General features: G+C 71.9%; 108 protein-coding genes and 2 tRNA genes (1 of these 110 running past the window's edge). 52 read left to right on the top strand and 58 right to left on the bottom strand.

Annotation, left to right across the window (positions count from 1 at the left end; all coding sequences use genetic code 11):
* From VEW93_06800 to VEW93_06815, 4 genes are all read left to right on the top strand, one after another.
* On the top strand, positions 1–779 hold a 779-nt coding region (locus VEW93_06800), incomplete at its 5' end, for an ABC transporter permease (protein HYI61497.1).
* Positions 779–1,213: a cytidine deaminase gene (locus tag VEW93_06805; GenBank protein HYI61498.1), complete on the top strand. Its 435-nt coding sequence runs from the start codon at positions 779–781 to the stop codon at positions 1,211–1,213. The genes VEW93_06800 and VEW93_06805, both read left to right, overlap by 1 nt.
* Before the next feature lie 2 nt (positions 1,214–1,215).
* On the top strand, positions 1,216–2,490 hold the full coding sequence (locus VEW93_06810; protein ID HYI61499.1) for a thymidine phosphorylase: 1,275 nt from the start codon (positions 1,216–1,218) through the stop codon (positions 2,488–2,490).
* 100 nt (positions 2,491–2,590) lie between these two features.
* Positions 2,591–3,487, top strand: a complete 897-nt coding sequence (locus VEW93_06815; GenBank protein ID HYI61500.1) for an SMP-30/gluconolactonase/LRE family protein — start codon at positions 2,591–2,593, stop codon at positions 3,485–3,487.
* A gap of 27 nt (positions 3,488–3,514) precedes the next feature.
* On the opposite strand, the gene VEW93_06820 is transcribed toward VEW93_06815, so the two are convergent.
* The 3 genes from VEW93_06820 to VEW93_06830 are packed head-to-tail and all read right to left on the bottom strand — an operon-like array spanning position 3,515 to position 6,788.
* Positions 3,515–4,009, bottom strand: coding sequence for a metal-dependent hydrolase (locus tag VEW93_06820; GenBank protein HYI61501.1), 495 nt, complete (start codon positions 4,007–4,009; stop codon positions 3,515–3,517).
* A 13-nt stretch (positions 4,010–4,022) separates the two neighbouring features.
* Complete coding sequence (locus tag VEW93_06825; protein ID HYI61502.1) at positions 4,023–4,745, bottom strand: C4-type zinc ribbon domain-containing protein; 723 nt, start codon at positions 4,743–4,745, stop codon at positions 4,023–4,025.
* A 27-nt stretch (positions 4,746–4,772) separates the two neighbouring features.
* Complete coding sequence (locus tag VEW93_06830) at positions 4,773–6,788, bottom strand: transglycosylase domain-containing protein (protein ID HYI61503.1); 2,016 nt, start codon at positions 6,786–6,788, stop codon at positions 4,773–4,775.
* Between the two features lie 71 nt (positions 6,789–6,859).
* Here VEW93_06830 and VEW93_06835 point away from each other — a divergent pair, with 71 nt between their 5' ends.
* Positions 6,860–7,798: a TIGR03621 family F420-dependent LLM class oxidoreductase gene (locus tag VEW93_06835; protein ID HYI61504.1), complete on the top strand. Its 939-nt coding sequence runs from the start codon at positions 6,860–6,862 to the stop codon at positions 7,796–7,798.
* Between the two features lie 56 nt (positions 7,799–7,854).
* Here the strand turns inward: VEW93_06835 and VEW93_06840 are convergent, their stop codons facing one another.
* Together VEW93_06840 and VEW93_06845 are read right to left on the bottom strand one after the other, a co-directional pair.
* Positions 7,855–8,913 carry an aminotransferase class I/II-fold pyridoxal phosphate-dependent enzyme gene (locus VEW93_06840; GenBank protein HYI61505.1) on the bottom strand — a complete coding sequence of 353 codons (1,059 nt, stop codon included), beginning with the start codon at positions 8,911–8,913 and terminating at the stop codon, positions 7,855–7,857.
* 36 nt (positions 8,914–8,949) lie between these two features.
* Positions 8,950–9,645 (bottom strand): hypothetical protein, encoded by a 696-nt coding sequence (locus VEW93_06845; GenBank protein HYI61506.1) that lies wholly within the window; start codon positions 9,643–9,645, stop codon positions 8,950–8,952.
* Positions 9,646–9,696: 51 nt separating this feature from the next.
* Between VEW93_06845 and VEW93_06850 the strand changes: the two genes are divergently transcribed.
* Together VEW93_06850 and VEW93_06855 are read left to right on the top strand one after the other, a co-directional pair.
* On the top strand, positions 9,697–10,353 hold the full coding sequence (locus tag VEW93_06850) for a hypothetical protein (protein HYI61507.1): 657 nt from the start codon (positions 9,697–9,699) through the stop codon (positions 10,351–10,353).
* 577 nt (positions 10,354–10,930) lie between these two features.
* Entirely contained in the window at positions 10,931–11,191 is a 261-nt protein-coding gene (locus tag VEW93_06855) for a helix-turn-helix transcriptional regulator (GenBank protein ID HYI61508.1), read from the top strand.
* A 296-nt stretch (positions 11,192–11,487) separates the two neighbouring features.
* On the opposite strand, the gene VEW93_06860 is transcribed toward VEW93_06855, so the two are convergent.
* A complete protein-coding gene (locus tag VEW93_06860; GenBank protein HYI61509.1) occupies positions 11,488–14,601 on the bottom strand; it encodes an Ig-like domain repeat protein in 3,114 nt (1,037 codons plus the stop codon).
* A gap of 485 nt (positions 14,602–15,086) precedes the next feature.
* Here VEW93_06860 and VEW93_06865 point away from each other — a divergent pair, with 485 nt between their 5' ends.
* Both VEW93_06865 and VEW93_06870 read left to right on the top strand, forming a co-directional pair.
* Entirely contained in the window at positions 15,087–16,595 is a 1,509-nt protein-coding gene (locus VEW93_06865) for a hypothetical protein (GenBank protein HYI61510.1), read from the top strand.
* A 570-nt stretch (positions 16,596–17,165) separates the two neighbouring features.
* The gene (locus VEW93_06870) at positions 17,166–18,605 is read left to right on the top strand and encodes an MBL fold metallo-hydrolase (GenBank protein ID HYI61511.1); all 1,440 of its coding nucleotides are present in this window, start codon (positions 17,166–17,168) and stop codon (positions 18,603–18,605) included.
* 57 nt (positions 18,606–18,662) lie between these two features.
* On the opposite strand, the gene VEW93_06875 is transcribed toward VEW93_06870, so the two are convergent.
* The 9 genes from VEW93_06875 to VEW93_06915 form a co-directional block, all read right to left on the bottom strand.
* A complete protein-coding gene (locus VEW93_06875; GenBank protein HYI61512.1) occupies positions 18,663–18,836 on the bottom strand; it encodes a hypothetical protein in 174 nt (57 codons plus the stop codon).
* Between the two features lie 221 nt (positions 18,837–19,057).
* Complete coding sequence (locus VEW93_06880; GenBank protein HYI61513.1) at positions 19,058–19,366, bottom strand: hypothetical protein; 309 nt, start codon at positions 19,364–19,366, stop codon at positions 19,058–19,060.
* Between the two features lie 319 nt (positions 19,367–19,685).
* The gene (locus tag VEW93_06885) at positions 19,686–19,811 is read right to left on the bottom strand and encodes a hypothetical protein (protein ID HYI61514.1); all 126 of its coding nucleotides are present in this window, start codon (positions 19,809–19,811) and stop codon (positions 19,686–19,688) included.
* A gap of 112 nt (positions 19,812–19,923) precedes the next feature.
* On the bottom strand, positions 19,924–20,472 hold the full coding sequence (locus VEW93_06890) for a hypothetical protein (GenBank protein HYI61515.1): 549 nt from the start codon (positions 20,470–20,472) through the stop codon (positions 19,924–19,926).
* A gap of 425 nt (positions 20,473–20,897) precedes the next feature.
* Complete coding sequence (locus tag VEW93_06895) at positions 20,898–21,320, bottom strand: hypothetical protein (GenBank protein HYI61516.1); 423 nt, start codon at positions 21,318–21,320, stop codon at positions 20,898–20,900.
* 152 nt (positions 21,321–21,472) lie between these two features.
* Complete coding sequence (locus VEW93_06900; GenBank protein ID HYI61517.1) at positions 21,473–22,297, bottom strand: PIN domain-containing protein; 825 nt, start codon at positions 22,295–22,297, stop codon at positions 21,473–21,475.
* Between the two features lie 72 nt (positions 22,298–22,369).
* Positions 22,370–22,987, bottom strand: coding sequence for a hypothetical protein (locus VEW93_06905; GenBank protein ID HYI61518.1), 618 nt, complete (start codon positions 22,985–22,987; stop codon positions 22,370–22,372).
* 409 nt (positions 22,988–23,396) lie between these two features.
* Positions 23,397–23,684 carry a hypothetical protein gene (locus VEW93_06910; GenBank protein HYI61519.1) on the bottom strand — a complete coding sequence of 96 codons (288 nt, stop codon included), beginning with the start codon at positions 23,682–23,684 and terminating at the stop codon, positions 23,397–23,399.
* 284 nt (positions 23,685–23,968) lie between these two features.
* Positions 23,969–25,009, bottom strand: a complete 1,041-nt coding sequence (locus tag VEW93_06915; protein HYI61520.1) for a hypothetical protein — start codon at positions 25,007–25,009, stop codon at positions 23,969–23,971.
* A gap of 141 nt (positions 25,010–25,150) precedes the next feature.
* Between VEW93_06915 and VEW93_06920 the strand changes: the two genes are divergently transcribed.
* Positions 25,151–25,384: a helix-turn-helix transcriptional regulator gene (locus tag VEW93_06920; protein HYI61521.1), complete on the top strand. Its 234-nt coding sequence runs from the start codon at positions 25,151–25,153 to the stop codon at positions 25,382–25,384.
* Between the two features lie 651 nt (positions 25,385–26,035).
* On the opposite strand, the gene VEW93_06925 is transcribed toward VEW93_06920, so the two are convergent.
* From VEW93_06925 to VEW93_06940, 4 genes are all read right to left on the bottom strand, one after another.
* Complete coding sequence (locus VEW93_06925) at positions 26,036–26,890, bottom strand: hypothetical protein (GenBank protein ID HYI61522.1); 855 nt, start codon at positions 26,888–26,890, stop codon at positions 26,036–26,038.
* Between the two features lie 10 nt (positions 26,891–26,900).
* Entirely contained in the window at positions 26,901–27,173 is a 273-nt protein-coding gene (locus VEW93_06930; GenBank protein HYI61523.1) for a hypothetical protein, read from the bottom strand.
* A 71-nt stretch (positions 27,174–27,244) separates the two neighbouring features.
* Positions 27,245–27,757, bottom strand: coding sequence for a hypothetical protein (locus tag VEW93_06935; protein HYI61524.1), 513 nt, complete (start codon positions 27,755–27,757; stop codon positions 27,245–27,247).
* Between the two features lie 31 nt (positions 27,758–27,788).
* Positions 27,789–27,932 (bottom strand): hypothetical protein, encoded by a 144-nt coding sequence (locus VEW93_06940; GenBank protein HYI61525.1) that lies wholly within the window; start codon positions 27,930–27,932, stop codon positions 27,789–27,791.
* A gap of 52 nt (positions 27,933–27,984) precedes the next feature.
* Between VEW93_06940 and VEW93_06945 the strand changes: the two genes are divergently transcribed.
* The 3 genes from VEW93_06945 (at position 27,985) to VEW93_06955 (ending at position 29,628) form a co-directional block, all read left to right on the top strand.
* Complete coding sequence (locus VEW93_06945) at positions 27,985–28,329, top strand: helix-turn-helix transcriptional regulator (GenBank protein ID HYI61526.1); 345 nt, start codon at positions 27,985–27,987, stop codon at positions 28,327–28,329.
* Positions 28,330–28,408: 79 nt separating this feature from the next.
* Positions 28,409–29,164, top strand: a complete 756-nt coding sequence (locus VEW93_06950) for a hypothetical protein (protein ID HYI61527.1) — start codon at positions 28,409–28,411, stop codon at positions 29,162–29,164.
* Positions 29,165–29,328: 164 nt separating this feature from the next.
* Positions 29,329–29,628: a hypothetical protein gene (locus VEW93_06955; protein HYI61528.1), complete on the top strand. Its 300-nt coding sequence runs from the start codon at positions 29,329–29,331 to the stop codon at positions 29,626–29,628.
* Between the two features lie 16 nt (positions 29,629–29,644).
* Here the strand turns inward: VEW93_06955 and VEW93_06960 are convergent, their stop codons facing one another.
* Complete coding sequence (locus VEW93_06960) at positions 29,645–30,373, bottom strand: TIGR02391 family protein (protein ID HYI61529.1); 729 nt, start codon at positions 30,371–30,373, stop codon at positions 29,645–29,647.
* 87 nt (positions 30,374–30,460) lie between these two features.
* Here VEW93_06960 and VEW93_06965 point away from each other — a divergent pair, with 87 nt between their 5' ends.
* Positions 30,461–31,051, top strand: coding sequence for a hypothetical protein (locus VEW93_06965; GenBank protein HYI61530.1), 591 nt, complete (start codon positions 30,461–30,463; stop codon positions 31,049–31,051).
* A 20-nt stretch (positions 31,052–31,071) separates the two neighbouring features.
* Here VEW93_06965 and VEW93_06970 read toward each other — a convergent pair whose 3' ends face one another.
* From VEW93_06970 to VEW93_06985, 4 genes are all read right to left on the bottom strand, one after another.
* Positions 31,072–31,857 (bottom strand): TauD/TfdA family dioxygenase, encoded by a 786-nt coding sequence (locus VEW93_06970; GenBank protein ID HYI61531.1) that lies wholly within the window; start codon positions 31,855–31,857, stop codon positions 31,072–31,074.
* A complete protein-coding gene (locus VEW93_06975) occupies positions 31,842–33,185 on the bottom strand; it encodes a DUF6271 family protein (protein HYI61532.1) in 1,344 nt (447 codons plus the stop codon). The genes VEW93_06970 and VEW93_06975 overlap by 16 nt, the downstream gene beginning before the upstream one ends.
* A 92-nt stretch (positions 33,186–33,277) precedes the next feature.
* Positions 33,278–34,207, bottom strand: coding sequence for a hypothetical protein (locus tag VEW93_06980; protein ID HYI61533.1), 930 nt, complete (start codon positions 34,205–34,207; stop codon positions 33,278–33,280).
* A gap of 598 nt (positions 34,208–34,805) precedes the next feature.
* Positions 34,806–35,960: a hypothetical protein gene (locus VEW93_06985; GenBank protein ID HYI61534.1), complete on the bottom strand. Its 1,155-nt coding sequence runs from the start codon at positions 35,958–35,960 to the stop codon at positions 34,806–34,808.
* Positions 35,961–36,092: 132 nt separating this feature from the next.
* Here VEW93_06985 and VEW93_06990 point away from each other — a divergent pair, with 132 nt between their 5' ends.
* The 7 genes from VEW93_06990 to VEW93_07020 all read left to right on the top strand — a co-directional run bounded on the left by VEW93_06990 (position 36,093) and on the right by VEW93_07020 (position 42,042).
* Positions 36,093–36,449 carry a hypothetical protein gene (locus VEW93_06990; protein ID HYI61535.1) on the top strand — a complete coding sequence of 119 codons (357 nt, stop codon included), beginning with the start codon at positions 36,093–36,095 and terminating at the stop codon, positions 36,447–36,449.
* Positions 36,434–36,643, top strand: coding sequence for a hypothetical protein (locus VEW93_06995; protein ID HYI61536.1), 210 nt, complete (start codon positions 36,434–36,436; stop codon positions 36,641–36,643). The genes VEW93_06990 and VEW93_06995 overlap by 16 nt, the downstream gene beginning before the upstream one ends.
* A 391-nt stretch (positions 36,644–37,034) precedes the next feature.
* A complete protein-coding gene (locus VEW93_07000; GenBank protein ID HYI61537.1) occupies positions 37,035–37,217 on the top strand; it encodes a hypothetical protein in 183 nt (60 codons plus the stop codon).
* Positions 37,214–39,385 (top strand): type IV secretory system conjugative DNA transfer family protein, encoded by a 2,172-nt coding sequence (locus VEW93_07005; GenBank protein ID HYI61538.1) that lies wholly within the window; start codon positions 37,214–37,216, stop codon positions 39,383–39,385. Before VEW93_07000 ends, VEW93_07005 begins: the two co-directional genes overlap by 4 nt.
* A 145-nt stretch (positions 39,386–39,530) precedes the next feature.
* The gene (locus VEW93_07010; GenBank protein HYI61539.1) at positions 39,531–40,340 is read left to right on the top strand and encodes a replication-relaxation family protein; all 810 of its coding nucleotides are present in this window, start codon (positions 39,531–39,533) and stop codon (positions 40,338–40,340) included.
* Positions 40,337–41,440 (top strand): site-specific DNA-methyltransferase, encoded by a 1,104-nt coding sequence (locus tag VEW93_07015; GenBank protein ID HYI61540.1) that lies wholly within the window; start codon positions 40,337–40,339, stop codon positions 41,438–41,440. The genes VEW93_07010 and VEW93_07015 overlap by 4 nt, the downstream gene beginning before the upstream one ends.
* Positions 41,437–42,042, top strand: a complete 606-nt coding sequence (locus VEW93_07020) for an antirestriction protein ArdA (protein ID HYI61541.1) — start codon at positions 41,437–41,439, stop codon at positions 42,040–42,042. Before VEW93_07015 ends, VEW93_07020 begins: the two co-directional genes overlap by 4 nt.
* 1,238 nt (positions 42,043–43,280) lie before the next feature.
* On the opposite strand, the gene VEW93_07025 is transcribed toward VEW93_07020, so the two are convergent.
* The 5 genes from VEW93_07025 to VEW93_07045 all read right to left on the bottom strand — a co-directional run bounded on the left by VEW93_07025 (position 43,281) and on the right by VEW93_07045 (position 47,063).
* Positions 43,281–43,583: a hypothetical protein gene (locus VEW93_07025; GenBank protein ID HYI61542.1), complete on the bottom strand. Its 303-nt coding sequence runs from the start codon at positions 43,581–43,583 to the stop codon at positions 43,281–43,283.
* 412 nt (positions 43,584–43,995) lie between these two features.
* Positions 43,996–44,072 (bottom strand) — tRNA-Val (locus VEW93_07030).
* A gap of 48 nt (positions 44,073–44,120) precedes the next feature.
* The gene (locus tag VEW93_07035) at positions 44,121–44,954 is read right to left on the bottom strand and encodes a thioesterase family protein (protein ID HYI61543.1); all 834 of its coding nucleotides are present in this window, start codon (positions 44,952–44,954) and stop codon (positions 44,121–44,123) included.
* Between the two features lie 5 nt (positions 44,955–44,959).
* The gene (locus tag VEW93_07040) at positions 44,960–45,622 is read right to left on the bottom strand and encodes a hypothetical protein (GenBank protein HYI61544.1); all 663 of its coding nucleotides are present in this window, start codon (positions 45,620–45,622) and stop codon (positions 44,960–44,962) included.
* A 40-nt stretch (positions 45,623–45,662) separates the two neighbouring features.
* Positions 45,663–47,063, bottom strand: coding sequence for an amidase family protein (locus VEW93_07045; GenBank protein HYI61545.1), 1,401 nt, complete (start codon positions 47,061–47,063; stop codon positions 45,663–45,665).
* A 150-nt stretch (positions 47,064–47,213) separates the two neighbouring features.
* On the opposite strand from VEW93_07045, the gene VEW93_07050 reads away from it, so the two are divergent.
* The 5 genes from VEW93_07050 to VEW93_07070 all read left to right on the top strand — a co-directional run bounded on the left by VEW93_07050 (position 47,214) and on the right by VEW93_07070 (position 52,411).
* Positions 47,214–48,530 carry an MFS transporter gene (locus VEW93_07050; protein ID HYI61546.1) on the top strand — a complete coding sequence of 439 codons (1,317 nt, stop codon included), beginning with the start codon at positions 47,214–47,216 and terminating at the stop codon, positions 48,528–48,530.
* Between the two features lie 10 nt (positions 48,531–48,540).
* Entirely contained in the window at positions 48,541–49,875 is a 1,335-nt protein-coding gene (gene murF / locus VEW93_07055) for a UDP-N-acetylmuramoyl-tripeptide--D-alanyl-D-alanine ligase (GenBank protein HYI61547.1), read from the top strand.
* A gap of 61 nt (positions 49,876–49,936) precedes the next feature.
* Positions 49,937–51,025, top strand: coding sequence for a D-alanine--D-alanine ligase family protein (locus VEW93_07060; GenBank protein ID HYI61548.1), 1,089 nt, complete (start codon positions 49,937–49,939; stop codon positions 51,023–51,025).
* A gap of 76 nt (positions 51,026–51,101) precedes the next feature.
* A complete protein-coding gene (locus VEW93_07065; protein ID HYI61549.1) occupies positions 51,102–51,725 on the top strand; it encodes a VOC family protein in 624 nt (207 codons plus the stop codon).
* 44 nt (positions 51,726–51,769) lie between these two features.
* Positions 51,770–52,411 (top strand): carboxymuconolactone decarboxylase family protein, encoded by a 642-nt coding sequence (locus VEW93_07070; GenBank protein ID HYI61550.1) that lies wholly within the window; start codon positions 51,770–51,772, stop codon positions 52,409–52,411.
* Between the two features lie 34 nt (positions 52,412–52,445).
* On the opposite strand, the gene VEW93_07075 is transcribed toward VEW93_07070, so the two are convergent.
* Together VEW93_07075 and VEW93_07080 are read right to left on the bottom strand one after the other, a co-directional pair.
* On the bottom strand, positions 52,446–54,458 hold the full coding sequence (locus VEW93_07075; protein HYI61551.1) for an acyltransferase family protein: 2,013 nt from the start codon (positions 54,456–54,458) through the stop codon (positions 52,446–52,448).
* 26 nt (positions 54,459–54,484) lie between these two features.
* Positions 54,485–56,089 carry a hypothetical protein gene (locus VEW93_07080; protein ID HYI61552.1) on the bottom strand — a complete coding sequence of 535 codons (1,605 nt, stop codon included), beginning with the start codon at positions 56,087–56,089 and terminating at the stop codon, positions 54,485–54,487.
* A gap of 185 nt (positions 56,090–56,274) precedes the next feature.
* Here VEW93_07080 and VEW93_07085 point away from each other — a divergent pair, with 185 nt between their 5' ends.
* A complete protein-coding gene (locus tag VEW93_07085; protein ID HYI61553.1) occupies positions 56,275–56,832 on the top strand; it encodes a hypothetical protein in 558 nt (185 codons plus the stop codon).
* On the opposite strand, the gene VEW93_07090 is transcribed toward VEW93_07085, so the two are convergent.
* Positions 56,829–57,419 carry a helix-turn-helix domain-containing protein gene (locus VEW93_07090; GenBank protein ID HYI61554.1) on the bottom strand — a complete coding sequence of 197 codons (591 nt, stop codon included), beginning with the start codon at positions 57,417–57,419 and terminating at the stop codon, positions 56,829–56,831. The two genes, VEW93_07085 and VEW93_07090, sit on opposite strands and share 4 nt — an antisense overlap.
* Before the next feature lie 50 nt (positions 57,420–57,469).
* On the opposite strand from VEW93_07090, the gene VEW93_07095 reads away from it, so the two are divergent.
* The 4 genes from VEW93_07095 to VEW93_07110 all read left to right on the top strand — a co-directional run bounded on the left by VEW93_07095 (position 57,470) and on the right by VEW93_07110 (position 63,806).
* Complete coding sequence (locus VEW93_07095; GenBank protein HYI61555.1) at positions 57,470–59,908, top strand: HAD-IB family phosphatase; 2,439 nt, start codon at positions 57,470–57,472, stop codon at positions 59,906–59,908.
* Positions 59,909–59,999: 91 nt separating this feature from the next.
* A complete protein-coding gene (locus VEW93_07100) occupies positions 60,000–61,208 on the top strand; it encodes a zinc-binding dehydrogenase (GenBank protein ID HYI61556.1) in 1,209 nt (402 codons plus the stop codon).
* A 22-nt stretch (positions 61,209–61,230) separates the two neighbouring features.
* Entirely contained in the window at positions 61,231–62,823 is a 1,593-nt protein-coding gene (locus VEW93_07105; protein ID HYI61557.1) for a lactate racemase domain-containing protein, read from the top strand.
* Positions 62,820–63,806 (top strand): lysophospholipid acyltransferase family protein, encoded by a 987-nt coding sequence (locus tag VEW93_07110; GenBank protein ID HYI61558.1) that lies wholly within the window; start codon positions 62,820–62,822, stop codon positions 63,804–63,806. Before VEW93_07105 ends, VEW93_07110 begins: the two co-directional genes overlap by 4 nt.
* A 4-nt stretch (positions 63,807–63,810) precedes the next feature.
* Here VEW93_07110 and VEW93_07115 read toward each other — a convergent pair whose 3' ends face one another.
* The 3 genes from VEW93_07115 to VEW93_07125 all read right to left on the bottom strand — a co-directional run bounded on the left by VEW93_07115 (position 63,811) and on the right by VEW93_07125 (position 65,545).
* A complete protein-coding gene (locus tag VEW93_07115; protein ID HYI61559.1) occupies positions 63,811–64,326 on the bottom strand; it encodes a hypothetical protein in 516 nt (171 codons plus the stop codon).
* Positions 64,323–64,706, bottom strand: coding sequence for a hypothetical protein (locus VEW93_07120; GenBank protein HYI61560.1), 384 nt, complete (start codon positions 64,704–64,706; stop codon positions 64,323–64,325). The genes VEW93_07115 and VEW93_07120 overlap by 4 nt, the downstream gene beginning before the upstream one ends.
* 71 nt (positions 64,707–64,777) lie before the next feature.
* On the bottom strand, positions 64,778–65,545 hold the full coding sequence (locus VEW93_07125; GenBank protein ID HYI61561.1) for a GntR family transcriptional regulator: 768 nt from the start codon (positions 65,543–65,545) through the stop codon (positions 64,778–64,780).
* Positions 65,546–65,779: 234 nt separating this feature from the next.
* Between VEW93_07125 and sigK the strand changes: the two genes are divergently transcribed.
* Both sigK and VEW93_07135 read left to right on the top strand, forming a co-directional pair.
* Positions 65,780–66,421 carry an ECF RNA polymerase sigma factor SigK gene (sigK, locus tag VEW93_07130; GenBank protein HYI61562.1) on the top strand — a complete coding sequence of 214 codons (642 nt, stop codon included), beginning with the start codon at positions 65,780–65,782 and terminating at the stop codon, positions 66,419–66,421.
* On the top strand, positions 66,418–67,119 hold the full coding sequence (locus VEW93_07135) for an anti-sigma factor (GenBank protein ID HYI61563.1): 702 nt from the start codon (positions 66,418–66,420) through the stop codon (positions 67,117–67,119). The genes sigK and VEW93_07135 overlap by 4 nt, the downstream gene beginning before the upstream one ends.
* A gap of 38 nt (positions 67,120–67,157) precedes the next feature.
* Here VEW93_07135 and VEW93_07140 read toward each other — a convergent pair whose 3' ends face one another.
* From VEW93_07140 to VEW93_07150, 3 genes are all read right to left on the bottom strand, one after another.
* On the bottom strand, positions 67,158–69,107 hold the full coding sequence (locus VEW93_07140; protein HYI61564.1) for an acetoacetate--CoA ligase: 1,950 nt from the start codon (positions 69,105–69,107) through the stop codon (positions 67,158–67,160).
* Between the two features lie 82 nt (positions 69,108–69,189).
* Positions 69,190–69,771 carry a superoxide dismutase gene (locus tag VEW93_07145; protein ID HYI61565.1) on the bottom strand — a complete coding sequence of 194 codons (582 nt, stop codon included), beginning with the start codon at positions 69,769–69,771 and terminating at the stop codon, positions 69,190–69,192.
* Between the two features lie 105 nt (positions 69,772–69,876).
* Positions 69,877–71,304 carry an HAD-IB family hydrolase gene (locus tag VEW93_07150; GenBank protein ID HYI61566.1) on the bottom strand — a complete coding sequence of 476 codons (1,428 nt, stop codon included), beginning with the start codon at positions 71,302–71,304 and terminating at the stop codon, positions 69,877–69,879.
* 77 nt (positions 71,305–71,381) lie between these two features.
* On the opposite strand from VEW93_07150, the gene VEW93_07155 reads away from it, so the two are divergent.
* The 4 genes from VEW93_07155 (at position 71,382) to VEW93_07170 (ending at position 75,658) form a co-directional block, all read left to right on the top strand.
* Positions 71,382–72,362, top strand: a complete 981-nt coding sequence (locus tag VEW93_07155) for a LysR family transcriptional regulator (GenBank protein ID HYI61567.1) — start codon at positions 71,382–71,384, stop codon at positions 72,360–72,362.
* A 94-nt stretch (positions 72,363–72,456) separates the two neighbouring features.
* Positions 72,457–73,725: a citrate synthase gene (locus tag VEW93_07160; GenBank protein HYI61568.1), complete on the top strand. Its 1,269-nt coding sequence runs from the start codon at positions 72,457–72,459 to the stop codon at positions 73,723–73,725.
* 32 nt (positions 73,726–73,757) lie between these two features.
* Complete coding sequence (locus tag VEW93_07165) at positions 73,758–74,822, top strand: RDD family protein (GenBank protein ID HYI61569.1); 1,065 nt, start codon at positions 73,758–73,760, stop codon at positions 74,820–74,822.
* Entirely contained in the window at positions 74,822–75,658 is an 837-nt protein-coding gene (locus VEW93_07170) for a rhomboid family intramembrane serine protease (protein HYI61570.1), read from the top strand. Before VEW93_07165 ends, VEW93_07170 begins: the two co-directional genes overlap by 1 nt.
* Before the next feature lie 43 nt (positions 75,659–75,701).
* Here the strand turns inward: VEW93_07170 and VEW93_07175 are convergent, their stop codons facing one another.
* Positions 75,702–76,691, bottom strand: a complete 990-nt coding sequence (locus VEW93_07175; GenBank protein ID HYI61571.1) for an NAD(P)H-quinone oxidoreductase — start codon at positions 76,689–76,691, stop codon at positions 75,702–75,704.
* 68 nt (positions 76,692–76,759) lie between these two features.
* Between VEW93_07175 and VEW93_07180 the strand changes: the two genes are divergently transcribed.
* The gene (locus tag VEW93_07180) at positions 76,760–77,884 is read left to right on the top strand and encodes an acyl-CoA dehydrogenase family protein (protein HYI61572.1); all 1,125 of its coding nucleotides are present in this window, start codon (positions 76,760–76,762) and stop codon (positions 77,882–77,884) included.
* A 13-nt stretch (positions 77,885–77,897) separates the two neighbouring features.
* Here the strand turns inward: VEW93_07180 and VEW93_07185 are convergent, their stop codons facing one another.
* Positions 77,898–80,549, bottom strand: coding sequence for a GNAT family N-acetyltransferase (locus VEW93_07185; GenBank protein HYI61573.1), 2,652 nt, complete (start codon positions 80,547–80,549; stop codon positions 77,898–77,900).
* Between the two features lie 130 nt (positions 80,550–80,679).
* Here VEW93_07185 and VEW93_07190 point away from each other — a divergent pair, with 130 nt between their 5' ends.
* Together VEW93_07190 and VEW93_07195 are read left to right on the top strand one after the other, a co-directional pair.
* A complete protein-coding gene (locus VEW93_07190) occupies positions 80,680–81,315 on the top strand; it encodes an FHA domain-containing protein (protein ID HYI61574.1) in 636 nt (211 codons plus the stop codon).
* Positions 81,315–82,340 (top strand): LCP family protein, encoded by a 1,026-nt coding sequence (locus VEW93_07195; protein ID HYI61575.1) that lies wholly within the window; start codon positions 81,315–81,317, stop codon positions 82,338–82,340. The genes VEW93_07190 and VEW93_07195 overlap by 1 nt, the downstream gene beginning before the upstream one ends.
* Here the strand turns inward: VEW93_07195 and VEW93_07200 are convergent.
* Positions 82,337–83,116: an LLM class F420-dependent oxidoreductase gene (locus tag VEW93_07200; protein ID HYI61576.1), complete on the bottom strand. Its 780-nt coding sequence runs from the start codon at positions 83,114–83,116 to the stop codon at positions 82,337–82,339. The two genes, VEW93_07195 and VEW93_07200, sit on opposite strands and share 4 nt — an antisense overlap.
* 280 nt (positions 83,117–83,396) lie before the next feature.
* On the opposite strand from VEW93_07200, the gene VEW93_07205 reads away from it, so the two are divergent.
* From VEW93_07205 to VEW93_07225, 5 genes are all read left to right on the top strand, one after another.
* The gene (locus VEW93_07205; protein HYI61577.1) at positions 83,397–83,921 is read left to right on the top strand and encodes a pyridoxamine 5'-phosphate oxidase family protein; all 525 of its coding nucleotides are present in this window, start codon (positions 83,397–83,399) and stop codon (positions 83,919–83,921) included.
* Positions 83,922–84,053: 132 nt separating this feature from the next.
* Positions 84,054–84,455: a helix-turn-helix transcriptional regulator gene (locus tag VEW93_07210; GenBank protein ID HYI61578.1), complete on the top strand. Its 402-nt coding sequence runs from the start codon at positions 84,054–84,056 to the stop codon at positions 84,453–84,455.
* 71 nt (positions 84,456–84,526) lie between these two features.
* Positions 84,527–85,342, top strand: a complete 816-nt coding sequence (gene modA / locus VEW93_07215; protein HYI61579.1) for a molybdate ABC transporter substrate-binding protein — start codon at positions 84,527–84,529, stop codon at positions 85,340–85,342.
* Position 85,343: 1 nt separating this feature from the next.
* The gene (locus VEW93_07220) at positions 85,344–86,168 is read left to right on the top strand and encodes an ABC transporter permease (protein ID HYI61580.1); all 825 of its coding nucleotides are present in this window, start codon (positions 85,344–85,346) and stop codon (positions 86,166–86,168) included.
* Positions 86,165–87,253 carry an ABC transporter ATP-binding protein gene (locus VEW93_07225; GenBank protein HYI61581.1) on the top strand — a complete coding sequence of 363 codons (1,089 nt, stop codon included), beginning with the start codon at positions 86,165–86,167 and terminating at the stop codon, positions 87,251–87,253. Before VEW93_07220 ends, VEW93_07225 begins: the two co-directional genes overlap by 4 nt.
* Positions 87,254–87,356: 103 nt before the next feature.
* On the opposite strand, the gene VEW93_07230 is transcribed toward VEW93_07225, so the two are convergent.
* Together VEW93_07230 and corA are read right to left on the bottom strand one after the other, a co-directional pair.
* Positions 87,357–88,250, bottom strand: a complete 894-nt coding sequence (locus tag VEW93_07230) for a DUF5666 domain-containing protein (GenBank protein ID HYI61582.1) — start codon at positions 88,248–88,250, stop codon at positions 87,357–87,359.
* A 103-nt stretch (positions 88,251–88,353) separates the two neighbouring features.
* Positions 88,354–89,322, bottom strand: a complete 969-nt coding sequence (gene corA, locus VEW93_07235; protein ID HYI61583.1) for a magnesium/cobalt transporter CorA — start codon at positions 89,320–89,322, stop codon at positions 88,354–88,356.
* A gap of 85 nt (positions 89,323–89,407) precedes the next feature.
* Here corA and VEW93_07240 point away from each other — a divergent pair, with 85 nt between their 5' ends.
* From VEW93_07240 to VEW93_07250, 3 genes are read left to right on the top strand one after another with little or no spacing between them, the layout of a single operon-like run.
* Positions 89,408–90,601: an acyl-CoA dehydrogenase family protein gene (locus VEW93_07240; protein ID HYI61584.1), complete on the top strand. Its 1,194-nt coding sequence runs from the start codon at positions 89,408–89,410 to the stop codon at positions 90,599–90,601.
* A 43-nt stretch (positions 90,602–90,644) separates the two neighbouring features.
* Positions 90,645–91,175, top strand: coding sequence for a hypothetical protein (locus tag VEW93_07245; protein ID HYI61585.1), 531 nt, complete (start codon positions 90,645–90,647; stop codon positions 91,173–91,175).
* Complete coding sequence (locus VEW93_07250) at positions 91,175–91,615, top strand: PIN domain-containing protein (protein ID HYI61586.1); 441 nt, start codon at positions 91,175–91,177, stop codon at positions 91,613–91,615. Before VEW93_07245 ends, VEW93_07250 begins: the two co-directional genes overlap by 1 nt.
* A 78-nt stretch (positions 91,616–91,693) precedes the next feature.
* Here the strand turns inward: VEW93_07250 and VEW93_07255 are convergent, their stop codons facing one another.
* The 7 genes from VEW93_07255 to VEW93_07285 all read right to left on the bottom strand — a co-directional run bounded on the left by VEW93_07255 (position 91,694) and on the right by VEW93_07285 (position 98,074).
* Positions 91,694–91,816 carry a hypothetical protein gene (locus VEW93_07255; protein HYI61587.1) on the bottom strand — a complete coding sequence of 41 codons (123 nt, stop codon included), beginning with the start codon at positions 91,814–91,816 and terminating at the stop codon, positions 91,694–91,696.
* 272 nt (positions 91,817–92,088) lie between these two features.
* Complete coding sequence (locus VEW93_07260) at positions 92,089–92,997, bottom strand: restriction endonuclease (GenBank protein HYI61588.1); 909 nt, start codon at positions 92,995–92,997, stop codon at positions 92,089–92,091.
* Between the two features lie 760 nt (positions 92,998–93,757).
* Positions 93,758–93,834 (bottom strand) — tRNA-Val (locus tag VEW93_07265).
* A gap of 63 nt (positions 93,835–93,897) precedes the next feature.
* Complete coding sequence (locus tag VEW93_07270) at positions 93,898–94,899, bottom strand: NDP-sugar synthase (protein ID HYI61589.1); 1,002 nt, start codon at positions 94,897–94,899, stop codon at positions 93,898–93,900.
* Positions 94,896–95,741 carry a hypothetical protein gene (locus VEW93_07275; GenBank protein HYI61590.1) on the bottom strand — a complete coding sequence of 282 codons (846 nt, stop codon included), beginning with the start codon at positions 95,739–95,741 and terminating at the stop codon, positions 94,896–94,898. The genes VEW93_07270 and VEW93_07275 overlap by 4 nt, the downstream gene beginning before the upstream one ends.
* A gap of 72 nt (positions 95,742–95,813) precedes the next feature.
* Complete coding sequence (locus tag VEW93_07280) at positions 95,814–96,962, bottom strand: glycosyltransferase family 1 protein (GenBank protein HYI61591.1); 1,149 nt, start codon at positions 96,960–96,962, stop codon at positions 95,814–95,816.
* The gene (locus tag VEW93_07285; protein ID HYI61592.1) at positions 96,959–98,074 is read right to left on the bottom strand and encodes a glycosyltransferase family 1 protein; all 1,116 of its coding nucleotides are present in this window, start codon (positions 98,072–98,074) and stop codon (positions 96,959–96,961) included. The genes VEW93_07280 and VEW93_07285 overlap by 4 nt, the downstream gene beginning before the upstream one ends.
* 43 nt (positions 98,075–98,117) lie before the next feature.
* Here VEW93_07285 and VEW93_07290 point away from each other — a divergent pair, with 43 nt between their 5' ends.
* Both VEW93_07290 and VEW93_07295 read left to right on the top strand, forming a co-directional pair.
* Positions 98,118–99,170, top strand: coding sequence for an NAD-dependent epimerase/dehydratase family protein (locus tag VEW93_07290; GenBank protein ID HYI61593.1), 1,053 nt, complete (start codon positions 98,118–98,120; stop codon positions 99,168–99,170).
* Entirely contained in the window at positions 99,167–100,504 is a 1,338-nt protein-coding gene (locus tag VEW93_07295) for a glycosyltransferase family 4 protein (GenBank protein ID HYI61594.1), read from the top strand. The genes VEW93_07290 and VEW93_07295 overlap by 4 nt, the downstream gene beginning before the upstream one ends.
* Before the next feature lie 21 nt (positions 100,505–100,525).
* Here the strand turns inward: VEW93_07295 and VEW93_07300 are convergent, their stop codons facing one another.
* Positions 100,526–102,316 carry a DUF4214 domain-containing protein gene (locus tag VEW93_07300; GenBank protein ID HYI61595.1) on the bottom strand — a complete coding sequence of 597 codons (1,791 nt, stop codon included), beginning with the start codon at positions 102,314–102,316 and terminating at the stop codon, positions 100,526–100,528.
* 197 nt (positions 102,317–102,513) lie between these two features.
* On the opposite strand from VEW93_07300, the gene acnA reads away from it, so the two are divergent.
* Entirely contained in the window at positions 102,514–105,303 is a 2,790-nt protein-coding gene (gene acnA, locus VEW93_07305) for an aconitate hydratase AcnA (GenBank protein HYI61596.1), read from the top strand.
* A gap of 6 nt (positions 105,304–105,309) precedes the next feature.
* Here acnA and VEW93_07310 read toward each other — a convergent pair whose 3' ends face one another.
* From VEW93_07310 to VEW93_07340, 7 genes are all read right to left on the bottom strand, one after another.
* Positions 105,310–106,368: an SIS domain-containing protein gene (locus VEW93_07310; GenBank protein ID HYI61597.1), complete on the bottom strand. Its 1,059-nt coding sequence runs from the start codon at positions 106,366–106,368 to the stop codon at positions 105,310–105,312.
* Positions 106,369–106,370: 2 nt separating this feature from the next.
* Positions 106,371–106,607 carry a Trm112 family protein gene (locus VEW93_07315; protein ID HYI61598.1) on the bottom strand — a complete coding sequence of 79 codons (237 nt, stop codon included), beginning with the start codon at positions 106,605–106,607 and terminating at the stop codon, positions 106,371–106,373.
* A 3-nt stretch (positions 106,608–106,610) separates the two neighbouring features.
* Positions 106,611–107,990: a phosphomannomutase/phosphoglucomutase gene (locus tag VEW93_07320; protein ID HYI61599.1), complete on the bottom strand. Its 1,380-nt coding sequence runs from the start codon at positions 107,988–107,990 to the stop codon at positions 106,611–106,613.
* Between the two features lie 186 nt (positions 107,991–108,176).
* Complete coding sequence (locus VEW93_07325; GenBank protein ID HYI61600.1) at positions 108,177–109,382, bottom strand: glycosyltransferase; 1,206 nt, start codon at positions 109,380–109,382, stop codon at positions 108,177–108,179.
* The gene (locus VEW93_07330; protein HYI61601.1) at positions 109,379–112,483 is read right to left on the bottom strand and encodes a hypothetical protein; all 3,105 of its coding nucleotides are present in this window, start codon (positions 112,481–112,483) and stop codon (positions 109,379–109,381) included. Before VEW93_07330 ends, VEW93_07325 begins: the two co-directional genes overlap by 4 nt.
* Complete coding sequence (locus VEW93_07335) at positions 112,480–113,253, bottom strand: CPBP family intramembrane glutamic endopeptidase (GenBank protein ID HYI61602.1); 774 nt, start codon at positions 113,251–113,253, stop codon at positions 112,480–112,482. The genes VEW93_07330 and VEW93_07335 overlap by 4 nt, the downstream gene beginning before the upstream one ends.
* A gap of 91 nt (positions 113,254–113,344) precedes the next feature.
* Entirely contained in the window at positions 113,345–113,581 is a 237-nt protein-coding gene (locus VEW93_07340; GenBank protein ID HYI61603.1) for a DUF3499 family protein, read from the bottom strand.
* Between the two features lie 75 nt (positions 113,582–113,656).
* Here VEW93_07340 and ftsH point away from each other — a divergent pair.
* Positions 113,657–115,343, top strand: part of the annotated coding region (gene ftsH / locus VEW93_07345) for an ATP-dependent zinc metalloprotease FtsH (GenBank protein ID HYI61604.1) (this coding region is incomplete at its 3' end). 73 nt of the annotated region lie beyond the right edge of the window; 1,687 of its 1,760 annotated nt are in view.

Consider the following 115,343-nt stretch of genomic DNA (forward strand, 5'->3'; position numbering starts at 1 on the left):
CGGGCAACCCGCGGCAGTCACCCGTCGTGCCGAAGTTCGATACGTACTCCGCGACCGGCCTGACGAACTGGCTGGCGGACCTGGAAGGGCAGCAGCGTGTGGTGCTGTCCGATGTGGCCGGCATCCTGCGCGGGCTGCTGACCCAGGTCGCGCCGCTGACGATGATCGCGATCCTGCTGGTGCCGATCAGCTACATCGTGTTGTGGCGCACCAGGTTCGGCCTGCGGCTGCGCTCCTGCGGGGAGAACCCGGTGGCCGCGGAGTCGCTGGGTGTCAACGTCTACCGCTTCAAGTACATCGCCGTGCTGATCTCCGGCGGTCTCGCCGGGATGGGCGGCGCGTCGCTCGTGCTGCTCAAGGACGGCGCCGACTACCTGGAGAACCAGACCAACGGCCGCGGTTACATCGGTCTGGCCGCCATGATCTTCGGCAACTGGCGGCCCGGCGGCCTGGCCGTGGGCGCCGGCCTGTTCGGCTTCACCGACGCCCTCAGCCTCCAGGAGGCCGAGACCACCCGCACCCTCCTCCTGGTGGTGGCCCTGGGTGCCATCCTGCTGGTGGCCCGAGCCCTGGTCACCGGCCGCTGGCGCACCGCCGCCGCCACCGTCGCCGCCGGCCTGCTGGCTGTCGGCTGGTTCTCGGCCATCGACCAACTGCCCACGGAGGTCGTCGTGTTCCTGCCCCACCTGACCACGCTGCTGGTGCTCACCTTCGCCTCCCAGCGGCTCCGGCCCCCCGCCGCCGACGGCCGGCCCTACCGCCGCGGGGACACGGGCTGATGGCCGGCACCGAGGGGGCCGCCGTGCCCTGGGACCGGTTGCGGGCCGAGGCCCGGGCCGCGGCGGAGCGGGCCTACGCCCCCTACTCGGGGGTGCGGGTGGGGGCGGCCGCCCTGGTCGACGACGGGCGGATCGTGGTCGGGTGCAACGTCGAGAACGCCAGCATCGGCCTCACCACCTGCGCCGAGAACGGCGTGGCCTCGGCCCTGGCCGCCTCCGGAGGGGGCCGCCTGCGGGCCCTGGCCGTGGTGGCCGGCGACGGGCGCTACCTGGCGCCGTGCGGGCGGTGCCGCCAGGTCCTGGCCGAGTTCGCCCCGGCCGACATGCCCGTCGACACCGGCGACGGCACCGTCACCCTGGGCGCCCTGCTGCCCGGCGCCTTCGGGCCCGACGACGTGGCCGCCCGCCGCGACCCCGCCCCCCCCGGGAGCTGACGGTGGCCACCGACATCCTCGACGTTCTCCGCACCAAGCGCGACGGTGGCACCCTCACCGACGAGCAGATCCGCTTCGTGCTCGACGGGTTCACGGCCGGCACCGTGGCCGACGAGCAGATGGCCGCCCTGTGCATGGCCGTGGTGCTGCGGGGCCTGGGCCCGGCCGAGCTGGCCACCTGGACCCAGGTGATGCTCGACTCCGGCACCCGCCTCGACCTCTCGACCCTGGGCCGGCCGGTGGTCGACAAGCACTCCACCGGCGGGGTGGGCGACAAGGTGTCGCTGGTGCTGGTGCCCCTGGTGGCGGCGTGCGGGGCGGCCGTGCCCCAGCTGGCCGGGCGGGGCCTCGGCCACACCGGCGGCACCCTGGACAAGCTGGAGGCCATCGCCGGCTGGTCGTCGCAGCTGCCCCTGGCGGCCATGCCCCGGGTCCTGGCCGAGGTGGGCGGCGTGATCTGCGGGGCCAGCGACGAGCTGGCCCCCGCCGACCGCCGCCTCTACGCCCTGCGCGACGTCACCGCCACGGTGGAGTCGGTGCCCCTCATCGCCTCCTCGATCATGGCCAAGAAGGTGGCCTCCGGCACCCGGGCCCTGGTGCTGGACGTGAAGGTGGGCTCGGGGGCGTTCCTGCCCGAGCCCGAGCGGGCCCGAGAGCTGGCCCGCACCCTGGTCGGGCTGGGCCGTGACCACGGGGTGGAGACGGTGGCCCTGCTCACCGCCATGGACACGCCCCTGGGCCGGGCCTGCGGCAACGCCCTGGAGGTCACCGAGGCCATCGAGGTGCTCCAGGGCGGCGGCCCGGCCGACGTGGTCGAGGTGACCCTGGCCCTGGCCCGGGAGATGGTGGCCCTGGCCGGCCTGGACGTCGACCCGGCGGCGGTGCTGGCCTCGGGCCGGGCCCTCGACACCTTCGATGCCATGGTCCGGGCCCAGGGCGGCGACCCCGAGGCCCCGCTCCCCACCGCCCCCGAGGTGGTGCCGGTGCGGGCCCCCGCCACCGGGCACCTGGCCCGCCTGGACGCCCGGGCCGTGGGCGTGGCCGCCTGGCGCCTGGGCGCGGGCCGGGCCCGCCAGGAGGACCCGGTCAGCCCGGCGGCCGGCGTGGTGTGCGTGGCCAAGCCGGGCGAGGCGGTGGCCGCCGGCGACGTGGTGCTGGAGCTCCACGTGGACGACCCCGACCGCCTCGACGGCGCCCTGGCCGCCCTGGACGGCGCCTTCGAGGTCACCCCCGACCCACCGCCGGTGCGCCCCCTGGTCCTGGACCGCCTGACCTGACCGCCACCCCAGCCCGTTCCGACGCACCACCGCACGAAGCTGAAAATGGCCGCGCCTCGACCCCCAGCGGGACCCCCCAGGGCAGTCCTAGGGTCCCGCCATGGCCGAGCGGAGCTTGAGAACGCTGTCCACCGGAGGGTGCTTCTTCGAGGGGCCGCGGTGGCGGGACGGGCGGTGGTGGGTGTCGGACTTCTACCGCCAGGGCGTCTTCACCGTGACCCCCGACGGCACCGAGACCCAGGTGGCCGAGGTGGCGGCCCAGCCCTCGGGCCTGGGCTGGCTGCCGGACGGCACCCTGCTGGTGGTGGCCATGACCGACCACCAGGTCCTGCGGGTGGCCGGCGACGGCACCACCACCGTCCACGCCAAGATCCCCGGGGTGCGGGGCCTCACCAACGACATGGTGGTGAGCGCCACCGGCCACGCGTACGTGGGCAGCTTCGGCTTCGACCTCATGGCCGGCGAGGCGCCGTCGCCGTCGCCCATCTGGTGCGTGGCCCCCGACGGATCGGTGGCCATCGCCGCCGAGGACCTCCACTTCCCCAACGGCTCGGTCATCACCCCCGACGGGTCCACCCTCATCGTGGGCGAGACCGTCGGGGGGCGCTACACCGCCTTCACCATCGGGGCCGACGGGCGACTGTCCGACCGGCGGACCTGGGGGGAGATGCCCCCGGCGGGCTCCGCCGGGGGGGTGCGCGAGGCCCGGGGGTCCACCGTCTCGCCCGACGGTTGCGCCCTCGACGCCGAGGGCCACATCTGGGCCGCCGACGCCCTGGCCGGCCGGGTGGTGCGCCTGGCCCCGGGCGGCACCATCGTCGAGCAGGTCCCGGCCCCCACCGGCCTGGGCGCCTACGCCTGCATGCTGGGCGGTGACGACGGGCGCACCCTGCTGGTGTGCCTGGCCCCCGACTTCTTCGAGCACAACCGCCGGGCCGCCCGGGAGGCCGTCCTGGCCACCACCACCGTGGCCGTCCCCCACGCCGGCCTGCCCTGACCGACCCGGCCGGGCCCGGACGTGTCCTCAGGGGGCCGGCGGCAGGAGGGCCCGGTCGACCTGGCCGGTGCGCAGGAAGGCCCGGCGACGGACCGGGTCGGCGAGATCGAAGGTGCACCAGCCCCACCAGCACGCCCCGGCCCCGGCCAGCTCCAGCAGGACCAGCAGCGGCACCCCCCGGTCCAGCTCGGGCAGGCCCCCACCCCCGAACGACCAGCCGAAGAACGGCCACCAGAACAGCTCGGCCCGGGTGACGGCTCCGTCCAGGGCCAGGTGCAGGAAGAGCCCGATGGGCAGGCCCAGCCACCGGCGGCGGACCAGCCGTCGGCGCCGGGTGACCGCCATGACCACGGCCAGGGCCAGCACCGCCCCGGCCAGGGTGTGGAGGGCGTGAGGCCCACCGGTTACCCCCTCGGCCAGGGGCAGGACGGCGCCCAGGGCCACCACCCGGTGGTCGAGGGCGGGGCTGCGGAACACCAGCCACACCACGGCCACCGCCGGGCCCACGAACCAGAGCAGCACGGCAGGCGGCCGGTCAGCGGACCAGGAGGCGGCCGCACTCCTCGCAGTGGACGCGGGTGTCGTCGGGCAGGCCCCGGATGCGGTCGCGCTCCATGGCCGAGAGCTGGAGGTGGCACCCGCCGCAGGTGGTGCCGTGCTCCAGGCGGGCCACGCCGATCCCCCCGTTGGCGGCCCGCAGCTCCTCGTACTCCGCCAGCAGGTCGGCGGGGACGCTGGCGGCCACCTCGGCCCGGCCGCCGAGCACCCGGTCCAGCTCGACGTCGATCTCGGCCTCGGCGGCGGTGATGCGGGCGGCCAGCTCGGCGGCCCGGGCCTCGAGGACGGCCCGCTCGGCGGCCACCTCGATGGTGGCCGCGTCCACCGGCTCCCGCTCGACCAGGAGCTCCAGCTCCCGGTCCTCCAGCTCGGCGATGCGTCGGGCCCGCGACGCCAGGTCGTCCTGGAGGGCCTTGAGCTCGCGGGGGTTGGTGACGGTCCCGCTGTAAAGGGCCTGGTCGGCCTGGACCGACTTGGCCCGCAGGCCGGCGATCTCGTCCTCCAGCCGGGCCTGGTCGCGATCCAGGCGGTGGCGCTCGTCGTCCACGGCGGCCTGGCGCTCCTGGACGCCCCGCAGGGCCGCCGCCACCTCGACCGCCTCGGCCCGCTCGGGCAACCCCTGGCGGCGCGTCCGGAGCTGGGTGGCGTGGGTGTCGGTGGCCTGCACGGCGAGCAGGTGCTCCATGGCGTCGGCGGTCATCGGGGCATCGGGTCCTCTCGGGGCCAGTCAGCGCCGAGGGCGCCGGAGGCAGGAGCTGGGGCGGTCGGGATCGCGGAAGCACAGGCGGCCGAGGCCGTCCACCGGCTCCGGTTCGGGGAACTGCTCGATGGGCTCGCCCTGGGCGATCAGGCTCATGGCCGCCCCCCAGGTGGCCGCCGGGTAACGACCGCCCTGGGCGTCGCCGCCACCGAAGCTGAGCCGCACGCCGCCCACCGTGGCCCCCATCCAGACGGCCATGGCCAGCCGGGGCGTGTAGCCCACGAACCAGATGTCCTTGGCGTCGTTGGTGGTGCCGGTCTTGCCCGCCGCCGGCTGCCCGTTGTCGGGGGCGGCCCGGCTGCCGGTGCCGCTCTCCACGTTGGACTCCAGCACGTCGGTGACCAGGCGGGCCACGTTGGTGGGCAGGACCCGCTCGGGCCGGGCCTGGTGGGCCAGGACGATGCGGCCGTCGATGTCTTCGACCCGGTCGATGAAGTAGGGCGGGTTGCGGATGCCGTCGTTGGCCAGCACCGAGTAGGCGGAGGCCATCTCCAGGGGGCTGATGTCGTTGGTGCCCAGCGCCATCGAGGCGTTCTCGGGGTTCAGGGTGGAGGTGACGCCCATGCGGTGGGCCAGGTCGGCCACCTTCTGGGGGCCCACGATCTGGTTCAGCCGCAGGAAGGCGCAGTTGGACGAGGTCAGGATCTGGCGGCGCAGGGTGGTGACGGCGCCCCGGGAGCCGCCGAAGTTGTCGGGCGGGTCCTCGCCGTAGCCGGGGACGTCGCCGCAGGGGCCGGTGCCGTCGACGGTGTCGTCCGGGGAGGCCCCGTCCAGGATGGCCTGGGTCAGCACGAACACCTTGAACGACGAGCCCACCTGGCGCTTGCCCTGGATGGCCAGGTCGAACTCGTAGCGGTCGAAGCCCGGGCCGCCGACCACGAACGGCACCGCCCCGGTCCGGGGGTCGACGGCGGCCATGGCCGCCGTGCCGAAGCGGCGGGCCCCGGTGATGGGGTCGGGCGGCAGGGGGAAGGTGGCGTCGCCCGAGTTGTTGGGCAGGGTGGTGTTGCGGGCCTCCAGGGCCTTGAAGTACTTGGCCTGGTCGAAGGTGGTGTACACCCGCAGGCCCCCGCCGTAGAGCCGGTTGTACCGGGCCGTCGGCGTCCCGCCCAGCCGCTCGTCCTCCAGGAGCTGCCGGCGCACCTCCTCGACGAAGTAGTCCTGCGGGGCGCGGGGTTCGTTGGCCTCGGTGGGGATGGGGTCGAACTTGGCCACGTCCGCCACCTCGCGGTCCAGGCGGCCGGTGGCGATGAGGGAGTCGAGCACGGTGTTGCGCCGGGAGAAGGCCCGGCTGCGCCGCTTGAACGGGTCGCAGGACACCGGGCACCGGATGACCCCGGCCAGCATCGCCCCCTCCGACCACGTGAGCTCGGAGACGTCCTTGTTGAAGTACACGCCGGCCGCCGCCTGCACGCCGTAGGCCCCGGCCCCGAAGTACACCGTGTTGAGGTAGCGCTCCAGGATCTCGTCCTTGGTGTACTGCTCCTCCAGCTCGGTGGCCAGCACCGCCTCCCGGATCTTCCGGGCGAAGTCCTGGTCCTTGTCGCCGATGGAGTTCTTCACCACCTGCTGGGTGATGGTGGAACCGCCCTGGTCGACGCCGCCGCTCTCCAGGTTGGCGGTGAAGGCCCGGCCGATGGAGCGGGCGTTCACGCCGTTGTGGCTGTAGAAGGCCGAGTCCTCGGCGGCCAGGACCGAGTCGACGACGGTGCGGGGCACCTTCTCGATGCCGACGAACTCGCGGTTCTCCTCGGCCACGAAGGTGGCCATGAGGTTGCCGTTCACGTCGTAGACGTAGGACCGCTCGGACAGGCCGCCCAGGTCGATGCTGCCCCGCTCGAAGCGGTGGGCGGCAGCGATCTCGGCCACCTTGGGGGCGATCACCACCAGCGACGTGGCCAGGGTGACGGCGCCGACGGCCGTGATGAGGCCCAGGCGGGCCAGCCGCCCGGCGTTGGTGAGGATGACCCTGACGACCTTCACGCGGCTCCCGACGTTAGTGGTCGGGCACGGCCAGGGCGGCGGCGGGACGGGCCCGGGTAGCGTGCCGGGCCATGGCCCACGCCCGCCCCTTCCGCTTCGGTGTCCAGCTCTCCACCGCGCCCGACGGCCCGGCCTGGGCCGCCCTGGCCCGACGGGTCGAGGAGCTCGGCTACTCCACCGTGTTCATGCCCGACCACTTCGGCGACCAGCTCTCGCCCACCATCGCCCTCCAGGCCGCGGCGGACGCCACCACCACCCTGCGGGTGGGCAGCCTGGTCTACGACAACGACTACCGGCACCCCGTGGTGCTGGCCAAGGACTGCGCCACCCTCGACCTGCTCTCGGGCGGGCGGCTGGAGCTGGGCCTGGGGGCGGGCTGGATGACCTCCGACTACGTGCAGTCCGGCATCCCCCTCGACGAGCCCAAGGTCCGGGTCGACCGCATGGTCGAGGCCGTGGCCGTGCTCAAGGCCGCCTTCTCCGACCAGCCGGTGACCTTCCACGGCGAGCACTACGCCATCAGCGGCTACGACGCCCGGCCCAAGCCGGTGCAGAAGCCCCACCCGCCCCTGCTCATCGGGGGCGGCCTGAAGCGGGTCCTCTCCTTCGCCGGGCGGGAGGCCCAGATCGTGGGCATCAACCCCACCATCCCCAACGGGGCCGTCGACCACGAGGCGGCCCGCTCCGGCACCGCCACCGAGACCGACAAGAAGGTGGCCTGGGTGCGGGAGGCGGCCGGCGACCGCTACCCCGAGGTCGAGCTGAACGCCCTCCACTTCGCCACCATCGTGACCGACGACCGGGCCGGCACCATCGAGATGATGGCCCCCCTGTTCGGCATCCCCCCCGAGGACGTGGCCGACTACCCCCACGCCCTCATCGGGACGGTGGACGAGATCTGCGCCGACCTGGAGGCCCGCCGCGACCGGTGGGACCTGTCCTACGTCGTGGTCCAGGGCGACAGCCTCGAGGCCTTCGCCCCGGTGGTGGCCCGCCTGGCCGGCACCTGATCCCACCGCCCGTCACCCCGGCCCGCTGACACCGGCCGGCGTAGGCGCCCGGCCGGTCAGGGCGCGTGGGGGGCGACGATGGCCTCGACGCCAGCGGCGAAGCGGGCCACGTCCTCCTCGGTGGTGGCGAAGCTGGTCATCCACCGCACCACCGAGGCGTCCAGGTCCCAGGGCCAGAAGAACGACCACTCCTGGAGGGGGGCGATGGCGGCCGGGGGGAGCCGGGCGAAGACGGCGTTGGCCGCGGGCTCCCGGTCGATCTCCACGCCGGGCCGGCCCGCGGTCCGCTCGGCCAGCACGGCCGCCATCGTGTTGGCCTGGCGGGCCAGGTCGAGCCACAGGTCGTCGGCCAGCAGGGCGGTGATCTGGGCGGCCACGAACCGGGCCTTGGACGGGAGCTGGCCCGCCTGCTTGCGGACGAAGCGGGCGTGGGCGGCCAGCTCGGGCCGGAGGTGGACCACCGCCTCGCCGTACATGGCGCCGTCCTTGGTCAGCCCGAAGGTCATGACGTCCACGCCGGTGTCGCGGATCATGGCGGCCAGGCCGGTGCCCGTCGCCGCCAGGGCGTTGGCGATGCGGGCCCCGTCGACGTGGACCACCAGGCCGTGGGCGTGGGCCACCTCGGCCAGGGCGGCGATCTCGCCGGCGGTGTAGACGGTGCCCATCTCGGTGACCTGGCTGATCGACACCGCGGCGGGCTGGGGGTGGTGCTCGGTTCCCAGCCAGTGCAGGTAGGGGCTCAGCGCCTCGGGGCGCAGCTTGCCGTCCTCGTGGGGGACGGGGATGACGGTGGCCCCGGTGAAGCGGGCCGGGGCGCCGCACTCGTCCACCACCACATGGGCGGTGTCGGTGCACACCACGGCCTGCCAGGGCTGGAGCACGGTGGCCAGGCCGACCACGTTGGCCCCCGTCCCACCCCAGCACAGGGTCACCTCCACGGGGGCGTCGAAGCGGTCGCGCAGGGCGGCCACGGCGGCCGTCGTCCACGGGTCGTCGCCGTAGGCCAGGGCCGGGCCGTGGTTGGCCGCGGCCAGGGCCTCCATCACCTGCGGCGCCACCCCGGCGGCGTTGTCGCTGGCGAAGCTGCCGGCCGGCGCGGGGAGCGTCGAGGTCACGGCATCACCCTAGGGAGGCCGGCCCGGCCGGATCGATCAGCAGAGGAGCTGAACGTGAACGACGGCGACGTTGAAGTACTCGTCGGAGGCGGCGGTCCGGACGACACCCACCGTCTTCAGCTCGGTGTCACCACACTCGAACCCGCGGGCCGAGTCAATGCCCAGAGCGAACCGGGCGTAGGCGTTGGCTCCCGGCAGATAGCTGCCGATCTCGACGCCACCACGTCCCAGGGCGCTGGCATCGAAGGAGGCGCCTTCGGGGTGGGAGCCATTGGCCAGTCGACCTGACCGGTCGATGATCGAGGAGAGCGGTGCGAGGTTCACACCCATCGCCACGTCCTCTTGCGTCCCGTCCGATCCGTTCCGGTACACCAGCATGAGCTCGACGACCTCGCCCGGGCTCACAGGGGCGACATGCTTCCCCCAGCAACCGCCCTTCCTGATGAACAGGTCGACGCTGAGCGGGTCCTTCTCCGGCTGTCGCACAGCCTGGCAGTGGCGAGGTGGTTCTCCATCGAAGGCAGCATCCGGACTGATCGGACGGTGGGGACCCCGGTCCAGATCCGCCTGGTTCGGCCCCTGGAGGATCGCCGTCGTCACCGCCAGCAGGATGGCCACTCCGGCGAGAGGCAGCACGCATCGCATGAGCCATGTGGGTGGCTGGACGAACTGCAGCAGCCACCCAGCCAGCAAGGTGCTGAGCGCGGCGCAGACGGCCAGGAGAGCGACCACTTCTGCAAGCTAGCCCCGGATCGGAAGATTGATCGCTGGTACCGTCGGATCATGTCTGATCTCCAGGTCTTGGTGCTCTCGACGGCATCGAGCCTGGTGGTCGGGCTCGTCCTGGATCGACTGACGCGGCCGAGGGCGCCCGTCCTCAGGTGGCTGTCGCTCGTCGTCCTCCTGGCCGTCGGCGTCGTCGTCGTCCCTGTCGCCGTCGAGCACCTCACCGAGGACCGGATCGCCGCGGGCCAGACCGAGATCAGCTCCGTCCTCGACGTCCGGACCGATGGGGATGCGTGGGAGTCCGAGGCGTGGGTCGAAGAGGGCGACATCGTCGAGTTCCGGTACAGGGTCGAGAACGCCGGGGCGCGGGCCAACAGGTTCGTGGTCGGGATCAACCTGGCTCCACGGCTGGACCCGATCGAGGACTCGGTCCGCATCTACGACCAGAGCTCCCCGCAGGGCCGGCGCCAAGCCGACGCGGGGCCGGAGGGCGGCGGCCGGGCCCTCTTCCACGGCGGCATCGCCCTCGCATCGGTCCATCGCCCAGGTGGCGTCTCGTACATCCGTTTCTCGGCCAAGCAGGTTCCGGTCGAGGGAGGCTGCGGCGACCTGACCTTGCACACCTACGGCATCGCCGGGCTCATCGACGCCGAGAGCCCTTCGAGCGAGGATCGAGCCGTCCTCCACGTGGACGTGGCTGACGACTGCCCCTGAGAGCGGGCAGGGCGACGGGCCAGCCCCGGTCGGAGACGACTGGAGCCAGCATCGACCCGACGTCCAGCGCCTCCCCGCCGGGGACCGGCCGCCACTGAGCTGGGCCGCCTGCCCCCGAGAGGGACGGGCAGGCGGCCACCAGCCCGTTTGCGCTGCCCGGGCGCCGCCCCCCTGCTGCTCAAGCACGGCACCGGGCAACGTCCGCCCCCGCCCGAGGAGGGGCGAGGGCGAACCGTGGATCGCTACCGGCCGAAGAGGTAGGCGATCACCAGGGTGAGCGGTACGTACGCCTCCCCCGACCGGCGCCGGCGGCAGCGCTGCCGACCGGGCCTGGGCAGGCAGTGGCCTGGATCGAAGCTCATGGGGTCCCCTCCCGAGAGACGCTCGGCACCGCCGATGGTCGGCCACTGACTTTATCAGTAGGCTGAGGTCGGAGTGAACCGGGTCGCGTCCATCACCTGGACAGGTGATGCCCGGCGGCAGGCGGGGTCAGGGTTGGTGAGGGGCCGTCCCAGGCCGTAGTTCCTTATCCATAGACTGTGGCGGTGAGGCTGGGAGGCCGGTGGGATGCGGCTTCGTGCCGCCCCGTCAGCGTCCCCGCGACCGGGCGGTGGTCGTGGCCTTCGGACAGCGCGTCCGGCAGCTCCGGCGGGCCGCGGCGCTCACGCAGGAAGGGCTGTCCGAGGCGGCGGGCCTCCACGCCACCTTCATCTCCAACGTCGAGCGCGGCTACCGGACGCCCACGCTCAGCACCATGCTGCGCCTGGCCAACGGCCTCGGCGTCACGCTGGCCGAGCTGGTCGAGGGCCTGGAGGACGCCATCGCCGACGAGGCCTGACCGGCCGCTGCCGGGAGCGACGGGATGAGACCCCCGCGGTCGCCGTCCAGCGCCTCGATGGCAAGGGGCCGTGGCCTGGACCACGTGGCCGGCCGACGTGGTCGTCGACCGCGACGGCCGCCCGCACCCGGGGGGATGGGTGCGGGCGGCCGAAGCGTGAGCCTCTGGTGGTCCGGCGCCGGCAGGAACGCACGGACCGGGCTCAACCGGTGCACCAATGAGGAGGCGGTGCACCGAGATCTGCGGGTTCCCCGTCCGGGCCGCCCCGTTCGGGGGGCGACCCGGGTGGGGTGGGGTCAGTCTTCGGGGTTGGGGTTGGTCTGGGCTCGGGTGGTGAACTCCTCGGTGCCGATCAGCTCGGCGTAGAGCCCGGAACGGTCGCCGGTGGCCCGCAGGAAGGCGATGCCTTCGGCGCGTTCCCCGGCGAGGGGATCACGGGCGAGGATCTCTTGGTAGGAGTCCCTGACCAGAGCTCCGAGAGGTTCGTCGAGGTTGGCGAAGGACCTGGTGACGGTCTTGCGGGACACGCCGTCGGCGAGGCGTTCGGTCCAGTGGGCCAGGCCGGCTGGGTCGGGGCTGCGGTGCAGGAGCCGGTCATAGAGGCGGGTCACGAACCCTTCGTTGGTGGACCCGGCTTTGGTCCAGAACTCCGGTGAGGCGGCGAGGTCGGCGAGGAGCCGGTCGTAGCGTCCGGAGGTGCGCAGCCGGCCGATCCAGTGCGCCTTGCCTGCTGGTTCGGCGTCGCGGCCGAGCATGGTCTGGTAGGCGTCGTCGACGACCATGCCCAGTGCTTCGTCCGAACCTGAGATGGCTCGGGCAAAGGACGCCGGGGAGCGACCCCCGGCGAGTTGGCCGGTCCAGTAGGCGAAGCCGGGAGCGTCGGGGCAACGACCCAGGAGCTCCATGTAGGTCAGCCGCACCACCGCGCCTTCACCAGCGACGGCGTGCTCGGCGCAGTCCAACGCTGGGAGGACCACGACCAGCTCGGTGGCCGAGGTGGTCGACGGTGCGACCAGGCCCCCGTTGAACCGGGCCCGCACCTGGTGCGACCCCGCCGGCAAGGTGGTCGTGATCGACGCCACGCCCTCCTCCACCAGAGCGATGCCCAAGCTCGTCGTCCCCTCCGGGCCACCGAAGAACTCCACCGACCCCGACCCCGACGACGGCGTCGGTGCCACCGTCGCGGTCAAGGTCACGTCGTCATCAGCACGCACCGGCACCGGAGCATCCACAACCAGACTCGTCCCGGCCACGGTCACGTTGCCAAGGAGGATCGGATCCACCTTCGGCGTGCACGCGAACGTCGAGAGCAACCCGAAGGTGGTGTTGGTGCCCGAGATGGTGAAGCGCTCCAACGTCACCGGCACCACGTCACCCGGTGCGCCGGTGAGCTCCGCGCTGCCCTGCTCGCCGGTGAAGGCGGTCCAGCTGTCGGGGAGCCCTTCCGGGGTCCCGTAGGTGTAGGTGGCGGTGTCGGCCGAGCCGGTCCCTCCGGGACCGAACACGAACTCGATCGTGTCCTCTTCGAAGAAGAGCATCGGGCCCACCGAGACGCCGTTGTCGCTGTACATGGTGACCTCGAAGTTGCCCAACGGGACACTCCCCGGGGCCCGGGTCGCGGGCAGGATCGCCTGCGCGTTCACCTGCACCCCGAAGATGTTGCCGTCCTCGATGGAACGGCACTCATACGAAGTCCCACGGCTGGGCAACACCTCGATCGCCACCGGATCGGAGTGACCCGGAAGGAACGATCCATCGCCCGAGTACACCGCAACGAGGGTGTGCTGACCCGGAGCGATGTCCACGGGAAGATCCATCTGCACCGCGATGCCGCCGCCACCGGCCGCCAGCTGCTTCTCCAGCGTCGGCTCCGATTGCCCGGGAGCGACGCCGTTACGCAAGGGCAAGGGCTGGCCGTCGAGGAGGAACTGCACCGTCCCCCCCGGCTTCGACGTCGTGGGCCCGCTGACCAAGACGTCGAGCTGCTCGGAGTAGCCGGGCCGGAGGGGCAGGCCCGAGTACGTGAACAGCTGGACGGTGGAGGGAACCCGGCCGTCGGCCACGACGAACACCTCGCCGCTCTCGGTGGCCGCAGTGGCCGACTGCACGCCCGTGCCCGGGTCGACCACCGCCAGGTCGAAGGCCACACGAACGGTCGACGCCCTGATCGGCGTGGTGACCGCGATCCGCACCTCCCGATCCACCGTCGTCCCCGCGCCGAGGGCGAAGCCCGTCGCCGGGCCGAGAGAACCCCGCAACGTCCCCGCGGTGTCGGTCAGGGTGACCGGCACCCACGCCCCGGCGTCGTTCTTGACCTCCACGTCGACCTGGTCGAGCGTCAACTGCTCGGAGGCGCCCAAGGGGTAGGTCGTCGCCATGGTGATGTCGAGGCGGGCGTTGTGGATGGGGCTGCCGGCGGAGGGGTTGGTGGCCGTGACCGTGAGCTCGGTGGGGGCCCCGTCCTTGGTGAAGTGGGTGGGCAGGTCGGCGGCGATGGTGGGGGTGGGAACGACGGGATAGGCCGTCGCAGGCGAGGTGGAGGGGTAGAACTCGGCGTCGCCGGAGTAGGTGGCGGTGAGCTGGCGGGTCCCGGTGGGCAGCTTGGTGGTGGTGATCTGGGCGGTGCCGTCACCTTGGAGGGGGGCGGTGGCGATGAGGGTGGAGCCGTCGCGGAACTGGACGAACCCGGTGGGGTTCGGGTTGCCGTCGGTCGGGTCGCCGTCGCAGTCCCCGGGGACGCCATCCGCGGTCACGGTGGCGTCGAGGGTGACCTCGTCACCGAGACGGACCCCGGCGGGGGGCGCGGCGACCAGAGCCGTTGCGGTCTCGCAGTCCGGGGGGGCGATGCGGGGCAGCTCACCCTCAACGGTGAGGGAGATGGCGTGACCCTCGCCCTGGAGCTGCTCGTTGATCGGCTCCGGGAGCGCCGGGTGGCACCGCGGATCGGTGGTGTCGATCGCAGAGATGGCGAAGTTGGGATCGGCCACGGTGACGGGCCGGGTCTCGAGGGGTTGGCCGAGGGGCGGCCAGGTGTAGGCCGAGGTGGTCCGCAGCTCCAGGGTGACCGGATCTTCTGGTCGGCAGTCGGCGACGATCAGCGGGTTGGGAGCGCCGGTGGGATAGACCTCGATGTGGAGATCGACGTCGATGTCGACATCGATCGAGAGGTTCCCGGCGCCGTCGAGGGTGCCGGTGGCCGTGCCCGGGTCGGTCTGGGTGAACGTGGCGGTGATGTGCACGTCGCCGTCGATCGGGCTGGAGATGTGTTGCACGAAGGAAACCGGGCTGGTTTCCAGTGAAGCACCGGTGATCGCGCCGGTCTCTTCGTCGATGGTCCCCTCGAGGGTGAGCGGGTCCGGGAGGCTGGCCGGCTCACCGTCGCGGATGGTCAACAACCCCCCGCCGGGCACCAAGGCGAGCTCGAACGGCGACGCCGCCCGCCCCTGACCAGGAGCTGCGCTACCTACAGCTCCGAGTGGGGGGGGGGGGCAAAAGCGAAGGCGAGCGTTGACGCCACCACCGCCGCTACCGCAACCACTGAACATCTGGACAACATGTCTGGGGATCCCCCCTGTCGAAGAACAATCCTGCACAACACCATTTGGCCAACCCACAGGCCGCCAAAGTGCCATCCACCACCATGCCCAGCCCAATCTTGCCGAACCTGCGCGAAACGCTCTCATTCAGAAGAATACAGTTACTGCCAGTAGCGCGTTCACCCAGCCCACGCGCCTTCCCGCACCGCCCACGACACAGACCGCCACGGACGGACGATCAGCGCGCAGATCCCGCAAGGTTCCCTTGCCCACAGTCCCGCCCCAACACCGGCAAGCCCACGACGGACTTCTGGCTTGCTGGTGCCAACACCCACCCGCCTCTCAGGGAGAAACACCCCATGCTCTTCAGCCATACCACCGCGCCCTGGCGCGCCCCCTCACACCCCCGACGACCCCGCGCCCTCGCCCTGACCATCCTCGGAGCGCTCGCCCTCACCATCACCGCAGCCGCCTGCGCCCCGGCCAACCCACCGTTCTGGCAGCCCGGCACCGCCGTCGTGGCCGACACCCCCATCGGGCCACTGGTCCCCATCCACTGGAGCGCCACCAACGGCGGCGACGCCGCCCAGACCTACCAAGTCGACATCAACGGCGTCGCCGTCGCCCTCCTCCCCGCAGCCACCCGGGCCTGCATCCTCACCGGCCTCAACCCCACCACCACCTACACCGTCCGCATCACCGCCCACGCCAACGGCCACCACAGCCTCGAAAAAGGCGGCACCGCCGGCGACCGCACCACCACCGTGACCACCCCCGCCGCCGGCGGAGCAGGCACCGTCAAGGGCTGCCTCCCCTTCGCCGACACCAACACCGACGGCATCCCCGACGACGACGACGCCGACCGCCTCCCCGACGCCGTCGAGACCAACACCGGCACCTACCTCAGCGCCTCCAACACCGGCACCGACCCCACTCTGGTCGACACCGACAACGACGGCCTCACCGACGGCGACGAGGTCTTCGGCCGGACCGGACTCAACCTCAACGCCATGGGCGCCCGCCCCGTCCACAAAGACCTCTTCGTCGAGACCGACTGGCTCGACGACCCCGCCTGCCCCACCACCGGCCACCGCCCCACCCCCGGCGGGCTCACCCCCATGATCGACGCCTTCGCCAATGCCCAAGTGGCCAACCCCGACGGCACCACCGGCATCCGCGCCATCGTCGACTACGGCCAAGGCGGCCTCTACACCGGCGGCAACGTCATCGCCGACACCGACGGGCGCATCGCCAACAACAGCGCCGGCTCAACCGAGTTCACCACCCACAAGGCCACGCACTTCAACCCGGCCCGTAAGGGCGTCTTCCACTACGCCATCCTCACCGCCTACCGCGGCGGCAACGCCGAGTTCGGCGGCGACGACCTCGTCATCGGCAACGGCTGTAACGACAACGACAACATCGAGTTCGCCCGGGTCCTCATGCACGAGCTCGGCCACAACTTCCTCCTCAACCACGGCGGCTGGACCATGCCCAACAACCCCTTCCTGAGCACGCCGGACGAAAAGCCCAACTACAACTCCATCATGAACAACCTCTACGCCCGCACCGGTCCTGACACCAACTGCGACGGCATCGGCGACGGCGGCATCGGCTACTCCTACGGCACCAACGCCGACCTCGACGAAACCGACCTCAGCGAGACCAACGGCATCTGCAACGGCGTCGACATCGACTGGAACGCCAGCGGCCACATCAGCAACAACGTCCAAGAAGACATCAACGGCGACGGCAACATCAACTATCCCCCCTACATCGGAGGCCCCATGCTCCCCCTCGACGACTACGACGACTGGAACCGCATCGAAACCGCCGGCCTCCGCTCCTTCAGGAACAACGCCGACTGACACCCACGATCCCCCCCAACTCACCAAGAACATGACTGGCCGCCCGCACCCAGGAAGGGTGCGGGCGGCCACGGTGTGAACCTCAGGGACGCTTGGTGGTGTCGGAGGGAGACGGGCGCTCCGTAGCGGCGGCCCGGACGGAGAAGGACCGAGACCGAAACGACCCCCAGGCGGACCTGGGGGCCGGCGGACCTCGGCGAACACTCTCGCCCTCACCATGGTGGATGACGTGGGTCTGGGAGAGGTCGCCGTGGTGGCCCTTTCCAGGTGGAGGCCGCGGCGACCCAGCCGCCCCGAACCCAGCGGGCAGGGCCAAGAGGTCGTCGCAAGGCGCCCGACAGGAGCACCCCGGCGGCTCCGCAAGCACACCAGGCTGCTGCCTGAACAAGTCGACGAGCTGGTAGCTACCTACCGAGCCGGCGCCAGCAAGGCCGCTCTGGCTCGCCAGTTCGACATCAGCGATACGACGGTGCGGGCTCACCTTGAGCGCCGAGGTGTCGCCTGAAGATCGCTCCTCCGTGTCGCCCTCTGACGAGATGTACTCTCAGGGCACACCCATGGGAGGGAACCATGACCAGTGCTTTCGCCGGCTACCCGGCACCATTCGTCTACGACGAGCCCGACGGCAAGAAGACCCAGCAACTGCTGTGGGGCGACTACGTCAAGCTCGGTGACGAGGTGCGGGGTGAGTGGCAGCAGGTAGCCAAGGCTCGCAACGAGAGCGGCTGGATGCGCAAGGCCGACCTCCAGAAGGAGCGGTTGCTGGAGATCAACTTCGTCGATGTCGGCCAGGGCGACGGCTGCTTCGTCGTGACGCCAGGCGACAAGCGGATCCTGATCGACGCTGGCCTGCGGGACAACATGTTCTGGTACCTGCGGTGGCGGTTCAACCTGCGCCAGCACCCGGACAACGTGATCGACATCGAGCACGCCATCATCAGCCACCCGGACTCCGACCACTACCAGGGCTTCGACGCCATCCTCGACAGCCCGCAGCTCTCGATCGGCACGCTGCATCACAACGGCCTGATCGACCACGAGGGCAATCAACGCCTCGGTCCCACCACGACCGTCGGCCGGCGCAAGTTCTACACCGACCTGATGACGACGAAGACGAAGCTCAGGCGCAGCCTCACCGGCATTGATCCCGGGAAGAAGTACCCGGCGCTGCTGCGCAAGGCACTCAAGTTGGACCGCGTCGGTGACATTCAGATGCTCTCCAGCCTGGACAGCTTCCTGCCCGGCTACGCCTCTGGCGACCTCACCATCCAGGTACTCGCCCCGGTTCCTGAAACCATCGAGCGAAAGCCCGCCCTGCGCCGGCTCGGCATCGACGGTGTGACGAAGAACGGCCACAGCGTCGTCCTGCTGCTGACCTACCGCGGGGTGCGATTCCTGCTGGGCGGCGACCTCAACCGAGAGGCCATGGAGTACCTGCTCGAGCACTACGAAGGGCAGGGCAGTGAGGAAGGCGACGGCACCGAGCACTCCGTGTTCCGGGCCGATGTGGCCAAGGCTTGCCACCACGGCAGCGCCGACGTGTCGGACAGCTTCGTTGCCGGCGTCAACGCCATCGCCACGGTGATCTCCAGTGGGGACAACGAGCCCTACGCCCACCCCCGGCCGGATGCCCTTGGCCTGATCGGCAAGCACGGCCGGGGCGATCGCCCCCTGATCTTCAGTACGGAGCTGGCTCGCTCGCCAAGCGAAGCCGGGCAGGGCCCAGAGCGGCTGCGGACCACCCGTGCGGCGGCACTGGATGCGGCCCGGGTGGAGATCAACGAGGGGAACGCCTCGACCGAGGAGCAGCCCGGTCACGTGGCTGCCGCCTACCAGCGCGCCATTGCCGTCTACGGCATGATCAACGTGCGCTCGGATGGTGAGCGGGTGATCATCGCTCAGAAGCTGGAGCGAGACTCAACGGCTGGCAAGCAGTTCGACGTGTCCTGCCTTGAACCTGACGATGAGGGCAATCTGGTTTACAACCCCAAGCCCAAGAAGGCTGGCTGAGGTTGTCGGAGGACGGGGCCAGGTCAGTCAGGCGGGTTGAAGGGTCAGCCCCTTATGTCACTTCGGTACGGCGCCGTTGACGATGTCGTCTTTGGTCAGCTGAGCGTTGTGCAAATCGTCGCGCACGTGTTCCAATTCGTCGGCCAGACGCATCCAGGACTCAACGTAGGCGCGGTCCAGGTTCCTGGCGACCCCGAGGTCGATCAGGCTGCGGCTCTCTCTGGCAAGCATGGTGAGTCTTGCCAGAATGTCTTGCTCTTTGGTGGTTTGGTGTTCAGTAGTAGTATCTTCCGCCATAACCACTCTATAGTGCGGCATGTTGCTGGATTAGTCAATGGCGGTATGCAGCAATGTAATACCGCACTATTCATCAGCTGTGGAGCTGCTCACCACTGAGACTTGTTCCCGGCTGACATGCTTGACAACGGAACGCGTCAGGCCGTTGCCGGTACCTATGTCGTGATGATGACTTCAATCTCGGCCTCGGCAGCACCCTGAATCTTGACCCGCTTGATGTCCGGGCCGACATCCCCTTCCCACGACACCTGCCTCTCTGCAATGTCGGTAGGGCCAAAGTCAGGCGTCTCCACGACCAGGCGCAGGGTCTGGAGGTCTGGCTCGTCCACAACTCCATCCGCAACCGGCACCAGCTTCAGCTGCTGACTGCTGCTGTTGAGCTGGCACGTCCCCACCACTCGCAGGTTCGGATCATCCGTACCCGGCATCCGGTTGTACCAAGCGGACCAGTCGTAGCAATCCATCAGGACCCCTCCCGTATGTAGTGACCGGAGCACTGTAGAGGGAGATGGCAGGCCTTGCCTGGACATGTCCTACGGGTACCGCTGCTTGAGGACGAGTGCACCAAGCGTCGGGCCGCCGCCCCGTACCCCAGACTCACCTGGTGCCCCACCTCGTCGCCCTCTACGCCCGGATCTCACGAGACGACATCGGTGAGCAGACCTCGACTGCTCGGCAGCTCCGGCTCTGCCGCCAGTTGGCCGACGAACGGGGTTGGCAGATCGTCGGGACTCACGAGGACGTGGGACGGTCCGCTTTCGCTCCAGGGGTCGTGCGAGGCGGCTACGAGAGATTGCTCGACGCCGGCAGGTCGCCCTTGTCGATGAACCGGTACAGGATGCGGGGGGTAATGCCGACGGCCTTAGAGGCTTCGGCGGTGGACAGCCATTCGTCGACACTGTCAGTCACTCTGGTGATGTTACAGCACCATCCAGGCCCGCTGACAGAAGGTGCCGAGGAAGGTATCTCGGGTGCCTTGGTGTCGCGCTCCTGAGCGGCCTGGCCCTCTCAACGGCTCAAGTCAGCCCGAGCAGTCGCGGGATGGAATCCGAGTGGGTTTGCTCTTGACCACTCGGAGTTCGGCCCACCCATCGCCAACTTGTCTGACCGAGACCGTATAGACGCATTCCTCACCAAAGTGGGTCTGGGCACCGGGCCACAGATCTCTTACCACCTCTGGATGAACGACACCTTTTACGTCGGTCAGGATGAAGGTTGCGAGTGGAAGACTCTCGTCGAGCACATTGGTCTCTGCGAGGATGACCATGAGGTCACCATCGAAGATGTCTGCTACCGCAATGCCATCGCTATGGTTAAGGGAGAGACGAACCAAGTAGGCACAGTCTCCATCCATGGACCAGGTCGGGCCGGAGTGATCCTTGGCACTATGCATGGCACAGTCGGAATCTGAGGCCGTAGAGCCTGCCGCCACCTGCTCGATGCCGTTCGACTCAGATTGGCCCTGAGCCACAGAGAGCGCCAGCAGAAGTACGGTCACCGGAACGATTGACTTTCTCGCCCATTCGCCCTTATGGGTAGCCAGCCAGCTCCAGCAGAGCCAAACTTGCAACCAGAATGGTGATAGCTCTGACCGAAGTCGAGTATCAGCTAGGGCGATGACTTGCTCGATGAACCCTCGATGTGGAGACTCGCCAGACACCACAGACTGAGTCTCAGTCTCAGTTTGGTCTGGCGCGCCAGTGGGTGGCACTCCTGACGATAACCCTGGAAGCTGAAGCTCCGCTGAATTCCCTCCCCCCTCCCCGGCGTGCAACTGGCCAAGCCCAGAAGTGGGCTGGCGCCTGAAAAATATGGCCGCGTAGCGGATGATGAGAAGTCCCCCCTGGACTAGGTGTCGTGGATGACGCGCCAGAGGAGAAAGACGATCCCCCAGAGGTGTCACCCGGCACCCTAAGAAACGGAGATTGCGATACATGCGCGGCCACCCCCCAACCGGAGTCGCTCTCTCACATGTGCAATTCATGACGAGATGAGTCAAGAATAACCCGCAAGTTCAAGCAGAAAGTTCCGATAGGTACGACGAGTAATGATTCCGAGATGCATTCTCGTGAATGTCAACGTTGTCGATTCCGCAACGCTTGTGAGGGGGACGTTTGTCGTACAATCGAAGTTGTAATGACAAACGCAGAACTCGTTCAAGATCTCAAGCAATTCATCACTACAACTGTCGGTCAATCCGAAGAACGGTTGTGAAGTGAAATGCAGCAGCTTCGGAAAGAAACGCACGCTGGCTTTGCCGGTGTGGGTGAAGCCGTCGAAAATCGGGCCCAGCAGCAGGACAGAGACCATGCTGAAACCACCCGGCGGCTGGATGACCACGAAGGTCGGTTGCACCGCTTGGAACGCCGGGCGGCGTAGGTACTGGATCGTTGGTGACCAAGGGCCCAGAGCCGCCAAAGGCCGAAGGTCCACCTCAGCTCACACTTCGACCTCTACCATCCATCCAGTCCAAGGCAGGCTCTCACCCCACCCCTCCCGAGCTCGGCTGCGTTGGGCTTCGACTCCAGGGGCATCAGGAACCAACACGTTCCCACCCAGGCAGGCCTTCGTCAGTCCTCCCGTTGAGAGCGCAGCTCCTCCGAGAGGAGGTGCCCACGGAGGCCGAGCAGCTGGGCTCGGAGCTGCATGCCGTTGTCCCCGGTGGCCACGATGACCGAGCCCTCCCCCACGATGGTCTGAAGCAGCTCGCAGTGGCTCAGGATCTCCCGATCGCCGTTGTCGTGCGTCACCGGATCGGTGCTGTCGGCCATCACTTGGAGGTCAACTGTGGAGGTGACCGGGACCACGGCCGTTGGCTCGGCTAGGCCGCGCAACTCGCGTAGGCGGCGCAGGGCAGCCTTCGCTCGGCGCCGGACTCGCTCGTCTCGGGCGTAGGTCTGGGCATCAAGCTCGTCGATGACCGGCAGCGGCAGCACTAACCGCACCCGCCGGGCGCCGACTTCCTTGCACCACGGCAGCTGGTCGAATGGGTCGTAGTGCAGGAAGACGTTGGTGTCGGGCACCACGGCGACGGTGCCGGCGGGCAGTTGGTGAGCATCATGGAGCTGCTGCAGCGCCGCAGCGTGACGCGTGAGGTACTCACGCTGCGCTTCGACCTCGGCTTCGATCAGGTTGAAGGCGCGCTCAGCGCCGTACCGCAGGCTCCGAAGGTGCCAGTACCGCACACCGATCAGGTGGTCGATGGGTTCACGAGCCACGAAGAGTGAGCGCAGCTGTCGCTCGGCTTTCTCCACCCACTCGATGTACCGAGGAAGCACCTTGCCCACCGGGTGTCCGCCCTGGGTGATGGCGTTGTGGGCTTCAAGCGCCAGAATGTCGAGCTGGCGGGCGGCCTCAGCACAGGTTCGTCCTGGCTTGGGCCTTAGGTGGGTCATTGTGGCGACGGTAGCGGAGGCGCCAACTCAACGGGGGCGAAGCTTGCCGGTCTACCTTCATGGCATCAAGGTTCAGGCCTCGGGCCCGCAAACAAACTGTTGTGGGTTGGCCGAGGGCGGGAACTCCACAACCTGAAGCTCAAGCCAAAAGGTGTCGGTCCTCCGAATGGTGAGAAGGTAGTCACATCCCGGGCCGTAGCCGACTTGTTGACCAGCAGCGAGCGGGCCCACCACGTAGGGAGCGGTCTGACCGGTCAGATCCGAAATGGTGAACGTGGCGAGGTGCGTGAGTGGCCCATCCGGAGGCGGGTAGCTGTCGAAGGATATCCCGCCAGCGGTCAGGAGCAGCTTGTTATCGAAGAGTTCGACTACCGCTAGGCCCTCAGTGTCGTAGTCATCAGACAGTCTCACCATGTAGCCACCCTCGATTCGGACCAGCCACTCGTCCTCCGTCGTGGTCTTCGCAGTGGGGATCGTCGTGGAACTCTCGGTCGGTGGCGCCGTACTGGTCGTCGTTGAAGTAGGCAGACTGTCAGAAGAGGTCGTGGTGCTCGTTGAGGTCTGACTGTCCGCTACGTCGGCTTGAGCTTTCGACTCTGATGAGTCGCCGTTGAATACGGTGGCTGCCACAAGTGCTACGACGAACAAGATGGCGACTGGCCAGGCACGAGCCGACTTGCCAGCAGACATGAATAGAAAGACGGCCGTAGCCAAGAGAGCAAGGACCAGCAACCAAAGCAAACGTGGCAGCGAAAGGGTGATCTGCGCTAGGCCAACAAAGACGCCCGCAAATACGACGATGGCTCGCGCTACGCCGGAGTTGAGGGGACTCCCATCAGATGAGCTGGAGCCTTTCTTGGCCGGGCCCTTGTCCGAGTCGGGGGCACCCGAAGTGTCTGGCTCACCATCATCAGTCGTCAATGAAGTGTCTCATCTCTAGCTGATGCAGCTCCATCGCGGGCTTCTACCACGGACGTCACCGCAAGCGAGAAACTGCAGCTTGGCTTCCCGAACCAACTCCTGGGCCCTGAGCCCAGCGCCGCACCATAGGCACCAAGGATTGCGGTTGGTGCGCGATACCCCTCGCCGGAGTAGGTGCTCACCTCTGGTCGAGCCGCCACTGAGCGGCCTCACGGTGTGTATCCAAGAACAACGGCCGCCAGCGATCCTGCAGTACGGCCCACTCCACCGTCAGGTCCCGGCGACCGGCGCGGACCAGGCGCTCGAACCCAGGCTGTGGGGTGCTGGTCTCCACCAGGCGTTTGGCTGCTGCCACTGCGCCATGACGCTCGATCATGCTGGCCCATACCGTCGGGTCGTACCCCAGCTGGCGGCACTCTTCAATCGCCTTGAAACACGCTGCCTGAAAGTCGTCGGCTATTGACACACCATCAATCTGGCATACGCCCGTATGCATCAGCCTCCACGTTCACCAGCACCCCCACCTACGATCCCATCAAGCCCAAGGCAGGCCCCCTCACCCCACCCTCCCGAGTAGGTCTGCCTCGGGCTTTGAACTTTCGTCCTCACCGGGCCGCCTGCCCCGGAGAGGCGAGGGGGCAGGCGGCAGCCGGCTTGGTTGCACTGCCCGAGTCTCGCCCCCCTGCTTCCAGCACGGCACCCGGACAGCTACTCGCCCCCACCTCATGGGCGGGAAGCGATCACGCGGCCTCACTCCGCCGCCAGCTCGACCACAACGTCTCGCACGACCTCCCGGTCCACCACGGCGGCGTCGTAGCTCACCCACAGACTCGATGGGCCGACTAGCGCCGTCAGGATGTTCCGGTTGGTGCCGATCTCATCCGAGGAGAGGGCGCCCTCCCAGATCTCGACCTCCCCAATCGTCTCGGTGAGCGAGAGCCGGGGGTCCTCCCGGTTGCCGGCAGCGCTATCCAGCCCGACCGTGGCGGCCAGGGCGAGTTCGTCCACACTGACGCCATAGGCGCACTCGTCGTCCCGTAGGCGTGGCACGTCCTCGGTGAGCGCAGCTGCCAGCGCGTCGCAGAGTTCGGCCACCGTCGGGACACCCCCGGGTGGGGAGGCCAGATTGTCGATCACCGCGCCAAGATCGACCGGCAGGGGAAGCACACCAACCGTCCGGTCGTACTCCTCCGTCTCCACACCGTCGCCCGGTTGCGAGGTGTCCAGCTCGTAGTCCTCCTGGCGACCGCCACCAAGCTTGAGCACCAGCCAAGCGGCCTCTCCTTCGGCACAGGCAGCGGGCAGCTCGGTGGGCAGCGAGAAATCGACCGTTTGGTGCGTCGACGGCGCCGTCCCCAGCTCCTCAAGCTCGTCCCCGATGGCCTCTCCGGGCAGCGGCCGGTACCCCGAGCTGATCTCCTCCAGCGTTGAGCCGCACACCACCTCGGCCCCCTCGAGCCGGGCGGCTCTGCCCACCAGGCGGAGTTCAACCTCGACGCCGAGGTAGAACTCGGCATCGTTGCTTCGCTCGGCGCGGAGGTCAATCACCCTCGCTTCGACACCGAAGGCCGTGACGGTCTCGTCGAGTTCGGCCGCAGGCCTGAGTTCACTTCCTGGCCCAGCCTCCGCCCCTCGCGGTGAGGGCGACGGAGCAACAGCGGTAGTGGTGGCGTTCCCATCTGCCCGCGTCGACTCACCGTCAGAGGCAGGTGAGCCGCCGCAGGCGACCATCAGGACAGTCATGGCCAGCACCGCCCGCAGCAGACAGCGGCCTGCCATCGAGATCCCCACGGCGTTCTCCTCCCCGCCCCGGGCTGGGGCTGTCGCGCTGTGCCGGGCGACTGTACTGGACGCCAATGATTGGGACAAAAACAGTTGGGGCGCATGTTCTCTGGATGGGGAGGCATGGGACGTACTGGCGTTGGCACTCGCATGCCTCCTCCTCTGTCCTCTGCCACCACGACATTCGGCCAACGGGTCCGAGAGCGTCGCCACGAACTCGCGCTGTCCCAGGAGAAGCTGGCGGTCGTCGCCGGCCTGCACTGGACGTTCGTCGGCCAGGTCGAGCGAGGGCAGCGCAACCTCAGCCTGCACAACCTCCTCAAGCTGGCTGAGGCCCTGGGCGTGGATCCGGGAGAGCTGGTGCGGGGGTTGCGGGCGCCGTAGGCGGCGCGATCGCGCCGCCACCGAGCCCCGAAAGACGGGGGCCTGGCTATCCGGAGGTTGCCCGAGCTGGGGACAACCTGTCGACCGACCCTTCCCGGTATCCACAGCCTCTAGCCCTAGCGATCCACACCCCTCAGTCCAGTACCGTGGAGGCAGCGAGGAAGGCAACGGACGCCGACGAAAGGAGGTTGCGGGAGTGACGCATAGGACGATGTCCTACGCCGGAACCACCTGGAAGGCCTAGATGATGAATGCCAACGCCGTAGCTTTGGTGTTGGCATTGTCATCGCTCGTTGGTGTGACCAGCTTCGCCTACCTTCTTGTCGCACTCACCCACGTGGTGAGGAAGCGGGCGGAGCATGTCCACGAACTTGAGGTTGGAAAGGCTGGCTCCCGGCTACACCTGAGAGTGAAGTTGAGCAAGCTGAAGTCAGGTGACGAAGCGCAAGTAGCAAGAGCGAAAGCCCCCGAAGATCGTGACTAGCAAGCCGGTCCGTGCGACAGCCATTTGCCGAACCTGGGCGAAATAATTACCGCAGTGCCCGGAGAAATCACGTAGAGCGGGATCGTCATCAGCAAGGAGAAGATGCCCGGTCCCACAGGGGCCGGGCATCTCTGCATTGGAGTCGTCCACGAGACGACGGGGAGGCGTCAGCCGCCTTCGTCCAGGGCCACGATCACCTGGTTGCAGTCCTGCACGATGATCTGACTGGTGGTGTCGAGCTGTTTGGCCTGCGCGTCGGGCATGGCCGCCACGGTGCCGGCGTAGGTCGAGCCAGCGGTGATGAACCCGGTGAGGACGTAGGGCACGAGGTACTTGAGTGCTCGGACGGTCAGCGATGCCGAGACGGGATCCACTCGGCCCTTGGAGAGTTCCAGCAGGAGCGCGGCGTTGTGCTTCTCGACCTGGTCGAGAACGGCCTTGAGGGTGCGGATCTCGATTTGGGCTTCGCTCAGCTCGCCTTGGACGTAATGGAAGTCGGCTTGAAGCTGGGCGATATAGCGCTTCAGTTCTTCGTTCTCGATGACGCCGAGCTGAATGCGAAGGTGGAGTGACTCAATGAGGGCTCGGTCGGTGGCAGGCCGAGGGCCACCATGCTTACCCAATAGGCCTTCGAGCCATCCATCTATCTCTTGAGCAAAGAGGGGGGAGTCTATGTGAAAGAAACGAACCAATTCTATAGGTATGCCGCCACAACCCAGCACCTGATCGTAGTCGTCAATTATAAAACCCAGCTTCGACAGGTGGCCCGACACGGCACCGCCCGTTCTACTAATTTGAGAAGTCACGGCCGATATCTCTGAAAGTGCTAAGGGTACTTGCAACATTAAATATGCATCGTAGGGGCCGACAGTGGCGTAGGGGCCAGTTTTAACTATCCAGTTATGGTTTAGCGATGCCGCCTTCACAATTCTGCGAATCAGCGCCTGATGCTTGGAAGCAATTCTCTTCGAACGAGAGCCGCTCGCTGCGTGGCCGATGTAGACAACGGGGAGCGGGGTCATGCTCAGCTCATCAATGGTCATTGAAGCCATGGACCATGGCACCGGCCCCTACGGCGGTCAGAAGAGCAGACCCCAACATGGCAAGGCTGTTTGGGTCCGCAGCAATGACGAGGCTCGCCAGCGTCGAGGCACCGGTACCGGCTGCCAGACCACCCATGCTGCCAATGATCTGATTTCGCCTACTCGTCTGACGCCGGTAGAGCCTGCCGACGGCTTCTCTGATATGAGTAGGTGAAGCTTGCTCGGCGCCATATCGGTCGGCCAGCTTGCCAGCTTCGTCCATGAGATCCTCGGCGAACTCTTGAACGCGTACCTGAGTTTCGGTATACCCCGCAGGGGAGGGCTGAGGAACACTCATGTCAAATGTTCCCCCGGCTCAAGGGTGGTAGTAGATGGCCACGGCGGTCGGTCTTCGCCTGCCTTCAGCTGATCGAAGTACAGCTCGATCTCTCGCCTCATTCGTGATTGAGCCGACTCGCCTCTGGAACTAGCACCATCATCTTCACTTGCTCCCGAGAGCCTAGGAAGAATTAGCGCGACGATAGAGCCAGTGAAAATGGCCGCTGCAGCTACAGCCAAGGCGATGACTACAGAACTAAAATCCGAACCTTGGCCCTCAAGATCCGCGGAGCTGGACACCACCGTAGTAGTGAACGCAGCAAAGGACGTGGTGAAGAGGCCCGCAGCCAGAATGTGCCAGGGCGTGAAAATCTCATCGGATTTTTGCAATTCAAGCCGCCGCTCGTACAGCTTCTCCCTTTCTGATGCCGAGAGCTCGTGTTCAAGCTTCTCGTGGGTTTCTCTTAGCTCTTTTCGCTGCTCCCGAAGGCGCTTAAAGAACCCAAACACAGACCAGTCACTCCCCATGCCCAGATATTAGCAGTGAGTGTCCGGAGCTTCAGTCCCGCTCGCGAAGTTCGTCAGGAGCCGGGATGCCTGTGGCAGTGGGCTCGCTCTCCGGCTCGGTGATCTCGCCCACCAGGTCGAGCACGAAGGCGATGTCGGCCTCCAGTGCCGCCCTAAAGCTGGCCTTGTGGTGCACGCGCCGGTGCGGACAAAAGACCGCCGGTGCCCTGCCCTGACAGAAACCCACCATGCCCTCCCAGGCTCCAGTCCGGCATCGCCTGCCGCACGAAGGGCGGGACATTATCAAGAGACTATGGTTCAGCGTCAAGGGGTTGGGTCTGATCCCCGTCGTGCCCGCCCATCAGCGCTCCCGAGATCTGGCGGTGGCGGTTGCGTTTGGCAAGCGAGTGCGGGAGCTGCGCCTGGCAGCGGGCATGACCCAGGAGGCCTTGGCTGAGGCCGCCGGGCTGCATCCGACGTTCATCTCCAACGTGGAGCGGGGCTACCGGGTGCCGTCGGTGCCGACCATGCTGCGATTGGCCCAGGGGCTGGAGGTGGCGGCCGGGCGGCTGGTGGAGGGGGTGGAGGGGTAGGCGACAGTTCACGCGTGGCGGCACTTGACGGCTGTCCGCCTGAGAAGTCGTGTCGCAGACCCGTGACAGACTGAGCGGGATGGTCAGCTACGACAACCCGGCAGTACGCCTCCACCGGCTGATGAACGGTGTTCTCAACTTGAAGGGCCAGGGCACCGCCCCGATGCGGAAGTTCTGGCCTGGCCTGCTTGGTCTGGGCGGGGACGACGACCCGATGGAGCTCCTCCGCCGTCACTCGGTGGCTGCTCTATGGCCGAGTCAGGTACAGCAGCTCCTTGTGGAGTACCTGCCGCAGGAGGATCACGAGGACTACGCCGCAGCCTTGCGGCCCTGTGTCGTCGTCCTGGGCGCGAGCCTCGATAGTCGCCTTGATGGAGTCAAGCGCCAGCTCAGCGAGGCCATCGTTACCAAGCTGCAGTACTGCGCCCGGGATCTGTCGAGGGAGCTCAAGCAGGAAGCGATCCAGCACGAACAGGTGCAGACTTGGCTCGCAGAGGTTGAGCAGCTGGAGCGGGAGATCACCGCTTCCGACCTCCCGGCCCAAGTGCGAGACAACCTCCTGCGGGCACTCCTACAGCTGCGGCAAGGCCTCCAGGACTACTTGTTCGCCGGTCCAGATTGGTTGCGGCAAGCGGCCGAAGCTGCGACGGGTGCCGTGATCCTGAGCCTACATAGGCACAACCTTGAGCATCCCGAGGATGAGATAACGAAAGATTCCCTGGCCGATCGGGTCTTCCAAGTGAGCACGAGGGTTGCGTTGGCGGTCGCTCTCGTCAACGGTGCCCATCAGCTCACGTCGACGCTGGGTGCAGCCATCAGGGCGCTGCCGGGGTGAACCCCAAAGGACTCACGAGTCCGAGAGCCTGCGCCTCACAGGGCTTCCCAGCTCCTCCTGCCCTCGGTCAGTAGACCCGCCGACGCGACCGCTCACGGGCGCCTTGCGCGCCATGACCGACAGCGCCATCCTCGCTCGCCCCAGGGACCCGGAGGCCGGTGCGGATGGCAGACGAGATCGAGACACGGCTGCGGGCACTTGAGGTGAGCTTGGAGCTGCTGCGAGCAGCGCTCGGCGGGGAGATCCGAACCCGCCGGCTAGCCGTGGTCGATGAAGAAGGCGTTGAGCGGGTGGTGCTGGGGGCTGAGGCCCGAGCCGGCACGGTGCTGGTGCGGCTGCCGGGGCCCGCTGGCAGAACTACGGGGATGGAGCTGTACGCCGCAGAACAGGACGGTGGCCAGTCGGAGGTAGGGCTCTACCTCATCCGTGACGGGGACGTGGTGTGCCGGTGGGGTGAGGGGTGAGGTTCACAGGGAGCGCTCACGACTCGACTGCGGTCAGCTCGGCCTCGTCGATCCAGTGCGAGAGGAGGCTGAGGCAGGCGAGCTGTTCTACGGCAAGGTCATACGGGATCTGGTGATCGGCCTCGTGCGCTACCGGATGACGAATGCCCGCCACGCAGGCCTGGGCCAGGTGCAGGAGGCCCCGCTGCCGGCTGCGCCAGGTGTCGGTTTGCTTGTCCCCCGGGAGGTGAAGCCGGGCGCGCTTGGTGGCATCAGGGCCGAAGGCCTCAGTCACCAGGTTGTCGTCGCTCAGGTCCGGGCGGCCGAGGCGCTGCCGCAGATGCGCGTTGATGGCCTTCCAGGCGGCATGGAGGGCCTCGTTGTGCTGCCCTGATGACCACAGGCTCCTGGCGGACTCCCACACCCGGGGACTGAGATCGAGGAGTGGTGCAGATCTGACGCCACTGGCACGCAGGTCGGCCTCAAGTTCTTCGCGGTCCTGAAGGATGCCGATGGCGGTCCGGACAGCAACGGCAGCCTTCTGAGCGCCAGACACGGTCGTGAGCGGGAAGTCGCCGAGGCCGGGGCTCAGCTCGTTGCAGATGCGCCGCACCGAACCGACCTGACGACCGATCTGATCCTCGACCTCTCGTTGACGAGCGGGCCGGATCGTGCCGAGCTTCCCTTTCTCGCTGGCGACCGTGAGGAACGCTTCAAGCCGTGCGATGAGCGCCTGGGTCGCTGCCTCCTCGTTTATCTCCTCCATGTGGCTGTAGCTCCCTCGGGTGTCGCCTTCGCTGTACCTGAACGCCGGAATCTAGTCAGCTGGGGGCTGCCGGCTACTTTGCGCTGCATGGCGACCAAGAAGATCATCGACGGCATTCGTAGCTACCTGGACTCGCTCGGGCAGAGCGACAAGCCGGTTGTGAACCGAGAAGCCGTCAAGGCACTCAAGGCTCAGGTGCGGGACGAGACGGACAACATCAACAAGCTCAAGCTGCTGGCCGAGCTGGAACGCGAAGAAGCCGGAAGAGTGCAGGACCACTCAGGCGAGCGAGCGGTGTTCGTGGCTGAGGCCAAGGCCTGGGCTGAGGGTGAGGGCATCCCGGTGAGCGCCTTCCAGGCGCTTGGGGTGCCAGACGAGGTATTGAAGGAAGCCGGCTTCGAGCTGCCAGCTGGGGGCCGGGGCTCAGGCAGCAGCCGGGCAGGGCGTAGCGCCGGCACGCGAGCCCCACGCATCCCCATCGAGGACGTGCTGGCCGCAGCCCAAGCACTGCCGGCCCAGTGGAAGCTGGCGGACTTGGCCGAGAAGCTGGGGCGCGATGCAACCACGACGAGGAACTACGTCAAGAAGCTGGTGGAGCAGGGGTCGGTGGTTGAGGTTGGGGATGACCCCGAGCATGACGGGCGTGGGCGGGCGGCGAAGGTGTACAGGATGGCCTAGCTCCCTCTGGCCTCTATGCATTAGGCGGCCCAGCGTCCAACAACTCGTCTCAACTGCCGGGGTTCAGGTCCTGCATCTAAGGGCAGGGCACGATGCAGGTATCTCCGGTTAGGCCAAAGTAGGAGATCGCCCTCCTGCCAATAGTGCGCGACAGTGATCTCCGGCCAATTCATCATCGCAAAAAGACGCTCGAGAACAGGGAAGCTGTCCTGTAGGGACCAATCCATGAATCGCTCTACCGTCGCGGGGCTGACGAATAATGCTTCAACTTTGCCTTCAACAAGTTGAATGACTGGATGAGAAGCACGAATAGTTGAAGAGCTACCAGCCGCTTCGAGTGAATAGTAGGCTTCATGAGTGGCCATGAGCCTCCGGAGCATATCGCGAAATCCGTCCGAAAGTAGCGAAACGAGACCGGCGCCATCGGCAAATAGGCTGGGCAGTGAGGCCGTTCCTGGATGATCACAGTAGAGTGCAGACCAAGTCGGTGGCTCATGAGCGAAGCTTTGGTCGTAGTGCCAGTTGATCGAACTTGCTACAAAGCCAGCCTCAGACACAACGGTCGTAGGTGCGATGCTCTTATCTGGCGGAAGGGCAACCGGCTCAAAGATCGGACCAAGAACTGCAAGGACGTCTAGTAGCTCGAGATTTGAGGAGAACCCTCGGACTACAGTAATGCATCCACGCTGGGCCAATTTCTTAGCAACACCCAAAGTCTCTACATAGTCTTGATCATCCACAAGGACTTCCCGAATTCTTGGCGGCAAGCTGATCTGCATCTGAGAGTCAGTCAAGTCGAGATCCACTCTGACGGCACCTCGACATGAGCAGCAAACTCACACAGCTCTCGCCATGCCAGTACAAGTACACAGTAATCTTCAACTGCTTCGCGTACACGCTGATCCATGGCCGGACCACGATCAGCGATCACATCGGCCACCGCCTTCAGGCGCCCAGCAAGATCGCCTGATGATGCTGCAGCTGCCGATTCGTAAACCTGCTGGGCACCACCACGCACCTCCTCAAGCTCAGAGCCGACCTGCTCGACCGCCTGACGAAATGAGCTTACGTATGATTCCGGATCGAACTGCACAAGACCCCTGTGGCGACTACGGAATCGTTGCATCTGCATATTGTGTCTCTGCCACACACGTCCCATCTGGATATACTCAACGTCCCGCATGGCGTAGTCTAGGTAAGCCGCAAGATCTGCCCGTGCTTCTCGGTCGGGCGCATATTGGTGTCGAACCTTGCGCGTATGGAAGATGAGTCCTTCGCCACTCCACCACAGCAGATCTTTCTGCATATAGTCGCAACCAATTATGCCAGTAGGCATCTCGGGCAAAACCTTAAAAACGGTTGATACCGCAACACACTCCATCTCGATACGATTGTCAATGTCAACCTCGAGGCGGTCATTGTCGTATCGAGTCGAGGGCTCTCTAATGAAGTAGTCGAATGCCTCTTCAGCAACCTCGGGCTCCTCGGAGCCAGGGCGGCCAAGCTGCTGGAATTCGACTAAATATCTCTTCCCAGCAGCCATTAGATCACGCCGATCGAAAGTCGGCGCACCGAATGAACTCGTCCCCACCATCTGCACTAGTGCACTGGGCGCTGGAGTAAACTCATCGACTCGCTCGATCCGCCCAGATACTGCATCGAGTGATTGCCCAATAAAGCTAGCCTCAAACTCGACTGGGAGTTCGCCAGCTCGGGCATCGTCTAGGTAAATATCTGAGTCGCGACGATGAAGTACCGAGCATCCAAGCGCACACCCCAAAATTGCAGCAAGATTCGGACCTCGCCCATAGGACGTACCCTGAGGCAGCAGCAGGGCTCTTAGACGGCTTCTCTCTGCTGGAGAAAGCTCAAGCTCGTCGAGCGTTAGATCGACTAATGCGCCGGCCCGATCTTCTGTCAAATGCAGCCACGAAATGCCGGCTGCTCTCCCTTCCTTGATGAGTACTTCTCGATGCTCTCTCGATTGCTCTGACCGAAGGCCATTCTCTATGAGACAGAAGACAGGCGCGCTGTGGCCCTGATTGGCGAGCCATTGAGTCTCCGCGAGGGCACAGCGAATAGCATCGCTTGCCATTCGATGCGTCGGAAGGTAAACAAGATTCGACCACTTCATCTTTGAAGACACCTCACACTCTCAGTTTACCACCCTCATTGTGAGGCCAGTAGCTTTGTTGTGACGAGAATCCATCCCACCCCAAGGTCCGATTAGTTCGCTTCATGGGTAGTCGTCGGCTTGTTGTAAGGTTCGGTAGGAGTATAAAAAACGTAGGCTACAGCAGCCGAAGGCAGCACCCACTCAGCGGTGTATACGGTCCGGGACTGCGTCGTACGTCGAGTACCCGAATCCAAGTCGGCGGGGCTCTTTGAAATACGAATGTTGCGAGTACGCACCGTTTCAACAGCGACAGCGTCAAGCTTAGAATCCGTAACGTCACAAGAAACTTCGAAACCTTGGCTGAGAGCACGCGGCTCTACGTGAACGTAGCTCGCTTCCTTCGGCGCCGGTAAACGAATTTTGGTTTCAACTAGAAATCTCTTACCGGACTGCGGACTGTACCTACCCGTCCATCGGACGCTGTCTGAACTCACATGAGTTTCATCCAGCTTAATATCCTCTAACGGCACGCCATTTACGGCGACGCTTTCTACCACAAAGGCCTTAAGTACTGTCTTAGGGTCCTCGTCAGGGGCGAGCCAGTACCTCCAGGTAAACACCTCTGGGCCATAGGTGAATTTATCGGTATCTTCCGATCTAAAGACTTGAAACACAAACTCAAATAGCTCGTTGGGAGCCGAATGGCGAGTTAAGGACTGCTCGAATAGCGCATGGGGTGGATTGAGCTTGTCCCTGGCGAAATACGTGGCCCTATAGCCACTAAGTATCGGCTGACCAGACAGTTGAGCCGCCGTCGAGGCCGCGAGCTCCTCAGCGTCTTGATTCAAGTGCGCGAGTATGATCTTCTTTAAGAGCACCTCACGATCTTCTTGGTTGAGAATTTCATCAATAAAGCGCTTATCGCCCGCGACAAGCGACACGGTATCTGACGCTACCCTGTGCCCAATACCATCTGCCGTGCGGCTGAAGAGACGATTGGCCGCCTGCTCGGCCGCCTGTCTGTTAAAGAACTCGTACACAATCCCGACGGCACCTAAGGCGAATAGACTTAGCCCTATATCTCTACGAGCATTGTTCCATCGTTGATCAGACTCAGTCGTGTACGTTAGCCCACTGTCCTTGCTCCTTAATTCTAGACCGTCCTCGCTGCCCCAACCCCAGATAAAGAGCAACACACCGACAAAGGAGATGGCTAGAGCCGCAACCAACAGTCGGAGATCGCGGATCTTGGCCGCAATGTCTGCCGTGCCCTCATCCGATCCGCTTGCGCTCCGTCCCTCCCGATCAGACATGCTAGTGACCGCCCCCTCCGCCACCACCGCCCCCGCGCCGCCCAAAGCGCATCCGTCTGAGCTTGTCATCAGGGATGCCGCCTCCGATACCTCCAACCGGTGACTTCGAGGTGTCGGCTACAGGGACTTCGGCTCGGTGTACTACAGACTCAGTTGCCATCGACCTTCCACCCTAGACTGCAGGGCCGTCCTGGAGGTGACGACGGCGTTCTTGCGCTATCGGCTCCGGCGACCGGATCGGTAGTAGTGATGATGTGGCGCCCTGAGTAGATCGCGAGTCGACACCGCATCTTCTGAAAGCTAAAAGGCAGGTCGCAGCAAGGATTCAACTTCGCACGCCCCAATCCTCATACAAACCACTCTCCCGCACCATCCCCACCGCCTCCGCCGGCAGCCGATACCAGTCCGCCACCCGCTTCCAGTCGTCATCGACCAAGGCGCAGAAGTCATTGCAGGCCGCCACCATGGCGTGCAGCTGGCAACCTCGATCGACGCCTGCATGGTGTCGGTGGGTTGGGTAGGGCTCCTGCTCCACCTCAGCCTCGGTTCGCCAGATGCAGCGGCACTGGGCCGCCCACTCGTGCCACTCGGCTTCAGTCGCCTTGCCGATCCGGTCCGTCTCAAGCAGCACCCGGAAGGGATGCAGTTCACCCCCGGCCTGCTCGTAGAGCCCCCGCAGGTAGGAATCGTCCCGTTCGTTGTTGGGGCTGTGCCAGCCGATCCGGTACACCGCGTCGGCCAGCTCCTGCTCGGCCCGAGCATCGGACAGCAGCCACATGCCCCCGAAGCGCTGCAGGTGCCGCTGCACCCCGACCAGGTAGCAGGTGAAGTGCCAGAGCGCCGTAGTCAGATAGCCGGCCGCCTGGTTCTCCTGGCTGTAGCCGAGATCGCCTGGGCCGTCGGTGCCTGGAACCCGGTCGTACGGCCGCCCCTCCTCGATGAGGGTGAAGCGGTAGGCGTTGAGATCGCCGGCCAGTCCCGTGATCGGGGTCCAGACCCGGTAGTAGGCCTCGAAACGCTCCAGCCAGGAGACGGCCAGCCGGCTGGTGGTGGGCAGGCGCCGCTCCAGGTTGAGGTGGGCCATCCGCTGCTGGTGCTGATGGGCCCGTCGCAGCAATGCGTCGGCCAGCTGGGTCAGGATCAGCTCTTGGGGGTCACGGCGGAAGCGAGCCTCGCTCAGCCCCCAGCGTTCGGCCGCCTCTCGCCGCAGCTGCGTGGGACTGTCTGCTCGGGTGCCGGGCTCCAGCCCGAAGATGAGCAAGGCGCATTCGCCGAGGCGTCCGCCGCCCAACTCATCGAGTCCGCGTCGGATGACCTCCTCGATGAGCGGCGCTTCGACCACCTGGTCGGGATCGGCCTCGCCACAGGCCCGTGCCAGACGGGTGAGGGCTGGGAGGTCGAGCAGGCGTAGGCGCACGATGCCCTCGCGGCGGATCAGGGCCAGCTCGCCCTTGAGGTCGCCGAACGTCGGCGGCGCCACACTCCCACTCCCCATAAGCGTGACAGTTGACCACATCTCGACCAGCTGTGCGACCAACCCTCCGACCAAGCCCCTTGATCCGATGCCCTCAAGCGCCGGCAGACAGCCTGCCGGTGAGCTTGAAGGAGCACGATGTCGAGCCTCATCCCCGCCTCGGGCGGGATACCCAACCCGCTGGAGGGCCGCAGCCGTCGGGCGCTAGGCCGCCAGCTTGACCGCCTGGATGTCCGCAGGGACCTGGCCCAGGCGCAGCTTGAGCACCAGGCCCAGCTGCAGGCGGCCAAGACCCAAGCGCTGGGCTACATCGGCAACCAGGCCATGCAGACGGTCACCTTGGTGTCGCAGCTGGAGGGCCAGCTCGGGCAGCTCTGCCCTCTGGCGGTCAGCCGGCTCCAAGGCATCGCCGACATGACGGCCCTGTCCATTGCCGACGTGGTGGCCAGCTCTCCCAAGCGTCTGGAAGGGGGGCGGGCATGTTCATCGTCGTGACCATCCTGGCGACGGCGCTCGTCTTCGCCTTGGCGGTGCTGCTCGGTGTCCGGCTGCTGCTGCCGGTGGTGAATGAAGCCAATGAGGAAGCCCGCATCCAGCGGGAGACTCAGGCGGCCTCCTGGCGCATCCACCAGTCCGCCACGCAGGCCTTCGGCGACATGCTTGAGGCAGCAAGGCAGCCGGAGCCGTGAACGGTCCGCCCGCCGGTTCACTGCTGAGCCGAGCCTGGGCTTGGACGCTGAGCCTGCTCTGTCTGGCCCTGCTGGCGAACTGGATCTGGGTGCTCCTCCGGCCCCTCCTACCTCTGGTGATCGCCGTTGGAGCGGTCCTCGCGCTCGGTCGGTTGTGGCGCGCCCGACAGGAGTGGTGAGCGATCGGTAGGGCAGGCCTTGCTCGTCTTCATCTAATCCCACCTCTGTTCTCCGCTGTTGTTATTGCCACAACGATGTATTCGCAGATCGGAGCCTTAATAAGACAATAGTTCGCATGCATTTCGTGCATGGGGCAGCCCTCAGGGGCGGCACAGGTAACAAAAATTTAACTCATTGAAAGGGGCTGGATATGAGTAGAACGTACAAAGACATGAAGATCCGGGTGGTCGGCAAGCGCCGCGAGCAGCCGGACGCTCGCAAGCTGGCTCGGGTCGTGATCGAGCTGGCTGAGGCCAAGGCCGAGATCAAGAGCGAGGTGGAGCCAGGTGAGCGCGGCGACCGCGCTGATCGCGCCAAGCGCGGCGAACCGCGGACCCGCGGGGACGCGGTGTGACCGCGCTGCTGAGCGCACCCCTAATCTGGTCCCAACTGACCTGGCCACGAGAGGTCGACGAAGTCGATCTGCACGCGGGGCTCCGTCAGATCGCCGGTAGCCGAGAGGTGCCGCTGGTGCTGCGAGCCGAAGGCGCTCACGGTGAAGTTCGGCACCTCATCGGTGGTCGCACCAAGCGGCCGGATCAGCTGTTGGTCCAGCATCTGAGCGGGGTGCGAACCGAACCGGCAGAACCACAGGAGGTCGGACAACAGGCCGTGGTGCTCGGCTTGCGCTTCTCCACTCGGCGGCGGGCTATCCGTAGTGACACCACTGAGTCCGGGGCCGCCAGCCTCGTTGCTGCTCTGGCCGGTACTCAGCGAGATGAGCGGCTCATTCTGGAGTGGGCCCTGCTGGCCTCGTTGGTCGGGGTGGCTGTGCCGAACCGACTCGATGGTGTCGGTCCAGATAGCTGGGGTCGAGCTCTGCTGGTGGCACCCCTCTGGGCGCCTGGCCGGGCAGATCCCGAAGTCCGTCGGGCCTTGGCGCTCAAGCGAGCCGAGGCCGGTTGGCGCACGGTGGGTCGTCTGGCCGTGGTAGCTGGCTCGACCAAACGACAGCGTTCTCTCCTGACCGGGGTGCTGAGTGCCCTGCGAGCGCTGGAGAGTCCCGGGCTCCAGCTAGTCGTCCGTCGCATCCGCCCCAGCAGCCTCGGTACGGCCGGCGTACTGACCGGTCGGCCGGCAGCGCTGTCGCTGACGGAGGTCCCGGCCTTGGCCGGCTGGCCAATTGGGGATCTGCGCCGCTTGCCGGTCCGGCGCCAGAGCAGCCGCCTGCTGCCGGCCCACCCGGCGATGCCCCACTACAAGGAGCGAGCCAACCAACGCCTCGTGGGAGTTGGCCAGCGGGGCAATGCCGACCGGGCCCTGGTGCTCAGCGTGCAGGACGCCCTACGGCATCTGCATGTCATCGGGCCGACGGGAGCGGGCAAGTCGACGCTGCTACTTGGGCTCATCTACGCCGACATGACAGCCGGCCACAGCCTGGTGGTGTTCGACCCCAAGGGAGATCTGGTCACGGACGTGCTGGCCCGAGTGCCTGACGAGAGACGAGGCGATGTGGTGGTGCTCGACCCGAGCGACCATGCGCCGGTCGGTCTCAACCCGCTGGCCAGTGGGGGCGATCCCGAACTGGTAGCGGACGGGCTGCTGGGCACCCTGCACGAGCTGTTCGCCAGCGCCTGGGGACCACGCACCCAAGACATCCTGCACGCCTGCCTGCTGACCCTGGCCGGGCGAGACGATGCCTCACTGGCTCTCATCCCGCTGCTGCTGACCAACCTGGGATATCGGGCGAGGGTCATCCGAGGGCTCGATGACCCGCTGGGCGTCGGGGGCTTCTGGGCGCAGTTCGAGCGACAATCCGAGGCCGAACGGCTGGCGGCTATCGGGCCGGTCAGCAACAAGCTGCGGCAGATCCTCAATCGCTCGGCCTTCCGGGCCGTGGTCGGTCAACTCCAACCCCGCTTCGATCTGGCCGAGGTCTTTCACCAACCCCGCATTGTCGTCGTCAACCTGGCTAAGGGACTGCTCGGGCCTGAGGGCTCGGCTCTGTTCGGTGCGCTGGTCTGGGCCCGTCTCTGGCAGGCAGCGCAGACCCAGGTTCAGGTAGCCGCTGAGCGGCGGCGCCCGGTGCTGGTCTACGCCGACGAGTTCCAGGAGTACCTGCGTCTGCCGGTCAGCTTCACCGACATGCTGGTTCAGGCTCGGGGCCTCGGTGTTGGCCTGACGCTCGCCCACCAGCACCTTGGTCAACTCGGTACGGAGGTCCGAGACACCGTGCTGGCCAACGCCGGCTCCCGAGTGTCCTTCCAGCTGTTGGCCGGTGACGCCGCTGTGCTCACCAAAGCCAGCCCGGACTTGGACGCCGAAGACCTGACCAGCCTGGGTAACTACGAGGTCTACGCCTCGCTCCGAGCAGGCGGCACGGCCACCGGCTGGATGTCGGGCCGCACCCGGCTACCGCCACCTGCTTCCGCCGATCCACTTCAGCTGCGCCGAGACAGCGCCGAGCGTTACGGCGTCCCGAGGCAGGAGACGGAAGCAGCCCTACGAGCCTTGCTCGACGAGCCAACCGGTGCTGAGAGGGCCCCCGTCGGCGCCAAACGGCGCCCGAGGTCCGAAAAATGATGCTGCCGCCCTCCCTGCCGATCGCCCTACCGATCGTGTCATCCTCCTCATCTCCATCCCCCCTGGTCATCCCCCCATTCCTCCCCTCCAGCCGCGCTGACTGTCTGTGCGCTGTCACGGCGCACAGAGAAATTGGGGATGCCTGGTGAGCGGGCGGCTTTCGGCCCAGGCGCTGAGTGAGTTGGCTCTGACGCTCAGTGAGCGTGATCGCCGCGTGCTCGAGCTGGCCTATGAGCTTCGACTGGTGTGCGCTCGCCACGTCGAGGGCCTCATCTTCACCGACGGCTCACCCCTGACCCAGGCCCGACGGACCAGATTGGCACTGGCTCGGCTGACGAATCTTGGTGTGCTGGCCCGTCTGGAGCGGCGCATCGGTGGGGTACGGGCCGGATCCAGCGGCTACGTCTACCGACTCAGCTATGCCGGCCGCCGGTTGCTCGGCCTCAGATCCGAGGCGGGTTGGCGAGAGCCCGGCCTGGCCTACGTCGACCACACGCTGGCCGCCGCCGATCTTCACCTGCGTCTGACCGCGGCCATCCCGACCGGTCAGCTTGAAGGCTTCGACCTGGAGCACGAACCCTCGGCCTGGCGACGCTTCACGGGCCTGGGCGGCGACCAGCAGTGGCTCAAGCCAGATCTGTTCGCCCGGATCCTGACGGCCGACTTCGAACTGTTCTGGTTCGTGGAAATCGACCGCGGCACCGAGGGCACTATCAGCATCCGCACCAAGGCCGAGCAGTACCTGGCCTACTGGCGGACCGGGGCAGAACAAGGCCGGTTCGGTGTCTTCCCCAGGGTGGCTTGGGTGACCCCGGATTCGCGGCGGGCCGAAGCCATCGAGCGCGCCGTTGCCGGCCTACCGCCGGCCGCCCAGGCCCTGATGGTCGCCACCACCGACCAGGCGGCCATCCACACCCTCACTAACAGCAACCCACCGGAAGGAGGTGACTCATGAAGAACAACCAAACACAGCGGCAGCGCTCTGGGCGTTGCCCCACGCACCGGAGCCATCGGGTTCCGGGCACTAACCATCGTCCCATCCTGCCGGACAGGCGGATCCTGGTAGGCGATGCACTCGCCGAGCTGCGGCGCTTGCCGACAGACTCCATCGACACGGTGGTGACCTCACCGCCCTACTTCCTGCTGCGCAACTACGGCGTCGCGGGCCAGCTGGGGGCTGGGGCATCAGTCGAGCACTGGATAGCCGAGCTACGCGCCGTCCTAACCGAGGTGGGACGGGTACTGAAGCCGGAAGGGACGCTCTGGCTCAATCTCGGCGATACCTACTCTCGGACGCCTCGCCATGGCGCACCGGCCAAGAGCCTGCTGCTCGGTCCCGAGCGGCTGCTGGTGGGTCTCCTGGCCGATGGCTGGCGAGTCCGCAACAAGGTGGTGTGGGCGAAGACCAGTGCCATGCCCTCCAGCGTCGGTGACCGCCTGTCTTCCAGGTGGGAACCCCTCTACCTACTCACCAGGTCTCACCGCTACTTCTTCGACCTCGATGCCATTCGGGAACCGGCGCGCTCCCGGGCACGGCCAAGCCAGGGCACCGGCGGTCAGTTCCAGAGTGAGGCCAAGAAGCCGGATTGGGCCGGCCCTGGCGCCGGCAGTAACTCGGGTCTGGCGAAGATGCGGGCCCAGGGCCTGACCAGCCACCCGTTGGGCAAGAACCCCGGCGACGTCTGGTCACTGGCCACCGCTGGCTACCGCAGCGCCCACTTCGCCACCTTTCCAGAGGGCCTCGTCGAACGCCCCCTGCTGGCCACCTGTCCCGAACGGGTGTGCCGTAGGTGCGGCAGAGCCTGGCGACGAGCCAACGCCAGCAGGCGGCTCGGCTCGCTCGCCGTGCGAGGAGAGCTACGAAAGTCCTGCCCTTGCCCGAGCCGCAGCTGGCAACCCGGTTTGGTGCTTGACCCGTTCATGGGAGCTGGCACGGTCGGCGTGGTTGCCCAGAAGCTGCACCGCCGCTGGCTCGGCATCGAGCTGAACCCGGACTTCGCCCGTCTCGCTGAGGAGCGCATTCAGAGGACGGTGGCTACCGGAGGGTCAAGGTGACCGAGCCGGTCCCCGAAGCGGCCGCCGCCCCAACCGGCGAAACCGCACCCGCAGCCTCACCTCGCATCTACGTCGCCAGCCTGAGTGACTACAACGCCGGCGTGCTCCATGGCACCTGGCTGGACGCCTCCGAGGATGTCGAAGCCATGCAGAGCGAGATCGACGGGATGCTGGCGACTTCACCCACGACTCGGCGCCACGGTGACGTGGCTGAGGAGTGGGCCATCCATGACCACGAGGGGTGGGGCGGCATCCAGCTCAGCGAGTACGAGAGCTTGGAGATTATTGGCCGGCTGGCCGAGGGGTCGGCCGCCCACGGTCCGGCTTTCGCTGCCTGGGTGAGCTTGGTGGGCACCGAGCAGGGCAGCAGCGTCGAGGACTTCGAGGATCACTACCACGGTCAGTTCGACAGCCTGGAGGGCTACGGCGAGTCGATGCTGGATGAGATGGGCGTGAAGCTCGATGAGCTGCCCGGGGTCCCGGAAGGGCTGTGGCCCTACGTCAGTCTGGATGCTGCTGGGTGGGTGCGGGACATGCAGTGCGGTGGGGAGATCGCTGCTGTGGAAGGAGAGGGAGGTGTGTATGTGTTCTGGGGGATATAAGGAGTTAGGACGCGTTGTGGAATCTACATTCCATATTCCAATACTCCAGCCCTGGCGCGATCATAGCCAATGACAAATATGAGAGGAGGTGCAAGATGGAAAGCAGGGAAATCAGTGTTATTGATCAGGCCAGAAGTCAACAGATATTCGAGATCCCGCCTGGTGACGCCAGCCAGAAAGTACGCAACAATGGTGGGGATGAATCTGTCTCTGAGGGTCTCACTGCTATGAAGCGTGCCGTCATCTACCTCCGTGTCTCCACCAAGGAGCAGGCTGAAACCGACTACGGCACCGAAGGCTTCTCCATTCCCGCCCAGCGGGAAGCCTGCCAGCGCAAGGCCGAGGCCCTGGGAGCGGCGGTGGTTGGCGAGTTCGTTGACCGGGGCGAATCTGCCAAGACTGCTGACCGACCTGAGCTACAGAGGATGCTCAACAGCCTGGCCGCCGAGGCGGTGGACCTCGTCATCGTGCACAAGCTCGACCGCCTGGCCCGCTCACGCGCCGATGATGTCGCGATTGCCCTGGCCATGCAGCAGGCCGGTACCCGGCTGGTGTCCGTCTCGGAGAACGTCGATGAGACGCCGAGCGGCAAGCTGCTGCACGGCATCATGGCGACGATCGCCGAGTTCTACTCATCCAACCTCGCCACCGAAGCTCGCAAGGGCATGCGCCAGAAGGCCAAGACCGGTGGCACTACGAGCAAGGCACCAACCGGCTACCTGAACGTGCGGGAAGTCATTGACGGGCGGGAAGTTCGTACCGTGGCAATCGATCCCGAGCGGGCGCCGCAGATCCGGTGGGCCTTCGAGGCCTTCGCCGGCGGCGAGTACACCTGTCGCACGTTGGCTGAGGAACTGGATCGCCGAGGGCTTCGCACCAAGGGCGGGCCCAAGACGACCCCCCGGGCGCTCACCCTGGCCAGCGTCCACGAGATGTTGCGTAACCCTTACTACATCGGCATCGTCACCTTCGATGGGGTGCAGTACAAGGGCCGACACGACGCCCTGATCGACCTAGCCACCTGGCAGACCGTCCAGAAGGTGCTCACTGACCGTCGTGCTAGCCAGGAACGTCCGACCAGACGGACCCACTGGCTCAAGGGCCTGCTGCGGTGCGGCTTGTGCGGCGGGGGGATCGGCCTATCCAACTCTCGGGGAAGCCGAGGCCAGGTGTACCCCTACTTCTACTGTCTGACCAGACAGCGGCACCACAGCTGCGAACTGCCATGGCTCCCGGTCTCAGCGGTTGAGGAATGGGTCCAGGAGTTCTGGAATGACCTGCCAGTCGAGGCAACCAGCATCAACGAGGTGCGCTCGGCCGTGGTCGAGCACATCGCCCTCACCCGAGAGCTGCACCACGAGGAGGTCGGCCGGCAACAGACCCGCCTGAGCGAACTCGACCAGCGCGCAGACAAACTGGTCGAGATGGCTTTTGCTGATGCCATCCCCCTGAAACAGCTCAAGGAGCAACAGGATCGGATCGCTCGTGAGCGGGCCCGGGCCGAGGAGATCCTGGCCGCCTGCACCATCCGCTTCGACCAACTCTCTGCCAGCCTCGATGATGCCCTGGCCCGACTGGACGATCCGGTCGAAACCTACGACCGAGCCAGCAACACGGCCCGTCGGGACCTGCTCGGCGCTGTCTTCACTGGTCTGTACCTGACTCCCGAAGGGATTGGAGGAGTCAATCTCAACGAGGTCTACGAGGTGCTATTGGCCGACGATCTGGAGCAGCGGCTCCAGGCCGAGCGCGAAGCTCTGGCTGAGGGCCGCCTGGCCGATCTGCTCCAGCCCATCCAGACTCACCCGGGCATCCAGCAACAGACCGATGCAGCCTTCGAGAGCCTGATGGCCAGTGCCTTCAAGGTGCCGACCTGGCAGCGGCCCATAGGCCCGCTGCCCTGGGAACAGAAGAACCCCGACGCTTTGCGCCGGGGTTCGAACGTGACGGTTTTGGTGGGCGTAACAGGACTCGAACCTGTGGCCTCTGCCGTGTGAAGGCAGCGCTCTAGCCGACTGAGCTATACGCCCCGGAGGCGGAGAACCTAGCGCGGCCGGGGCGGGAGCCCCCAAGCCCGATCAGGGGAGGCGGATGGCGGCCAGCTGGGTCGACTGGGCCACCAGGCGGCCGGCGCTGTCCCACACCTCGCACGTCTCGTCGACCTTGCCCCCGGCGATCACCCCGACCCGGAAGCGGAGGCGCAGCGGCCCGGGCCGGGGCAGGGCCCGCACGTAGGCGGTGAGGCTCAGCGTCGGCACCCAGCCGGTCATGGCCACCTCGAAGGTGGCCGGCGGCAGGGCGTCCACCGCGAACAGGAGGGCCAGCGGGTCGACCGGGCGATCGTCCACGAAGCGCAGCCAGGCCCGCAGCTCGCCGGCGCCACCGGGCCGGCCCGAGGCGAAGCCGAAGGTGGCCGGGTCGAACGACATGGTGACCACCTTGGCCAGCGGCGGCTCCAGGGCGCCGGGGACGGCCGGCGGGCGCGACCGGGTCGAGGCCCGGCACACCTCCTCGGTGGGCAGCTCCACCGTCGGCACCTCACCCCAGGCCGGCGGCTCGGCGTCCAGCCCGGCCACCGTCAGCAGGGACTCGACCCGGGGTGTGCCCTCCTGCACCAGGCGGGCCCGGACCTGCGAAGCCGTCCGGCCCGAGCGCAGCAGCTCGGTGACCACGGTGGCCGGGCCCACCGTGGGCGGCGTCACGTACGACGAGGTGGCCGCCACCACATGGCGGTCGTCCTGGCCCACCGCCGCCACCGCGGCCCGGCCCAGCACGGCCAGCAGGTAGCCCCCGTTGGGGTGGCCGTTGACGATCGACATCTCGTCGCGCAGCTCGACGTTCCAGACCTGCTCGGCCTGCTCGGGATCCGCGGCCGCCGGGACCACGGCGGTGACCTCGTCGAAGAGCGACACCGGGATCAGGCCGGGCGGTCGGGGCCCCGCAGCAGGGGCTCGGCCGTGGCCGGCGCCCGCAGGGGGGCCAGGAGGCCGACCGGGGTGCGGGCCGGGGCGATGGTGCGGTGCACCCCGTCGACAGTGGCGCCCAGGTGCCGGCCGGCCAGGCCGTCGAGGCCGTCCCGGGGCGCCATCTCCACCGTGACCAGCGCCGGGCGGAACAGGCCCCACAGGCGGTCGGGCACCACCACCGGACCGTCGGCCCGCACCTGCACCAGGCGGTGGGGCATGACCATGGGCACGCCGAAGATCCGGCCCCGGGCCTTCACCGACAGGTCCCGGTCCTCCCACAGGAGCTGCCGCACCCCGTCACGGGCGAACCAGCGCAGCTCCCCCACCGACGCCGGCACCCCCCAGTTCATCCGCAGGCCCACCTGAGCGTCGGGCCGGTCGACCACGGCCAGCACCGCGCACCACCCCATGGTGGCCCCCAGGCGTGCCGGGACCATCACCATGAGCGTGAGGAACGGCCCCACCGGCGAGTCGGTGTAGCGCACCGCGGCCACCGCCGTGGGGCCGGGCGCGGCCCGGATCTCGTCCGGGAGGGCGATCTGCGGGCGCGTACGGGTGAGGCAGACCATGGCCTCGCCCCGCAACGCCCAGGGAGCATGCGGCGGCGCCGTCACGGGACCGAGGCTACCCCCGCCGGACGCCCGTCATCGCTCCTCAGCCCACGGGGGCCCGGCCGGTGACGCCGACGGCCTCCTCCAGGTAGGCCAACACCCGGAGGACGGCGGCATCGGCGTGCTGGGCCCCCACCACCTGGAGGCCCACCGGCACCCCGTCGTCGGTGTGGCCCACGCACACCGTCCCGGCCGGCGAGCGGGTCAGGTTGAAGGGGTACGTGAAGCGGATCCAGTTGGGGTCGGGCTGGCCGTCGATGGTGCCCATGTGCCACGGCGCCGGCACCCGGGCCGCAACCACCGGGGTCAGCAGGAACGACACGTCGTGGAGCAGGGTGGCCAGGGTGTGGTTGAGCTGGTGGCAGGCGTCCTGGGCCGCGACCACCGCCCCGGCCCCCAGGCCCTGGGCCGTCTCCACCGCGAACTGGATCGACGGGTCGAGCAGCTCCCACTCGGCCGTGCCCTGCAGGTCGCCCACCGTGCGCAGGTGCGAGGCCGAGGTCAGGGCCAGCCAGGCGTCGACCGGGTCGACGGGGAACACCGACGGCTCCTCCACCACGTCGCAGCCGGTGGTGGCCAGCCGCTCCACCGCGGCCCGGCACACGGCGGCCACCGCCGGGTCGACCGGGGCGTAGCCCAGGGTCGGCGACCAGGCCACCCGCAGCGGGGGGTGGGGGTCGTCGAGCTGGGGCCGCCACGGCTCCCGGGGCCGGGGCAGGCTGCGCAGGTCGCTGGGGTCGGGCCCCACCACCGCGTCCAGCACCAGGGCCGCGTCCCGGGCCCGGGCCGTCATCGGCCCCTTGGCCGACAGGTCGGCCCAGTTCGGCGGCGTGGCCCCACCGACGGGCACCCGGCCCAGCGACGGCTTGAACCCGGTGAGCCCGCAGATGGCGGCCGGGATGCGGATGGAGCCACCCCCGTCGCTGCCGGTGGCCAGGGGGACCATGCCCGCCGCCACCGCCACCGCGCTGCCCCCCGACGAGCCGCCGGCCGAGCGCTCCGGGTTCCAGGGGTTGACCGTGGGCGGGCCCAGGCGGTTGCTGGTGTCGCCCTTGCAGCCCAGTTCCGGGGTGTTGGTCTTGCCCACCACCACGCAGCCGGCGGCCTTGAGTCGGGACACGAACAGCGAGTCCACCGCGGCCGGGGCGTCGTCGGCCGAGAGGGCCGAGCCGTGGGTGGTGCGAAACCCCGCCGCGTCCTCCAGGTCCTTGACCCCGATGGGGATGCCGGCCAGCGGGCCGACATCGGCCCCCGAGGCCAGGGCCTCGTCGACCAGGGCGGCGTCGGCCAGGGCCCGCTCGCCGTCCACGGCCAGGAAGGCGTGGTAGGTGCCGTCCAGGGCCTCGATCCGCTCGACCGCGGCCCCGGCCAGCTCCCGGGCGCTGACCTCCCGCCGCCGCACCCGGGCCGCCAGGTCCTCGACGGTGTGCTCTCGGAAGTCCACGGGCGCTCCTCGACGGCAGGCGGCGACGGCCCACCCTACGGCGGGTCCCCCGGCGGCGCGGGCGGCCGTCGGGGGCCCGGGCGACGGCCCGCCGGGAGCCCACTTGACCCGTTGGTCAGGCCGGTGGGGCGAGCCGTATCCTGCCCTCCGATGCCCGACCCCGACGCCCTCCCCACGGCCCCCGGCCGGCCCGAGGAGGCGCTGGAGGACGTGGAGGACGCCCTGCTGGAGGGGGACCGCACCTTCACCCCGGGGACGGCCCGGGCCGCCTTCTCCCACCGCACCTTCCGCACCGTCTACCTGGGGGCCCTCGCCTCCAACGTGGGCTCCTGGATGCAGAACGTGGTGCTGGGGGCCCTGGCCTACGACCTGACCGGGTCGGGCGTGTTCGTGGGGGTGGTCACCGCGGCCCAGCTCGGGCCCCTCCTCCTGCTGTCGCTGGTGGGCGGGGCCATGGCCGACACCTACGACCGCAAGAAGCTGCTGGTCGGCCTGTCGCTCCAGCAGGCGCTGTTCTCGGTGTTGCTGGCCGGGGTGGTGCTGGGCCACTCCCCCAACCGGGTGGTGCTGGTGCTGGTGGTGCTGGCCATCGGGTCCGGCAACGCCCTCTACGCCCCGGCCTTCAGCGCCGTGGTGCCCCTCCTGGTGCCCCGCCGGGACCTGGCCGGGGCCATCTCCCTCAACTCGGTGCAGATGAACGCCTCCCGGGTCATCGGCCCGGCCATCGGCAGCGTGCTGTTCGCCCGGTTCGGGGCCTCGTGGGTGTTCCTGCTCAACGCGGCCAGCTACGCGGCGGTGATCGCCACCCTCCTGCGGGTCCCCCTCCCCGACCCGCCGTCGTCGGGCACCCAGGGCCTGCACCGCCTGCTGGAGGGCCTGGCGTATGCCCGCCGCCACCGAGCGGTGGGCCAGGCCGTGGGGACCATCTTCGTGTTCTCGTTCCTGTCCCTGCCCTTCATCACCCAGCTGCCCACCCTGGCCGACGAGAACCTGGGCATCGCGGCCAAGAGCGAGGCCTACGGGCTGCTCTACGCCGCCTTCGGCCTGGGGGCGGTGGCCGGGGCCCTGTCGGTGGGCACGCTGTTCGCCGGGGCCGACAAGGCCCGCCTGACCCGGATCGGCCTGGGCGTGTTCGCCGGCCTGCTGGCCGTCTTCGCCCTGCTGCGGGCCGCCCCCCTGGCCTACCCGGCCCTCTTCGCGGTGGGGGCCGTGTACTTCGCGGTGATCACCTCGCTGTCCACGGTGCTGCAGGAGGACCTGGACGACCGGGTCCGGGGCAAGGTCATGGCCCTGTGGATCATGGGCTTCGGGGGCACCGTCCCCTTCGGCGGCCTGGTCGGAGGCTGGTTCGCCGAGCGCACCTCGATCACCCTCATGGTCCTGGTGGGGTCGGTGGTGGCCGTGGCCCTGGGCCTGCTGGTGCCGTTCCGGCCCGGGCCCGACGAGGGGGCCGCGGGGGCGGGGTAGGTTCCGCCGGATGCGCCTGCGCCTCGACGAGATCGCCTCCGCCGCCGGGGGCACGGTGGACGGCGACGGGGCGGTGGAGGTCGATGGGCTCTCGGTCGACAGCCGCGCCCTGCCCCCGGGGGCGGGCTTCGTGGCCCTGGTGGCCGAGCGCGACGGACACGACTTCCTGCCGGCGGCGGCGGCGGCGGGGGCGGGGGCCGCCCTGGTCTCGCGGGACGGGACCGAGCCTGGCCTGCCCACCGTCCGGGTCGACGACACCGCCGCCGCCCTGCTGGCCGTGGGCCGCCTGGCCCGGGGTCGGCTGCCCGACCGGGTGGTGGGCATCACCGGCTCGGTGGGCAAGACCTCGACCAAGGACCTGCTGGCCGCCGTGCTGCGGGCCCGCTGGGCGGTGGCGGCCAGCGCCCGTTCGTTCAACAACGAGATCGGCGTGCCCCTCACCCTGGCCGGCGCTCCGGAGGGGACCGAGGCCGCGGTGATCGAGATGGGGGCCCGGGGACCGGGGCACGTCGGCCTGCTGTGCGACGTGGCCCGGCCCACCGCCGCGGTGGTCACCGCGGTGGCCGACGCCCACCTGGAGACGTTCGGTTCGGTCGACGACGTGGCCCGGGCCAAGGGGGAGCTGGTCGAGGCCCTGCCGGCCGACGGGGTGGCCGTGCTCAACGCCGATGACCGGCGGGTGGCGGCCATGGCCGGCCGGACCCGGGCCCGGGTGCTCACCTACGGCCTGGGCCGCGGCACCCCGGCCGAGGTGCGGGGGGTCGACGTGGTCCTGGACGAGGCCCTCCGGCCCCGGCTCCGCCTCCAGACCCCGTGGGGCGAGGTGGAGGTCCGCCTGGCCGTGCACGGCGCCCACCAGGCCGCCAACGCGGTGGGGGCCGCGGCCTGCGGGCTGGCCCTCGGGGTCGACCTGGACGACGTGGGCGAGGCCCTGTCCACCGCGGCCGTGTCGGGGCTGCGCATGGACGTGCGGCGGGCCACGTCGGGGGCGGTGGTGGTGAACGACGCCTACAACGCCAACCCCACCTCCACCCGGGCCGCCCTCGACGCCCTGGCCGCCCTGCCCGGCGTCGGCCGCCGCGTCGCCCTGCTGGGCCGCATGGCCGAGCTGGGGCCGGCCGCGGAGCGGCTCCACGCCGAGGTGGCGGCCCACGCCGCCGCCCGGGGCATCCGGGTCATCAGCGTCGCCGCCCCCGGCTACGGGGTCGACCCCGCCGATGCCGCCCCCGACCTGGAGGCGGCCCTGGCCCTCCTGGGCCCGGTGGGCGACGGCGACGCCGTGCTGGTCAAGGGCAGCCGGGTGGCCGCCCTGGAGCGGGCCGCAGCCGCCCTCCTCGCTCCCTGACCCGGGTCGGGCCACGCCGATCGGACAGGCGCCGGTCGGCCCGGCGGTAGCCTCGGCGGCCATGCCCGACCAGCCCCGGACCCGCCTCGTCGTCCTGTTCGGGGGGGTGTCGGCCGAGCGCGACGTGTCGTGCGTGTCGGCGGCCCACGTGCTGGCCGCCGTCGACCCCGAGCGCTTCGACGTCGTCCCCGTGGGGATCGACCCGGGGGGTCGGTGGGTGCTGGCCGAGGAGGCCAAGGCCCTGCTCGACAGCGGGCGCGGGAGCGAGATCGGGTCCACCGTAGCCGTGGCCGGCACCGAGCTGGAGCCCCTGCCCGCCGTGCGGCCCACCGAGCCGGGCCAGCAGGTCGTCGTGCTGCCCCTCGTCCACGGGCCCCTGGGCGAGGACGGCACCGTGCAGGGGATGCTGGAGCTGGCCGGCGTGCCCTACGTCGGCTCCGGGGTCCTGGGCTCGGCGCTGTGCATGGACAAGGTGGCGGCCAAGGCCGCGGCCGCGGCGGCCGGCCTCCCCCAGGCCCGGCACCTGGCCTGCCGCGACGTCGATGCCGGGCCGGCCTTCCTCCGGCAGGTGGTGGAGGAGCTCGGGCTGCCGGCCTTCGTGAAGCCGGCCAACCTGGGCTCGTCGGTCGGCGTGTCCCGGGCCGCCGATCCCGACGCGCTGGCCGGGGCCGTGGCCGACGCCCTGCGCTACGACGAGTGGGTCGTGGTCGAGGAGGCCATCACCGGCCGGGAGGTCGAGCTGGGGGTGCTGGGCAACGCCGAGCCCCGGGTCTCGGTGCCGGGCGAGATCGTGCCCACCCACGAGTTCTACGACTACGAGGACAAGTACGTCGACGGCGCCGCCGACCTGATCGTCCCCGCCGACCTGCCCCCCGAGGTGACCCGGCAGGCTCAGGACCTGGCCCTCCGGGCCTACCGGGCCCTGCGCTGCGACGGCTACGCCCGGGTCGACCTGTTCTGGGAGGAGGGCGGCCGGGGCCTGCTCCTCAACGAGATCAACACCATCCCCGGCTTCACGCCGTACTCGATGTTCCCGTCCCTGTGGGCGGCCTCGGGCCTGGCCTACCCCGACCTGATCGCCGAGATGGTGCACCTCGGGCTCGAGCGCCACGCCCACCGGGCCGGCTTCGGCCGCCCGCAGCCCGCCTGAGGCGGCCCCGGCCCGGGCCCGGGCCGCCGGGGGTCGTCGCCCCTCGGCGGCGAGCAGGACGTAGGGTCGACGTGCCGTGGCCGACACGGCGACGGAGGAGGGTCCCATGGGCGAGGGCGACGGGGGTGCAGCCGAGGGCCGCATGGAGCTCGGGGGGGTCAACCACCTGGCCCTGGTGTGCCGGGACATGGCCCGCACCGTCGACTTCTACCAGGGCGTCCTGGGGATGCCGCTGGTCAAGACGGTCGAGCTGCCCATGGGCCTGGGCCAGCACTTCTTCTTCGATTGCGGCGGCGGCGACCTGCTGGCCTTCTTCTGGTTCGCGGATGCCCCCGACCCCGTCCCCGGCGTCACCGGTCCCGCGGCCCGGCCCGACACCGGCGAGATCACCAGCGCGGTGGGGTCCATGAACCACGTGGCCTTCAAGGTGCCACCCGAGCGCATCGACGCCTACCGCCAGCGCCTCCTGGCCGCCGGCGTCGAGTGCAGCGACACCTTCAACCACGACGACAGCGAGTGGGGCGTGTCCCGGGACCTCCACGACGGCGTGTTCGTGCGCTCCGTCTACTTCACCGACCCCGACGGCATCCTGCTGGAGCTGGCCGCCACCACCCGGCCCTTCGGGCCCGGAGACGTGACCCACCGCCCGGCCACCGCCACCCCCGCCGCGGCGACGGTGGTCGCCCCCGCGCCGCGCTGAGCCCACCCCGACCGTCCGGAGGACATATGCCCCGCCTCGGCCAGGTGCCGCGCGCCGACGACAACCCGCCCATCGTCCGGGCCATGTACGACCTGATCTTCGGCCCGGGCCGGGACCCGGTGGCCGAGCCCGGGACCAACACCGGCACCCCCGGCGACTGGTGGACCACCTTCGCCGCCGCCCCCGACGTCCTGCAGCACTGCGTCGACGGCTTCGCCCTCTACCAGTCCCCCACCCGGAGGCTCGACCCCGTCCTCCGCGAGCTGGGCCAGACCCGGGTGGGCTGGGCCCGGGGCTCCCTGTTCGTGTTCTCGCAGCACTGCAAGTCGTGCCGGGCGGTGGGCGTGCCCGAGGAGAAGATCGAGGCCATCGCCCACTGGGCGGTGGCCGACTGCTTCGACGAGGTCGAGCGGGCGGTGCTGGCCTACACCGACGCCCTGGTCTACGACGGGGGCCGGGTGGCCGACGGCGTGGTCGCGGTGCTGCGCCGCCACCTCTCCGACGAGGAGGTCCTGGAGCTCACCTACATCACCTGCATGTACGACATGCACGGGGTGATGAGCCGGGCCCTGCGCACCGAGCTGGACGACGTGCCCGAGCGGGTGGTCGAGGAGGGCGACCGCACCGTCAGCGCCCTCGACGTGCTGGAGGACCGGCCGCCCCGGCGCGGCGACGGCGCCGGCTGATCCGACCCGGGAGCCGCCGGCGCTCGGAGGCGGATCAGCCGGGGGCCGGCGGGGGCGGCTCCGTGATCCCGGGGGCGCCGCCGCCCGGGACGGTGGGCTCGACCTCGGTGACCGGCCCCTCGGCCGACCGGCGACCCCGCCACCGCGCCACCTCCTCGGCCACGGTGGCGGCCAGGAGGCGGTAGCCGAAGGCGGTGAAGTGCAGGCCGTCACCGTCGCGGGCCCGCTCCGTGACCCGGCCGTCGGCGCTGGGCAGCTCCTCGGCGTACCCGCCGCCGGGCCCGGTGGTGAGGGTGAACCAGTCCAGGGTGGCCACCCCCAGCGACCGGTACAGCGCGTTGAACCGCTCGACCCGGTCGGCCATGAACCCGAAGGTGGTCCCGGGCCCGATCTGCGGGATCAGGCCCCACAGCACGGTGGCGCCCCGGGAGCCGGCCACGCGGACCAGCTCGCGGGACACGACGTCCCACTGGGCGAACATCTCCTCGGACCCGTCGCCCACCTCGGTGCCGTCGGGCAGGACGTAGGGCTCCTCGTCGGGCTCGAGGCGCAGGTAGGTGCCGGCGTAGTGGAAGAGGACCACGTCGGGGTCGATGTCCGCCACCGCGGCCTGGACCTGGCCCACCACCGCGCCCTGGTCGGTGAGGGGCCCGGTGCCGCCGTCGCCGATGTAGCGGACGTCGACGCCGGGCAGGGCCTCGGCCACGTACGGGGCCAGCTGCTGGGGCACCGAGTCGCCCACCAGGAGCAGGCGCTCGACCCGGGGCGTGTCGGGCTCGGTGGTCGCCACCGACGACACCGGCGTGGGCGCCCCGTCGGGAGGCGCCACCCGCTGGCCGCTCACCACCTCGACCCCGGAGGGCCCGGTGTCGACGGTGCGCAGCGGCACCACGAAGGACAGGGCCAGCACGGCCACGGCCACCGCGGCCATGGCCGGCCGGGGCACCCGGGGCAGCACCCGCCGGCGCCGGATGGGCATCTCCACCCAGGCCAGCGAGGCCCCGGCCAGGGCCAGGGTCAGGGCCACCCGCAGGGCGAACAGCGGCACGGGGCCCAGCTCCGTGTTCTCCTCCCGCAACCAGCTGAAGATGGGCCAGTGGTAGAGGTAGGCGCCGTAGGAGGCCCGGCCCAGCCAGCGCAGCGGCCGCACCTCCAGCACGGCCCGCACCGGGCCCGGGTAGAGGCAGGCCACGATGACCGCCACCGAGGCCAGGGAGTAGAGGGCCAGCCCGCCGGTGTAGAGCAGGCGGCTGGCCTGGTCGGCGAGGGCCCAGGCGCCGACCAGGCCGGCCGCCCCCACCAGCCCGACGACGGGAACGACCCGGCGCCGGTGCCGCCACCCCACCAGGTGGTGCACCACGCAGGCCAGCACCACGCCCGCCAGCAGCTCGGCGGCCCGGGTGTGGGTGGCGTAGTAGGCGAAGGACACGTCGTCGCCGACGCTGAGGGCCAGGGCCACGGTGGAGGCCACGGCCAGCGCCGCGGCCCCGACGCCCAGCACCACCCGCAGGGGCTGGCCCAGGCGCCGCCCCAGGGCGATGGCCCCCAGGCAGGCCAGGGGCAGCACCAGGTAGAACTGCTCCTCGACGGCCAGGGACCACAGGTGCTGCACCGGGGTGGCGTCGGCGGCGTTGCCGTAGGTGGCCCCCACCGCGGCCAGCCGCCAGTTGATGGCCAGGCCGGCCGTGGCCCACAGGTCGCTCCGCAGCCCGACCAGGTGGGTGGAGGTGGCCCCGAAGCGGGCGAAGGCCAGCACCAGGACCAGCGTGACCAGGGCCGCCGGGACCAGGCGACGGGCCCGGGCCGACCAGAAGCGGCGGAGGTCCACCCGGCCGCTGCCCCGCACCTCGACCAGGATCAGGGCGGTGATGAGGAAGCCGGAGAGGGTGAAGAAGGTGGAGACCCCGAGGAAGCCGCCGCCGGCCCAGGTGAAGCCCCCGTGGTAGGCCAGCACGGCCAGCAGGCAGGCGGCCCGGAGCCCGTCCAGGGAGCCGACGTAGGGGAGGCGGCCACCCTGGCGTTGCGCTGCTCCCGGCGTCCTCTCCACGAGGACCGCACACTACCGGCCGCCCCTCAGGGCACCTCGGCCACCGCCGCCGCCCGGTCGGGCCGGACCCGCCACCGGGCCCGGGCCTGGACCACCAGCCACGCCCCCATCACCAGCACCGACATGTCGGTCACGGTGCGGAAGCGGTTGGTCTCGCCGTACTCGATGAGCAGGGTCAGCCCGGTCAGGTACACCGTGGTCCCCCACAGGAAGGCCACCGCCGCGTGGGCCCCGTCGCGGGCCCGCCACCACCGTCGCCGCACCAGCACCGCGGCCACCCCGGCCAGCACCAGGAGGTAGGCGGCCACCACCACCCACTCCACCTGCCCGACCCGGGCCCCCCGCCGGTCGCCGTACACCGGGGGCGGCTCCTCCCACGCCCCCAGCACGGCCCGCTCCACGGCCACCGCCCCGGCCACCTCGGCGCCGTTGGACCGGTAGCCGAACCACCCCGAGCTGGCCGTGAACGTGGTCGAGGTCGAGCGGCCCACACCGGCCGCGTAGGTGCCGGGCCGGTGGCGGACGACCCAGGTGGCGTCGTCCAGGGCCGCCTCGTTGACCGTCAGGTAGTCACGGTGGTGGAGGTTGGCGAAGCCCCCCTCGGCCCGCTCCCGCTCGTCCAGGACCGGCACGCCCCGCCCCGGCCCGGCCCGTCCCGGCGGGGCGATGCCCATGTCCTCGAAGCTCTGGAACGACGGGTGGGCGGCGTAGGGCGAGAGGGTGCCGTCGGCCACCAGGCGGGCCCGCTCCGCCGGGGGGAGCTGCTCCACGGTGATGCGGGACAGGCTCACGCCCACCCAGCTGCTGGCCCCCCACTGGTCGAACAGGACCAGGTTCTTGGTGTACCAGCCGCCCACCAGGAGCACGGGCACCAGGCCGACCAGGGCCACGGTGCGCCACCGGTGGCGCCGAGCCACCGCGGCCAGGGCCACCAGCCCCACGATCCACACCAGGTGGAAGGTGGAGCGGGTGAGGGCCAGGGTGGCGGCCACGGCCAGCGCCCCGGCCAGGTCGACCGCTCGGCCCCGGTCGGCCCATCGGGCCACCAGGAGGGCGATGCCGGCCAGGCCCAGCACCTCGAACGGCGTGTAGAGGAAGTACGTCTCGACCAGGACCGCGGTGGGGCTGGCCACCCAGGCCAGGGCCAGCGCCGCCGCCACCCGGGGCCGGCACCCGAGGCGGGCCAGCAGGCGCAGGAGCACCACCGCGGTGGCCAGCCCGCAGGCCAGGAACACCGGCCCCAGCACCCGGTCGGGGTGGTCGGGGCTGAGCCTCAGGGCCAGGCCCCACAGCAGGTTGAGCCCGGGGGGCTGGGTGTGGTCGTACCACAGGCTGCGACCGAGGTCGTGGCGCAGGGCCTGGCCGTCGATGAACTGGTGGTAGGCCACGGCGTGCTCCCACCGGAAGCGCACCCCGGCCAGGGCGTAGGCGACGCGGGAGGCGGCGAAGCCCACCACCACGGCCACGGTGGCGGCCCGGAGGGGGCGGGGCGGGCGGGCGGTGGCGGCCGGGTCGTCGCCGTCGGGGGCCACGCTGTCTGCGGCGGCCGGGGCGGGCCCGGCGTCGGGAGTCCCGTTGGCCGCGTCGCTGCCGGAGGCGGGGTCGGTGGCGGACGCGTCCGAAGCGGGCACGGCGCCGACACTAGGACCCGCCCCCGGGGCCGCCCCGGACCTGGGCCCGGGACCGGGCGGCCGGCACCGCCGAGGCGGGCCGCTTGGCTTCACCCGCTCAACACGTGACACTTCCCGTGACACGGGAGCGTCGGTACCGTCGCCGACACGACCCCGCCCGCCTCCCCTGCGAAAGGCTCTGCACCGTGTCGCCGCTGTCCCCCCACCACCGACGCTCCCTGTTCACCAGCCTGTCCCCCATCGTCGGGGAGGAGGAGGCCGACGCCTTGCTCGACCAGCTGCCCCGCACCGAGGAGGAGGTGCCGGCCAGCCAGGCCGACCTCCAAGCCCTCGACCTATCCCTCCGCTCCGAGATGGCCACCGGCTTCGCCGAGGTCCGCACCGAGATGGCCAACGGCTTCGCCAAGGCCCGTGAGGACGTGGCCGGCGTCCGCGCCGACGTGTCCACCGGTCTCGCGGACATCCGCACCGAGATGCGCTCCGGCCAGGCCCGCCAGGCCGAGGCGCTGGGCCAGGTCCGAACCGAGGTGCACCAGAGCCAGGCCCGCCAGAGCGAGGCCCTGGCCGAGCTGCGGGGCGAGATGCACACCAGCGTGGCCGTCATCGCCCAGAAGGTCGCCGACATGCAGACCGCCATCAACGACGGGATGACCAAGCACATCCAGTGGACCGTCGGGGCCGTGCTCGGGGCCATCTCGATCGGGATGGCCCTGGCCGCGCTGATCGCTCGGGCGCCGGTCTAGGCCGGGCTGGGAGCCGAGCGGGCCAGGACGGCCAGGAGGTCGGCTCGGCGACGGCGGAGCCAGGCCCGGTCGGGAGGGACGCCCATGCGGTCCAGCAGCTCGGCCTCCACCGCGGTGGCCACCACCCGGGCCCCCACCTCGACCAGGTGGCGGCGGGTCCGCTCCACGGCCGAGCCGTCGGCGGCCGGGCCGGCCAGGGCGGTGGCCGCCCCGTCCAGGCGGGGGGCGATGGCCGAGCCCAGCACCGCGGTGGCCTCGGGCCCCAGGCGGGTCACCTCCCGCAGCAGGACCAGCAGGTCGGGGCGACGGGCGCCCAGGCGCAGCACCTCGTCGACCACGGCCGCGGTGGTGTCCCGGCCCGGGCGGCGGCGGGCCACGGCCGCGTCGAGGGCATCGCCCAGCTCGGCCACCGCCGCCTCCACCACCCCGGCCACCAGGGCGTCCTTGGACCGGAACCAGTAGAGGACGGTCTGCTTGCGGACCCCCACCGTGTCGGCCACGTCGTCCAGGGAGGTGGCCTCCACGCCCCGGCGGGCGAAGCCGGCCAGAGCGGCGGCCAGGATGCGATCTTGGGTGCTGTCGGCCACTGTCGACGTTGTCTACCATTTGGTAGAGAGTCGCGCTAGGGTCCGACTCGATGCCGGAGAGCCGCCCCTCCCCTCCCATCGCCGAGGCCCTCGACGGGCGGCGCCTGTTCGTCACCGGCACCACCGGCTTCCTGGGCACCGCCCTGGTCGAGCGGCTCCTGCGCTGCGCCCCCGGCTGCGAGCTGGTCCTGCTGGTCCGCCCCGGGCGCAAGCGCACCGTCGAGCAGCGGGCCCAGCGGGAGATCTTCCGCAACGACTGCTTCGACCGCCTGCGCGAGGAGCTGGGCGGACGGGAGGCCTTCGAGGCGCTGGTGGCCCGCCGGGTCCGGGTGGTGGCCGGCGACGTGGCCACCGACGGCCTGGGCCTCGACGACGAGGGCCGGGCCGCCCTGGCTGCGTGCGACACGGTCATCCACTCGGCCGCCACCGTGTCGTTCGACTCCCCCCTCGACCTGGCCGTCGAGGTCAACCTGCTGGGCCCCACCCGCATCGCCCGCACCCTGGCCGACCTCGGGGTCGCCCCCCACCTGGTGGCCGTGTCCACCTGCTACGTGGCCGGCAACCGGCGGGGCGCGGCCCCCGAGATCCCGGTGGACGAGAGCCCGTTCTGGGTCGACGTGGACTGGCGGCGCGAGGTCGAGGCCGCCCGCCGGGTCCGCAGCGACGCCGAGGCCACCAGCCGGCTCCCCGACCACCTGGCCGGTTTCCAGGCCGCGGCCCGCGACGAGCTGGGTGGGGCCGGTACCACCCTGCTGGCCGAGAAGGCCGAGGACCGGCGCCGGGCCTGGGTCAAGCAGCAGCTGGTCGACGCCGGCCGGGCCCGGGCCGCCTCGCTGGGGTGGCCCGACGCCTACGCCATGACCAAGGCCCTGGGCGAGCGGGCCCTGGGCCAGAGCCGGGGCGACGTGCCCGTCTCCATCGTCCGGCCCGCCATCATCGAGTCGGCCTGGTCGGAGCCGGTGCCGGGCTGGATCCGGGGCTTCCGCATGGCCGAGCCGGTGATCATCTCCTACGCCCGGGGCCTGCTCAGCCAGTTCCCCGGGGTCCCCGAGGGCACCGTCGACGTGATCCCCGTGGACCTGGTGGTGGGGGCCATCTGTGCGGTGGCGGCTCGGGGCCCGGCCCATGCCGACGGCCGGCCCGACGTCACCCAGGTGGCCTCGGGCTCGCGCAACCCGCTGGAGTTCGAACGCCTCACCGAGCTCATCAGCGAGTGGTTCACCCAGCGCCCGCTGTACGACCGGGACGGCCAGCCCATCAGCGTGCCCGAGTTCCGGTTCCCGGGCCGGGGCCGGGTCGAGGGCGAGCTGCGCCGGGCCCGGGCCGTCCTGGGTGTCACCGAGAAGGCGCTCCACGCGCTGCCCCTGCGGGGGAAGCAGGCCCAGTGGGCGGCCGGGGTGGAGGAGAAGCGGGAGCTGGTCGACCGGGCCACCGCGTACGTCACCCTCTACGGGGCCTACACCGAGTGCGAGGCCATCTACGGCGTCGACCGGCTGCTGTCCCTGCACGCCTCGCTCACCGAGGCCGACCAACGGGACTTCGGGTGCGACCCCCGGGTGGTCGACTGGGAGCGGTACGTGCGGGAGATCCACCTGCCGTCGGTGGTGGCCCACGCCCGGGTCCGCACCGAGGGCGGGGGCGGGGCCGGCGAGGCCCGCAGCACCCGCCTGCGCCGCCAGGTCCTGTCCCCCGACCGCCAGCTGGCCGTGTTCGACCTGGAGAACACCCTCATCGCCTCCAACGTGGTCACCTCCTTCGCCTGGCTGGCCAGCCGGCGCCTCGACCCGGCCGACCGGCGCACCCTGGCCGCCCGGCTGGTGGCCGAGGCCCCGGCCCTGCTGAAGCTGGACCGCCGGGACCGCAGCGACTTCCTGCGCCACTTCTATCGCCGCTACGAGGGCGCCCCCCGGGCCGAGCTGGAGGCCGACAGCGCCGAGATGCTGTCCGACCTGATCCTGACCAAGGCGTTCCCGGCCGGCCTCCGCCGGGTGCGCGAGCATCGGGCCCTGGGCCACCGGACCGTGCTCGTCACCGGCGCCCTGGACGTGGTGGTCGCCCCCCTGCGCCCCCTGTTCGACGACATCGTCTCGGCCGAGATGGGGGTGGCCCCCGACGGCACCGCCACCGGGCGGATGACCACCGTGCCCCCCACCGGCGAGACCCGGGCCCAGATCCTCTACGACCACTGCGCGGCCCACGGCCTGGACGTGGCCGAGGCGGTGGTCTACGCCGACTCCAGCAGCGACCTCCCGATGCTGGAGGCGGCCGGCTTCCCGGTGGCCGTCAACCCCGAGGCCCGCCTGGCCGCCCTGGCCCGCAAGCGGGGCTGGCTGGTCGAGCAGTGGGAGAAGGCCCCCGGCTTCGTCCCCCGCCGCCTGCCCCTGGCCCCCCGCCCCGGGCCCCGCCGCCAGGCGCCGCGGGTGCCGGATCACCGGCCCCCCACCGCGGCCGAGCGCCGGGCCCGCCGCCTCCGGACCGGCCGCCGATGACGTTCCCCTGGCCGCCTCACCACCCGTTCTCGGCACGAAACAATACGTATATCGGACACTTCCGTGCCGAGAACGCAGCGGGAGGGGCGGGATGAAGGCGCTGGTGTTCTCGCGGAGGCCGGGACGGTTGGCGGCGGCCGCGGTGGCCGGACGGGCCACGCCCGGCACCGGCGCCGCGGTGGGGCCCCTGAAGCTGGCCGACGAGGACGAGCCGGCGCCGCCCTCGCCGGAGTGGGTGCGGTTCCGGCCCCGGCTGGCCGGCATCTGCGGCAGTGACCTGGCCACCCTCGACGGGCGGTCCAGCCCCTACTTCGAGCCCATCGTCAGCTTCCCCTTCACCCTCGGCCACGAGGTGGTGGGCGAGCGGGACGACGGCACCCGGGCGGTGCTGATCCCCGTCCTGCACTGCGGCATCCGGGGCATCGATCCCCCCTGCCCCTCCTGCGCCGCCGGGCGGACCCACCACTGCGAGCGGGTGGCCTTCGGGCACCTCGACCCGGCCCTGCAGAGCGGCTTCTGCCGGCAGACCGGCGGGGGCTGGTCGACGGCCATGGTGGCCCACCCCGACCAGCTGGCTCCGGTGCCCGACGACCTGGCCGACGAGGCCGCGGTGCTGGTCGAGCCCACCGCCTGCGCCGTCCACGCCGCCCGGGCCGTCCGCCGGGGCCCGGCCGGCGAGACGGGCACGGTGGCCCTCATCGGGGCCGGCACCTTGGGCCTGGCCACCCTGGCCGCCCTGCGCCACCTGGACCGCGCCGAGGGCAGGGAGGGCGGCCGCACCGTGCTGGCCACCGCCAAGCACCCCGAGCAGCGGCGCCTGGCCCGGGAGCTGGGGGCCACCCGGGTGGTCGGACCCTCCGAGCTGCCCCGGGCCGTCCGCTCCCTCACCGGTTCGCTGGTGCTGGCCTCCGACGACGCATCCGCGGGGGCGGCGGCCGGCCAGCTCACCGGGGGCGTGCCCACCGTGGTCGACTGCGTGGGTTCGGCCGACTCCCTGGCCCAGGCCCTGAAGGTGGTGGCCCCCGGGGGCGAGGTGCTGGTGGTGGGCATGGCCGGCCCCACCCACCTCGACCTCACCCCCCTGTGGCACCGGGAGGTGGCCCTGCGGGGCTGCTACGCCTACACCCGGGCCGACGTCGACACCGCCTTCGACGTGGTGTCCGACGCCGGCCTGGGCCGGCTGCTCAGCGCCACCTACCCCCTGGACCGCTACCGGGAGGCCATCGCCCACGCCGCCGCGGCCGGCGCCCGGGGCGCGGTGAAGGTGGCCTTCGACCTGCGCGGCGAGCGCCACCGATGAGACCTCCCGAGGAGACCCCCTGATGCCCCGCCCCGGACTCGTGCTCGAGGTCGACCGCTCGACGCCGCCGATCCTGTTCCACCACGGCGAGTCGTTCCGGCTGGAGAAGCTGCCGGCCGGCCGCAGCCGCATCGTCTACCCGGCCGAGCCCCTCCCCGCCCTGCCCGACGTCACCGCGGCCATCGACCAGGCCCTCGACCAGCCGCTGGACAGCGAGCCGCTGGCCGCCCTGCTGCGCCCGGGCATGAAGCTGGTCATCGCCTTCGACGACGTGTCGCTGCCCCTGCCCAAGATGCGCCGGCCCGACATCCGCCAGCGGGTCATCGAGGCGGTGCTGGACCGGGCGGCGGCGGCCGGGGTGGACGACGTGCGCATCATCGCCGCCCTGGCCCTGCACCGGCGCATGACCGAGCCCGAGCTGCGCCACGCGGTGGGCGACCGGGTCTACGACGCCTTCGCCCCCGACGGCCGGCTGTACAACCACGACGCCGAGGACCCCGACGACCTGGCCTTCCTGGGCACCACGGCCCACGGCGAGGAGGTGGAGATCAACAAGGCGGCGGCCGAGAGCGACCTCCTGGTCTACGTCAACATCAACATCGTCTCCATGGACGGCGGCCACAAGAGCACGGCCACCGGCCTGGCCAGCTACCGCAGCATCCGCCACCACCACAACCCGGCCACCATGGAGCGCTCGCGGTCGTTCATGGACCGCCACAGCTCCGAGCTCCACCACGCCAACTGGCGCATGGGCCAGGTCATCCGCGACGCCGGGGTGAAGATCTTCCAGATCGAGACCACCCTCAACACCGACACCTTCGGCGCCACCGGCCCCCTGTCGGTGCTCCAGAAGCGGGAGTGGGAGTGGACCACCAAGGACCGCCTGGCCTTCATGGGCATGAAGGCCGGCCTCGACCGCCTGCCGGCCGCCACCCGCCGCCGCATCTTCCAGGGCCACGAGGCGCCCTACGGCGTCACCTCGGTCACCGCCGGGGCGGTGGAGCCGGTGCACGAGCGCACCCTGGAGCACTGCTTCGCCCAGCACCTGGTGCCGGTGGAGGGCCAGACCGACGTGCTGACCATGGGGCTCCCCTACATCTGCCCCTACAACGTGCACTCGATCATGAACCCGATCCTGGTCATGTGCCTGGGCCTCGGGTACTTCTTCAACATGTACCGGGGGAGGCCGCTGGTGCGGGAGGGCGGGGTGCTGATCATGAGCCACCCCACCCCGTGGGAGTTCCACCCCGTCCACCACCCCAGCTACATCGACTTCTTCGAGGAGGTGCTGGCCGACACCACCGACCCCAAGGTCATCGCCGAGCGCTACGAGACCCGCTACGCCGAGGACGAGTGGTACCGCCACCTGTACCGCACCAGCCACGCCTACCACGGCGTCCACCCCTTCTACATGTGGTACTGGGGGGCCCACGCCCTGGCCCACCTGGGGTCGGTCATCATCGTCGGGGGCGACGTCCGGGCCGTGCGCCGCATGGGGTTCCGCCCCGCCTCCACCCTGCAGGACGCCCTGGAGATGGCCACCGACACCGTGGGCCCCGAGCCCACGGTGACCCACCTCCACAACCCGCCCATCGTCATGGCCGACGTCACGTGACGGCGGCCGGGCGGACCGAGGCGACCCGGCTGGAGGGGGCCTTGGGCCGGGTCCGGCGGGCCGGCCGGGCCCTGCCCCGGCCCACCTCCGCCCTCCGGTCCCTGGACTTCCCGCTCCGGGCCCCGACGGTGCCCGGCGGGGTGGAGCCGCTCCCCGAGGAGCCGCGGCTGGGCGCGGCCTACGACACCGCCTGGGCCCGCACCCCCCTGGCCCGGCTGGGGCGCCTGGCCCTGCTGGAGGGGGCGGTGCGACCCCTGGTCAAGGTGGTGGCCGACCCGGAGCGCCGGGGGTACGACCGCCTGGCCGGGCTGGACGGGCCGGCCATCTTCGCCGCCAACCACCTGAGCCACCTCGACGCCGGGCTGCTGCTCACCTCCCTGCCCGAGCCGTGGCGGCACCGGGCCTTCGCCGGCGCTGCCGCCGACTACTTCTTCGACGGTCGGGCCAAGGCCACCCTGGCCGCCCTGGCCCTCAACGCCATCCCCATCGAGCGCACCAAGGTGACCCGCCGCTCGGCCGCCCTGGCCGCCGAGCTGATCGAGGACGGGTGGAGCATGGTGATCTTCCCCGAGGGCGGCCGTGGCTCCGACGGGTGGGGCCAGCCGTTCCGGGCCGGGGCCGCCTTCCTGTCGGTGCGGACCGGGGTGCCGGTGGTGCCCGTGCACCTGGAGGGCACGGGCCGCATCCTGCCCAAGGGCACCTCGAAGCTGGTGCCGGGCCGGACCCGGGTCACGTTCGGGGCCCCGCTGCGCCCCGGGCCGGACGAGGACATGCGGGACCTCTCGGCCCGCATCGAGGCCGCGGTCACCGCCCTGGCCGACGAGGTGGCCGGCGACTGGTGGACGGCCCGGCAGCGGGCCCACGCCGGCCAGAGCCCCCCGCTGTCGGGCCCCGACGCCGGGGCCTGGCGCCGGGCCTGGGCCCTGGGCGACCGCCGCTCCCACCGCGGCCCGGCCCGCCCGCCCTGGCCGCTGCGCCGCTGAGGCCCTAGTCGTCGGGGTCGAGGGGGCCGCCACGGCGGCCGGGCGGGTCGCCGTCGTCTCCCCGACCGTCGTCGTCACCACCCGGGTCCTCGCCGCCACCGCCGCCGGGGTCGCCACCCTCTCCCGGGTCGCCAGCGCCCTCGACGCACCGGCGCAGGGCGGCGGCGAAGCGGGCCGCGGTGTCGGGGTCGATGTCGTCCAGCGACTCGGCCTCCACGATGGCCTGCACCTCGTCGTCGTCGAGCACCTGACGCAGCCGCTCGGCCCCGCACCGGGCCTCCTCGACCGTGTAGCCGTTGTCGATGAGGGCCTGCTCCAGCGGGTCGGCGCTGGTGGGCGGAGCGGTCGTCGCCGGGCCCGGGGCCACCGTGGTGGTGGTCGACGTGGCCCGGGCCGCCACCTCCTCGGGCACCTCCACCCCACACCCGGCCCCGGCCAGGGCGGCGGCCGCCGCCACGGCGGCCAGGACGGCCCACCGGCGGCGGGAGGGCGGGGCCCCGGCCCGGCGCCGGCCGCTCACCCGGTCACCGCGCAGGCCTCGATGGCCGCGGTCACCACCCGGCCCTGGACCGGGGGCAGCTCGGCCAGGGTGGCCTCGCCGGCCTCGACCGACCGCACCGCCTCGGCCAGCTCGGCCAGGGCCTCGTCGCCGGCCTCGGCCTCGATGTCCTCGGCCACGCACCGCACCTGGGCCTCGGTCAGCCCGAAGTCGTCGACCAGGAAGCCGAGCGAGTCGACCAGGGCCACCCGGCCCCCCGCCCCGTCGCCGCTGTCCGCGCAGGCCGCGGCGCCCACGGCCAGGACGCCCAGGGCCAGCACCGCCACCCGCACGGCCACGACCCGGCGGGCCGGGATGGTCGTCGGGCGGTCCGGGGGCGGGAGCGGGAGCGCGGGACCCATGGAGCCGGAGTCTCCCACGGGGGGCCGGGGCCGATGCTCCTCCCCGGGGCCGGGCCCGGGCCGGCCCGCGGTCAGCGGCGGCCGCCGCCGTCGACCAGGCGGAGGCCGCTGGGGGCGATGGACGCTTCCAGGTGGGGCAGGTCGACGGTGAAGGCCGTGCGGTGGCCCGGGAACACGTACTCGGCCACCAGCACCGGCTGCCCGTCGGCGGCCGAGGTGATCCGCTCGCACACCAGCACCGGCGACGACTGGGGGATCTCCAGCAGGCTGGCGTCGGCGGCCGAGGCGGCGTGGGCCTCGATGGTCTGCACCGCGCCGCCCAGGCGCACCGGCAGGAGCTGGTGGAAGGAGCGCTCGGCCACCTGGGAGCGGGACAGGTCGGCCCCCAGGGCCTCCGGGCACCACACCGTCACCCGGGCGTAGGGCTCGCCGTCGGCCAAGTTGACCCGGGCCACCCGCAGCACCTTGTCCACGCCGAGCACGGCCCGGACCCGGGCCGGGGCCCGCACGAACCCGAACTCCAGGATGCGTCGCTCCGAGGTCCGGCCGTCGGCTTCGAGCTGGCCCTCGATGGTGCCGAGGCGCCCCAGGTGCTGCTCGAACGGTGCCCCGGCCACGAACCAGCCGAAGCCCTGGCGGGAGTCGACCAGGCCCTCGGCCCGCAGGACGTCGAGGGCCTTGCGGATGGTGACCCGGCTGGCCTGGTAGCGGCGCGACAGCTCGGCCTCGCTGGGCAGCAGGCGCCGGTCGCCGAACTCCCCGGCCTCGATGCGGACCCGCAACCCCTCGGCGATCTCCCGGTAGCGGATCCGGCGGGCGGGCGTCGGCGGGCTGGCCACGCCGCAGCTTGGCACGTGGCCGCCGAGGGAGGCGGAGATCCGGGTCCGGACCAATCCCGGCGGCGGGGGCCCCCGAACGGGTGATACGCCGGGCGTCCGAACGGGACCTGGCGGTGTGTGGGACGGCCTGTGGCCCGGTGACGTGACGCCGGGCCACAGGGTCGGCCCGTCCTGTTCGATCATCGATGTCGGGAGGAGAGGAACCGTGGCCCCAGACCTGCGACGCTGGCGGACGTGGCCCCCGACGCCGACCGACCAGGGACGACCCGCCGGCGGTGGGGCGTGAGCGCCGGCCGGGCCCGACGGCACCTGTGGCCCGTCCCCGCCGGCGAGGGGGAGGCCGAGGCCCTCCTGGCCCTGGTGGCCCGGGGCGACCGGGAGGCCTTCGCCGCCCTCTACGACCTGGTGGCTCCCACCGTGGTGGGCATCGCCCGCCGGGTGGTCCGCGACCCCCACCAGGCCGACGAGGTGGCCCAGGAGGTTCTGCTGGAGGTCTGGCGCCGGGCGCCGTCGTTCGACCCGGCCAAGGGCACCAGCCGCACCTGGGTGGCCACCATCGCCCACCGCCGGGCGGTGGATCGGGTCCGCAGCGAGCAGTCCGAGCGCGACCGCCGGGGGCGCGACGCCGAGCGGCACACCACCGCCGACCCGGACCCGGTGGCCGGATCGGTGATCGGCGACGCCGAGCGTGACGAGGTGGCCGCCGCCCTGGGCCAGCTCACCGACCTGCAACGCCAGACCATCGAGCTGGCCTACTACGGCGGCTACACCTACTCCCAGGTGGCCGACATCCTCGACCTGCCCCTGGGCACGGTCAAGACCCGCATCCGCGACGGGATGATCCGCCTGCGAGACGCCCTGGAGGTGACCGCGTGAGCGAGCACACGACCCCCGATCCCCACACCCTCGTCGGGCCCTACGTGCTCGACGCCCTCCCCGACGACGAGCGGGTCCTGTTCGAGGACCACCTGTCCCGCTGCCCCGAGTGCCGGGCCGAGGAGGCCGAGCTGCGGGCCGCGGCCGGCCACCTGGGCCGGGCCACCGCCGTGGCCCCCCCCGCCGCCCTCCGGGACCAGGTCCTGGCGGCGGTGGAGGTGACCCGCCAGCAGCCGCCGGGGGCCCCGTGGTCCACCACCCGGCGCCGCGCCTGGCCCGTGGTCCTGGCCACCGCGGCCACCATCGCCGCCGTGGTGGCCCTGGGGGCCCTGCTCCTCCAGGCCGACCACCGGGCCGACCGGGCCGAGCAGATCGCCGCCGTGGTGGCCGCCCCCGACGCCCGCACGGTGCCCATCGCCGGCGAGGGAGGGTCGATGCGCCTGGTGGTGTCCTCGGCCCACGGCAGCGCCGTGCTCCTGGCCGAGGGCATGGCCGCCCCGCCCCCGGGCAAGACCTACGCCCTCTGGTACCAGCGGGAGGGCCGGATGGTGCCGGCCGGCCTGTTCGAGCCGGGGGGCGACGGAGCGGTGCGCCAGCGGGTCGAGGGGGTCCCCCCCGACGTGGTGGGGGTGACGGTGGAGCCCGACGGCGGCTCCGACGAGCCCACCCTCCCGATCATCGCCACCGGCACGGCCTAGGCGGTCCGTCCCCGGGGCGGGGGCCGGGCCCCGCCGGGTCAGCCCCGGGCCCGGGCGGCGGCCATGCGGGCGAAGGGCTCGATGCTGGCCGGGTCGGTGAGGGCGTCGGCCGACACCGCGGCCTCCGCCGGGGTGCCGGTCAGGATGCGCTTGACCGGCACCTCCAGCTTCTTGCCCGACAGGGTGCGGGGGATGGCCGGCACCACCTCCAGGCGGTCGGGCACGTGGCGGGGCGACAGCTCGGTGCGCAGGGCCCGGGCGATCCGGGCCGACAGGTCGTCGCCGGCCTCGGCCCCGGGGGCCAGGGCCACGAACAGCAGCAGCTCGCCGGTGCCCCCGTCGTCGTCCTCCAGGTGGACGACCAGGCTGTCGGCCACCTCGTCGAAGCCCTCGACCACGGCGTAGAAGTCGGCGGTGCCCAGCCGCACGCCGCCCCGGTTGAGGGTGGCGTCGGAGCGGCCGGTGATGACCGCGGCGCCATCGGCGGTGAAGGTGATCCAGTCGCCGTGGCGCCACACGCCGGCGTGGTCCTCGAAGTAGGCGGCCCGGTAACGCGACCCGTCGGCATCGCCCCAGAAGCCCACCGGCATGGAGGGCATGGGGGCGGTGACCACCAGCTCGCCCAGCTCGCCGGGGGGGCACGGGGTGCCGTCGGGCCGGAACGCCTCCACCGCGCAGCCCAGCAGGCGGCAGCTGATCTCCCCGGCCCGCACCGGCACCAGGGGCGATGCCCCCAGGAAGGCGGTGCACACGTCGGTCCCCCCGCTGATGGACGACACCGGGACACCCAGGGTGTCGTGGACCCAGCGGAACCCGGACGCCGGCAGCGGTGCCCCGGTGGAGCCGACCCAGCGGAGGGCGCCCCGCTCGGGGGCCAGCCCCTCCTTGCGGCAGGCCATGAGGAACGGGGCCGAGGCCCCTAGCACGGTGCAGCCGGTCTCGCCGGCCAGGTCCCACAGGGTGCCCAGGTCGGGGTGGGCCGGGTCGCCGTCGAAGAGGACGACGGTGGCCCCCACCAGCAGGCCGGAGACGAGGTAGTTCCACATCATCCAGCCGGTGGTGGTGAACCAGCAGAAGCGGTCGGCGGGGGTGAGGTCCTGGTGCAGGGTGAGCACCTTGAGGTGCTCGACGGTGATGCCCCCGTGGCCGTGGACGATGGCCTTGGGCAGGCCGGTGGTGCCCGAGCTGAACAGCACGTAGAGGGGGTGGTCGAAGGGCACCGGGGTGAAGGTGGGGGGCCCGGGGTCGTCGCCGGCCAGGAGGGCCGACCACCCGTCCTCGCCGGTGGGGTCGAGGTAGGGCAGGGCCACCACGTGGCGGACCGAGGGCAGGGCCGCCCGCAGGGCGGCGACCTCGGCGGTGCGGTCGACGGCCTTGGCGCCGTAGCGGTAGCCGTCGACGGCCAGCAGGACCACGGGCTCTATCTGGGCGAAGCGGTCGATCACCGACCGGGTGCCGAACTCCGGGGCGCAGCTCGACCACACCGCCCCGATGGAGGCGGTGGCCAGGAAGGCCACCAGGGTCTCGGGCACGTTGGGGGCGTAGGCGGCCACCCGGTCGCCGGGGCCCACCCCCAGGCGCCGGAGCCCGGCCGCGGCCCGGGCCACCAGGCCGGCCAGCTCCCCCCAGGTGATCTCCGTGCCCGGGCGGGTCTGGCTGCGGGCCACCACGGCCACGTCGTCGGGCCGCTCGGCCGCCGCGGCCAGGGCGTGCTCGGCGTGGTTGAGGGTGGCGTCGGGGAACCAGCGCGCCCCCGGCATGGCCCGCTCGGCCAGCACCGCGGTGGGCCGGTCGTGCCAGCGCACCCCCAGGTCGGTGGCCACCGCCCCCCAGAAGCCGTCCAGGTCGGTGACCGACCAGGCGTGGAGCTCGGCGTAGGTGGCGTGCCCGTGGGCGGTGGCGAAGCGCCCGGCGGCGGTGGCGCTCCAGGCGTCGGCCGGGGGCCTCCACAGCACCTCGCCCCGGGCGGTGGTGGTGTCGTCGATCATGGCGGAGGCGAGGCTACGGCCCCGGCCCGGGCGCGGCGGAGCCCGCGCCGCCGGGGCGCGGGCTCCGTGACGGTGGTGCGCCTCAGCCCAGGTTGGAGGCGACGAACTCCCAGTTCACCAGGTGGTCCAGGTAGGTGTTGAGGAAGTCGGGCCGCTTGTTGCGGAAGTCGATGTAGTAGGCGTGCTCCCACACGTCGACGGTCAGCAGAGCCCGCACGTCGTGGTTGAGGGGCAGGTCGGCGTTGGGGGTCTTCATGACCTTCAGGCCGCCCTCGCCGTCGTCGGCCAGCCAGGCCCAGCCCGAGCCGAACTGGCCCATGCCAGCGGCGATGAACTCCTCGCGGAAGGCCGCGTAGCCGCCGAAGGCCGAGCCGATCCGGTCGGCCAGCTCACCGGTGGGCTCGCCCCCCCCGTCGGGGCTCATGCACTCCCAGAAGAACGAGTGGTTCCAGTGCTGGCCGGCCTGGTTGAACAGGGGGCCGTCGGAGGCCTTGACGATCTCCTCCAGGGATGCGTTCTCGTGCTCGGTCCCGGCGATGAGCTCGTTGAGCTTGTCGACGTAGGCCTTGTGGTGCTTCCCGTGGTGGAACTCGAGGGTCTCGCGCGACATGTGGGGGGCGAGGGCGTCGAGGTCGTAGGGGAGATCAGGGAGGGAGAACGCCATGCGGCATGTTCCTTTCGTGTGGATCGCGATCGACTCTACCGGTGGGGTCCGGACCGGGGCACCGGCGCTCCCGGCGCCGGGGGCGGAGGTGGCGCGGCGCTCGTGTCAGTCGCGCCCGGGGCGACGGTCGGGCCCGGCGGCGTCGTCCGAGGCGCCCGGGGGCAGGGCCCGGGCCAGCTCCTCGGGGCTGGGGTCGTGGGGCCGGCGGGCGGCGGCGGGGAGCAGGTCGACCAGGGCGGCCATGATCCGCTTGGTGTCGGCGTCGGGGCTGCGGTGCTTGAGCTCCACCGGCGGCCCCACCCGGATGCGGACGGTGGGCGGGTCGGCGATGGCGGTGACGTTGGGGAACCGTGCGTTGCGGGGCCACACCCGCTCGGTGCCCCACAGGCCGACGGGGATGACCGGCACCTTGGCCAGGGCGGCCAGGCGGGCCGCCCCCCACCGGCCCCGCAGCTCGGGGTCGTAGAAGGCCCGGCCCCGGGGGATGGTGCCCTGGGGCATGAGGGCCACCAGCTCGCCGGCGGCCAGGGCGTCGGCCGCGGCCCGCAGGGGCTCGTCGGAGCCGGTGCCCCGGTCGACCCGGATGCCGCCCAGGGCGGTGGCGATCTGGCCCACCACCGGGGCGTCGAACACCTCCTTCTTCCCCAGGAAGCGCACCGGCCGGCCCACCCGGGCCAGGGCGAAGCCGATGGCCAGCGGGTCGAAGTAGCTGCGGTGGTTGCCGACGATGATGGCCGGCCCCCGGTCCGGGATGTGGTCGAGGCCGTCGACGTCCCAGCGGACCCACGGGAACAGGCGGGGCTGGGCCAGGAGCTGCACCGCCCGCTGGGGCTCCACGCCGGCCAGCTTGGGCACGCCGGCCGGGACGTCGAAGTGCTGGCTGGGCCAGCGGCGCAGGGCCGCCACCACCCGCAGGCGGGGGTCGGGGTTGACGGCCACGGCGTGGCGCACGGCCGAGAGCAGGGGCACGTCGTAGACGCTGTCGGAGTAGGCGTAGCTGGCCCGGAGGTCGACGTCGTGGGCCGCGGCCCAGTCCCGCACCGCGGCCAGCTTGCCCGGGCCCCACACGAAGTGGCCGTCGACGGTGCCGTCGTAGGCCCCGTCGCGCTCGCCGTAGCGGGTGGCGATGACGTCGTCGAAGCCCAACGCCGTGGCCAGGGGCTCGACCAGGTCGAACGGCGACGTGGTGGCCATGACCACCGGGCGGCCAGCGGCGTGGTGCTCGTCGACCAGGAGGCGGGCGAAGGGCAGCACGTCGTCGACCAGTCGCTCGGCCGCCACCCGCCCGGCCTGGCGCACCGCCTCCCGGTTCCAGCCGGTGGCCACCCGGGCCATCTGCCGGGTCAGGATCATGGAGGGCAGGGTCTCGCCGACCACGTCGAAGACCTTGTAGACCAGCGACTCCCCGGGGACGGGCCGGTCGGACACCACCCCCGCGGCCCGCAGGGCCTGGGTGATGACCGGGCCACTGGCCCCCTTCAGCAGCGTGCGGTCGAGGTCGAAGAACGCCGCGGCGCGCGAGGGGGAGGGCACACGGCGATGCTAGCGACGGGGGTCGCGGGCCACCCCGGGGCACCGGCGCCGTCACCCGGGCACGCCAGACTGCCGGGATGGACCTGCGCCAGCTCGCCGCCCTGGCGGCCGTGGCCGACCACCGGTCGTTCTCGGCCGCGGCCCGGGCCCTCCACACCGTGCAGTCCAACGTGTCCAGCCACATCGCCAACCTGGAGCGGGAGCTGGGGGTCGCCCTGGTCGACCGGGCCACCGGCGACCTGACCGAGCAGGGCCGCCTGGTGCTGGACCGGGCCCGGCGGGTGCAGGCCGAGCTGGACGCGGTGGCCGCCGACCTGGCCGCCCACGCCGGCACCGTCACCGGCCGGGTGCGGCTGGGGATGATCGGCACCGTCGGGGCCTGGCTCCTGCCCCTCCTCATCCCCGACCTGGCCCGCTCGCACCCCGGCATCCACCTGGTGGTGGTGGACGCCACCACCACCTCCCTCATCCCCCAGGTGGTGGCCGGCACCCTCGACGTCGCGGTGGTGAACCTGCCCGTCACCGCCCCCGACCTGCGGGCCGAGCCGCTGTTCGAGGAGGAGCGGGTGGTGCTGGCCCCGCCCGGCCACCCCCTGGCCCGCCGCCGGGGCGCCCGGGTCCCCCTGGCCGAGCTGGCCCGCCACCCCCTCCTGCTGGAGCCCCCGGGCACCGCCTTCCGCGACGACCTCGACTCGGCCGCGGCCCGGGTGGGGGTGGAGCTGACCGCCCTGGCCGAGATCGACGGCATGCGGGCCCTGGCCGCCCTGGCCCAGGAGGGCTTCGGGGCCGCGGTGCTGCCCGCCACCGCCGCCCCCATCCCGCCGCCGACGGGCTGGCGCCGCCTGGAGGTGACCGGCCTCGGGCCCCGCACCGTGGGCCTGGCCACCAGCCGGCGCAGCCGCCCCACCGCCCCGGCCCGGGCCGCCACCGCCGAGCTGCGCACCCTCCTGGCCGCCGAGGTGCCCACCCGCCCCGGCCTCCGCCTCCTGGCCCCCGGCGAGGGCGACGACGGCGACGCGGCGTCGACCGGGGCTGATCCCCCGCTCCCGGCGGGGTGAGCAGGGCCGGAAGGGCCGGCCGCGACGGTCACGGTCCCCGGCGCCGCCCTCTAGATTGGGCCTCGCCCCTGGACCGACAGCGAGGACCTCCGACGTGGCCGAGAGCGTGACGATCACCGACAACCGCACCGGCGAAACGATGGAGATCCCGATCGTCAACGGCGGGATCGACTCGTCGCAGTGGAAGAAGCTGCTGGGCAACACCTGGTTCTACGACCCGGGCTACACCTCGACCGCGGCCACCTCGTCGGCCATCACCGAGATCGACGGCGACGCCGGCATCCTCCGCTACCGGGGCTACCCCATCGAGGAGCTGGCCCAGAAGTCCTCGTACCTCGAGGTGGCCTACCTGCTCATCTTCGGCGAGCTCCCCACCGAGGAGGAGTTCACCCCCTGGGCCCACGACATCACGTACCACACGTTCATCCACGAGAACGTGCGCAAGCGGTTCCTGGAGGGCTTCCACCACGACGCCCACCCCATGGGCATGCTGGTCTCGGCCATCGCCGCCCTGTCCACCTTCTACCCGGACGCCAAGAGCATCGGCGACGAGGACAACCGCTACCGCCAGACGGTGCGCCTCATCGCCAAGATGCCGACCCTGGCCGCGGCCTGCCACCGCTTCAGCGTGGGCATGCCCTTCGTCTACCCCGACAACTCGCTCGGCTTCTGCGCCAACTTCCTGTCGATGATGTGGAAGATCGCCGAGCCCCGCTACGACGCCAACTACGCCCTGGCCCACGCCCTCGACACGCTGTTCATCCTCCACGCCGACCACGAGCTCAACTGCGGCACCGCCACCATGCGGATGATCGGCTCCTCCAACGCCGATCCCTACTCGGCCGCCGCCGGCGCCGCCGCCGCCCTGTACGGCCCCCGCCACGGCGGGGCCAACGAGGCCGTCATCAAGATGCTCACCGAGATCGGCAGCATCGAGAACGTGCCCGCCTTCGTCGACGCCGTGAAGGAGGGCAAGGGCAAGCTCCAGGGCTTCGGCCACCGGGTGTACAAGAACTACGACCCCCGGGCCCGGATCATCAAGACGACGGCGGAGGAGGTCTTCGCCGTCACCGGCAAGAACCCCCTGCTCGACATCGCCCTGAAGCTCGAGGAGGTCGCCCTCTCCGACGAGTACTTCAAGAGCCGGCGGCTGTACCCCAACGTGGACTTCTACTCGGGCCTCATCTACCAGGCCATGGGCTTCCCCACCGAGATGTTCACCGTGCTCTTCGCCATCCCCCGCATGGCCGGTTGGCTGGCCCACTGGAAGGAGCTGATGGAGCAGGACCAGAAGATCGCCCGGCCCCGCCAGCTCTACACCGGCGCCCCCGAGCGGTCCTACGTGTCCATGGAGGACCGCTGACCGCTCCGGTCGGATCCCCGGGGCCCGTCCCCGTGGGCTGGGCCCGTCCGGCGCCCACCCGGCGGGACGCCCCGCTCGGGCGCCGCGCCGCGGCCCGGGCCATCGACGTGGCCCTCGTCCTCCTCGTGGCCTACGTCGCCGGACGGTTCGTGCCCGGTGAGCGGGTGGTGGCCCGCCTGGTCCTGGCCCTGGCGGCCATGACGGCCTACGAGGCGCTGTTCGTCATCCAGCTCCGGGCCACCCCGGGGAAGCTGGCCACCGCCCTGCGGGTGGCCGAGCTGGACCGGGTGCGGGTCGACCAGGGCACGGCCTGGATCCGGGGGGCCGTCACCAGCGCCGGGACGGCGGCCGTGGTGCTGGCCGTCGTGCCCGGGGGCCTGGCCGGAACCCGGGGCGTGCTGCCGGCCGCCCTGCGGGCCCTGCTCGACAGCGGGGCCGGCCTGCTGCTGGGCGGGGCGCTCCTGGTGGTGGCGGCCGCCTACGTGATGGGCATCGTCACCGCCCCCCTCCACCGGGGGATCGCCGACCGGGTGGCCGGCACCGTGGTCGTGCCGTTCGAGGCCCCCGAGCTCGTCACCAGCCAGGAGGTGGGCGCCGGCACCGAGGCCCGCCGCCCCCGGCCCCACACGGCGTGGGGCCCGGTGGCCCGGCCCGACGCCAGGCGCCGGGCCCGCACCGCCCGACTCGACGACGCGCCACTGCTGGTCGTGGGCCTGGTGGCGGTGATCGTGGCCTGGGCCCTCGACCCCACCACCCTGGTCACCCTCCTGGGCCTGCGGGTGCCGGTGGTGGCCGCCGCCCTGGTGGTGGCCTGGTCGGCCCTGCTGGTGGTGGACGAGACGTGGCGCATCGCCCGCGACGCCGGCACCGCCGGCCACCGTCGCGAGGGGCTGGCCGTGGTCGACGAGGCCACCGGCGAGGCTCCCGGCCGCGGCCGGGCCCTGGCCCGGGCCGTGGTGCTGGGCGTGTTCTGGCTGTTCCCCCCGCTGTTGCCCGTCCTGCTGCTGTGGGTCGAGCTCAGCCCCACCGGCCAGGGTCCCCACGACCTGGTGGCCGGGACCGTGGTGGTCGAGGTGCCGGGCCGGGGGCCGGCCTGATGGCCCTGGCCACCCTGCCCCTGCGCGACGAGAGCCCCCGGCGAGCCGTGCCCTGGGTGGTGCTCACGCTCATCGGCCTCAACGTGGCCGTCTTCCTGTTCCTCCAGCCGGCATCGCTGCAGCAGGGCAAGGTCGACACCGACACCCTGACCGCCACCGAGGACCGGGCCCTGAGCGAGCACACCTCGGCCTGGGGGGTGGTCCCGTGCGAGGTCCGGGTGCTGGAGTCCCGCAGCGAGGGGGCCCGGTGCACCAGCGACGCCGACCGGCCCATCGTCGACGGCAAGCCCATCCTGGCCACCCTGCTGACCGCCCTGTTCCTGCACGGCAGCCTCCAGCACCTCGGCTTCAACATGCTGTTCCTGTGGGTGTTCGGGGCCGCGGTGGAGGACCGCCTGGGACCGGGCCCCTTCCTGGGGCTGTACCTGGTCGGCGGCCTGCTCGGGAACCTGGCCTACGTGCTGGCCAACGCCGGCTCCGCCGCGCCCGCCATCGGCGCCTCGGGGGCCATCTCGGCGGCCATGGGCGCCTTCCTGGTCCGGGGCCCCCGCCGACGCATCCTCTCCTTCGTCCAGCCCCTGCCACTGGTGGTGGTGGCCCTGCCGGCCTGGGCCTTCCTGGCCCCCTACCTGGTGAGCCAGTTCGCAACCCCCGACGACGCCCGGGTGGCCTGGCAGGCCCACGTGGGGGGGATGGTGGCCGGCATCGTGGGCGGCGCGGTGCTGGGCTGGCTGGTCCCCCGGGCCGGGCACTGGCGCCGCCGGCGCCGGCCCCCGGTCGAGGCCCGTCCCGACCCGTCGTCGTGGACCGTCCCCGCCGCCCCGCCCCCGGCCTGACCCGCCGCCGCCCCGGCCTGCGGCCCGTCCGGCGGGGCGCCGGTCAGGCGCCCACGTCGAGGAGGATCTTGCCCACGTTGGCGTTGGCCTCCATGTGGCGGTGGGCCTCGGCCGCAGCGGCCAGCGGGTAGCGGCTGTCGACCACGGGCCGCACCTGGCCCCGCTCGAAGAGGGGCAGCACCTCCCGGCCGAAGCGCTGGGTGAGGGCGATCTTCTCCTCGACGGGCCGGGCCCGCAGCACGGTGCCCACCAGGCGGGCCCGCTTGGGCAGCAGGGCGCCCAGGTCGAAGGTGGCCTTGCCGCCCCCCATCACGCCCACCTGGACGATGGTCCCCCCGGTGCGGAGGGCCCGGATGTTGCCGGCCAGGTAGTCGCCGCCGACCACGTCCAGCACCACGTCGACGCCGGCCCCGCCGGTGGCCTCCCAGGCCGCCTCCACGAAGTCCTCGCCGTTCGTGTAGTCGACCACCACGTCGGCCCCCAGGGCCCGGCAGGGCTCGACCTTGGCCGTCGAGGCGGTGGTGACCACCCGGGCCCCCAGGGCCCGGCACAGCTGGAGGGCTGCGCTCCCCACCCCCGACGCCCCGGCGTGGACCAGGGCGGTGCGCCCGGCGGTGAGCCCGCCCTGCACCACCAGGGCGTCCCAGGCCGTGATCCACACCTCGGGCACGGCGGCGGCGTCGGCCAGGCCCACCTCGGGCGGGATGGGCAGGAGCTGGCGCTGGTGGACGGCGATCATCTCGGCGTAGGAGCCGCCGGAGACGATGCCCATCACCTCGTCGCCCACCCGCCACTCGGTGGCCCGGTCCCCCAGGGCGGCCACCTTGCCGGCCAGCTCCATGCCCGGGATCTCATGGGCCCGCCCCGGCCCCGGCTCGGGGTAGAGGCCGCGACGCTGCAACAGGTCGGCCCGGTTGAGGGCGGTGGCCCGCACCGCCACCAGCACCTCGTCGGGCCCGGGCTCGGGGTCGGGGACCTCGGCGACGGTGAGGACGTCGGGGTCCCCGTAGCTCTCGATGACGACGGCGCGCATGGGCCGACCCTACGGCGCGTGAGGGCCCGGTCGCCGAGCGACGCCGGCGCGGTGGCAGGATCGGCGCCGTGGACTTCGCCCTGCCCCCCGAGCTGGTGGCCCTGGCCGACGAGGCTCGGGCCGTGGGGCGGGCCGCCGCGGAGCGCTCGGAGGCCGCCGGCCGGCCCGTCGAGGACACGTGGATGGTGGGCGTGGACGACGCCTTCGCCCGGGAGCTGGCCGAGCGGCGCTGGCTGGGCATGACCTGGCCCGAGGCCGAGGGCGGCGGGGGGCGCAGCCCGCTGGAGCGGTTCGTGGTGGTCGAGGCCCTCATCTCCGAGGGGGCGCCCATAGCCGGCGTCTGGTTCGCCGACCGGCAGATCGGGCCCACCCTCCTCCAGTTCGGGACGGCCCGGCAGCGGGCCCGGTGGCTGCCCGGCATCCTGGACGGCACGGCCCGGTGGTGCATCGGCATGAGCGAGCCCGACGCCGGCTCGGACGTGGCCTCGCTCCGCACCCGGGCCGTGCCCGACGGTGGCGACTGGGTGGTGACCGGCACCAAGGTGTGGACCAGCGGCGCGGCCCTGGCCGACCACTGCTACCTCATCGCCCGCACCGACCCCGGGGCCCCGCCCCACCGGGGCCTCTCCGAGCTGGTGGTGGACATGGGCTCGCCCGGCGTCGAGGTGCGGCCCATCGCCGACGCGGTGGGCGACACCCACTTCTGCGAGGTCACCTTCACCGAGGTGCGGGTGCCCGGCGACCACCTGGTGGGCCAGCCCCACGGCTCGTTCCGCCAGGTGATGCGGCAGATGGAGCACGAGCGCGGCGGCATCGACCGGCTGGTGTCCAACCACCGGCTCTACCGGGACGTGCTCCCCCACGCCGAGCTGTCCCGCCCCCTGGTGCGCCAGGAGGTCGCCGCCCTGGAGGGCGCCTACCGCCTGGGCCGGCTGCTGGTCCTGCGCGAGGTGCTGGGCCAGGCCCCGCCGTCGTTCTCGGCCGCCACCAAGACGTTCTGCACCGAGCACGAGCAGAGGGTGGCCGCCTTCGGCGCGGCGACGCTGGGCCCGGCCGCGGTGGCCGGCGACGCGGCCCTGGCCCGCCGGGTGGCCCGCAACCTCTGCTACGCCCCCGCCTACACGCTCATGGGGGGCACCACCCAGATCCTGCGCACCATCCTGGGCGAGCGGGTCCTGGGCCTGCCCCGCTGACCGCCGACGCCGCTCAGGTCAGGCGGCGGACCTGGGGGTCGGGGTCCCAGGGGGCCAGGACCAGGCGGACGTCGGTGATGGCGGCGTCGTGGTCCGAGGTGATCACCGGGGAGAGGCGGAGCGAGGCCACCTCGGGCACGGCGTCGGCCAGGGCCGACAGGCGCAGCAGCAGGTCGACCAGCGCGGCCCGGCCGGCGGGGTCCAGGGCACCGAGGTCGCCGGCCAGCGAGCCCCCGTCCACCAGGGCGGCGGCGTCGTCGTCGGTCAGGGGCAGGATGCGCCGGGCCCGCGACCCGCCCAGGGCCGGGCCGAAGGCCAACACCGAGCCCAGCACCGGGTGCTGGTGCACCTCCACGCAGACGTCCACGCCGTGGGGGGCCATGTCCTGGACCAGGGCCGAGGCCATGGCCGGCCCGTGGTGGGCGGCCATGCGGTCGTACGAGGCTCGCAGCTCGGCCTCGGTGAACAGGTCGACGGCCACGCCCCCCTCCTCGGTCCGGCTGGGCCGTTCCACCCCCAGGGCCTTGAGGGCCACCGGCCACCCGATGCGCTCGGCCGCGGCCACCGCCTCGTCCGCCCCGGCCACCACCTGCTGGGCCACCGGGTGCAGGCCGGCGCAGGCCAGCAGGGCCAGGGCCTCGCCCAGGGGGGCGTGGCGCTCGCCGGCCGGGCCGGGGCCCCCGAGCCAGCCGGCGACCAGGGCCGCGGCCGCCTCGGCGTCCACCCCGTGCAGGTCGGGCACCACCCCGGTCTGGCGGGTCCGCCACTCGCGGTAGCGGGCCACCCGGCCCAGGGCGTGGGCCGCGGCCTCGGGGAAGTCGAAGACCGGGACCGCGCCGGCCGGCCGGTCCCCCGGCAGCACCGCGCCCAGGAACGAGGCCACCACCGGCTTGGCCGTCCCCGACGTGGCCGCCGCCTCGCCCACCGCCCGGGCCATGGCCCCCACGTCGCCGGCCAGGCGGGGAGCGTGCAGGACCAGCAGCGCGTCGACACCGGGGTCGGCCAGCAGGGCCCCCATGGCCGCCGCCACCTCCGCCGGCCCGGCCTCCTCGGCCAGCTCGACCGGGTTGCCGACCCGTCCCCCGGGGCCCAGCACGGGGCGCAGGCCGGGGCCCGGGACGGCCAGCTCCAGCCCGGCGGCCACGCAGGCGTCGGTGCCCAGCACCGCCGGCCCCCAGTAGGTGGAGAGCACGGCCACCCGGCGCCCGGCCGGCAGGGGCTGGTCGACCAGCACCCGGGTGACGTCGAAGAGCTGGTCCAGGGTGTCGACCCGGATCACGCCGGTCTGGGCCAGCAGGGTGTCGGTGACCTCCTCGCTGGTGCCCCCGGCCTCGCCCCCGGGTTGGCGGTGGGCCAGGACGCTGCCCGCCTTGACGGCCACGATGGGCTTGGCCCGCCCCACCCGGCGGGCGATGCGGGCGAAGTTGCGGGGGTTGCCGAAGGACTCCAGGTACAGGACGACCACGTCGGTGGCCGCGTCGGTCTCCCAGTACTGGAGCAGGTCGTTGCCCGACACGTCGGCCTTGTTGCCGGTGGCCACGAAGGACGAGACCCCCAGCCCGAGCTGCTCCAGGCGGCGCAGGACGGCCGCGCCGATGGTGCCCGACTGGGACGACACCGCCACCCGGCCGGGCCGGGGCGCCACCTCGGCGAAGGTGGCCAGCAGGCGCACCCCGGGGGCGGTGTTGACGATGCCCATGGTGTTGGGGCCAACCAGGCGCAGGCCCAGCCGCCGGACCTGCTCGACCAGGGCCCGCTCCCGGTCGGCGCCCTCGGGCCCGGCCTCGGCGAAGCCGGCCGAGATGACCACCAGGCCCTGCACCCGCTTGCGGCCGCACTGCTCCACCACGTCGGGCACCTGGTCGGCCGGGACGACCACGATGGCCAGGTCGATCTCGTCGGGCACGTCCAGGATCGAGGGGTGGGCCCGGACGCTGGCCACCACGTCGGCCTCGGGGTTGACCGGGTACACCGGCCCCTCCAGCTCGCCGGCCAGGAGGCGGCGGAACACGGCCTGGCCCAGGCTGTCGGGCCGGCGCGAGGCGCCGATGACCGCCACCGACCGCGGCGCCAGGATGCGGGCCACCGAGCGGGCCTCGGCCCGCCGGGCCCGCTCGGCCATGGCCGCCATGGCCTCCTCGGTGGGCTCGATGGGGAACTCGACCTCGATCACGCCGTCGGCGAAGCGGCTGGTCACCTCGAAGCCCACCTGCTTGAACACGCCCAGCATGCGCCGGTTGCTGGGCAGGACCTGGGCGGTGAAGGCGGTGATGCCCACGTCGCGGGCCGCGGCGGCCAGGTACTCGAGCAGCACGGTGGCCATGCCCCGGCCGGCGTGGTCGTCGTCGGTGAAGAAGGCCACCTCGGCCACCGAGCGGGACGGGTAGCGGTCGTAGCGGGCCACCCCCACCAGCTCGTCGTTGATGATGCCGACGAAGGCCATCCGATCCAGGCCGTCGACCCGGGTCAGCCGGTCGATGTCGGCGGTGGTGAGCCGGGGCCGGGGGCTGAAGTAGCGGAAGTAGATGCTCTCGGGGGACTGCCGCTCGTGGAACCGCAGGATGCGGGGGCCGTCCTCGGGGCGGATGGGCCGCACGTGCACGGTGCCGCCGTCGGACAGCACCACGTCCCCGGCGTAGGCCCGGGTCTCGGGGGTGGCAGCCACGGTCCCGAGGGTACCGACAGGCCCGACCCCGGGGCGCAGGGCCTCTCATCCCGGGGCGGGCGGCCGACCGGGGTGGCCTCCCTCGGGTGGGTGCCCGGGCGCCGATGGGCTCCTCGGTAGCCTCCCCGTCGTGGTGGACCTCCTCGCTCTCGTGGCCGGCGCGGCCGTCGGCGTGCTGGTCGGCGTGGCCGTCCTCGGCATCCGCCGCGGCTCGGCCCCGCGGCCCGCCCCCGCCCCCCGCCGGGCCCCGGCTGCGCCCACCGCGCCACCGGCCCCGGTCCCGGCAGCGGCCGGTGCCGGCCATGCGATCCGGGTCAACCGCCCCGCCTCTGCCCCCGCGGCCGTCCCCACCGCGCCCGTGGCCGCCGCCGTGCCCACCGCGCCGATGGCGGCGGCCGGCCCGAGCCCCGTGGCCGGCCGGCTGGAGGTGGAGGGCGCCCAGGCCCCCGTGGCCCTGGGTGACGAGCCGGTCACCATCGGCCGGGGCGCCGACCAGGTGCTCCGGGTCCACGACGAGCGGGCCAGCCGGGCCCACGCCGTGGTCCGCCGCCGGGCCAAGGGGGGCTGGGAGCTGGCCGACGCCGGCTCGGCCAACGGCACCCAGCTCAACGACCACCGCATCCCCGACGGGCGGGTGGCGCCCCTGCGCGACGGCGACCGCATCGGCGTGGGCGGCACCACCATCACCTACCGCGAAGGCGGTGGCGACCCGGACCCCACCGACCGCCGGCCCCCGGCCGACCCCGACGCCACCCGGATCGCCTGATGGTGCCGGTGATCCTCTTCGTGGTGGGCGTGGCCCACGGCCTGGTGGCGGTGGCCACCGTGTCGGCCTTCCGGGGCCGGCGCGTCCTGCGCCCCGACGGCCGGGTGGGGCGGCGCCGGGGCCCGGTGCGGATCCTGCTCGGCCTGGTGGGCCTGGGCGTGGTGGCCGCCCTGTTGGCCGTCGAGCTGGGCTGGTTCTACGCCAACCGCCAGTTCGACGAGGTGGAGCGGGTGGACGTGGACGTGGACGGCCGCAGCGTCCTGGCCGGCGGCGACGCCCGGGGCACCAACTACCTGCTGGTGGGCACCGACACCCGGCCCGGCTTCACCCAGAACCTGGCCGACACCATCCTGGTGCTGCGCACCGGCGACGGCCCGGCCCGCATGCTGTCGCTGCCCCGGGACCTGTTCGTGCCCATCCCGGGCCGGGGCATTGAGGGGCGCATCAACTCCTCCTACAACGGCGGGCCCACGTCCCTCATCCGCACCGTGCAGGAGTCGGTGGGCATCCCCATCGACCGCTACATCGAGATCAACTTCGTCAGCTTCGCCGGCCTGATCGACGCCGTGGGCGGGGTCACCATCAACTTCCCCAACCCGGCCGTCGACACCAAGTCGGGCCTGAACGTGCAGCAGTCCGGCGACGTCCGCCTGGACGGCACCCAGGCCCTGGCCTACGTGCGCAGTCGGACCTACCAGGAGGTCATCGACGGCCAGGTCCAGCCGTCCGACGGCCTGGCCGACCTGAGCCGGGTCCAGCGCCAGCAGACGTTCCTGCGGGCCGTGCTGAACGAGGCCGGTTCCAGCCGCAACCCGTTCGAGCTGGACGAGATCGGCCAGGCCCTCATCGGGGGCCTGCGGGTCGACAACCACATGGAGCTGGTGGACGCCCTGCGCTTCGCCTGGACCATGGGCCGCCTGGACCCGCAGCAGACCGAGCTGCCGGTCTCGTTCGTGCCCGGCGAGAGCTACGTGGTGCTCCGCCAGCCCGAGGCGGCGGCGGTCATCGGCACCTTCGCCGGCTAACCGGCGCCGGCCCGGTCGCCGCCCGAGGCGGCCAGGAGGGCGGCCACCGGGCTCAGGTCGAAGGGCCGGCCCACCATGACGATGAGGTGGGTGGCCCCGGCGGCCACGAAGGCCTCGGCGTCGTCCACCTCCGAGGGCTGGAGGGCGACGGTGCGCTCGATGGCGGCCGGGTCCCGGCCCACCTCGGCGCAGTGCCGGTCGAGCACCTCGTTCTTGTGGGCGTAGGCCTCGGGCGGGCCGAAGGCGTTCCACGCGTCGGCGTGCTGGGCCACGATGCGCAGGGTCACCTTCTCCCCCGCCCCGCCGACCAGGATGGGCAGCGGGCCCAGGGGGGCGGGGGTGAGCGCCTCCAGCCGCTGGCGGATGGTGGGCAGGTCGCGCTCCAGGGCCCGGAGGCGGCCGATGGCGGTGCCGAACTCGTAGCCGTACTCGGTGTAGTCCCGCTCGAACCACCCGGCCCCGATGCCCAGGGTGAAGCGGCCGTGGCTGAGGTGGTCGATGGTGCGGGCCATGTCGGCCAGGAGCTGGGGGTTGCGGTACGAGTTGCAGGTCACCAGGGCCCCCAGGCGGGCCCGCTCGGTGTCGGCGGCCAGGGCGGCCAGCAGCGTGTAGGCCTCGAAGTGGGGCCCGTCGGGGTTGCCGTAGAGGGGGAAGAAGTGGTCCCACACCCAGATGGAGTCGACCCCCAGGGCATCGGCGTCCCGGGCCGCGTGGCGCAGGTCGTCGAGGTCCTCGACCTGGGGGTGGAGCTGGACCCCGACACGGAAGCGACGCATCGGGCCACGCTACCGACCAGGGCCGCTTCCGTCCGGGTAGTGGGTCAGTTCGGATCTGGCGGGGCGCATCCAGCTCACCACCGACGGCTTCGGCGTCTACCCGCAGGTGATCGACGCCCTCAGGCGGGGGAACATCGACTCGACCAGTCGATCAAGGACTGCCGCTCGACGGGGGTGAGCCCTCCCGACACCGATCTGGCGTCGTGCTCGCCGATGGCCACGGTGCGATGAGATCACGGAGCGCCGCTCGTCTGCACACGAGAGGAGAAAGGGAACCACCATGGAGACCATCAACCTGGGTATCGACGACGATCTGCCGCCGGTCGATTGGAGCACCATCGTCGAGCGGATCGCCGACGGTTCGCCGCCCGCGCCCGACGCCCACAACGCTCGCACGACGTGGCTCACGACGCTGAACGACGACGGGAGCCCGCATGTGACCGCGGTGGGGGCACTTTGGCTCGACGGCACCTTCTGGTTCCAGACCGGTGCCGGCACGAAGAAGCATCACAACGTCGAGCGCGACCGGCGCTGCTCGATCGCGGTGTCGATCCGTGACGCCGACGTGGTCGTCGACGGCCACGCCTCCCGGGTGACGGACCCCGCCGACGTGGCACGGGCGTCCCAGGGCTGGGCGGACGGCGGATGGCCGGCCGAACCCGACACCGACGGAACGGGGATCACCGCACCCTTCAACGCGCCGGCGCAGGGCCCACCGCCGTGGCATGTGTATCGCATGGAGCCCCGCTCTGCGACCGTGGTGCTAGGAGTCGAACCCGGCGGGCTCACGCGCTTCAGGTTCTGATCGTGCGCGGCGGCCACCATTGCCCACGACCACCGCCGGCCGAGCGTCATTCGCCCAAGGATGGCATCCCGGATGCACACCGACCCGCTACTCCCGGTCCGCCTCCTCGCACATGCGAGCTAGAGTGGCGGTGTGCCCTCGCTGACGCCAGGACAGGTGGCCGACCTGGCCGGGGTCAGCACCGACACGGTGCGGCGCTGGGCCGACGACGGGCGCCTCCCCACCACCCGGGACGCCAAGGGCCACCGGGCCATCGACGGCGCCGACCTGGCCCGCTTCCTGGTCGACCGGGCCGCGGCCGCGGCGGCGGCCGACGGGGCCCCCGGCCTCTCGGCCCGCAACCGCTTCCGGGGCATCGTGACCCGGGTCGTCACCGACGGCGTGGCCGCCACCGTGGAGCTCCAGGCCGGGCCCCACCGGATCGTGTCGCTCATCACCGCCGAGGCCGTCGACGAGCTGGGCCTGGCCCCGGGCGTGGTGGCCGACGCGGCGGTGAAGGCCACCGACGTGCTGGTCGACCTGGCCCGCCCCTGAGCCCGCCTCGACCCTGCGCCGCGGACCCCCGATCACCGATCTCCCGACCGTCGACCCCCGCCCCGAGCCCCATGGTCCCCTCCACCCCCGCCCTCCGCCGCCCGATCGCCGTCCTGGCCGTCCTCCTGCTGCTGCTCGGCGCGGCCGCCTGCTCGGACGACTCCCCCGACGGCGCCGGCTCGACCGGGGGCGAGGAGATCAGCGGCACCGTCACCGTGTTCGCCGCCGCCTCCCTCACCGACGTGTTCACCGCCCTGGGCCAGGCCTTCGAGGAGGCCCACCCCGAGGCCACCGTCGAGCTCGGCTTCGGCCCCAGCTCGGGCCTGGTCACCCAGGTCACCGAGGGGGCGCCGGCCGACGTGATCGCCACCGCGGCCGAGCCCGACATGGAGGACCTGGTCGACGCCGACGTCCTGGCCGGCGCCCCCGTGCCCTTCGCCACCAACCGGTTGGAGATCGCCGTCCCCCCCGGCAACCCGGCCGGCGTCGATGGCCTGGATGACCTGGCCGACGAGGACCTGGTGGTGGCCCTGTGCAACGAGGAGGTCCCCTGCGGCCGCTTCGCCCGCCAGGCCCTGGAGGGGGTCGCCGTGGAGCCCTCCATCGACAGCGACGAGGAGGACGTCCGGGCCCTGCTGACCAAGGTCGAGGCCGGGGAGGTCGACGTGGGCATCGTGTACGAGACCGACGTGGTGGCGGCCGGCGACGCCGTGGAGGGCATCGCCATCCCCGCCGACCAGAACGTGACCGCCACCTACCCCATCGCCACCGTGGGCGACACCGACCACGCCGCCGGGGCCGCCGCCTTCGTCGCCTTCGTGCTCTCCGACGAGGGCCGGGTGGCCCTGGCCGCGGCCGGCTTCGGCGCCCCGCCCGGCGCCGGGTGAGATGACGCCGGGCCCCACCCGTCCCCACCCGGGCGCCGAGCCGGCCGCCGGGCGGGTGCCCCGCGCCCTGGTGCCGTTGGCCGGCCTGGCCGTGGCCTTCCTGGTGCTGCCGCTGGTGGGCCTGCTCCAACGGGCACCGTGGTCCGACCTGGGCACGGTGGCCCGCTCCCCGGAGGTGGGCGACGCCCTGCGCCTGTCCCTGGCCACCGCCCTGGCCAGCACGGCGGTGGTGGTGACCCTGGGCGTGCCCCTGGCCTGGGTGCTGGCCCGCTCGCCCTTCCCCGGCCGGCGACTGGTGCGGGCCCTGGTGACCCTGCCCATGGTCCTGCCCCCGGTGGTCGGCGGGGCCGCCCTGCTCTTCGCCCTGGGCCGCAACAGCCCGCTCGGGCGGTGGCTGGACGGCACCCTGGGCATCACCCTCCCCTTCTCCACCGCCGGCGTGGTCATCGCCCAGAGCTTCGTGGCCCTGCCCTTCCTGGTGGTCACCGTGGAGGGCGCGCTCCGGGCCGGCGACCGGGGCCTGGAGGAGGCGGCCACCACCCTGGGCGCCGGGCGGTGGACGGTGCTGCGCCGGGTGACCCTGCCCCAGGTCGGCCCCTCGCTGGTGGCCGGGGCGGTGCTGGCCTGGGCCCGGGCCCTGGGCGAGTTCGGCGCCACCATCACCTTCAACGGCAGCCTCCAGGGCCGGACCCAGACCATGCCCCTGGCCGTGTACCAGGCCCTCCAGCGCGACCAGGGGGCAGCCATCGTCCTCAGCCTGGTGTTGGTGGCCGTGTCCCTGCTGGTGCTGGTGGCCCTGCGGGACCGCTGGACCCGGGCCCTGTGAGCATCCCGGCCGCCCCGGGCCCCCTGGCCGCCGCCCTGCGGGTCGGCCACGACGACTTCGCCCTGGACGTCGAGCTGGCCGTCGAGGCCGGTGAGGTGGTCGGGCTGCTGGGGCCCAACGGGGCGGGCAAGACCACCGCGTTGCGGGCCCTGGCCGGGCTGCGGCCCCTGGATGCCGGCCACGTCACCCTGGGCGGCACCCCGCTCGACGAGCCGGTCACCGGCACCTGGGTCCCGCCCGAGCGACGGCCCGTGGGCGTGGTGTTCCAGGACCTACGGCTGTTCCCGCACCTCTCGGCCCGCGACAACGTGGCCTTCGGGCTCCGAGCCCGGGGCACGCCCCGGCGCCGGGCCGACGCCGTGGCCGCGGCCTGGCTGGACCGCGTGGGGCTGGCCGACCGGGCCGGGCAGCGGCCCGGGTCCCTGTCGGGGGGCCAGGCCCAGCGGGTGGCCCTGGCCCGGGCCCTGGCCCCCGACCCCGGCCTGCTCCTGCTGGACGAGCCGCTGTCGGCCCTCGACACGACCACCCGGGCCGAGGTGCGCCGCCACCTCCGGGCCCACCTGGGAGCCTTCGCCGGCCCGGTGGTGCTGGTCACCCACGACCCGGTGGACGCCCTCACCCTGACCGACCGGCTGGTGGTCCTGGACGGGGGGCGGGCGGTGCAGGAGGGCACGGCGGCCGAGGTGGCCCGCCGGCCCCGCACGCCGTGGGTGGCCGACCTGGTGGGCCTGGCCCTGCTGCCGGGGCGGGCCGAGGGCGACGGGCGGGTCGCCCTCGACGGCGGCGGGGTGCTGGCCGCCGCCCCCACCCCGCTCCCCCCGGCTGGCGCGGCCGTCTACGCCGCCATCCGGCCCCGGGCCGTGGCCCTCCACCGGCAGCGGCCCGACGGGAGCCCCCGCAACGTGTGGGAGGCGACGGTGGCCGGGATCGAGGTGGTGGGCGACCGGGTCCGGGTCCAGGCGGCCGGGTCCGTCCCCCTCACCGCCGAGATCACGCCAGCCGCCCTGGCCGAGCTGGCCCTGGGCCCCGGAGACCGGGTGTGGGCCTCGGTCAAGGCCACCGAGGTCGACGTCTACCCCCGCTGACCCAGCCGGGCCGAGCCCCCGACCGAGCCCCGGCCGGGCGCGGGGCCGCCCCGGCGCGCCGTGGGGGGCGCACCGGGGCGGCGAACGGGGGGCGGGACGGCGGTCAGGCCGTGGTCGGCGGGGCGGTGCCGTCCTCGCCGCTGTCGGGCGCGGTGCCCTCCTCGGGGGCGTCACCACCGCGGCTCCGGGGGCCGGCGCCGCCCCCCGGGCCCCCGGGGCCCCGGCCGCCGGGACCGGTGGCCAGCTCGCCCGCCCGGATCCGCTCGGCGGCGACGGACCCGTCGTCACCGGCCTGGCCCCGCACGCCGACCTCGTCGCCGACGGCCAGGTCGGCCACCGCGATCTCCGTGACCACCACCACCTCGGTCTCGTCGCTGGTGGTGACGGTGACGGCCTCGCCGTCGGGACCGGCCACGGTCAGGGTGGTGCCGTCGATGGCCTCGACGGTGCCGGCCACCCCACCCCGGCGGTGCGCTCCCTCGGGCCGCTCCGGGGCGCCCTCGGGCCGCTCGGGGGCGTCCTCGCCGTCACCGGCCGGCACCTCGGCCAGGTGGCGGGCGGCGATGCTGCCGTCCTCGCCGCGGGCCCCCATGGCCCGGACGGTGTCGCCCACCGCCACGTCGGCCAGGGAGCCGGCGACGGACTCGGTGACCACGGTGTCGTCGGTGGTGGTGACGGTCACGCTGGTGCCGTCCGGGTCCTCGACGGTGAGGGTGGCGCCGTCGACGGCGGTGATGGTGCCCCGGGTGCCGGGGCCCCGCTGGCCCGGGGCGCAGCCGGCGGTGCCGGTGCCGGCGTCACCCTGCTCGCCCTCCTGGGCGGCGACGGTCGGGGGGCCCGAATCGGAGCGAGCGGCGCCGGCGGCGGCCGCCCCTCCGCCCAGGAGGGCCAGGGCCGCGGCCCCGGCGCCCACCCACATCCACGGGCGCCGGCGGGGGGCCGGTGCCGGTGGGCCGAACCCGGCGGGCTGGTCGGGGGAGGTCTGGTGGTCGTTCACGGCGTGCTCCTGTCGCGTGGTGGGGTGATGGAGCGCATCGTGTGCGACGAACCTGGGAGGCCCCTGGGAGCCACCTCCGACCTCCCCCCGAAGATCGGCGGGGCTAGAGCCAGCCGGCGCGACGGAAGTAGGCGATGAGCGAGCCCGACACCGCGGCCATGAGGCCCAGGGCCAGCGGGTAGCCGGCCCGCCAGTCGAGCTCGGGCATGTGGGTGAAGTTCATGCCCCACACCCCGGCCAGCAGGGTGGGCACGGCGATCACCGCGGCCCAGGCCGAGATCCGGCGCATGTCCTCGTTCTGGTGCACGCTCTGCTGGGCCAGGTTGGCGTTGAGGGCGTCGGTCAGCAGCTCCCGAGCCACCTCGACCCGGCCCATCACCCGGTGGGCGTGGTCGGACACGTCACGGAAGTAGTCCTCCAGGTCGTGGGGCACGACGTTGGCGTCGGGCTCGCACAGGTCCTCCAGCACGTCACCCACGGGGACGACGTTGCGCCGCAGCTCCAGCACCTGGCGCTTCAGGTTGTAGACCCGGGGCGCCTGGTTGCTGCGATCGGCGCTGAACACCGCCTCCTCGGCCTCGTCGACGTCGGCCTCCAGCTCCCCGACCACGGGGGCGTAGTCGTCGACGACCTGGTCGGCGATGCCGTACAGCACGGCCATCGGGCCCAGGCGCAGCAGCTGGCGGTTGCGCTCCATCCGGGCCCGCACCGAGCCCAGGGCGGTGGCCGTCCCGTGGCGCACGGTGATCACGAACCGGTGGCCCACGATGACCTGCAGCTCCCCGATCTCCACCTGGTCGGGCTGGTGGTAGCGGGCCGTCTTGAACACGAACAGGGAGGCCTCGTCGAAGCTGTCCCACTTGGCCCGCTGGTGGGCCTTGCGCACGTCCTCCAGCAGCAGCTCGTGGAGGCCGCACTCGGCGCTGACCTCGTCGATCTCGGCGTCGGTGGGGTCGTGCAGGCCGATCCAGGTGAAGGACGCCTCGTCGTCACCGGTGGCGGTGGCGCCCTGGATGGTGGCGGGACGCTCGACCCGGGCCCCGTCCCGGTACACGGCGCAGTCGACGATCACCGCTGCAGTCTGCCCCTGGGGTCACGGCCCGGGGAGGATGGCGGGCCGGGGCGGGCGGGAGGGCCGCTCGCTACCCTCGGCGCCGATGACCGACGACCCGTCCTCGCTCGTGACCGACCGCCTGGGCCGCCTGCTGGACGAGGGCGACCGCTCCGACCCCGTGGCCTTCCGGGGCCTCCAGTACGACCTGGGCCTGGCCTGGGTCCACTTCCCCGAGGGGTGGGGCGGCCTGGGCCTCGCCCCCACCCACCAGAGGGCGGTGGACGCCGCCCTGCGCCAGGCCGGCGCCCCCGGGCCCGGCACCCCGCACTTCTTCGGGCTGACCATGGCCGGGCCCACCGTGGTCACCCACGGCTCCGACGAGCTCCGGGCCCGCCTGCTGCGCCCGATGTTCACCGGCGAGGAGGCGTGGTGCCAGCTCTTCAGCGAGCCCGGCGCCGGCTCGGACCTGGCCGGCCTGGCCTGCCGGGCCGTGCGGGACGGCGACGAGTGGGTCGTCACCGGCCAGAAGGTGTGGAACACGCTGGCCCACCTGGCCGACCGGGGGATGCTGGTGGCCCGCACCGACCCCGACGCGCCCAAGCACAAGGGCCTCACCTACTTCGCCCTCGACATGCACGCGCCGGGGGTCGAGGTCCGGCCCCTGCGCCAGATCACCGGCGAGGCCGAGTTCAACGAGGTCTACATGACCGAGGTGCGGGTGCCCGACGCCGATCGCGTCGGGGACGTGGGCGAGGGCTGGCGCGTGGCCATGACCACGCTCTCCAACGAGCGCACCACCATCGGCGGCGGGGGCGGCCCGCCGGCCAAGGGCTCGGGGGCCATCGCCGAGGCGGTCCGCATCTGGCGGGAGGAGGCGCCGGAGCAGGACCCGGCCCTGAGGGACCGGCTGCTGCGGCTGTGGATCCGGGCCGAGGTCCTGCGCCTCACCAACCTGCGGGCCGCCCAGAACCGCAAGGTCGGCAACCCGGGCCCGGAGGGCTCGATCGCCAAGCTGATGTTCGCCCAGGTCAACATGGACGCCTACGAGCTGTGCGTCGACCTGCTGGGCCCCCGGGCCCTGGTGGGGTTCGACTACGCCATGCGCCGCTCGGAGAACCTGGGCCTCACCGGGCCGCCCGGCTCGGCCCGCAAGATGTTCCTGCGCAGCCGGGCCAACTCCGTCGAGGGCGGCACCTCCGAGATCCAGCGCAACATCGTCGGCGAGCGGGTCCTCGGACTCCCCGGCGAGCCCCGCACCGACAAGGACCCGCCCTGGAAGGACGTCCCCCGCAGCTAGGGCGACTCTTGACGTCCTAAATATGGACGTTTATGGTGAGGCCATGCAAACGGTCAGTCCTCCCCATCACCTGCTCCTTCCCGAGGCCTTCTCGGGCGACCGCCACGCAAGCCGCTACCGCAGCGTCCTGAACTCGCACCCCGATGCCTTCTCGGCGTTGCTCAACGTCCTCAACGACCCAGCCAACGAGCAGCGTCTGCAGGACGCCTCGGACCGCGACGAGGCCGCGCTCCGGGGCATCGAGCGGCAGCTCACCGAGAATTCGGCCGTGCTCGCCGCCATCGTCGACGACCGTGACGGACCCCGTTTCCGCCAGGCTGTCGGGGTGGCGGTGCGCCTCAAGATGCAGCGCCTGGGGTGGTCGACGTCGGGGCGCAGGGGGCCGGCCCGCGGCCCCCACTTCACCAAGGCCGAGAAGTACGTCCGGGCTGAGGACATCTCCGCGGCCGACCGGGCTCGGGCCGCCCTCGATCAGGTCGCAGCGATCGGGAGCGAAGACGAGCGACGACAGACCGGGGAACAGCTCCTGAGCGCCCTGGCCATCACCCGAGCCAGCGAGGGGCGTCCCTTCTGATGTTCGTCGTCCTCGACAGCGGACCGCTCGGCCTGCTCAGCAACCCGTCATCGTCCGTGGCGGCCGAGGCTGCCAACCGGTGGGCCAGAGCGACCATCGACCGCCACCAGATCGTGGTGCCCGAGATCGCCGACTACGAGGTACGGCGCGAACTCGTCCGGGCCGAGCGTGCCGAGGGCCTCCGCCGCCTCGACGCGCTGGCCACCGGGTTCGACTACCTGCCTGTCACCACGGCCATGTGGCGGCAGGCGGCCGATCTGTGGGCGACGGCCCGGCGAGAGGGGCGACCGACGGCGCCCGACCCCGCCCTCGACGGCGACGTGCTCCTCGCCGCCCAGGCCCTCGCCCTCGGCGCGGACGGTGAGGTCGTCATCGCCACCACCAACCCCCGCCACCTCCGGCGCTACGCTCCCGCGTCCTCCTGGGAGGAGATCACCTGACACCGAGGAGCTCGGCGCTCAAGGCGCGCGCCCTGCTCCATCTCCCGGGGCGGTCACGCAGCCGCCGTCCGACGGGGCTCAGCGGGCGGCGTTGAGGAGGGCGGTGAGCAGCACCGACCCGACGACGGAGAGCACGATCATGGCCAGGCACCCCACCGGGCCGCCCAGGACCCGCACCTCCGTGTCGCGGCCGAACCTCATCGGTCCTGCCCGCCGTCACCGTCAGAGACGAGGTGGGGGTGGGCCATGGAAGCCTCCTGGGTCGGCATCGACGCAGGACTGCCCACCCGCGGGCGCCCCAACCACGGGAGCCCCGGACGCGACGCTGACCAGAGCAGGAGCCCCGGCCAGCCGGGCCGATGGTGGGTCCTAGGTGTACTCGGCGCCGGTACCCGATTTGGCCCCGGTCGCGCCGTCGGGGACCACGCCATTCTGACCGTTGGCCTAGAAGCGGGCCGGGCGGGCAGAATCAGTTACCTCAAAATCTCATATGCGCGGAGAAGAACCTGTCCGGTGCTTGACGCGTGTTGGCGCTTCCGAGTGATGAGTTCAGGCAGCGGGATCCGATCTTCGAGTACAGCGGCGAGATCGGCTCCTTCCATGAGGATGATGGAAGAACCGCGCTGCGAATAGAAGTCAACCGCCGTTGGCTGGTATCCCTCCATCGAAAGGAACAAGCCCAAAGTATTCTCGAGCTTTCGCCCGACCTTCCCTGCGAACACGTCAATATCAGACGGCGGCGCGGGCCCCTTCTGCCACTTCGCCTCAAAGAGAAATTCCGTTCCTTCATGGGAGAAGGCGCCATCGATCTGCTCACCGACAACTCGGAATGGACCACGCGCGTCAATATCGAACAGAGCGAACAACTCATTCAGGAGCTTTTCGAGATCGTAACCACGCTGCTGAGGCTCATGGCCCGTAAGCTGGAATAGCAGCTGTTGTAACTCGCCCAGCTTCTCGCTAACCGCACGACGCAGTTCAGCCCGTGCTTGTTCCTCTAGGCGCCTGCGTTCAGCCTGCTCGGCATCATTGCGCAATCTGCGATATGGCTCCACTTGCGCATCCAGCGCGTCAAGCGCCGCCTTCGCATTGGCGTACTTTTCTTCTCCGCCCGTGAGTCGTCTTAGATGGACCGGATCGCCGATATCGGCAGTTGCCAAGATCAGGTCTACAAGCTGTTCTTGATATTTGGGTTGGGAGGCCAAGGTATCAACTAGTTGCCGGACGATATTCCTCTTGTAGTCTGCCCAATCCAGTTGTGGCACGAGCTGACTCTCCGGAAGGGCCGTGGCCAGGAAGGACCGCAGGTCGGTCTTGAACCAATACGCAAGCGACAACGCTTCACGTAACCGGTGCAGGACGGCGGGACTGACCACTTTCACAGCACTATTGTAAGGCGCCGGAGGTAGTGGACTTGGGATGACGCGTCCCCATCACCCGAGCGGGACACGGCTCCATGTATCAGCCATCCTTGGGGCAGGTGCTGTCGCTATCGCCCGGCACTCGGCGCCGACACGGGCTGCGTGACGCCACCTCGCGGTCCACACACCGCAAGCGCCGAACCGTACCGATCCTTGTAGCCGAAACGCCGGCTCCGAGCCCGTGGCCCCTGATACCCCCTGGGGTGGGCTCCAACCAACGGCTTCGGGTGGCGGCTTACGGCACCCTGCTCTGCCTGTGAGGGGCGCGGCTGGCTCACCATCTACGAGGGGAGTCAGTGATCGGCCGGAGCAAACCCGCCATTTGGGGCAGATCGCCGGACCTCGTCGCCTTCGTTCTCACCGGCGCGATTGGGCTAGTCAGTGCTTGGATCCGGCGGAGTGGACGTCGGGGCAGCCGCTCCGTATGGCTTGCGGATCAACGGCTCCACGCGACCTTGAGCCTGCTCTCGGCGGCAACATGGCCGAACTCCGGATCAACGAGCTCTCGTACTGCGGATCGAAGGCCGGCACGGCACCCCGAGGGTGAGGACTTTGAACGGGGGCCTGGCAGACTTTCGAAAGCCACGAGGCAGTGTCGACGGGCTCTAGGAGGGGTCGAGCGAGGCAGTGGCCAGAAGGTGGACAACAACGGCGCCCCAGCGGGGGCCGTGGGCCTACTACCGCTCGCCTTGAAAGGCGAGGGTGCGCCGAAAGGTCGCCATGGTGGGCCGTAAGGGATTCGAACCCCTGACCCCCTGCGCGTCATGCAGGTGCTCTAACCAACTGAGCTAACGGCCCCGGAAGCGGTCACCCTAGCAGCGGGCCCCATGGCCGGAACCAGCCCGATCGGGGCCGGCCGAGCTACTCCGGAGCGGGCTGGCGGACGCCGTGGAGGGGGGTCCCGGGGGGGACGTCCTCGCCGTCGCCGATGACGCAGTCGTCCAGCTCGGCGCCCTCGCCGACGGTGGCCCCGAAGGCCACCACGGAGCGCTCGACCCGGGCCCCGGCGCCGATCCGGGCCCCGGCCATCACCACCGACTCGTGCACCACGGCACCGTCGCCCACCACCGCGCCGGGACCGACCACGGCCCGGCTCACATCGGCGGTGACGTCGACCGAGGCCTCGGCGTGGACGCCCCCGACCGGCTCACCGCGCAGGCCGTCGAGCAGGTCGAGCTGGGCCTGGACGTACAGGGCGGGCGTGCCGGTGTCGATCCAGTAGGTGTCGCCGGCCATGGCGTAGAGGACCCCGTCGGCCACCATGGCCGGGAACACCTCGCGCTCGATGGACACCCGGCGGTCGGTGGCGATGCGCCCCAGGGCCGCGGGCTCCAGCACGTAGGTGCCGGCGTTGATGAGGTCGGTGGGGGCCTCGTGGCGGGGGGGCTTCTCGACGAAGGCATCGACCCGCCCGTTGGCGTCGGTGGGCACCACGCCGAAGGCCGAGGGGTCCTCGACCTTGTGGAGGGCGATGGTGCCCTCGGCCCCCCGCTCCTCGTGGAAGGCCACCAGGGCGGTGAGGTCCAGGTCGGTGAGGACGTCGCCGTTGACCACCACGAACCGCTCGGCGATGCCGGCGTCGGCCGCCGCGAAGCGGATGGCCCCGGCGGTGTCGAGCGGCTCGGGCTCGATGGCGTAGTGGACCGCCACCCCGGCGCAGGTGCCCGACGGGTAGGCGTCGCGGAAGGCGTCGGGTCGGTAGCCCATCGACAGCACCACGTCGTCGATGCCGTGGCCGGCCAGGTGGCCCAGCACGTGCTCGATCATGGGCCGATCCACGATCGGCAGCATCTGCTTGGGCCGGGTCAGCGTCAGCGGCCGGAGGCGGGTTCCGAACCCCCCGACCAGGACCACTGCCCTCACCCGGCGCCCTCGGTGGCGGGCGGGGGCTCGGTCGACGCCGCCGGCTCCGAGGAGGCGGGCGGGGCCGTGGAGCCCGACCCGTCGGCCGGCGGCTCCGAGGAGGGGGTCTCCTCCCCGGCGGGGACGGTGGACTCGTCCGGGAGGTCGGTCCCCTCCGGCGCGCCCTCGATGGGCTGGCCCTCCCCACCGTCGACGGTGGCGTTCTGCTCGATGTCCGCCGCGCTGGGCGGGGGCGGGATGTCCTCGCCCTCGGGGACGAAGGCGATGGTGTAGGCCCCGAAGTTGGTGTCGATGTGCTCGCCGCTGATGTCCGAGGTGCTGGTCTCGGTCGGCTTGCCCTCGGTCTTCAGGGCGTTCTCCCAGTAGGCCAGGACGACCCGGCCCTTCTTGCCCCCACAGGTGGTCTCGCCGTTGACGTACTTGCGCCCCTCGTACTGGCCGCCCTCGGGCAGGGTGATGGACGAGCCCGAGACCGACATGCCGGTCTGGTCGAAGAACTTGCCCAGGGTGGCGGCCCGCCCGGCCGCGCCGGCCAGGAACGGGTGGATGTGCATGAGGCCGTCGTCGTGGGTGTGGATGCCGAGCTGGTCGGCGCCCCGGTCCGACAGGTTGGACACCCACCGGTCGCAGACGTAGATGCCGTAGGCGGCGTGCCAGTGGTCGCCCAGCTTGGGCGACTCGTCGCCCCCGGAACCGCTGCGGGCGAAGGTGACCAGGCTGACGCCCAGCAGCACCAGCGCCACGACGGCCACCGGGAAGCCGATGCGCCTGCTCTGACCCTTGGTCTTGCCTCCGGTGCGCGCTGCGCGCGCCACCTTCTTGGCTGAGGATGCCTTGCCCATGAGGCCGCCACCCTACCTGGCACCGGGGGCCGGTCTGGAGTCAGGCACCGCCGCCGATCCGGCGGCCCGGTGTCAGGTTTCCGTCAGGGCCGCCCGGTAGGCGTCGAGCAGCGCGGTGGCGGCTGCAGCGTCGGTGAAGGCCCGGGCCCGGGCCCGCCCGGCCTCGGCCTGGCGCCGGGCGGCGACGGGGTCGTCGAGCAGGTCGGACAGGGCCCGGGCCCAGCCGGCCACGTCGTCCGGCGGGACCAGGGTGCCGGCCGGGCCCACCACCTCGGGGAGGGCGGTGGCGTCGGCCACCACCACCGGGGCGCCCCGGGCCATGGCCTCCAGGGCGCCGATGCCGAAGCCCTCGTAGCGCGACGGGAAGGCCACCGCCGCGGCCCCCGCGAACAGGGCGTCGAGATCGGCCCGGGACACCCGGCCGGTGCGGCGGACGCGGTCGGCGGCGCCGGAGGCCGCCACCGCGGCGCGGACCTCGGCCTCGGCCGGGCCCTCCCCCCCGGCCAGCACCAGGTGGGCGTCGGGGTGGCGCTCGGCCAGGGCGGCGAACGCCCGGACCAGGGTGGCGTGGTTCTTGTGGGCGTAGGTGATGACCGGGTACAGGATCCACGGCCCCCGGAGGTCCCAGCAACGGCGGACGCGGTCCACCTCGGCGGCGGGGACGGTGTCGAACAGCTCGGGGCCGAGGCCGTGGGGCACGGTGCGCACCCGGGCCCGGTCCAGGCCCAGGCGCTCGGCCACCCGGTCGCCGGCGGCCCGCGACGGGGTGACGACGACCCGGGCGGCCCGGACCGAGCGGGGCAGCATGGCCCGGAGGTACGCCACCTTGGCCCGGCCGAAGTTCCGGGGCAGGTCGAGAGGCTGGAGGTCGTGGATGGTGAGCACCGCCGGCACCCCCCGCACCAGGGGCACCACCCCGCCGGCGTGGTGGACCAGGTCGAGCCGCCGGGACCGGGCCACCGCCGGGAGCCAGGTGGTCTCGGCCGCCACCCGGAGCGGCTTGGCCCACCCCCGCAGGCCGATGCTCCGGGTCGGGAAGCGGGCCACCAGGTCGGGGTGGGCGTGGCGGAGGGCGTCGAGGGCCAGCAGCTCGACCTCGAAGTCCGGCGGGTCCAGGTCGGCCAGGCCGTGGAGGAGGCGCACGGTGTACTCCTCGCTCCCGCCGACCACCCCCGGGACGAGCCACAGCAGGTTGACCCCCACCCGATGGGCGCCGCTCACCGGCCAACACCCAGGGCGTCGCGGTAGGCCTCGACGGTGCGCTCGGCGGTGCGGGCCCAGGTGAAGGTGGCGGCCCGGTCCCGGGCCCGGGCGCCGAGGGCGGCCGCCCCGGCCGGGTCGCCGAGCACCCGGTCCAGGCCGGCGGCGATGGACTCGACCGAGGACGGGTCGACCAGCACGGCGGCGTCGCCGGCCACCTCCTCGGTGGCCGTGCCCCGCGACGTGACCACCGGCGCGCCCTGGGCCATGGCCTCCAGCACGGGCAGGCCGAAGCCCTCCCGCAGGCTGGGATAGGCCACCGCCGCGGCCTCGGCGTAGAGGGGGCCGAGGTCGGCGGGGGGCACGAAACCCAGGGCCCGGGCCCGCCCCGGGAGCCGGTCGAGCAGGGCGCCCAGGTCCTGGTTCCACCCCTCGGCCCCCACCAGCACCAGGTCGAGCTCCGCCCGGTCCAGGTGGGCCATGGCCTCCACCAGTCGGCGCAGGTTCTTGCGGGGCTCGATGGTGCCCACGAACAGGACGTAGGGCCGCTCCAGCCGGTGCCGGGCCCGGGCCGCCTCCCGGGCCGCGGGGCTGGCCGCCACCACGTCGACGCCCCAGGGCACGACCCGGATGCGGTCGGCGGCGAACCCGGCCGACCGGCACTCGGCCGCGGTGGCCTCCGAGGGCACCAGCACCAGCCGGGCGTGGCGGCGGGCCAGCTCGGTCCCCCGGCGGAAGAAGCGCAGCCCGTGGCGCGTCGGGTGGTCGGGCTGGGCCAGGAAGGCCAGGTCGTGGACGGTGACCACCAGGGGGGCCCGGTGCCCGGGCACGGCCACCGCGGTGGCGTGGACCAGGTCCACCGGCCCGGTGGCCCGCTCCACCGGGGGCCACCGCAGGCCGTGCCACGCCTCGTAGAGGGCCAGGCGGGGCAGCGGCAGGTGCCGCACCTCGACCGGGGGGCGCCAGGGCTCGGGCGGGGGCTGCGGGTGCCGGGCCGCCACCCCCACCACCTCGACGTCGGGCCGGGCGGCCAGGGCCCCGGCCAGGGCCAGGACGGAGGTCGCGGAGCCCCCCGGGACCCGGTGCCAGCACTGCTCGAGGGTCAGGGCGACGCGCATGTCGAGCGGTAGCATCGCGCACCGTGCCCGCCCCACCCCCTGACCTCGTCCGCCCCCGGTGAAGGTCCTCGTCACCGGCTCGGCCGGGCTGGTCGGCTCCGAGGCCGTCACCTTCTTCGACCGCCTCGGCTTCGCCGTGGACGGGGTGGACAACAACACCCGGGCCGACTTCTTCGGCCCCCGGGGCGACACCACGTGGAACCGCGAGCGCCTGGAGGCGACGTGCGCCCGCTACACCCACGTCGCCATCGACATCCGGGACCGCGCCGCCGTCGGCCGGCTGGTGGCCGCCGGGGGCTACGAGCTGGTCATCCACGCCGCCGCCCAGCCCAGCCACGACCTGGCCGCCAGCCGCCCCTTCGACGACTTCGACACCAACGCGGTGGGCACCCTCAACCTGCTGGAGGCCTGCCGCCGCCACGCGCCGGACGCGGTGTTCATCACGGTGAGCACCAACAAGGTCTACGGCGACAACCCCAACCGGCTGCCCCTGGTGGAGCTGGAGACCCGGTGGGACTACGCCGATCCGGCCCACGCCCAGGGCATCGACGAGGCCATGTCCATCGAGGGCTGCACCCACTCCCTCTTCGGCGTGTCCAAGGTGGCGGCCGACGTGCTGACCCAGGAGTACGGCCGGTACTTCGGGATGCGGACGGCCGCCTTCCGGGGCGGGTGCCTGACCGGGCCCCACCACTCCGGGGTGGAGCTGCACGGCTTCCTGTCCTACCTGGTGGCCCAGGCCCTGGCCGAGGGGCCGTACACGATCTTCGGCTACCAGGGGAAGCAGGTCCGCGACCAGATCCACTCGGCCGACGTGGTCTCCGCCTTCTGGGCCTTCGCCCAGGACCCCCGCCCCGGCGAGGTGTACAACCTGGGCGGCGGGAAGGCCAACGCCGCCAGCCTGCGGGAGTGCGTGGAGATGGTGGCGGCCCGCAGCGGGACCCGCCCGGTGCTGACCTACGACGAGGCCAACCGGGTCGGCGACCACATCTGCTACTACACCGACATGGCCAAGTTCCGCTCGCACTACCCGGGCTGGCGCCAGGAGTGGACCCTCGACGCCATCGTCGACGAGATGGTCGGGGCCATGGCCGCCAAGCTCTCGGCGTGAGCGACGGCCGCGGCGACCCCGGCCGGCGACGGGCCCGGCGCATCACGCTGGTCAACCAGTTCTACCCCCCGGACGTGTCGCCCACGGCCCACCTGACCGCCTCGCTGGCCGAGCACCTGGCCGGGCGGGGCGACCGCGTCACGGTCCTGACCGGCGGCGAGGGCTACACCGGCCTGCCGTCGGGGCCCGGCGCCCTGCGCGACGGGGCCGGCGTGCGGGTCGTGCACCTGTGGACCCCGGCCCTGGGCAAGGGCTCGATCGCCAAGCGCCTCTCCGACTACGTCTCCTTCCTGGCCGGGGCCACCGCCCGCCTGCTGGTGCTGCGCCGCCAGGACGTCGTCATCTCCCTCACCACGCCGCCGTTCGTGGTGACCGCGGCGGTGGCCCACGGCCTGCTCCACCCGCGCACCCGGGTGGTGCTGTGGTCCATGGACTGCTACCCGGACGTGATCGAGGAGCTGGGGTCGCGCACCCGGGCCGGCGCCGCCGACGACGGGGTCCGCCGGGGGGTGGGGGTGCTGGCCCGCCGGATCGCCTCCCTGCGCAAGGGGGGGCCGTTGTCGCAGGCCCTGCGGTCGGTGAACCGGCTCCTGTTCCGCCGCGTCGACCACATCGTGGCCCTCGACCGGTCCATGGCCACGCTGCTGGTCGAAGGCTACGGATCGGACGACGGGTCCCACCCGCCGGCCACGGTGATCCCCAACTGGGAGCGGGCCGACGCCTTCCCCGCCGGACCGCCCCCCGCCCCGTGGTCCGACTACGCCACCGACCCGGTGCTGGCCGGTCGCTTCGTGGTCCTGTACCTGGGCAACCTGGGCTACGGCCACGACGTGCGGACGGTGGTGGCGGCGGTGGCCAGCCTGGCCCCCGACGAGGGCGTGGCCTGGCTGTTCGTGGGGGGCGGGGTCCGGCGGCCGGAGCTGGACGGCCGGGTGGCGGCGGCGGGGGCCGCCGACCGGCTGGTGACCCGCGACTACGTGCCCAAGGAGGAGACCAGCGGGGTGATGGCCGGCGCCGGGTGCGCCCTCATCGTCCTGGCCGACGAGGCCCTGGGCCTGATGAGCCCCAGCAAGCTCCACAGCAACCTGGCCGCCGGGCTGCCCATCCTCTACGTGGGGCCCGAGGGCTCCAACGTGGACGTGGCCATCGCCGAGTTCGGGTGCGGGGTGAGCCTCCGCACCGACGACGTGGACGGCCTGGTGGCCGCCGTGCGCCGGCTCCGCGACGACCGGGCCTGGCGGGCCGAGCTGTCGGCCGCCGCCCGCCGGGCCTTCGAGCAGGCCTACTGCGACCGGGCCACCCTCCCCCTCTGGGACGCCGTCCTCGACGCCTGAGGGGCGATCCCGCCCCCGAGGTCAGCCCAGGTCGTGCAGGTACACCCAGATCCCCCAGAAGGGGTAGCGGCGGCCCGAGCCCGTGACCGCCAAGGACCCGTCGGCGCTCATGTCGCCGTAGGGCCCGACGATGGTGGGGGCGGCCTCATCGACCGTCGGGTAGTGGAGGCCGACATCGGTCAGGCGACCGGCGCTGTTGATGTTGACGCCGGTGAGCACGGCCTGCCCGTCGTCGCTCAGGAGGACCCTCAGCGCCGTTCCCAGGGTCTGCGGTGCCAGCCCCCGGCGGTCGGTGACCGTCCCGCCCTCCACCCGGGCGACGTGGGGGCCCGGGTCGTCCCCGGACAACTCCAAGTAGGCGACGGCGGAGCCGTCGGCCGACACGGAGGGGCCCCCGAAGGCGTTGTCGTACGGCTTCATGCCCCCCACCTCGCTGACCCGCGCCACGTCGGCGCCGGCCAGGGGGAGGCGGGCCCAGAAGGCATCCGCCTCCTCGTTGTCGTCCCCGGCCACCAGGTCCGTCGCCTCGGAGGTGAAGACGAGGGTGCTGCCGTCGGCCGAGAGCGCCGGCTCCCGACTCGGCCCGTCGCCCCCCACCCGCTCCAGCGACGTCGTCGCCCCCGTCCCGTCCAGGGTGGCCACGTAGACCTCTGCGGCGCCATCGGTCCCCCCGGGGACGAGGTCGGTGGCCGTCGAGGTGAAGGCGACCACGCGGCCGTCCCCGCTGACGGTGGGCTCGGTGCTGTCGCCGTCCCCGTCGGTGAGACGACGGATGGCCCCGCCGTCGAGGTGGGCCACGAACACGTCGGAGCGGCCGTTGGTGTCACCGGGGACGACACCGCCAGCCGCCGAGGCAAAGACGATGACGGTGCCGTCGGCCGAGATGATCGGCGCCCAGATCTCGGTCTCCCGGGTCACGATGCGGGTCCGGCCGGTCCGGCGGTCGAGCACCCGGATGCCGCCCTGGGGGTAGGCGACGTAGGCGACGAAGCGCCCGTCGCCGGAGATCGAGGCCGAGGCGCCCGCAGCCACCTTGGCCGGGGTGCCCTCGGGGCGGCGGGCCCAGGCCAGGTACTCGTCGGAGGCGACCAGGCGGCCGGCGAAGGTGATGTCGTCCACGGTGCGCAGCCGGTCGCCCCAGTAGACCCGGTCGGCGTCGCTGGGTGGGCGGCGCAGCAGGGCGATGTAGGCCAGCACCACCCGCAGGCGGTTGGACTCGACCGTCAGGTACAGGGCCCGGGCCAGGGTGGTGCGGGGCGTCCCGGCGGCCAGGCGGGCCGACCAGTGGGCCAGGCCGGCCGGCTCGGCCGAGCGACCCAGCAGGGCCTCGTAGGTGGCCTCCACATAGGCCGGCGGGGTGCCCCCGGAGCGCTGGTAGGCCTCGGCGCTGCCGTAGACCTCGGCGGCCAGGCGGGACACGGGGGCGCCGGCGGCCAGGCGGGCGGCCCAGAAGGCGAGGCCGGCCGGGTCGGGGCCCCGGCCCAGGGCCCGCCGGTACAGGTCGGCCACCACCCGGCGGGTGTGCTCGGGCCGGCGGGCCAGGGCGTGGGCCAGGTGGGCCCGGGTGCGCCCCGCTCCCAGCTCGGCCACCCAGCGGGCCCGTTCCTCGCCGGTCGGTGGGCGGCCCAGGAGGTCGGGCACGGCGGTGTCCACGAACGCCTCGCGGGGTGGCGGGGGCGGGGGCGGCAGCTCGACCCGGGGCTCCCCGGGGGGCACGGCGGGGGCGCCGGTCACCGGGGCGGCCACCACCGCGGCCGCCGTCATCGCCAGCAGCAGCGCGGCCACCGCCCGCTTCGCACCTGGCCTGTCCATGGATCATCTCCCCCGTCGCCTGGCCGGAGCCTAGGGGCCGCCCGGGCCGAACGGAGGCGGGCCACCCGGCCCCGGCCATCGGGGTGGCTCCACTTGTCCGCAACTTGTATGGTTGGACCCGACGCCGACCACGGGCCGGCGAGTAGGTTCGACACCCCGGGACGGCGACTTCCCCGGGCCAGCGAAGGGATCCACCCATGGCCAGCACCCCCGCCAGCAACTCGTTCGGAGCGCGACGCTCCCTCGCCGTCGGCGACCAGGCCGTCGACATCTTCGCCCTCGACGCCGCCGGCGACGGCGTCCGGTCGCTCCCCTTCGGGCTCAAGGTCCTGCTCGAGAACCTGCTGCGCACCGAGGACGGGGTCAAGGTCACCGCCGAGGACGTGGCCGGCCTGGCCGCCTGGCGGCCCGGTCAGGACAGCGAGGCCGAGGTCTCCTTCACCCCGGCCCGGGTGCTGATGCAGGACTTCACCGGCGTGCCCGCCGTGGTCGACCTGGCCGCCATGCGCGACGCCATGGCCGCCCTGGGCGGTGACCCGTCAGCCATCGAGCCGCTGGTGCCGGTCGACCTGGTCATCGACCACTCCATCCAGGTCGACAGCTTCGCCCGGCCCGACGCCTTCGACCTCAACGCCGCCCTGGAGCTGGAGCGCAACCGGGAGCGCTACGAGTTCCTGAAGTGGGGCCAGCAGGCCTTCGACTCGCTGCGGGTGGTGCCGCCCAACATGGGCATCTGCCACCAGATCAACCTGGAGAACCTGTCCCGGGTGGTCCAGCTCCGCGACGGCGTGGCCTTCCCCGACACCCTGGTCGGCACCGACTCCCACACCCCCATGGTCAACGGCCTGGGCGTGGTCGGCTGGGGCGTGGGCGGCATCGAGGCCGAGGCGGCCATGCTGGGCCAGCCCGTCCCCCTGCTGGTGCCCAAGGTGGTGGGGCTGCGCCTCACCGGCGAGCTGCGGGCCGGCACCACGGCCACCGACCTGGTCCTGACCATCACCGAGCTGCTGCGCCGCCACGGCGTGGTGGGCTGCTTCGTGGAGCTCCACGGCCCGGCCCTGGCCCAGCTCCGGGTCGAGCACCGGGCCACCATCGGCAACATGTCGCCCGAGTACGGCTCGACCATCACCATCTCCCCCGTCGACGACGAGACCCTCCGCTACCTGCGGGCCACGGGCCGGCCCGACGATCTGGTGGCCCTGGTCGAGGCGTACGCCAAGGAGCAGGGCCTGTGGCACGACCCCGAGCACGACCCGGTCTACGACTCGGTGGTCGAGCTGGACATGGGCTCGGTCGTCCCGTCCCTGGCCGGGCCCAAGCGCCCCCAGGACCGCATCCCGCTGGATCGGGCCAAGGACGCCCTGTCGGCCGTGCTGAACGACCCCGACGCCACCGTCTACTCGGCCGAGGACAAGGCCGTGGCCGACACCTTCCCGGCCAGCGACCCGGTGGCCTCGCCGGCCGGCGACGGGAGCGAGGCGCCCCGGCCCGTGGCCTGCGACACCACGCCGGCCCGCTCCGACAAGGTCGACCTCACCCTGACCGACGGCACCCGGACCAGCCTCGACCACGGGCGGGTGGTGATCGCCGCCATCACCAGCTGCACCAACACGTCCAACCCGGAGGTGATGATCGCCGCCGGCCTCCTGGCCCGCAACGCCCGGGCCAAGGGCCTCACCCGCCGCCCCTGGGTCAAGACCTCCCTGGCCCCGGGCAGCAAGGTGGTCATGGACTACTACGGCCGCCTGGGCCTCACCGACGACCTGGCCGCCCTGGGCTTCGACCTGGTCGGCTACGGCTGCACCACCTGCATCGGCAACAGCGGGCCCCTCCCGGCCGAGATCTCCCAAGCCATCGCCGACGCCGACCTCTCGGTGGCCGCCGTGCTCTCCGGCAACCGCAACTTCGAGGGCCGCATCAACCCCGACGTGCGCCTCAACTACCTGGCCTCGCCGCCGCTGGTCGTGGCCTACGCCCTCTCCGGCACCATGAACTGGGACCCCGGCACCGAGCCCCTGGGCCTCGACGCCGACGGCCAGCCGGTGCTGCTGGCCGACATCTGGCCCGACCCCGCCGAGGTGGCCGAGGCCCTGGCCCGGGCCACCGGCGCCGAGGGCTTCCGCGCCGTCTACGACACGCTCTTCGACGGCGACGACCGGTGGCGGGCCATCGACGCCCCCGCCGGCGACCGCATGGCCTGGGACGACGGGTCCACCTACGTGCGCCAGCCCCCCTACTTCGAGGGTCTCGACCCCGAGCCCGCCCCCCTCCGCGACATCGAGGGGGCCCGGGTGCTGGCCCTGCTGGGCGACTCGGTCACCACCGACCACATCTCCCCCGCCGGGGCCATCAAGGCCGAGGGCCCGGCCGGCCGCTACCTCCACGACCACGGCGTGGAGAAGGCCGACTTCAACTCCTACGGGTCCCGCCGGGGCAACCACGAGGTGATGATCCGGGGCACGTTCGCCAACATCCGGCTCCGCAACCAGCTGGCCCCGGGCACCGAGGGCGGCGTCACCCGCCACCTCCCCGACGGCGAGGCGATGGACATCTACGACGCCGCCGAGCGCTACGCCACCGAGGGCACGCCCCTGGTGGTGCTGGCCGGGGCCGAGTACGGCTCAGGGTCGTCCCGGGACTGGGCGGCCAAGGGCACCCGGCTGCTGGGGGTCCGGGCCGTGATCGCCCAGAGCTACGAGCGGATCCACCGCTCGAACCTGATCGGCATGGGCGTGCTGCCCCTCCAGTTCGCCGAGGGCGACACGGTGGCCAGCCTGGGCCTCACCGGCGAGGAGGAGATCACCATCGCCGGCCTGGCCGACCTGGGGCCCGACGGCACCGTGCCCCGCACCCTGGAGGTGCGGGCCGGCGAGGCCACCTTCACGGCCACGGTCCGCATCGACACCCCGACCGAGCAGGCCTACTACCGCCACGGCGGCGTGCTCCCCTACGTCCTGCGCCAGCTCCACCAGCGGGCCGCGGGCTGAACCCGGTCAGGCGTCGAGGGCGCGCTTGAGGTCGTCGAGGGCGGGCACGGGGCCCGGGTCCACGCCCTCCTGGGCGGCCAGCTCCAGGCTGACCATGTCGCCCACCAGGATCAGGTCCAGGAGCTGGGCCAGGGCGCCCTCCCCCTCGGCGTGGACGGTGTGGATCCCGCCCACCACCTCGTCCAGCACCGACTGGAGGGCGTCGAAGCGCCGGCTCTGCTGGGGGTGCTCCTCGTCGTGGCGGAGGAACAGCAGCTGGAAGACCTGGCGGGTCAGGTCGCCGTGCTGGCCCCAGCCCACGATCTCGTTGTGGCACAGCTCGGGCAGCACGTTGGCGAAGGCCGGCGTCTTGGCGTTCTCGTTGACCTGGGTCTTCCACCGGGTGGCGGCGGCCTCGCCCAGGGCTCCGGCCCCGTAGGCGATGGGCAGGGTGCGGCCCAGGCGCCGGGCCAGGGCCACCGCCGGGCTCTGCTCGGAGGCCAGCTGGTCGGCTCGGCGGCGCAGCTGCTCGACGGCGGCCGCGATCCAACCGTGGGCGCCGGGGAACAGGCCCATCCGCTCCAGGGCGATCAGCACCGGCACGGTCATGGCCCCCACCGCGGCCCGGGGGGCGGGCAGGCCGGCGGGCACCGGGGCCAGGGCCGCGCCCCAGGACTCGGCCCGGCGGGCCAGGGTGCCGCCCCCGGCCACCACCAGGAGCCGGGCCCCGGCGGCCTGGGCCTCCTCGGCGGCCTGGAGGGTCTCCTCGGTCTCGCCCGAGAAGGAGACGGCCACCACCAGGGTGTCGCTGCCCACGAAGCTGGGGGCGTCGTAGCCCTTGGCCTTGATGACCGGGATGGGCAGGAACAGGTCGCCCACCGTGCCCAGGACGTCGCCCACGTAGCCGCTGGCTCCCATGCCGGCCACCACGATGTTGGCGATCTCCTCCCGGTCCGGCAGGTCGGTGACGGCCTCGCCCACGGCCACCGCCGCCGCCACCTGGTCGGCCATGCCCAGGGCGGCGTCGCGCAGGCCGAGCGTGTCCACGCCCCGGCGGGTGGGGCCCAGGTCGGGGCCGGCGGCCACGGTCAGGCCTCGAAGGTGGGGGTGATGCCGTCGGCCTCGGCCTTGGCCACCAGGCGGTCGTGCTCGGCGTCGTCGACGTCGGTGGCCTCGTCGACCAGCATCACCGGGATGTCGTCCTCGATGCGGTAGCTCCGGTGCAGGCGGGGGTTGTAGAGCGTGGCCTCGTCCTCGAAGTACAGCAGCGGCCCCTTGTCGTCGGGGCAGGCCAGGATGTCGAGGAGCTGGGGGTCGAGGGCCATGGGCTACTCCGTGCGGGAGGGGGCGGGCTGCGCCGCGCCGGTGATGAGGGACAGGACCTCGGCGACGCGGGTGTCGCACTCGTCCCGGGTGGGGGCCTCCAGGTTGAGACGCAGCAGGGGCTCGGTGTTGGACGGCCGCAGGTTGAACCACCACGGGCCCAGGTCGACGGTGAGCCCGTCGAGCCGGTCCTGCTCGGCGTCGGGGAAGGACCGGGCCACCTGCTCGATCACGGCCCGCGGGTCGGGCACCTGGGTGTTGATCTCGCCGGAGGCGGTGTAGCGCTCGAAGGGCAGCCGCATCTGCGAGAGGGGGATGCCGGCCTTGCTGCGCTGCTCCAGCACGTGCAGGGCGGCGATGAGGCCGCTGTCGGCCCGCCAGTTGTCGCGGAAGTAGTAGTGGGCCGAGTGCTCGCCCCCGAAGGCGGCGCCGGTCTCGGCCATGACCGCCTTGATGAGGGAGTGGCCGACCTGGGTGCGGATCGGGGTGCCGCCCCGCTCGCGGATGATCTCGGGCACGGCCTTGGAGCAGATGAGGTTGTGGAGGATGGTGGCCCCCGGCTCCTTCTCCAGGACCCCGGCCGCCACCATGGCCGTGGTGGTCGAGCCGGAGATGGGCTCGCCCTTCTCGTCGACCACGAAGACCCGGTCGGCGTCGCCGTCGAAGGCCAGGCCCACGTCGGCCCCGACCTCCAGCACCCGGGCCCGCAGGTCGGCCTGGTTCTCGACCTGGATGGGGTCGGCCGGGTGGTTGGGGAAGGTGCCGTCCAGCTCGCCGTACATGACCTCCAGCTCGCAGGGCAGGCCGGCGAACACCGCCGGGACGACCAGGCCGCCCATGCCGTTGGCGGTGTCGGCCACCACCTTCAGGGGGGCCAGCGCCGCGGTGTCGACGAAGGACCGCACGTGGTCGGCGAACTCGGCCAGGGCGTCCCGGGTGCTGAAGCGGCCGGGCTCGGCCGGGTGCGGTGGCAGGCCCTCGGCGGCCAGGGCCCGGATGCGGTCCAGGCCGGTGTCGCGGCCCACCGCCCGGGCCCCGGTGAGGCAGAACTTGATGCCGTTGTACTGGGCCGGGTTGTGGCTGGCGGTGAACATGGCCCCCGGCGCCTGGTAGCGGCCGGAGGCGAAGTACACGAGGTCGGTGGAGCACAGCCCCAGGTCGACCACGTCGAGGCCCTGGTGCTGGGCCCCCTCGGCGAAGGCGGCGGCGAACTGCACCCCGCTGGGTCGCATGTCCCGGCCCACCAGGACCTGGGTGGCGCCCTCGGTGTCGGCCGCGAAGCGGGCGAAGGCGGCCCCGATGGCCCGGCACGCCTCGACGTCGATCTGGTCGCCCACCGTGCCCCGCACGTCGTAGGCCTTGAAGATGGCATCCAGGTCGGCCATGGCCCGCCGACCCTACTCGGTGCGTGATCGGGCCCCGGCGAGGCCGAACCCGTTCTGAGGCGCCACGGCACATCCCCACGTGCGCAGGCGCCTCAGAAGCGAGATGGCTCCCGGCTCCTCCCGTTCTGAGGCGCCACGGCACACGCCCATGGGCACAGGCGCCTCAGAACGGCCATGGCCCGGCGGTCAGGAGCCGGTGCGCTCGACGCCCGCGGGGGCGTCGCCGGCCAGGGGCAGGGGGTGGTCGTACCAGCCGGCCCGGCCCCCCCGGACGATGCGGGCCAGGTCCCGCACCAGCACCACCCCGTCCCGCACCACGTGCACCGTGGAGCGCTCGGCGTTGACCACCCGCACCGGCACCTCCCGCACCGACAGGCCGTCCCGCTCGGCCAGGTGGAACAGCTCGACGTCGAAGGCGAAGCCGTCGATGCGGGCCCGCGAGAACAGCGAGCGGGCCACGTCGCCCCGGAACGCCTTCAGCCCGCACTGGGTGTCGCGGTGGGCTCCCAGCAGCACCGCGTAGGTGCCCAGGTTGATGAGCCGGCCCCCCAGCTCCCGCAGCCGGCGGGCCCGGACCAGGGTGGCGGTCTCGGTGTGGACCCGGCTGCCCACCACCACGTCCCACCCGGCCTCCACCTGGGCCAGCAGGTCGGCCATCTGGGCCGGGGGGTAGGACAGGTCGGCGTCGGTGAAGGCCACGGTCCGGCCCCGGGCGGCCAGCGCCCCGGCCCGCACCGCCGCGCCCTTGCCCCGGTTGGCGGGCAGGACGATCACCCGGTCGGCCCCGGCGCCCTCTGCGGCCGCCGCGGTGCCGTCGCCGGAGCCGTCGTCGACCACCACCACCTCCAGCTCGGCGGGGGCCACGGTGGGCGCCAGCTCGTCGCGCACGCGCCGCACGGTGGCGGCGATGCGGTCCTCCTCGTGGTAGGCGGGCACGACCACGCTGAGGCGCACCTCCCCCGGGGGTGCGGGCCGCTCGACCCGCTCGGACAGCTCGGCCCGAACCGTGCCGAACAGCACCCACCGGTAGGCCACGAACCGCACCACCGACGCCACGGCGATGGCCGGCACCTTGGCCGCCACCAGCTCGGGGGCCGACTCCCAGCCCGTCAGCTCGACCAGGGCCCGCAGCACCAGGACGTCGACGGCGCCGGCCACCACCGCCCCCATGACGAAGGCCGACGGGTGGTGGACCCAGCGCACCGACGGGTCGCGGCCGAAGGTGATCTGGCGGTGCAGGGCGAAGCTGGCCCCGGCCGCCACGGCCAGGGCCAGGGCGTCGGCCGCCACCACGATGAGGCCCAGGCCCCGGGCCAGGACCAGGAGCAGGCCGACGTCGATGGCGGTGGCGATGAGCCCGATGGAGGCAAAGCGCCGCAGCCGGTGCCTCACCGCGGCCCGGCCCCGCGGTCGTCGTCCGGGGCCGGCGGTGCCCCACCCTCCGCGAAGGGAGGCGGCGGGTCGTCCCACGTCTCGGGCGGCCCCCACCGGGCCACGGGCGGGCCGTCGTCGGGGGGCTCGGGCGGCGTCCAGGCCGCGGCCCAGGCCTCGGCCGCGGCCTGCTCCACCTCCTCGGTGCGCTCCCGGCGCCGGCGGGCCAGCAGGCCCTCGGGCACGGCCACCGGGCCCCGGCGCCAGAGGCCCATGGCGGCCAGGACACCCAGGGCGGTGAGCAGGTAGGCGGACCAGTCCACGGTGGTGCGGGCGTAGTGGAAGCTGACCTCGGTGGAGGTGGGGACCACCACCATCAGGTTGGGCGACACCCGCCACGGCCCCTCGGCCCCGGTCACCTCCCAGTTGGGGAAGTACGACACCTTGACCAGCACCGGGGTGCCGGGCCGGTCGACCCGGAACGAGAGGCTCTCGTCCCCGGTGCGGACGTCGCTGACCTCGGCCCTGCGCACCTCGCGGGCCGGGAAGGCGGGCAGGTCGCGGTCGCCGTAGCGGCGATGGGTGCCGTCCTCCTCGTCGTAGGGGATGGCGGGCACGTCGACCCGGGCCCAGGAGTCGGGGCCGTCGACGGTGAAGGGGACGTCCCACCGCTCGGGGTCGCTGAACCAGGCCGACGCCACGTCCAGCCAGCTGTCCTGGGTGGGCTCGACCCCCCGGGCGACCACGGGCTCGTGGTCGAGGCCGACCACCAGCGCGGTGGCCTCCCGGTCGAGCTCGTAGACGTGCCACGGCCCCGACACCGCCACCTCGGTCAAGCGGTCGCTGGTCGCGGCCTGGGACACCGCGGTGGGGCTGAAGGCCATGTAGTAGCGCACGCCCAGCATCTCCAGCTGGCTGAGCCCGCGCTCCAGGTCGAAGCCGGAGTAGGGCAGGTCGCGCTGGGAGCACGAGCCCTGCTGGGAGAGCTGGCACTGGACCAGGAAGTGGTACGGCGTGGTGGTGGAGGACTCGAAGTACAGGCCCTCCATGGAGCCGATGCACCCGTCGGTGAAGTACGGGAGCATCATCGGCGACATGGTCGTGCCGTAGGTGGTGAGCCGGTCCGAGCCGAACTCCCAGAAGGCCCGGCCGCAGCCGTGGTCGGGGTCCTCCCCCAGGCCCTGCATGGTGGCCACCAGGTCCCGGTACTCGGGCCAGCCGCCCTGGCCGTCGGGCACGGCGGCGCCGGGGGCGGCGCCCTGCACCGGGCGCTGGCCCTCCAGGCCCCGGAAGTTGTACTTGGCCCACCCGGCGCCGGGGTTGCGGTAGTCGCGCACCACGCCCAGCCACTCGGTCTTGCCGTCGGTGCGCTCGGTCCGGCCCGGCAGCACGTCGAGCGGCCCGCCCAGGAAGAGCAGGGTGGCGGCCAGGGCCGGCAGGGCGGCACCCACCCCGATCCAGGCGGTGGGCCGGTACGGGTCCCGTGACACCAGGACGGCCACGGCCCGGATCACCTCGGCCACGCCCAGGGCGGCCAGCAGGAACAGGGCCAGGTAGTAGAGCGGCAGCACCCGGGCGTTCCACAGGCGGCCGTCGGGGATCCACACGAACCCGGCCGCCCCGGCCACGGCCAGGCCGGCCAGCAGGTAGGCCAGGCGCTGCTGGAAGACGGCGCCCACCACCAGGCCGCCCACCGCCAGCAACAGGGGCCACAGCAGGGCGCCGGGGGTGAGGTAGGTGAGGATGTCCTGCGGCCCCTCGTCGCCCCCGGTGCCCGGCGGCTGGGGGATGAGCCCGGCCTCCAGGGCCGAGACGTGCAGGAGGGCGAAGCGGGCCAGCAGGGCCAGGGCCAGGCCCCCGAGCACGGCGCCGGGCACCAGCCAGCGGCGGCGGGCCAGCACGTGCACGGCAGCCACCGCGGCCCCGACCCCGGCCACGACGGCCACCGCCAGGACCAGGGCCTTGCTGCCCGACCCGATGTGCTCCCACACCGAGATCGAGGTGTCGCCGGTGGTGTGGGGCAGCGGCTCCCAGCCCATGTCGTTGACGTACGCGTGGCGCGAGGCGAAGGGCAGGACCCAGAAGGCGGCCAGCAGGCCGGCCACGGGGCCCACGGGCAGGAACCACCGGAGGCGGGCCCGCCCGGGCCAGATCACCAGGGCCAGGCCGGTGGCCACCAGCATGTAGAAGGCCGGGATGATGTGGCACAGGCCGCACAGGGCCAGGAGCACCGCGGCGGTGGCCCGCCCCTCGCCGGTGCGCACGCCCCGGAGCAGGAAGCCCAGGTAGAGCAGGCCGAGGGTCAGGCTGATGGAGAACGAGAACTCCCCGGCCATGGTCGAGGTGAGGTTGCCGCCGATGATGTTGCCGGTGCCCGAGTTGCGGGTGGGCTCGATGTTGTAGAGGAAGAACAGCGAGCCCAGGGCCAGGGCCGGGGGCACCGGGAAGGGGGCGCCGGCCAGGCGGCCCAGGGCCCAGGCCGCCACCGGCAGGGCCACCATGCCCGACACCACCACCAGCTTGAACGACACCCCGTAGGGCACCGGCAGGACCAGGAGGGCCAGGAACGCCCCCACGCCGAACAGGGCCCAGCGGTAGCGGGCCAGGCGGGGGACGAACCAGCCCAGGGGCAGCAGGGCCAGCACCGCCGGGAGGGACAGGACCAGCAACGGCGACCGCACCCCGACGTGGAGGATCACCACGGCCAGCATGGGGACGACCATGTAGAACTGGAAGGCGGGGAAGCCGGCGTACCAGTCGGGGCTCCAGCCCGTGAGCCGGCCGTGGGGCAGGATGTCGCGCATCAGGGCCATGGGGCCCCACACGTGCGAGCCCATGTCGCCGCCGGTGGGCGTGTTCTCGCTCAGGATGAGCCGCGGGTCGACGGTGATGAACACGAAAGCGGCGCAGCAGGCCACCACCAGGCCGGTGGCCACCGTGTCCCACGAGGCCCCCGCTGTCCGTCGCCCAGCCGCGACCAGCACCTCGCGGACGTGGTCCCAGCCGCTCCGGCGCCGGTCACCGGGCCCGTCGGCCGTCTCGGCCGGCTCGGGGCCGGGACCGTCGAGGGGGTCGCCGGGCCACCGGTCCGGGCCCAGGTCGGGCTGGTCGGTGGTGGTCACCGCAGCACCAGGCCCAGCACCGACTCGCACTCGGCGTCGGAGGAGAGGGCCACCAGGAACAGGACCGTGGTGGCGTTGAAGGCCATGTGGGTCAGGATGCTCGGCCCGAGGCGTCCGGTGCGGTCGGCCAGCAGCCCGAGCACCAGCCCGAAGGCGACCAGGGCCGGGAGCTGCAGCAGCTGGAAGTGGACCAGACCGAAGGCCACGGCGGTGACGGCCAGGCCCGGGCCCCGGCCCAGCCGAGCCACCGCGGCCCGTTGGACGAAGCCCCGGAAGAACAGCTCCTCCACGATCGGGGCCCCGATGACGGTGATGAGCACCAGGAGGGCCACGCCCACCGGGTCGTCGGCCTTGTCGGCCAGCCGGCACGCCGGCTCCCGGAGTTGGTCGCCATCCTCGCCCAGGAGCCGGATCCAGGGGGCCGACACCAGGGGCACGAGGACCAGCTGGCAGGCCACCCCCAGGGCCAGGCCCACGACGGCGTCAAGGGGGCGGAACCGGATCCCCAGCTCCGATCGGAGGTCGCCGCCCCGGCCCCGGACCAGCAGCAGGATCGAGCCCAGCATGCCGACCCACAGGGTGGCCTGCAGCAGGGCCACCACCACCAGGGAGGCGTCCTCGCTGTCCTCCACCCCGGCGGCGGCCAGGATGAAGCCGCCCAGCACCAGGCTGATGGCCATGGAGGCCAGCGCGGCCAGCGCCACCTCGCCCAGACCCCAGCGGGGAGGGCGGTCGTCGGGGGGGGCGGGGGCCGGGGAGGGAGCGCTCACGGAGGTCAGATCGCGGGCGACGGGTCGGTGCGGCCCCACGGAGGGGCGAGGTTACCGGCCGGGGCCCGGGGGCTCCCGGTCGACCCGGCGCTCAGCTGGCCAGGGCGTTGTCGCCGAAGAGCGGCAGGGGCACCACGTCGCGCCGGTCCCGCAGCTGCCAGCCCACCGGCACCGACAGCCGGTCGGCGTGCCGGGGGCACAGGTCGTGGGTCATGGGGTGGGCCTCGTCGCTGAGATGGGCGATCCAGACCGTGGAGGTCCCGTACTCGTAGGCGAGGGTGGTGGCCGCCGTGTCGTGGCAGTCGGGACGTGCGCAGCGCCGGGCCATCCCGGGAGGCTACCTCCCTCCGGAGAGGGCCCCTGTGATGGCCGCGTCCGCGCCGGAGCCCCCTACCATGTCCGCATGTCCCAGCAGGGTCCGCAGTCCCCCCCTCCTCCTCCGGAGCGCTCCCCTGACGGCCCCGGCGGCCGGGCGTCCGGCAAGTCCGAGCCGGGCTGGCCCAAGTGGTCGCTCTACGTCCTGGCCGCCGCCTTCGTCGGGGTCCTGGCCCTGGCCGTCACCTCCGGGGGCAGCTCCGGCACCGAGATCTCCTACTCCCGCTTCCTCGACCAGGTGGAGGCGGGCAAGGTCAAGACCATCGAGTTCGACAACGGCACGGCCAAGATCGAGGGCACCTACTCCGACGGCAAGGACTTCACCACCACCGGGTTCCGCGAGGCCCCCCAGGAGATCATCGCCGTGGCCCAGGAGCACGACGTCGAGCTCAAGCCCAAGACGCCGGGGCCGGGCTTCCTGGAGACCTGGCTGCCGATGCTGATCGTGTTCGCCTTCTTCGGCGGCCTGCTGTGGCTGCTCAACCGGCGGGCCCAGGGCCAGATGGGCAACATCATGTCCATCGGCCGCAGCCGGGCCAAGACCTACACCACCGAGCGGCCGGGCACCACGTTCGCCGACGTGGCCGGCTACGAGGGCGTCAAGGGCGAGATCACCGAGGTCGTCGACTTCCTCAAGCACCCGGAGAAGTTCGGCCAGATCGGGGCCCGCATCCCCAAGGGCATCCTGCTGGTCGGCCCCCCGGGCACCGGCAAGACCCTCATCGCCCGGGCCGTGGCCGGCGAGGCCGGCGTGCCCTTCCTGTCGGTGTCGGGCTCGGACTTCATGGAGATGTTCGTGGGCGTGGGCGCCAGCCGGGTCCGCGACCTGTTCCAGTCGGCCCGCAAGCTGGGCCGGGCCATCATCTTCATCGACGAGATCGACTCCATCGGCCGCAAGCGGGGCGCCGGCCTGGGCGGCGGCCACGACGAGCGGGAGCAGACCCTCAACCAGATGCTCTCGGAGATGGACGGCTTCGAGGCCACCGAGGGCATCGTGATGATGGCGGCCACCAACCGGCCGGACATCCTCGACCCGGCCCTGCTGCGGCCCGGGCGCTTCGACCGCCAGGTGGTGGTCCCCCTGCCCGAGGTGGACGAGCGGCTGGCCATCCTCAACGTCCACTGCAAGGACAAGAAGATCGACGCCGACGTCGAGCTCCGCACGGTGGCCCGGGGCACCCCGGGGATGAGCGGCGCCGACCTGGCCAACCTCGTCAACGAGGCGGCCCTGTTCGCCGTGCGCCGGGGCGACGACAAGGTGCACATGCAGGACTTCGAGGCGGCCCGTGACCGGGTCCTCATGGGCCTGCGGCGCGACTCGATGGCCCTCTCCGACGAGGAGAAGGAGATCGTCGCCTACCACGAGGGCGGCCACGCCGTGTGCGCCGCCGTCCTCCCCCACGCCGACCCGCTCCACAAGGTGTCGATCCTCCCGACGGGCATGGCCCTCGGCGTCACGCAGCAGCTGCCCGAGGAGCGCCACCTCTACCGGCAGGACTACATCGAGGACTCGCTCGTGGTCCGCCTCGGCGGGCGCATCGCCGAGGAGCTGGTGTTCGGCGTGCTCTCGACGGGGGCCAACAACGACCTCCAGGGCGCCACCGAGCTCAGCCGCAAGATGGTGCGGGAGTGGGGCATGAGCCACCGGGTCGGCCCCATGGCCTGGGGCTCGCACAACACCGTGTTCCTGGGCGAGGACCTCATGTCGACGGCCC

The organism is Acidimicrobiales bacterium, assembly GCA_035630295.1.
Taxonomy (GTDB): Bacteria; Actinomycetota; Acidimicrobiia; order Acidimicrobiales; family Iamiaceae; genus Iamia.

Coding starts and splice junctions, on each gene's coding strand:
- VEW93_06805 (HYI61498.1), top strand. CDS start 779: ATGGCCGGCACCGAGGGGGCCGCCGTGCCCTGGGACCGGTTGCGGGCC.
- VEW93_06815 (HYI61500.1), top strand. CDS start 2,591: ATGGCCGAGCGGAGCTTGAGAACGCTGTCCACCGGAGGGTGCTTCTTC.
- VEW93_06825 (HYI61502.1), bottom strand. CDS start 4,745: ATGACCGCCGACGCCATGGAGCACCTGCTCGCCGTGCAGGCCACCGAC.
- VEW93_06835 (HYI61504.1), top strand. CDS start 6,860: ATGGCCCACGCCCGCCCCTTCCGCTTCGGTGTCCAGCTCTCCACCGCG.
- VEW93_06850 (HYI61507.1), top strand. CDS start 9,697: ATGTCTGATCTCCAGGTCTTGGTGCTCTCGACGGCATCGAGCCTGGTG.
- VEW93_06865 (HYI61510.1), top strand. CDS start 15,087: ATGCTCTTCAGCCATACCACCGCGCCCTGGCGCGCCCCCTCACACCCC.
- VEW93_06870 (HYI61511.1), top strand. CDS start 17,166: ATGACCAGTGCTTTCGCCGGCTACCCGGCACCATTCGTCTACGACGAG.
- VEW93_06875 (HYI61512.1), bottom strand. CDS start 18,836: ATGCTTGCCAGAGAGAGCCGCAGCCTGATCGACCTCGGGGTCGCCAGG.
- VEW93_06880 (HYI61513.1), bottom strand. CDS start 19,366: ATGGATTGCTACGACTGGTCCGCTTGGTACAACCGGATGCCGGGTACG.
- VEW93_06900 (HYI61517.1), bottom strand. CDS start 22,297: ATGACCCACCTAAGGCCCAAGCCAGGACGAACCTGTGCTGAGGCCGCC.
- VEW93_06905 (HYI61518.1), bottom strand. CDS start 22,987: ATGTCTGCTGGCAAGTCGGCTCGTGCCTGGCCAGTCGCCATCTTGTTC.
- VEW93_06920 (HYI61521.1), top strand. CDS start 25,151: ATGCCTCCTCCTCTGTCCTCTGCCACCACGACATTCGGCCAACGGGTC.
- VEW93_06925 (HYI61522.1), bottom strand. CDS start 26,890: ATGACCCCGCTCCCCGTTGTCTACATCGGCCACGCAGCGAGCGGCTCT.
- VEW93_06930 (HYI61523.1), bottom strand. CDS start 27,173: ATGGACGAAGCTGGCAAGCTGGCCGACCGATATGGCGCCGAGCAAGCT.
- VEW93_06935 (HYI61524.1), bottom strand. CDS start 27,757: ATGGGGAGTGACTGGTCTGTGTTTGGGTTCTTTAAGCGCCTTCGGGAG.
- VEW93_06945 (HYI61526.1), top strand. CDS start 27,985: ATGCCCTCCCAGGCTCCAGTCCGGCATCGCCTGCCGCACGAAGGGCGG.
- VEW93_06950 (HYI61527.1), top strand. CDS start 28,409: ATGGTCAGCTACGACAACCCGGCAGTACGCCTCCACCGGCTGATGAAC.
- VEW93_06955 (HYI61528.1), top strand. CDS start 29,329: ATGGCAGACGAGATCGAGACACGGCTGCGGGCACTTGAGGTGAGCTTG.
- VEW93_06960 (HYI61529.1), bottom strand. CDS start 30,373: ATGGAGGAGATAAACGAGGAGGCAGCGACCCAGGCGCTCATCGCACGG.
- VEW93_06965 (HYI61530.1), top strand. CDS start 30,461: ATGGCGACCAAGAAGATCATCGACGGCATTCGTAGCTACCTGGACTCG.
- VEW93_06975 (HYI61532.1), bottom strand. CDS start 33,185: ATGAAGTGGTCGAATCTTGTTTACCTTCCGACGCATCGAATGGCAAGC.
- VEW93_06990 (HYI61535.1), top strand. CDS start 36,093: ATGTCGAGCCTCATCCCCGCCTCGGGCGGGATACCCAACCCGCTGGAG.
- VEW93_06995 (HYI61536.1), top strand. CDS start 36,434: ATGTTCATCGTCGTGACCATCCTGGCGACGGCGCTCGTCTTCGCCTTG.
- VEW93_07000 (HYI61537.1), top strand. CDS start 37,035: ATGAAGATCCGGGTGGTCGGCAAGCGCCGCGAGCAGCCGGACGCTCGC.
- VEW93_07015 (HYI61540.1), top strand. CDS start 40,337: ATGAAGAACAACCAAACACAGCGGCAGCGCTCTGGGCGTTGCCCCACG.
- VEW93_07050 (HYI61546.1), top strand. CDS start 47,214: ATGCCCGACCCCGACGCCCTCCCCACGGCCCCCGGCCGGCCCGAGGAG.
- murF (HYI61547.1), top strand. CDS start 48,541: ATGCGCCTGCGCCTCGACGAGATCGCCTCCGCCGCCGGGGGCACGGTG.
- VEW93_07060 (HYI61548.1), top strand. CDS start 49,937: ATGCCCGACCAGCCCCGGACCCGCCTCGTCGTCCTGTTCGGGGGGGTG.
- VEW93_07095 (HYI61555.1), top strand. CDS start 57,470: ATGCCGGAGAGCCGCCCCTCCCCTCCCATCGCCGAGGCCCTCGACGGG.
- VEW93_07100 (HYI61556.1), top strand. CDS start 60,000: ATGAAGGCGCTGGTGTTCTCGCGGAGGCCGGGACGGTTGGCGGCGGCC.
- VEW93_07105 (HYI61557.1), top strand. CDS start 61,231: ATGCCCCGCCCCGGACTCGTGCTCGAGGTCGACCGCTCGACGCCGCCG.
- VEW93_07120 (HYI61560.1), bottom strand. CDS start 64,706: ATGGGTCCCGCGCTCCCGCTCCCGCCCCCGGACCGCCCGACGACCATC.
- VEW93_07140 (HYI61564.1), bottom strand. CDS start 69,107: ATGATCGACGACACCACCACCGCCCGGGGCGAGGTGCTGTGGAGGCCC.
- VEW93_07145 (HYI61565.1), bottom strand. CDS start 69,771: ATGGCGTTCTCCCTCCCTGATCTCCCCTACGACCTCGACGCCCTCGCC.
- VEW93_07155 (HYI61567.1), top strand. CDS start 71,382: ATGGACCTGCGCCAGCTCGCCGCCCTGGCGGCCGTGGCCGACCACCGG.
- VEW93_07170 (HYI61570.1), top strand. CDS start 74,822: ATGGCCCTGGCCACCCTGCCCCTGCGCGACGAGAGCCCCCGGCGAGCC.
- VEW93_07175 (HYI61571.1), bottom strand. CDS start 76,691: ATGCGCGCCGTCGTCATCGAGAGCTACGGGGACCCCGACGTCCTCACC.
- VEW93_07195 (HYI61575.1), top strand. CDS start 81,315: ATGGTGCCGGTGATCCTCTTCGTGGTGGGCGTGGCCCACGGCCTGGTG.
- VEW93_07200 (HYI61576.1), bottom strand. CDS start 83,116: ATGCGTCGCTTCCGTGTCGGGGTCCAGCTCCACCCCCAGGTCGAGGAC.
- VEW93_07205 (HYI61577.1), top strand. CDS start 83,397: ATGGAGACCATCAACCTGGGTATCGACGACGATCTGCCGCCGGTCGAT.
- modA (HYI61579.1), top strand. CDS start 84,527: ATGGTCCCCTCCACCCCCGCCCTCCGCCGCCCGATCGCCGTCCTGGCC.
- VEW93_07220 (HYI61580.1), top strand. CDS start 85,344: ATGACGCCGGGCCCCACCCGTCCCCACCCGGGCGCCGAGCCGGCCGCC.
- VEW93_07240 (HYI61584.1), top strand. CDS start 89,408: ATGACCGACGACCCGTCCTCGCTCGTGACCGACCGCCTGGGCCGCCTG.
- VEW93_07245 (HYI61585.1), top strand. CDS start 90,645: ATGCAAACGGTCAGTCCTCCCCATCACCTGCTCCTTCCCGAGGCCTTC.
- VEW93_07250 (HYI61586.1), top strand. CDS start 91,175: ATGTTCGTCGTCCTCGACAGCGGACCGCTCGGCCTGCTCAGCAACCCG.
- VEW93_07255 (HYI61587.1), bottom strand. CDS start 91,816: ATGAGGTTCGGCCGCGACACGGAGGTGCGGGTCCTGGGCGGCCCGGTG.
- VEW93_07275 (HYI61590.1), bottom strand. CDS start 95,741: ATGGGCAAGGCATCCTCAGCCAAGAAGGTGGCGCGCGCAGCGCGCACC.
- VEW93_07285 (HYI61592.1), bottom strand. CDS start 98,074: ATGCTACCGCTCGACATGCGCGTCGCCCTGACCCTCGAGCAGTGCTGG.
- VEW93_07300 (HYI61595.1), bottom strand. CDS start 102,316: ATGGACAGGCCAGGTGCGAAGCGGGCGGTGGCCGCGCTGCTGCTGGCG.
- acnA (HYI61596.1), top strand. CDS start 102,514: ATGGCCAGCACCCCCGCCAGCAACTCGTTCGGAGCGCGACGCTCCCTC.
- VEW93_07315 (HYI61598.1), bottom strand. CDS start 106,607: ATGGCCCTCGACCCCCAGCTCCTCGACATCCTGGCCTGCCCCGACGAC.
- VEW93_07320 (HYI61599.1), bottom strand. CDS start 107,990: ATGGCCGACCTGGATGCCATCTTCAAGGCCTACGACGTGCGGGGCACG.
- VEW93_07340 (HYI61603.1), bottom strand. CDS start 113,581: ATGGCCCGGCGCTGCGCACGTCCCGACTGCCACGACACGGCGGCCACC.